Consider the following 115343-nt stretch of genomic DNA (forward strand, 5'->3'; position numbering starts at 1 on the left):
TTCCATCGCCGAACCGCTGACCGGCTCGCTGGACGGCTACAACGTGGACCATGTGGCGCGGCAATTCCTGGTGCCCGCGCCGGGCAGGGTCCTGGCGATCGGCTGCGGCATGGCGTTCGTCGAGGAGTTCCTGGTCGCCAACGGCTACGCCCAGCACCTGTTGGCATACGAGATGTCGGCTACGGCGATCGAGGCGGCGAAGCAGCGCGTAATGGACAAGCCGTACGCCGACCGGCTGGAGCTGCGTTCGGGCGACGTGCTGCACGAGAACCTGCCGACCGGCGCCTTCGACGTGGTGTTCGTGCAGGCGGCGATCCACCATTTCGACCGGATCGATGACATGTATGCGTTGATGCACCGCGTCCTGCGTCCAGGTGGCCTGCTGATCTACGACGAGTATGTCGGGCCGGACCACCACATGTATGAGCCCGAACTGCTGGCGATCATGGATCGCATCGACGACTGCCTCGCGCCGCAATACCGTTGGGATCACCTGGCGAAGCACCGGCGGCAGCATGTCGCCTATCCCAACCTGGAGTGGATGCTGCAGCACGATCCGTCGGAGGGCGTGCATGCCTCGCGCATCCTGCCGCTGACATACCAGTGGTTCGACGTAGTGCAGCGCGCCGATTTCGGCGGGTCCATCATGCGGCCCTTCTTCACCGGCATCCTGCCGAATTTCGACTGGGACGACCCGAAGGACCAGACCGTGGCGCGGCTGGTGATCCTGACCGAGCAGTTGCTGACACAGCACGGCGTGATCCCGCACTACAATACCAGCGTCGTGGCGCGCCGTCGCGACGTGCCGCGGCGGCCGCTGACGGCTGAGGAAGCAGCACGCATCAACTACACCGGCTGGCAGGACAAAAGTGCGCCCAGCGTTCTCGCCGCCGAGCCGCGCCCGCTGTCGGCACGACTGCGCTCGCGGGTCGGACGCGCGCTGCGGGCGGCGGGCCTGCGACGCTGAGCGGGGCAAAAAGGCTAGGCATGAGCCGGCTTTCGCCCGCGGCGGAAAAACTGCGCCGTCAGGCCCAGGTCGCGGCTGGGGCGACCGATCGGGAACGCTGGGAGGATGCCACGTCCTACGAGCGGTTCTGGTCCGACCGCTCCGCCGCCGCGGCCAAGCTGTGCCGCTCCGGACAATGGGTGTGCGATATCGGCTGCGGCATGCAAGGACTGAAGGCCATGCTGCCGGCGGGCTGCACCTACCTGCCGGCCGACCTGCGCCGCTGGGAACCTGTCGTGGAGACCTGCGACCTAAATGCCGGGCGCCTGCCGGAGCGCCACCTTGTCCGCTGCGACGTTGTCATCTTGCTCGGCGTCATCGAGTACATCTATGACTTGCCTCGCCTGCTCGCCGCCCTGGCACGGCGGGCCGAGACAGTGGTGGTGTCCTACAATTGCGCCGAACTGGCGGAGGTCGATCGTCCCGGCTTCGGCTGGGTGAACGCCCTGACCACCGAGGCGCTGCTGGAACTTTTGCGTCAGGCCGGCTTGCAGCCGAATGCGTTGGAGCGGTTTGGCGCCATGGAGATCCTGGTGCGGGCCCGCAACCCCGGCTTCGGTCCGCTGCAGCGACTGCGCCGCCGCGCCGCCCGCCTGTCGCCTGCGCGACCCTGATCCGTCAGGACGGGCCGCCGGAACCGGAGAACCCCATGACACACGACGTCCGGTATTGGCTGCAGGGCGAGGGCGTACAGAATTTCGGCGACTTCCTGTCGGAATACCTGCTGCGCAACCTGTTCTTCTCCCAGCCGAACCAGGGCCGCGACCTGCGCATCATCGGCAGTTGCATCGACGACTGGTTCGTCGAGCCGGCCCCGCTGTCGCCCAGCGGCGGCGCACTGGACGGTGCCGGCCCGATCTTCTGGGGCTGCGGCCTGCGTCAGGAGGATGGACTAAGCCCGGAGCGGCGCGGTTCGGCGGAGATCCTGGCGGTACGTGGGCCGTTGACCCGCTCCGCCTTGCGGCTGGGAAATACCGTGCCGGTCGGCGATCCGGCTTTGCTGCTGCCGGCGCTGCACCGGGCCGTCGGCCTGTGGCGGCGCAGCAACAGCCCAACGCTGATCGTCCCGCACTTCCACGAGAAGCGCGACGACGCCGAGTTGCTGGCGCTGACCGGCTGCTCCGCGGTGCTGCGACCCAACATCCCCAACGACCTGACCGCGATCAGCGAGTTTATTGACCAAGTTGCCGCCGCCGACTTCGTGCTGTGCGGCGCGATGCATGCGGCCATCGTGGCGGCTGCCTACGACCGGCCGTTCGCCTTCTGGGACAGCGGTGACGTGGACCTGCCGTTCAAGTGGCAGGACTTCGCCGCCTCCGTCGGCATCCCCTGCGCGTTCCAGCCGGATCTCGCCACCGCGCGCGCGTACCATGCGGCAGCAATCGCGCCCGCCATTCGCATGCCCGTGCTGTGGCCGCTGCTGGTGGCCTCACCCCTGCCGGTGCGGCCCGACGCGTTCGTCAACGTCGTGGCCATGGACGTTGCCCGGCATGGCTTGGCGGCGCTGGAACCCGGCGTGTCGTCGCGCGCCGCCAACCGGTTGCGCAGCCGGCTGGAGGCGGTGACCCTCGCCGCCGAAGCCGCCACGACATTGCAATCCGAGGTGCTTGCGCGCGCCGAGAACGAGGGCGTGCTGCGCGAGCACGTCGCCGTTCTGACGGAGCGTGTGGCGCGGGAGGAAACTCGGCGGCGAGAGGAGGCCGCGCGGCTGGAAAGGCTGGAAGCGCGCCAGGCCGACTACGAACAGCTTCGCATCACGCAGGCCGAGGCACGGGTGCAGGCGGCCAGGCTGCAGGACGACGTGGCGCGGCTGCGTGGCCGGGAGGCGACGCTGGCGGCGGAGGAGGCGCGACTGCACGAGGCGGTGCAGGCCCGTGATCACGCCCTGGCGGCAGGGCGGGCGGAGGCGGAGGCGCGGGCGGCGCAAGTGGATGCCATGCGGCGCTCCATCACTTGGCGGATGACAGCTCCGTTTCGCGTTGCCGGCCGCCGTATGCCCTGGACCCTCGCGCTGCTGCGGCTGGGTTGGTGGATCGTGACGCTGCGGCTCGGCCAGCAGATGCGCCGCCGCCGCCACGTGCGCGGACAGGTGGCACTGCTGCGGCGCTCGCCGCTGTTCGACGCCGCGTATTACCTGGAACGACACCCCGACCTGGCGGCGGCCGGAACCGATCCGGTGACGCACTACGTCGCAACCGGCGCCGCGCTGGGGTATGAGCCCTGCCTTTTGTTCGATGGAAGCTGGTATGCGGCGACCTATGCGGACTGCGCGAGATCAGGTCTGTCGCCCCTGGTGCACTACGTGACCGAAGGCGCCAGCCGCGGCCATGACCCACACCCACTGTTCGATACCGCGTGGTATGCAGTCCACAATCCGGCCGCCGGGCCCGGCGTCGAGGCGCTGCTGCACTACCTGCGCGAGGGTGCGGCGGCGGGCGCCATGCCGAACGCGCTGTTCGACCCAGCCGGCTACCTGTCGGAATATCCCGAAGCCCAGGCATCCGGGCTCGACCCGCTGCAGCACTTCCTCCGGCGGGGCGCCGGGCTGGGCTATGATCCGCACCCGCTGTTCGACACGGGCTGGTATGCCGCGACTTATCCCGAGGTTGCAGCCAGCGGCATGAATCCGCTCGGCCACTACCTGCGTGTCGGCGCGGCAAAGGAGTATCATTGCACGCCGCTACAGCGGCACATCGCCGGCTTCCGGCTGGACCAGGCGCTAGCCTTCGCTGACTGGCCCGACCCGGAAGTCAGCATCGTCATTCCGGTTTACGGACACCTGTTCGATACGCTGCGATGCCTGCATAGCCTGGCGGCACATTCGGTCGGCGTGGGCTACGAGGTCATCGTCCTCGACGACAGGCCGGATAACCCGACCACGTCCTTTCTGGCGGAGATCCCGGGACTTAGACTTCATGCCAACCCCGGCAACCTGGGCTTCCTGCGCTCCTGCAACCAGGCGAAGACGCTGGCGCGCGGCTGGCACATCGTGTTCCTCAACAACGACACGCTGGTTGGAGCCGACTGGCTGGAACCGCTGCTGCGACCGGTGCGGCGGGATCCCAAGGTTGGCATCGTCGGCTGCAAGCTGCTGAACGCCGACGGCAGCATACAGGAGGCGGGCGGCATTATCTTCCGCAATGGCTGGGGCTTTCGCTTTGGACAAGGCGAGGATGCCCGCGTACCGGAATGCAACTATGCCCGCGAGGTGGACGTCGTGACCGGCGCCGCCTTCCTGGTGCGTCGCGAGCTGTTCACCATGCTCGGCGGCTTTGACGAGCGCTACGCACCGGCTTTCTACGAGGAGTTCGATCTCGCCTTCGAGGCGCGGCGCGCCGGGTTCAAGGTGGAGTACCAGCCGCGCAGCGAGGTGACGCATTTCGGCAGCGCCTCCTATGGGACCGAGCTGCGCGACCGGCAGTCGCTGCGCAACCACGCCAAGTTCTGCCTGAAGTGGATGGCCGAACTGGAGAAGCAGCCGGCCGACGACGGCGACCTGTTCCTGGCGCGGCAGCGGCCTGGGGCGCCCGGCATCATCCTGATGATCGATGACAAGGTGCCGGAATACGACCGACATGCCGGCGCCCTGACGATCTTCCAGTACGTGAAGCTGCTGTGCGGCCTTGGCTTTCGAATTGTGTTCTGCCCGGCCGACCTGACGGCGCGCCAGCCCTACACCATCGTGCTTCAGGACATCGGGATCGAGGTGCTCCACGCCCCGGTCGAACTGGCGGGCTGGCTCGCGGCGCATGGCCAGCATTTGACGGTCGTTTGGACGGCGCGTCCCGACGTATCGGCCGGTCTGCTGGACCTGGTTCGTGCCACCACCACCGCCCGCATCCTGTATTACCCGCATGACCTGCACTATCTGCGCGAGATGCGGCGCTACCAGTTGGAGGGCGACCTCTGGGCTCTGGAGGAGTCCAACCGACTCAGGAAGCTGGAGCTGGCGATCTTCCGGGCGGTGGACTGCGTGATGACGCCGAGCGTGGTGGAGGCCGAGGTGATCCGGCGAGAGGTGCCGGAAGCCACGGTGCGCGTGGTGCCGCCCTATTTGTACCCGACGCGCGCCGCCGTCAGCCTGGATGCCGACAGCTTCGCCGCGCGGCGGGACATCCTGTTTGTCGGCGGGTTCAAACACCCGCCCAACGTGGACGCCGCACTGTGGCTGGCGCGCGAGATCATGCCGCTGGTCTGGCGGCAAGCCCCGGATGCCCGGTTGATCCTGGTCGGCGACGAGCCGACCGAGGCGGTGCGGGCGCTGGGCGCCGACACGCGGGTGGAGGTCACCGGTTATGTACCGGACCTCGCGCCCTATTTCGAGCGGGCCCGCGCCTCGGTCAGTCCGCTGCGCTACGGCGCCGGGGTAAAGGGCAAGATCGTCAGCAGCCTTGAATCGGGCATTCCGGTGGTGACCACCGCCGTCGGTAATGAGGGCATTGCCCTTATGGATGGCCAGGAAGTGCTGCTTGGCGAGACGGCGGAAGACCTCGCCGCGGCCGTGCTGCGCCTGCTGCGCGACCCAGCACTTTGTGCGGCCCTCTCCTTGGCCGGGGTGATGGTGATCCAGCAACGCTTCTCCGAGGACGTTGCGCGCGAGGTCATGCAGTCGGTGCTGCAGATGGACTTGTGCCGGGTCTGCGGACAGGTTTCGCTTGGCGCCCATAATGTTGATGCGCCGGCCGAAGGGTTTGCCGAGGACCCTTGGCTTGATCGGCTCGGTTGCGACAACTGTGGTGCCACCGACCAGGACCAGGCGCTGGCCGGGGTGCTGCTGGCGCCACTGCGCGGCAAGGCGATAAATAGCCTACATGCGGCAGTGCCAGAGCTATCACGTTTGCGCATCCACGCCCTTGGCGGCGACGGACCCGTATTGAACCAGTTGCGCGAGAGCGCGCGCTTTACCCATCCGGACGCTTTGGTCGCGAGGGAGGAGGACAGCACGAGGTCGTTACGTGAAGGTGAACTCGACCTGCTGGTCAATCAGGGGGAGGCCAGGCAGCCGGTTGTGATAACGAATTCCGTTAACGAGGCGTATCGTGTCCTGAAGCCTGGGGGCCGCTATGTTCTTGTAGCGTCCGAACCAGAGCGCAGAAACGGCACTGATCCAGCGATGGCGCTTCGGGAAGCCGACTTTGATGTCTCTGTGCAGGTGGCACGTGGGGAAGAGGGTGTCACCATAATCACCGCGACAAGGCGGTGATGCCGGCGCCCCAACGAACGATGGACAGCCTCGGCTGGAACGGCGACCACCGATTCGGGGATTAGAGCACGACCGCGCTTGGCGGAACGTTCAAAGCCCGTGGACCGCGCGATCAAACAAAGGCCGGGAATGGAGTTAAGGTTGTCGTGGCGGATGGACTTCCTCAAGGACTGGCGGTCTTGAGAGACTGTCTGATCTTAACTTCCTGCCGGCGGGAATGTTCGAGCGTGCCATGTACCTCCTGGGCAACCTTATAAAAGCGGAAGGCGCTTTCAGGCGTGTCTGGCGCGATCGCGAAGTTGAGCTCCATTCCAAGACCTGCGCCTAGCAGCAGCGTGCTCCATAATTCGCGCCGGTTTGGCGTCATCTGACGCTTATTGAACAGGTCGAGTACCGACGGGTGCGTTGCGCCTTCGAACAGGGTCTGCGTGTCCCAGAACAGCGGCAGGAAACCAAGGGCTTGACACATTGACGGAATGAAGCCCGGCGAGAGCATGTGCAGGTGCTGCGGATAATTGACCCACCAGTTGTTCTTGAAACCGCCGAACACCGAACCCGCGAACATGGCATTAGGGATCATGAGGAAAAGCAGACCATACGAACTCAACCGCTCGCGGCACTCGGCTATGACACGCAACATGTGCGCGTCATGCTCCAAACTTCCGATCGAGTATATCAGATCGACCTTGCCCGGCATTTGGGCAAGAGCTGCCAGGTTGTCGGCGTGAATGAGGTTCTCGTTGCCCCTCGCGACGCGGCCCTGCTTGATCGCTGTTGCATTGATATCCGCGCCCTGCGCAGCGACGCCCCGCTGGCGCATCGTGGCGACGAGGCCGCCGTAGGCACAGCCGAGTTCCAACGCACTTCGCGGCGGGCGGCGCATGATCGTGGTGTAGACCGACAGGATCCGGTCGGCATAATAGCCGTTCTTCTGCACAGCATAGTCCGCTTCGATCGTGTAATATCCGGTTTTAGCCTGCATCCGAGGATATTCACGTTGATAGTAGTCGTTAAGTTCGTCTAGCAGCGGCGGCTCAAAGAAGACATAGCCGCTCGCCACGTCGCTGTAGGCCGGCACGGATCGACCGCGGAACTCCATCGTAACCAACGAGCCAAACTCGACTAGCGGTTCAAACTGTGTCTTGGTCAGGTTATCGTCGCCCACCATTTTCATGCCTCTCAGCGATGTTATTGGCGGAAGCAATTGCTTTGTCGTGGGTCCGGTAGACTTATCATCGCTTTTCATGGTCATTCCAAAGCACCCAGCACGTCGTCTGTCTTTCTGCCGTAAGCCACGCGGAAGCACGGGCGATCTCAATGCCACCCTTCGTCCATGGTTCAGCCATGCAAGACGGCCTGCACGTTGAAGGTTGGGAAAGTATTGTAACCGCAGGAGCAGCACGGGTAGCGCAGCACCGAAGATCATGGACTTCCAGGTGCGTGCATTTCATCCAAACTTCCTTTTGACGAGCGTGCGCGTAAAGCGCTCGAGATGGCATCCAACGCCGGGTTCGCGGTCGCCAGATGTCCCTCAGCATGAAAGAAGGCCATAGGACGCCACGCGAAATCCGCCAGTTCAGGCGCCCATGGCCTGATACCCGACAGCATCCCGCTGGAGATTCCCCAGGCGGACAGGTCGTAGGTGAACGCGGCCTGTCCTGATGGAGTCTGCGGATATTGCGGCACGGTGGCGTTCCAGGGGAATGGGTCCGACATAGGCCCGGATGGGTAACCATACTTGGCAATGAACACCGGGCGCCCGAGCGTGCGATAGAGCAGGGTAACCGTATTCTTGAAGGCTTCGAGGCGGTCCGGTGGGCTCCAGCTACTGGTCGGGAAATACGACAGGCCGATTTCGTCCACCTGATAGCCGCCATCTCGCATTGCCTCAAAGAACGCCACCGCAAGTTTTGGTGCCAAAGCTGCGTGGCCGCTGAGATGTGTGCTGAATCGCGCTGCTGGATCGACCGTGCGGATGCCTGCAGCGACGGCCGCAAGCAGCTTTGCTTCGACCGGCCAGAGATGTGCCTGAAGCCACGCAATCCGATCGGCCTCCGACATCTTCAACAGCGTCTCTTCGCTCATTCGGCCGATCTCGGGATCTATTCTATCTGGCGACTGGTATCCTCCAAGCTGGTTGAATAGCGACGGATCCTGTGGCCGCGGGGCAACTCCGGCCACCCCAAACTCTACCTCGTTTCCGATGTCCCAGATCAGTACCCGCACGCCGGTATTAAGGATCGCGCGGGAGACACTCGAACCATAGGCTGTCAGCGCCGAAACCATCTGCTCAAGCGTGAGCGTGTGCCAAGCCCCAGGCACGGTTATCAAAGGGTAATCGCTAAAATCGGGCGCGGGCTCGCCGCGGATGTCGCCGTAGATACTGAACAGGCCTAGTTCCGGATTGAAGGGAAGGCCCAGCGCCTTTGCCAGCACCGCCCGCTCCAACGCTCGATCAAGGCTGTAGTCCCCATTGCCCGGCTGGGTTCGCCATCGCGTCGCGACCCTGGTGTAGACCTCCGTGCCGCCGTGCGCTCGGAACATTCGCTCTAGCTGTTCTGTCGTTTCAGCGCGGGTGGCGCCATCGGTGAATATCATGCCCTTGCGGATTACCATCTCGGTATAAGGGCTTACTGAAAGTGAAGCGCGGAAACCCTGCTCTCGCGCCTGCCCGGCTTGGACGGCCGTCATGCTCACGAGCAGCAGGCACGCGACGCGCAGGAGATTTTTCATGACGCAGTTTGTCCCGTCAGGTCCTCGCGGAGGACCGCGTCGCGATATGGTAACCGCTCCAATGGACGAATTGTCCCGTTTCGCGAGACAATTCGTCCATTGCATGTGCGTATGGCCACGTCTTTCCACGGTCTGGGGCGCCAATGCATAACCCAAATGCCCATGACTACGATCGGGCCGGGCATCTAAGGAAACAGGGACAGGAAGGTGTTGCCGTACATCTGCGTCAGCTTCGCATCCGGCCGCTGTCCGAACTGCTCGGACCACAGGCGCAGGAAGTCGGCGTGCCAGCCGTGGCCAATGAAGAACATCTTGTGCGCGCAGTAAAGGAACGGCTTCACCCTGGGGACATAGCGCGAGTAGAACAAGCCGACCGCCTCGGTCACGCCGGGCCAGTGCGCCTGGAACATGTCGTCGAGCATAATGACGCCGCCGGGTGCTAGGCAATCCTGCGCCGTCAGCAGGTCGTTCAGCGTATGCTCCGCCGTATGACAGCCATCGACCGAGAACAGCCGGAACGGTCCGCGGTCCTGCCCCAGTTTCAGGATATCAGCCGCGTTCAGCGCCGCGCTGTCGGCCTTGACGAAAGCATAGTCAAGGCCGCTTCGTGGCCCATGTGCGTCGATGTTCGAAGTCAGTTGATCCAGGCTGCCGACGCCGGCGCCGTCGATGTTCTTGCTCTGGTCATCGAACACGTCGATGGCGGTGACCTTGGTGCCGGGCTGCGCCAGATGCGCCAGGGCAATCAGCAACTTGCCGTGGAAGACGCCGATCTCCCCGATATGGCCGGTGATCCCCAAGCGGTTCTGGGTGTCGTTGAGAAGCTTGAGATGCTCCCGCCAGCGATCGTTCACCCAACCCTCGATCAGCGGGAAAGAGTTCTCCCAGTACAAGTCGATATCGCCCATGATCAAGCCTTGTGGTGCCGGCCCGTCCTGGTCGTGATCGCTGGAAGGCCGGTCACCCGTCAGGGCCTGGATGGCAGCTCGGACGGCCGAGCGGGAGGGCGTTGGCAGCGCCCGAATGATCGCGGCGAGGGCCGCCTTCGGCCGTGCGCCCCGAAGGCTTGGAATGGCGGTGTCGGAGTCAGGCACGGATGGGGTCCTTCCTCGCCTTACCAAATCCGAACGGATTTGCTAGGCGTTTGAACATGATAGGGACGCACGATTTACTGATCACGAAGAAGCTATAGAATCTAACCAATCCAGGACACTCATATCCGGAACAGCGTGTGAAGGGGCGCATGCCGGCTTATCTCGGACGCGGCCGGTGTTCGGCGGCAACCTTGCGAATGGCGTCTTCCCAACGCGGGGCCAACACCTGCGAACTATACAGGGCGGCCTGGCGCAGCCCACGCTCACGCAAGGCGGCCAAGTGGCCCTCCTCGCGCGGCAGTTGCACGGTGCGGGCAAGCAGCTTCGCCAGCTCGACCTCGTCATAGGGATCGAAATATTCGGCGGCGTCGCCGTAGACCCAGCGATGCACGGGAATGGCGGAGGCCAGCAGCGGCGTGCCGCACGCCATCGCCTCCGCCCCCGAATAATCAAACCCTTCGGCTCGGCTTGGCGCCACCACGCAATGCGCCATGGAGTAGAGAATGCGCAGTTCCGCCAGCGGCACGCCGCTGACGTGGAAGGCGCCTTCGCGCACCAGCGCCTTCAGCTCCACCAGTTCGGCATCCGAACGCCAGCCTGGATTGGCCACGATCAGCAGTTGCATCGGCTGCTTCGTCATGCGCCGCGCGATCTCAAAGGCGTGGAACAGCTTAAGGTAGTTCTTGCGCGGCTCCAGCGTGGAGACGGCCATGATCAGGCGCGGCAGCGCGGCGGGCTCCGCAATCCGGCGGCTGGCGGCGGTGGCTGGGCTGGCGCGACGGGCAAGGATGGTGCGCAGGTCGCTTTCCGGCCGGACGTCGGGTCGGTATTCGGGCGCCAGCATCACCGGAATGGTGTGCACGCGATCTTCCGCTTTCGGGAACAGCCGCAGCACGTCGCCGCGCACCGGTTCAGAATCGCAGAAGAAGGTGGCGCCATCCTCGATGTTCCGCTGCAACATGCGGCCGTGACTAAGGGCGTGCGGCCAGGGCTCCCCCACGGTGTGCGGGCTGAGCAGGGGCAAGGCATCGTAGTAGCGGATCACCTTCGCGGTGCCGGGCGCCAGCTTGTAGGGCGAGACGGTGGCAGCGAAGAACACGTCCCAGCCCTGGCTGTCCAGCCGCCGCTCGAAGATGCGCGGCAGCAGCGTCAGGGAGCGGGCGTATTCATGTCCCAGTTCGGTGGCGAAGTACTCGGCGCGCGGCACCAGGGGCCGGTCGTGCGGCGCCAGCGTACGGTCGAACAGCTTGACCCAGAGGTAGTCGTCGAAGACCTCGGGGTCGATCTTCAGGTCCAGCTTCTCGCGCCGGAAGATCTCAGTCAGCGACAAGTAGGGGCGGAAGATGCGCCGCTTGACGAAGTTGGGCAGGCTGCTGAAGCCAGGCAACCAGTGGGTGCGCTTGGTATCCTGACTGATCAGCACCTGGGTCTGCGCCAGCATCTTCTCGTACGGCGTGCGCATCTTCGGCCGACGCGACGTGTAGTGAATGCCCGAGGCTAGGCCGCCGAAACGGCGCAGCGGGAGGCCGGCGAACATCGCGAACAGCAGCCGGGCTTCCTGCGGGATGCCCGCGAAACCCTCATAGCATGGCCGCAGGTCCATCATCAGCGAAGGTCCCGAGGATGTCGCAGCCGAACGGGTCGCAGCCGAATGGATGGCAGCCGGGTGGGTCGAGGACCGGGCGATGGTGTCGGCGGTCATGCGGCGGCCGTGGATAAATGAGGCATCACGGCCGGCGGGATGGCAGCTTTCGCGATACGGCACAACCGCTGCCCCTGCCGACTGGCGGCAACATTATGCCTGCCAGGGACGGCGAACGCGGGGACGGGTGAGCACCAGCGGTCCGGTCTCGCTGGCCAGAAGGTTGGGGTTCAAGAACGGGTCAGCCTCCATAGCGTCCGTCCAATGTGCCTGCATCAGTGCCTGTTCCCGATGAAAGCGGGCAAGCTTTGCAGGGTCTTCCGCTTCCAGGCCGCGGGTGACCGCTTCGCGGTGCAGCAGCACGGCGTGCGGCGTCCAGATCACGCGCAGGCCTGTCGCGCGCACGCGCAAGCACAGGTCCACGTCGTTCCAGGCAACGGCGAGGCGTTCGTCCATGCCGCCCACGGCCCGGAAGGTTTCTCGCCGCAGCGCGAGGCAGGCACCGGTCACCGCCGACAGGTCGCGCGTGCAGACGAGCTGGCCGTCATAGCCGGGTGCGTCGGGCGAGGCGAAACGGCCGACATGGACCGCGGCGCCGGCTGGACCCAGCAGCATGCCGGCATGCTGCACCGTGCCATCGGGATACAGCAGCCGTGCGCCCACGGCGCCGACATCGTGGCGGGCGACGTGGGACACCAGCTCGCCGAGCCAGTCCGGATGCAGCACCTCAGTGTCGTTGTTCAGCAGCAGCAGCACCTCTCCCGCCGCCTCCGCGGCGGCGGCGTTGTTCAGGGCCGCGAAGTTGAAGGGTTCGGGGTGACGCAGCACCCTGACGCGTGGGGTGACTTCCAATCTGGACAGCAGCGCCAAGGCTTCAGGATCATGGCTGCCATTGTCCACCACAAGCAACTCGATGGCCGGGTAGTCGGTGCGCTCCAGCACCCCGGCGAGGCAAGCGGACAGCAGGTCCGGCCGATCACGGGTCGGCACGATCACGCTGACCAACGGTGGCGGAACGGGCAGCCGGAACCGCAGGCGCGGCCAAGGCGCCGTCTCCACGGCCAACAGGGCCGGGGCGGCGCGAGGCGGGTTGTCCGGGCGCGCCGGCCAATCAGCGGCCGGTTCAGCGCGGTGACAAAGCACCGCGGGCAGGTGGAAGACGACGCCTGGTTCAGCAAGCGCGACCGCGCGCAGAACAAGATCGTAGTCCGTATATGGCGACGCCGCTGGCTGCAGGCCGCCCAGGCGGTCCAGCAGCTCCATACGGTAGACGGCAAGCTGGCCGATGCTGTTGCCGGCCAGCAGAAGGTCAGGCGAGAAGTCAGGCTTGAAGCGCGGATTGCGCCGGCCGCCGGCATCCGCCACGTCCTCATCGGTGTACAGCAACTGGGTCTGCGGATGCGCCGCGATGGCAGCCGCCACTTCGTGCAACGCGGTAGGCGGAAGGGTGTCGCCAGCATGCAGAAAGCAGACAAGCTTGCCACTGCTCTGCGCCAGCCCGGCCTGCTGCCAGTCGGCGCGGTTCGTGGTTCCATACGGGGCGTCCAGCAACCGCAACCGGGGCTCCGCGCCGGCTGCCGCTGTCAGCGCCTCGGCGGGCCAGGCGGATAGCAGCCGGGTGGTGAGCAGCAGCTCCCAGTTGCCGTAGGTCTGGCGCCGCAGGCTGTCGACACTGCGAAGCGCGCCCTCGACCGTGCTGTCGCCGGCGGTCATCACGATGCTGACAAGTGGGCCGTCGCGCAGCGGTGGAATCCGGGCAAGTTCGGCTTCGCCCGGATTGTCGTACTCCGCGACCCATAGCCGATACGCCGCGGCATCGTCCGGCGGAACGCCGGGAGCCAGGCCGGGCAGCAGCGGGATGTGATCGCGGCCAAGGGGAGAGTCGGCCAAGGCCGCCAGCAGATCCGCCCGATCCATTCCTAGGTCGGCCGCGGCCAACAGTGCTATCCGAGCCGCCTCGCGTGCTGCCCCCTTGGGCAAGGCATTGGCTGCGATTCTCGCGATAAAAGCGGCGTCTGAAGCCACGTCGCATCCGTGCAGCCGCCGGAACGCCGCAGAGTGGATGATGTCCCTCGCCAGTTCCGGCAGCGAGGCACCCTGTCGCAGTCGGGACGCGAAATCTTGCAGGGCAGTCGGATCAGGGTCGCGGCCGAGTGCGACGCGGAACAGGCGCACGACGGGAGCGCCTAGCTTGCGGGTCTCTGCAAGGGAGTCGAACGAGGACATCGGGGGCTGCTATCCGGGCTATTCCGGCAAATGGCAAGCGCGGCGGCGGCAGCGAAACAGCGTTGCCCCGCATGCAGCCGGCACGGCACGACCGCGGCCGACTGCTAAAAGGTGACCAGGCGAGAACTTTGCAAAAATGTCGGATCGTCGCATAAACTGGAAGCCATCCTTCGGACGTTGGTACCTGCTTTGGCCCCGCGTCCAGCGCCTTATTCCACGAACCCGTTCTGCTGCCGTCCCGGAGAACCGCTCCTTGGCTCGCGTAATAGACAAGACCATTGCTGCTGGATGGGACGACGCGGAGATGCGTCAAGGTGCTCCGGCGAATGTCTCTTGCAGGTGTTGAGCCGAGTTGGGCCGCGGCCAGAGGACCCAGCCCTTGGGAAATACAGACCGCTTCACCCGCGTCCGCTTCTGACAGCGGCTGCCGTGGCCGCCGAGAGCGGCGCCGGCATGAGAGTGTTGCTTTGGTACTGGGGCCGGCGGGGTGCCGGAGCGCAGATTGCCTTGGCAATGGCCGGCGCCCTGGCCCGACGGCACGATAGCTCGGTCTGCCTGTCGATATCGCGTCAATGCGAACTGATCGACGGGTTCCGAAGCCTGCGGCTGCCCCGGCAGGAAATCGACACCTACCGCAGCGTGGCCGGGTTCGCCTGCGGACTTTCCCGGGTTCCGCTGCTGACGGCGCGGCTGGTGCGGCTGGCACGGGATTGGCGGGCGGATGCGGTGGTCTCGGTGATGACCCACACCTGGACGCCGTTGGTGGCACCTGGCCTTGCGCGGGCCGGCATAGCGTTCGTCCCGGTCGTACATGACGCGAGGCCGCATCTGGGTGACAGTGGCTTTCTCTGGAACTGGCGGCTGCGGCGTGAATTGAGGGCCGCGCGCGCCGCCTTCACACTGTCCAGCCACGTCGAGGCCGGGCTACATCTGTCCTATCCCAGCCTTCCATTGCTGCGGCTGCCGCTGGGAGCTTTCGTTCCATCCGTGGAGAGGGTACCACATCAGGCTGACGAGTTTCGCTTTCTCTTCTTTGGACGACTGCGTGCCTACAAGGGGCTCGACCTGCTGCGCGACGCATTTTGCCTGTTGATTGCGCGCCGGCCGGAAGCGCGCCTTCTGGTGGTGGGAGAAGGCGATGCATCGGCCCTCGCGCCGGGACTGGAAGGGATGCGCGGCGTCGTGCTGTCGACGCGCTGGGTCGCCGAGACCGACATCGGCGACATCATGGCCGGCGCCGATGCGATGGTCATACCTTACCGCGAGGCCAGCCAGTCCGGCGTGATCTCCGCCGCCTTCGTTGCCGGCCTGCCTGTTGTGGCCACGCCCGTCGGTGCGATCACGGAGCAGGTTATGACTGGTATAGACGCCCTTATAGCCGCTGCCATCACGCCCGAGGCGTTGGCCGACGCCATGGAGCAGATGATGGATCCCGCAACGCATCGCGCGCTGTCCATCGGTGCCGCCAGATCCGGACGCACGCTGGGCGACTGGGATCTGCATGCGGCAAAGCTCATTGAGGGACTGCGCCGCCTGGGGCTTGATCACGGCGCGGCATGAGTCCGCTGCACCGGCTGTGGCGCCGACTGCCCCATCGGGTTCGGCGAGAAGCGCTGTTCAGCGCTACCGCCCTTCTGGCGCCGCGCCCCGACCACCCAGCGCCTACCGGGAAGGGTAGCCTTGTGGTCGCCGGCTACCTGGGTGCATCGACCGGGCTTGGCACCGCCGCTCGACGGTTGGTCTCCGGCCTGCGGGCGGCCGGCTTCGATCCCGGCGAAATCGACCTGACCGGACCGTTACGTCAGGGGCCGGCTGGTCCGCCGCCCCGGATGCCGTCGGGACCCGGCACTCTGGTGGTGCAGGTCAACGGTCCAATGCTGCCGTGGGCGCTGCTGGCACTCGGCCGCCGAGCGCTACGGGACAAGCGCGTCATCGCGGTGTGGAACTGGGAGCTGCCAATCCTGCCGGGCGACTGGGATCGAGGCTTCTCGGCCTGCCACGTGATCTGGACCCCTAGCCGTTTCACCGCCGCGGCATGCTCCCGCGCCGGAGGTCCACCGGTCCTGATCTGTCCAAACCACGTTCCCGCCCCAGACCCGTCACCGCTGGGTCGCGACGCCTTCGGTCTGCCATCCGACGCGTTCGTGTCGCTCTGCCTGTTCGACGCCACCTCCTCCCTGTCACGCAAGAACCCGCTGGGGGCCATCAGCGCGCACCGCCTGGCATTCGGCGATCGTCGCGACCGAATTCTGCTGCTGAAGACGCATGATACGGCGCTGGCCGGACCGGCCTGGCGGGCGGTGGCGCAGGCTGCCGCCACCGCGTCGAATGTTCGCGTGCTGGATGCCGCCATGCCGCGCCGTGACCTGTGGGCGCTGATGGCGGCGTCCGACGCCGTGCTGTCGCTCCACCGGGCGGAAGGGTTCGGCTATGTCATTGCCGAAGCGATGGTCCTGGGGCGGCCGGTCGTGGCCACCGGCTGGTCAGGCAACATGGATTTCATGCACGGCCCTGGAACGCATGCGGTGCCCTATGTGCTGGTGCCGGCGCACGACCCTCAGGACACCTATGCCGTGGCCGGTGCGTATTGGGCTGAGCCAGACCTGGCGGCAGCGGCCACGATGCTGGTTCGGCTTTCCGATCAGCCTGAGCTGACGCCGCCGACGCATTTTCCCCTGCCCGATTATGCCGGTCTTTTAGGTATCGCACCGAGCGGCAGCATCCCACCTTCCCGCTGACCCCTGATCATGGATTGGTCGGCAGGCCGGACGGTCGAGGCAATACGGCGATCGCCGTAAAGCTCTGTTCCGTCCGCTTCTATGGTTCATGCTCGTTCTGATTGAACACGCACCTGCCAGTCGTTCATCACATCCCGCAAGGTTTGCTGCCACGGCCTGACCGGCATCCAATCCAGGCATTCGCGCGCCCGGGTCGCATTGCCACAAGCCGTCCAGATGTCGGATTCACGGACCCGCGAGGCGTCAACCTCGGTTCTTATTTCGATGCCCGCGATCGCCGCCAGTTCGGTCAGCACATCGCCGACGCGGCGCGCGTGACCGGAAGCCAGGTTCAGGATCGTGCCCGGGATCAGGGTGTCGCGCTGGACGATGCAGGCTACATAGGCGGCGCAGACATCGCGGACATCCAGGAAGTCGCGCCGGGTTTCCAGATTGCCGACCCGCAGCACGGGCGCCTGAAGGCCGGCGGCAGTGCGGGCAATCTGCTGGGCGAACGCGGCGACGACGAACTGTGGAGCCTGGCCGGGGCCGACATGATTGAATGGGCGCAGTCGCACCACCCGCAAGCCTTGCGCGGCCATGCCGCCCAGTGCGAGATCCGCCGCCGCCTTGGTCTCCGCATAGGCATTCATCGGCGCCAGCGGGGCAGCCTCATTGAGTGGCAGGCCGGATCTGAACGAGGCGCCGTAAGCATCAGCGCTCGACGCGAACAGCAACTGACATTCTGGTGCATGGCGAGAAAGCATCCAGGCCAGGTTCAACGTGCCGTGGAAATTGACCTGCCATGCATGATCCGGCGCCTGTTGCGCCGCCGCGATGGCCGACACCGCCGCGAGGTGGACGCAGACGTCAGGTACGGCGGATCGAACGGCTGTTTCGACTTCCGTCGCATTCTGCACGTCGATTGCTGGGTCCAGCAGTGCCGTATGAGGAAATGCGGTCGCGAGCGCTGTCATCAAGTGGCGGCCGACGAAGCCCGATGCGCCGGTGACCAGGATGGTGCGTGGAGCAGCCGTCATGTCAGAGCTTCAGGCGCGCGCGGTGGCGCGCCAAGTCGGCCTCGACCATTTCCGCGACCATGTCTTCCAGCGTAACCGTCGGCCGCCAGCCCAACTTCCGCCCCGCCTTGGTGGCGTCGCCTAGCAGCACATCGACTTCCGCCGGGCGTATCAGGTCAAGGTGGCTGACGACGTGATCCTCGAAATTCAGCCCGACATGGCTGAACGCGAGGCGGCAGAATTCGCGGATGCTGGTGCTACGGCCGGTGGCGACGACATAATCGTCCGGCGTCTCCTGCTGCAGCATCAGCCACATGGCGCGGACATAGTCCCGCGCGTGGCCCCAGTCGCGCATGGCTTCAAGATTGCCAAGCGGCAGCTCTCGCGTCAGGCCCAGCTTGATCCGAGCCACGCCGTCGGTGATCTTGCGGGTGACGAACTCGATGCCCCGCAACGGGCTTTCATGGTTGAACAGAATGCCGGAGGATGCGTGCATGCCGAAGCTCTCACGGTGGTTCACCGTCATCCAGTGGGCATAGAGCTTGGCGACCGCGTAGGGCGAGCGCGGATAGAACGGCGTCTGCTCGGTCTGCCGCGGCTGCTGGATGCGGCCGAACATCTCGGAGGAGGATGCCTGGTAGAAGCGAGCCTGCGGCCTGGCGATGCGGATTGCCTCCAGCATGTTGCCCGCGCCGATCCCGGTGACCTGCCCGGTGAGCAACGGTTGATCCCAAGAGGCGGCGACGAAGCTTTGCGCGCCGAGATTATAGACTTCATCCGGCTGATACGTCTGAAGCAGCCGTATCAAGCTAGAAAGGTCGATCAGGTTGCCGTTGACCAGTTCCACCTCTTGCAGGATGCCGAGCCAGCGAAGCCGCTCGCCGACCAGATCGGATGAAGCCGAGCGACGCATCATGCCGACGACGCGGTAACCTTTCTCCAGCAGGAAGTGGGAAAGATAGGCGCCGTCCTGTCCGGTTACCCCGGTGATTAGACACGTCGGCATCAAGCTTCTCGCAATGAGGGCTCACGCGGTTCACAAGAACGAGGGGCCGTGACTTGTCTCGAATTCATGGTTTTGTATGAACACATAATCGCCAGAACGCAATGTGCGACGCATGCCCATCGGTGCCGGCGATGCCCGCCAGAGCGGCGGCAACGTGGGTCCATAGGTTGTCGGCTCATGGCTACCTTGAGGTGATCTCACGCAATCAGCATTACGCCAGCCTCGACCCCAGAAAAACGCCGCCTATGCGGCCGGCTCCGCGTTGACCCCTCGATCCCGCGGGGCTAAGCACCGCCGACGGTTCGGCGCCACCGTCAAATTCACCTAAGGATGCCGATAGAACTGGAGCAACGCGTGAGAGACGTACGGGACGCGCTGATGGTGGCGCGTAACACGGAAGGCAAGCTGGTCCGCCGCCCGCTTTCGCCGCATCTTCAGGTCTATCGCTGGCCGTTGAGCATGGCGATATCCATCCTGCATCGCGTCACCGGCGTGGCCATCTCTGTCGGGACCTTGCTGATGACCTGGTGGCTGGTCGCCGCCGCGGTGTCCGACAATGCCTTTGCCAGCGCGCAGTGGTTCATGGGATCGGCGGTCGGCCTGCTGCTGCTGTTCGGCTGGACGCTCGCGCTGTTCTTCCATTTCTTCGCCGGGATACGACATCTGGTCTGGGATGCGGGGTTTGGTTTCGATCCGCCGGACTACAACATCTCCGGTTGGGCGGTGGTGATTGCGACAGGCGTGGCGACGGTGCTGGTCTGGATCATCGGCCTGGTAGTTTGGTGAGGCATCGTTATGTCCGGTACACCTAAGGGGCCCAATGTCGAGATCCTGCGTTCCCCGCTGGGTCGGGTGCGCGGCCTGGGCGCGGCGCATCAGGGATCGGCGCATTGGTGGACGCAGCGGCTGAACTCGCTGGCGCTGGTGCCGCTGACCCTGTGGTTCATCTGGTCCGTCATCCGCCTGTCCGGCGAGCCGCGGGCGGCGATGATCGCCTGGATGTCGGGACCGGTGTCGCTGGTCCTCATGCTGGCGCTGATCATACTGACGTTTCAGCACATGAACCTTGGTTTACAGGTGGTGATCGAAGACTATGTGCATGACGGCAGATTGAAGATGGGCAGTGTGGTGCTGATCAGGGGGCTCTGCTTCCTGCTGGCGCTGCTCTGCATCGTCTCGGTGCTGCGAATTGGGCTTTGAGCCCAGCGAAGGACTTCAATAGGAACAAGCTGATGAACGCGATCACGATGCCCTCGTCGCGCGCTTATAACATAGTGGACCATACCTACGACGTGGTCGTGGTCGGTGCCGGCGGATCCGGCTTGCGTGCGACGTTCGGCATGGGTGCCTCCGGGCTGAAGACGGCTTGCATCACCAAAGTGTTTCCGACCCGCAGCCATACCGTGGCGGCGCAGGGCGGCATTGGCGCGGCGCTGGGCAACATGGGGGAAGACGACTGGCGCTGGCACATGTACGACACCGTTAAGGGGTCGGACTGGCTGGGTGACCAGGACGCCATCGAATACATGTGCCGCGAAGCGATCCCGGCGGTCTATGAGCTGGAACACTACGGCGTGCCATTCAGTCGGACGGAAGATGGACGTATCTACCAGCGTCCGTTCGGCGGCCATATGAAGGACTACGGCAAGGAGCCGGCGATGCGCGCCTGCGCCGCCGCCGATCGTACCGGCCACGCCATCCTGCACACGCTGTATCAGCAAAGCCTGAAGCACGACGTCGAGTTCTTCATCGAGTATTTCGCGCTCGACCTGATCATGGATCAGGAAGGCGTCTGCCGCGGCGTGATGGCCTGGAATTTGGAAGATGGGTCGATCCATCGCTTCCGGGCGCAGACGGTCGTCATGGCGACGGGTGGCTACGGGCGTGCCTACTTGTCCTGCACCTCCGCCCACACCTGCACTGGTGATGGCAACGGCATGGTGCTGCGGGCCGGCCTGCCGTGCCAAGACATGGAATTCGTCCAGTTCCACCCCACCGGCATCTTCCCCGCCGGCTGCCTGATCACGGAAGGCGCTCGTGGCGAAGGCGGCTACCTGACCAATGCGGAGGGGGAACGCTTCATGGAGCGCTACGCCCCCACCGCCAAGGATCTGGCGAGCCGTGACGTCGTGTCCCGCTCCATGACAATGGAAATCAACGAGGGACGCGGCTGCGGACCGGCCAAGGATCACATCATGCTGCACCTGGAGCACCTGGGTGCCGAATTGCTGCATGAGCGCCTGCCAGGTATTTCGGAAACCGCGAAAGTCTTCGCCGGCGTCGATGTGACCAAGGAGTCGATCCCGGTGTTACCGACAGTGCACTACAACATGGGCGGCATTCCTACGAATGTGCATACGGAAGTCCTGCGCCCGACCAGAAGCAACCCCGATGCTGTGATCCAGGGCCTGATGGCGGTGGGTGAGGCGGCCTGCGTGTCGGTGCACGGCGCCAATCGTCTCGGCACCAATTCGCTGCTCGATCTGGTGGTATTCGGACGGGCCGCGGCGCATCGGGCATCAGAGAAGCTTCGGCCGAATGCCGACCAGCCATCCCTGCCGCCAAAAGCCGGCGAGGCCACTTTGGACCGATTTGATCGCACCCGCTACGCCCGCGGCGGCACCAAGGTCGCCGAACTCCGGATGGCGATGCAGCGCTCGATGCAGGGCCATGCCGCCGTGTTCCGGGCCTCCAGGAGCCTGACGGAGGGTGTCGAGAAAATGAAAAAGGTCTGGAGCGGCATGACCGACATGTCGGTATCCGATCGCAGCCTGATCTGGAACAGCGATCTTGTCGAGGCGTTGGAACTGCACAATCTGATGGGCAGCGCCATGACAACCATGGTCGCAGCCGAGGCTCGGCTGGAAAGCCGGGGGGCACATGCGCACGACGATTATCCGGACCGCGACGACGAGAATTGGATGAAGCACTCCTTGGCGTGGTGCGACGACAAGGGCGATGTGAAGCTGGATTATCGTCCGGTCAGGATGCAGACGATGACGAACGAGGTCTCGGTGTTCCCGCCGCGGAAGCGGGTATATTGAAGTCAGGAGGCAGTTATGCCGCTGATTAAAAATTATGGCCTATTCTGGAAAGCGGAGAATGTATATTGGGGTCAGGTTGGAGCTGGCAACGTTGGACATATCAAAGGATTTACAGCTGGTAATGCTCAACGGACCGTTGATTTTAGCCAGCAAGTAGGGACCTACGTTTTGTATGCCGACTATAAGTTAGTCTATGTCGGCCAGACTGGAGTAGGAAATAATCGACTAAGAGCTCGTTTAGCCCAACACCGACGAGATCACTTAGCGGGTCGCTGGAACCAGTTTTCATGGTTTGGGTTTAGATGGGTTAGGTCGCCTAATTTGGAAGACGACTTGGCTGTTCTTGCGGCAAACGTTCCACCTGATACCTTCGATGTGATGATGAATCAGCTTGAGGCAATTTTAATTTATGCCGCAGAGCCTCCCTTAAACCGTCAAGGGGGACCATTTGGGCAGGACGTTGATCAGTATTTGCAGTATCGAGATAGAGATGCTCTTGGCCCCACTGAGCAGCAAATATTGCGGGAGCTTTGGGTGCATCTAAACGAATCTAGGGGCTGAACATGGTCGCTTTCAATCTCCCGCTTAACAGCCGCATCGGGCCGGGCCAGACCTTCAAGGCTCCGGCTGGCGCCAAGCGCGTGCGGGCGTTTAACATCTATCGCTGGAGCCCGGATGACGGGAAAAATCCCCGCACCGACACTTATGAAGTCGATCTGGACGCCTGTGGTCCGATGGTCCTGGACGCACTGATAAAGATCAAGAACGAGATCGACCCGACGCTGACTTTTCGCCGCTCCTGCCGCGAAGGCATCTGTGGTTCCTGCGCCATGAACATCGACGGCGGCAACACGCTGGCCTGCCTGAAGCCGATTGAGGAAGTGAAGGGCGCGGTCAAGATCAACCCGCTGCCGCATATGCCGGTGGTAAAGGACCTGGTGCCCGACCTGTCGCAGATCTACGCGCAATACCGCTCGGTGCAACCCTGGATGAAGGCGGACACACCCGCTCCGCCGGATGGCGAGCGGCTGCAGAGCAAGGAAGAGCGCGCCAAGCTGGACGGCATGTGGGAGTGCATCCTGTGCTTCTGCTGCTCCACCGCATGTCCTAGCTACTGGTGGAACGGCGACCGCTACCTAGGGCCGGCCGTACTGCTGCAAGCCTATCGCTGGATTGCCGATTCCCGCGACGAGGCCACCGGCACACGGCTGGACGAGCTCGAAGATCCCTTCAAGCTCTACCGCTGCCACACGATTATGAATTGCACCGACACGTGCCCCAAGGGGCTGAACCCGGCGAAGGCGATCGGCGCGATCAAGCAGTTGATTGTCGAACGCCAGGGCTAGACGGCGGCGATCATTCGGAGGACCGTGGACGACATCACTGTCGCGAACGGAGGGAAACATGATCGAGGTCTGGACGTGGCCCACGCCGAACGGCCACAAGGTGCATATCGCGTTGGAGGAACTGGGGCTTCCCTACAAGGTCGTCCCGATCAACATCGGCAAGGGCGACCAGTTCAAGCCGGACTTCCTTTCGATCACGCCAAACCATCGCATACCCGCCATCGTTGATCCTGATGGACCCGGCGGCAAGCCGCTGCAGCTATTCGAGTCCGCCGCGATCTTGATCTACCTGTCGGAAAAGACCGGCGGCAAGCTGATCCCCTCAGACCCCCCCGGACGCTATGCCTGTCTGCAATGGATGATGTTCCAGATGGGCGGCACCGGGCCGATGTTCGGCCAGTACAACCACTTCGCCAACTATGCGACGGAGAAAATCCCCTACGCGATCCAGCGCTATACGAATGAGGTCGCGCGTCTGCACCGTGTGCTCGAAAAGCGCCTGGCCGAAGCGGACTATCTGGCGGGTCCCGAGTATTCCATGGCGGACATCATCAACTTCCCCTGGATTCGCAATCCCGAGCGGCGAAACATTGACTTGGCCGCGTATCCGAATGTGAAGCGCTGGCACGATCTGGTGGCGGCGCGTCCCGCCGTTCAGCGCGGCGTCGAGGTGCTGTCGGAAAGCCAGCGTCGCGGCCAGATGACGGACGAGGAACGAGAGGTCATGTTCGGGAAGACTCAGTTTGCGGCTCGGTAAAGCTGCTGCACGTCGCGTCAGCAATCGACTGCCGCGGATCAGGCATGGTGCGGCAAACGACGGATGTGATGGCTAACCGGTGCTAACCACGGCGCCAGCCGGCGAAGATCAGTGTGATATTGAGCGTTGCAGCACCAGCACGCCGGTTTCGTGCATCGTGCCTGACCAGCCCGGTCGTAGCAGCGTCGTCGCGTCAAGCTGAGTTACAATGGCCGGGCCGTCGCACTGATCTCCGGCGCCCATTCGGGCACGGTCATAAAGATCCGTTCGCAAACTACCCTCATTGAAATGAACTTGGGTCTGCCCATTTGGGCGGGCGCCTCGTCCCACTGGCAAGAGCGGATGGACAGGTGGGTGCAGCACGCCCTCCGCCTCCACCCGTATGGTAATCAACCGAACCGCCGTATCGAGGGTAAATCCATACAGCGTCTGGTGCGCCTGTTCGAAAGCCGCGGCAGTCGCCAGAATGTCGCCAGCCCAGGCGACCGGCAGTTCTGATCCCTGGCCCTCGTAGCACATCAGCGCGGTCTGTGCGGTGCGGCGTGCCTCCTGGGGCACCGCTTCCTCATCAAGCCAGGCCTGCGCATCTGCCTGCAGCGCGTTAAAGGTCTCGGTCAAACCGTCCTCTCCCAACGTCGCCGATTGGATCACCGACCGGCTGAACTCCGCTCGAAGGTGGGCGGCGAGCAGGCCTTCCGCGCACAGCACACCGGGCGCGGAAGGCACGAGCACAATGGTGATGTCAAGCATCTCCGCCAGCGCGCACCCATGTAGCGGTCCCGCACCGCCGAATGCCACCAGGGCGAAGCCGCGCGGATCATGCCCACGCTCCACCGAGACGACCCGGATAGCGCCGATCATGTTGCTGTCCGCGATTGCCAAAATACCACGCGCCGCGGCGTGGAGCGACAGCCCAAGCGGTTCGGCCACATGCGCCAGGATTGCCTTGCGGGCCAGTTCGAAATCGAGCGTCATGCCGCCGCCCAGCAGGCTTGTGGGCAGATGGCCGAGGACGACATGCGCATCGGTCACCGTCGGCCGTTCGCCGCCCTGGCCGTAGCAGGCCGGCCCAGGACGGGCGCCGGCGCTGATGGGACCGACCAGAAGCGCGCCATGCTCGATCTGTGCCAATGAGCCGCCGCCGGCGCCGATGGTGACCATGTCCACCATCGGCAACGGCAGCGGCCAGTTGCCCACCCTGCCCCGGTGCGTCAATTCAATCCGCCCGTTGCGCATCAGGCAGATGTCGGCGCTGGTGCCGCCGATGTCGACGGTGATCAGGTTGCCGAAGCCGGCTGCCGCGGCCACGTCGCGGGCGCCAACCACACCGGCCGCCGGCCCTGACAGGGCGGTGACCGCCGGAGCGCGCCGGATCGCCGCCGCGCCAGCCACGCCGCCATTGGACTGCATCAGCAGGAGCGGCGCCGAGATACCGGCCGCCACCAGCCGCTGTTCCAGGCGCTCGACATAGGTCGACACAGCTGGCATGATCCGCGCGTTCAGGATCGTCGCTACGCTGCGTTCATATTCCCGGACAACGGGCAGCACATCAACCGAGGCAGTCACCGCGACATCCGGTAAAGCAGCCCGCAGCAAGGCAGCCACCCGCCTTTCATGGGCTGGATTGGCGAACGAATGTAGCAAGCAGATCGCTACCGCTTCGGCGCCGCACCGACGACACGTCTCCGCCACATCCTGCACATCGGCCTCGTCCAGCGGGCACATGATGCTGCCGTCCGCGGCGATCCGCTCGGTTACCTCCAGCACCCGGCGCGGCGGCACCGGCCGCGGCGGCTTGATCCAGACGTAGAGGTTGGCAGCGCGCGGGATGTCCTGGCGGCCAATCTCCAGCACATGTCGAAAGCCGCGCGTGGTAATCAGCACGGTGTGGGCGCCCTTGCCCTCCAGGATCAAATTGGTCGCGACGGTCGTGCCATGCAACACGCGGCCGATCGCCGAGGGCCTGGCGTCGGCTGCCGACAGCGCGAGATGCAAGCCGGTCAGGAACGCCTCCGACGGGTCGTGCGGCGTGCTTGGCGTCTTGGCACGCGTGATGCGGCCGCTGGCGATGTCAGTCAGGGTAATGTCGGTGAAGGTGCCGCCGACGTCCACCGCGACGACAAGGTTTTGCTCAGTCGAGGACATCGACATACGTCCCCCGATGGAACGCCTTTGCCGGTGGCCGAGACGTTCGGCGGGCGAGGGTCGCCGCGGCATCGACCGATCCGTCCCTGATGACGACGCCATACTGCTCAAGCGCCGCGGTGGTGGAGACGAAGCCGTCCAGCACGTCGTCCAGCACCCGCTCCGGCGGGCGGTCGAACGGATGGCCGTGGCCGCCGCCGCCGCCGGTCTCCAACCTCAATACGTCGCCGCGGTGCAGGATGTTGCGGTCCGACAGCGCGACAAGCCTGCGCTGTTTCGGTGTGCCCGGGTTGACGGTGGCGCGGCCGCTGCCGCCGGATTTCCCGCCCGCGACGCCCCAGGATGGATGATCCACGCCATCAATGCGCATCGACAGCATCGCGCTGTCCGCCAGCACCTCGTATTCGCGCAGCAGGCCGCAGCCGCCGCGATACAATCCCGATCCGCCGCTGTCCCGGTTGATGCCGTATTTCAGCAGCCGCACCGGATAGTTCAGCTCCAGGAACTCGACCGGATAGTTCTCCTGCGCGACGAAATAGACCGCGTCGATCCCGTCCGAATCCGGCCGCGCGCCATAGCCGACACCGACGCCGTCCGACATCAGGAAGCCATGTCCCCGCACCATGCCGCGCAGCAAAATGATGACGTAGGCGGAATGCGAGGCGGGTGCGCTGCCGCCGGCCACGTTCACCAGCCCATTGAGCGCCGCCAGCATCCGCATCATCGTCACGCCGCGCAAGCCGAGTGGCGCGGGGAAACGCGGCGCAAGCAGGGAGCCTTCGCGCAGCCGTACCTCGTCAATCGCCTGCGCGCCACCGGCATTGCAGACTTGGGAGGCGTCGCCACCCAGGAAGAACAGTCCGAGCGCGGTGCCGGGCATCTGCGGGTTCATCAGGTAGTTCACCGGACCCGCCGCCTGGTCGTCGGTCCTGGTGGTGTCCAGGATAAAGCGGTCATCCGTCGTGCGGGTCATCGCCAGGCGCAGATGGAACGGGCCATTGCCGTGCCCGTCCGCATCGACCACATCGGTGAATTCATGCGTCCCGGGCGCGAAGGTCTCACGCAGCCGCTCACGCACCAGGGCCTCCGTGCGGGCGAGCAACTGGTGCAGCGCATCGGCCACCACCGCGCCGCCAAAGCGTTGCAAGATCTCCGCCATGCGACGGACACCGACATCAACGCTGGCCATCAGCGCCCGCGTGTCGCCGAGGCTTTGCTCCGGAAAGCGCGAGTTTCGATGAAAGATCGTCAGCACGGCTTCGTTCAGTATGCCGGCGGTCGCGAGCTTCGTTGGCGGGATGATGATGCCTTCCTGAAATATGTCCGTTGTGTCGGGGCTGATCGATCCAGGCCGCAGGCCGCCAATGTCGGCGAAGTGCGCCCAGCCCATCACAAAGGCGCATAGCTCGCCGGCGTGGAAGACCGGGGCAAGGAACACCTGGTCATTGCTGTGCGACACGGCGCCCTGGGAACCATAACAGTCGTTGAACCAGTAGAGGTCGCCCGGCTGCATCGTCTCGATTGGAAAAGCCGCCAGGACGGGCGCGGTGACGTCACCAAAGACCGGAACATTGGAACCGACGGCCAGTCGCCCGGCAGAGTCGAACACTGCGGTATAGAAATCCTTTTTCTCGCGAATGAAGGCGCTGATGGCGGTGCGTTCGAGCAGCGCCTCCATCTCCGCCTGCGCGGCGCGCGTGGCGCCACGAATGATCTCCAGCGTGACGGGATCGCAGATCATGGCGTGGGAGTCCTGATCCGGCCACACCGGACCGTGATATTTGCCGGTTTGCCTATTGCCGTCGCGAGCATCGGTGATGCTCGCGATCCGGGGATGCTGTTGACGAGATCTTCCGGCAGAACCAGGACGGCGGCGATGCGGCGTTTGGAAGTCATGGTGTCTGCTTATGTGTGGGCATACGTGGTGACGCAGTCGGAGGCGTCCACCAAGCATATGATGCTGGTGTGATGTCAAGACCGGAACCACAGTCAGCCTGAGGGAGAAAGTCATGCAGCAGGGAACGATCATTGTCACAGGCGCCGGCCGCGGCCTTGGGCGCGAGATCGCCTTGACACTGGCGGCAGCCGGAATGGCGGTGGCGGCAACCGATGTCGATGGGTCCGCGGCTGAGGCCACCGCGGCCGCCATCACGGCAAAGGATGGTCGCGCGCTGGGGCTTTCGCTCGATGTGCGGGATGCCACGGCGATCAAGGCAGCTTTCACGGCGGCGGAGAAAGCCATCGGATTGGCGACGGCTTTGGTCAACAACGCGGGCATATACCCGGACAACACGCTGCTCGACATGCCCGAGGCGACGTGGGACGCGGTGATCGATACCAACCTCAAGGGCACGTTCCTCTGCGCCCAACGCTTCGTACGTCAGCGAATAGCGGCTGGCGGCGGTGGAGCGATTGTCAATCTCGCGTCCACCGCTGCTTTTTCCGCCCGTATCGGCGCCGGTCACAACAGCGCATCCAAGGCCGGCGTCGCGATGCTAACCCGGAGCATGGCGCAGGAATGGGGCCCGCATGGGATTCGCGTCAACGCCGTGGCGCCGGGCCTGATCGAGGTCGAGGGCAACCGGGTCAACCCCGAATACAAGGCCAACTTCTTGCCGATGATCCCGCTCGGCCGCACCGGGCAGCCGCCTGACATTGCCGCGACGGTGGCATTCCTGCTGTCGGACGGCGCCGCCTTCATCAATGGCGTTGTGTTGCCGGTGGATGGCGGCTTCCTGACTGGCAGACCCTTGCAGCGGTCGGGCGGCATATAGAAAACCAAAATCCGGTTAGAACTACTCGAGAAGCGGTTTCCTGGCGCGCTCCTGCACGAGGAACGTGGCGATAAGGCTGGCCGCGCCGGCGGCGACGACATAATATGCAGGCGCCAGTGAGTCGCTGGTCATGCGGATCAGCGCGGTTGCGATCAGCGGAGCAAATCCGCCGAAGATCGCAACGGACAGAGCGTAGCTGACCGACAGCGCCGTATAGCGGACCCTGGTTGGAAAGATCTCCGACAACACGGCGCAGGCCACACCGGAGTTGCACGTCAGCAGGAATGTGGCCACGGCCTGAACCAGAAGCAGTCCGCCGATCGAATGCCAGGATACCAGCAGGGAGAACAGCGGATAGCCCAGCACCGCCGTACCGAGCACCGATACATAAAGCAGCGGCTTACGACCAATCCGATCCGACAACGCGCCAATGAACGGAGTCAGGAAAAGATAGATCAGGCCGGCGGTCGTGGTGGAGAAAAGTGTGGCCGAGGCAGCGAGATGAAGCTGTTGCTGCGCGAAGGTCGGCAGGTAGACCAGGAACATCCAATACAACACGCAAGGGCAGATGCTGATGCTGAAGGCGATAAACATCGGTCCGCGTTCGGTGGCGAAGGCTTCCCGCAACGGTGAGCGCACGACCGCTTCGGTGGCGACCGTGCGGGTAAAGACGGGTGTCTCCGCGACATGCGTGCGCAGGTAATGGCCAATCGGACCGAGAACGAAGCCGATGAGAAAGGGAATGCGCCATCCCCAGGCTTGAAAACTCTCGATGGGGAGAAAATAGGTCAGCAGCGCCGCGGTAAAAGTGCCGAGCAGCAGGCCGAGGGCGGTGCCTGACTGCTGGAAGCTGCTGATGAAGCCCCGCTGCCGGGGTTCCGCATACTCGACCAGAAAAGTCGCCGCACCGCCCCACTCGCCGCCGGTCGAGAAGCCCTGAAAGGCACGGCAGACTACCAGGATGATCGGCGCGGCGATGCCGATCGTCGCGTAGCCCGGGATCAAGCCGATCAGCCCGGTGGCAATGGCCATCATGCCGATGGTCACCACCAGCGCCCGCCGCCGGCCAAACCGGTCGCCAAAGGAGCCGATGACGATGGCACCCAGCGGGCGGAACAGAAAGCCGACTGCCAGAGTTGCGAAGGTACTCAGCAATGCCGCAACGGGATCGAAGGCCGGAAAGAACGCGTGCGCGATGGCGCTTGCCATGAAGCCGTAGATGACAAAGTCGTATATCTCGAAAACCTGCCCGACGGCGCAGGATAAAATCGCGCGCCGGAGCATGCCCTCTGCTCTGCCGTCTGGCATCGCGAGGTTCAGTTCTGCGCTCTGGCTCATGCTGGTCTCCTTGCGACGGCGGTCGTCGGTGAAAGTTCAATGATCCACGTTGGTATAGACACATGAACTTGTATCAAAAAGATCGAGGCGAATTTCGTGCCAGGATTACTGGTACGGGCTACGGTCGAGATACCGAGTGAGGCGGCATTCTCAACGCCGGCTGATACTGAGTGCCACTCCTGAGGCCGCGGCCGGCCGTACCCGCATACTAATGCGCCACCACTGCCAGCTTTGGCTTCAACTCGTCGGCTCTGCTTATGCGCAGTGGCAGATCGCGCGGGCCGAGCGCGATGAACAGGGACTGTGACCCCCAACTTCATCGTTTTTCGCATGAATCCAATGCCACCAATCGCAATTATAATCGGATCCGGGCAATACTACTTAAAGGTTCATCAAAGCCGGACATCTCGCCCGACTAGAGATGGAGACATACCATGAAGACCATGATCCTCGCCGCTTTTGCTGCCATGACTCTGACAGCAGCGGTCGCGCCGGCGGCAAATGCTGCCATCTTCAGCAGTCCGCACACCACGTATCAGGGTCCCTATGACAACACCGGCAACGGACCGGGCGGGACCTGGATGGGAGGCGGCGGCGGCTAATCCGGTTTCTGACGGATTGCATTGAGGCCGGGTTGATTCCGGCCTTTTTGCTGTTCGCACGGGCGTGGTCGGCGCGGTCGCCCCAGGCAGCACCGAGTGCCAGGTTGCGCCGTGCAAGGCGCCGGCTAGCGCCAGCCAAGGGATAAGATGGGAACATGAGCAGTGAAGGCGGTCTTGTCGCGCGCTGTTGAGCGAACCTAGCGAACCGGTGGCGTTGCAGTGGTGGTAGCGCATGGAGGTGGAGATGAAAGTAGGCGTGGTTGGGGCTGGCGGCGTGGGCGCGGCGTGTGTCATGGCACTGGTGCTGCGCGGCAGCGCGCGAGAGATTGTCGTGGTGGATCGCACCGCCAAACGGGCGAAGGCGGTGGCAACCGATATCCGGTACGGTGTGCCGCTGGGACCGCGCGTCAATGTGACCGAGGGCGAATACGGTGATCTGGCCGGCGCCGGCCTAGTGATGGTCACCGTGGGGGCGAACGAGAAAGCGGGTGGCGCCACCGATCGTGGCGATCCGGAAGGCCGGCTCAAGCTGCTCGACAAGAACGTCGAGGTCTATCGCGATATCGTCCCGCAGGTGGTGCGGGCCGCGCCCGACGCGGTGCTGCTGGTGGTGACGGATCCGCCCGATCCACTGGCCGACTTGACGCGCGCGCTGGCAGGCCACGACGCCGTGCTGAGCACCGGCACCTGGCTCGACAGCCTGCGCTTCCGCACCCATATCGCCTGCAAGCTTGATGTCAGCCCCGACACGGTCGAGGCGCAGATTCTGGGCGAGCACGGCACCTCGGAAGTTTTTGTCTGGTCAAGTGCCCGTATCGCCGGCGTCCCGCTTTCCGAGCTGCTGCGGCAGCGCGGAGAGGACGCGGCGGACTTCCGCAAAAGTGTGGAGGAGGAGGTGCGCTACGCGAACATCGCGATCATCGAGGGCAACGAGGCAAGCCAGTATGGGATCGGCATTATCTGCGCCCGGATTGCCGAGGCGGTGACTCGCGACGAGGGCCTGGCCGTCCCGATTGGCGGCTTCAGCAAGGACTACGGCCTCACCCTGTCCCTGCCTGGCGTGATTGGTCGCCGCGGCCTGCGCGAATTCTATCCGCCCTCGTTGTCGGAGGAAGAGCGTGGTCTACTTGATCACAGTGTGGCGGCGTTGAAGAAGGCTGGAGAGCGACTTTCGAAGACTTAGGTTGTCGGACATGAGTCCAGATCGTTTTCGCGTACTTTGGTTCTGATTGATGACGGTCGCTACCGCGGTAGCACGCACTGCTGATAGAGGTGGTCGGCTAAATTCGGACAGTCTGCTAAGTGGAACTTCTGCCTGAGAGCGGCGAGGATGCCGCGGATCAGGAGCGAATATGACGAAGCGAACACGCCGGACCCACGCTGCGGCCTTCAAGGCCAAGGTGGCGCTGGCCGCGATCAAGGGCGAGAAGACGCTGGCCGAGTTGGCGCAACAGTTTGAGGTGCATCCGAACCAGATCACTGCCTGGAAGGGACACCTGCTGGAGGCAGCCTCGGGCCTGTTTGGTTCGGGCGGCGGAGCATCCGAACCGGCACCTGTCATCGACGTCAAGACACTCCACGCCAAGATCGGAGAGCTGACGCTGGAGAACGATTTTTTGTCCGGTGCGCTCAGCAAGGCCGGCCTGCGGAGCGCAAAGCGATGATTGACCGGACGCACGAGTTGCCGCTGGGGCGGCAGGCGGCGTTGCTGCGATTGAGCCGCAGCAGCCTGTACTACGACCCGCAGCCGGTGCCCGAGGGCGAGCTTGTCATCATGCGGCGGATTGATGCGCTGCACCTGGACTACCCGTTCGCGGGCAGCCGGATGCTGCGCGATCTGCTACGCGGGGAGGGGGTGATCATTGGCCGCGAGATGGTGCGGACGATGATGCGCCGAATGTGTATTGAGGCGATCTACCGTCGGCCGAACACGTCAAAGCCGTGTCCAGGACACAAGATTTACCCATATCTTTTGCGCGGCCTGCCGGTTGACCGGCCCAACCAGGTGTGGTCGATGGACATCACCTACATTCCGATGGCGAAAGGCTTTGTCTATCTGGCGGCGGTGGTTGACTGGTTTAGCCGGCGGGTTCTGGCGTGGCGGGTGTCGGTCACCATGGAGGTTGATTTCTGCCTCGAGACCGTCGAGGAAGCGCTGGCGCGGCAGGGAAAACCGGACATTTTCAACACCGATCAAGGCAGCCAGTTCACCAGTGCCGCGTTCACCGGGCTGCTGCTGGAGAACGGGATCGCCATCAGCATGGACGGTCGTGGTGCGTGGCGAGACAACGTATTTGTCGAGCGGCTGTGGCGGTCGGTGAAGTACGAGGAGGTCTATCTGCGGGCCTATGAAACCGTCGCCGAAGCGCGGCGCCTGATCGGGGTATATCTGGATTTCTTCAACTGCAAACGACCGCACTCGAGCCTTGACGCCCGGACGCCGGACCAAGCCTACTTCACCCACCTGCCGCCACACGTGGCAGCCGCATGAATTTTGCCGCTGCTGTCGGGTCGCCTCTCCGATCAGGCTACGCCCTCCCTGCGAGGCGACCTGACAGCAGTACCTTACGTAACCAACAGGCAGGAGATCCACTTAACGGAGGCGAAATGCTGTAGCGACGAAGCCGACCATCTCTGATCGACTCCGATGGCGGCACCTTCATGATCTCGTCGACTTTGTTGAGTCACGGCTTCGGGCGGCAGCGGCGCAAGAATTATTGAAGTGAGCCACCCGGCGTCACAGAAAAGTCGCCTTAACCGTTTGCTAACCATGCTGATCTAATCTCCCGTTATGACGAATCCTGGTTTCAGACATATGGTCAGAGTCAAAGCCCACCACCGCGCAACGACCGGGACATTGGGTGGCGAAGTCTCCAGCGACGGTCTGGCAAAATCTGACGATCGGCTCGGTGCCGTATGCACCATCACGTGACTCGGTTTGGCACTCCGCAGCCCTATATCACGGCTGAAAGCTGGTGGCTGACAGTCGAGATCAATGGTCTCGAGGTTCAGCGCCAGTCATTCGACTCGACTAAGCAAGGAGAACGGCAATGAATGCTATAGCGCATGTGGCACTTGGTGTATCTGTCCTGGTGGCGGCGACGTCTGTTACTGCCCGAGCGCAGAACGCGGAGGTTCCGTCTGTCAGCCAGGCGATAACAGGTTCATCCGCGGTGGCTGGTTATGCGGAAAGTGCTGGACAATCGACAACGCTTTTCACGATCGGTGATGTAAACGTTCACGTGTGGGCTCCAGTGGAGCCACATTATGATGCAACCGCAAATCGCAACTTCGCGGCCGACCCCTTGTGGGAGGCGGGAGCAGGGGTTGTACCAGGTGGTTTCTGAATACGACCGACGGACTGCATACCACAGCGGGTGCATGCAATATCCTTGGTATTCAATTGCTTTACGTTGATCTATCGGAGCGTGTTAATCACACAGTCAAATCAAATAATTAAACCATGATTGGACGCTGGCGACAATGCAACCTCAAACGATCATGGTTTAATGTCACCGGCCGGTAAGTAGTTAAGTCGATTTCGGCCACAGTGCATCAATTCGTCAGGGCTGGACGTTTCCAAACCCGTTCCGGCCATCCGCCCCCAGCCATAGCAAAAATGGCCAGGACAAGCCCTGCCATAACGGGTTCAAGGCGGAGCGACCTGATCTGAGACCGCTCTAGTCGCTGCCTCCAGCCATCCAGTTGTTTTGATGGTAGTTCTGCGTTGGCGGCTGATACGCTGACATATGAACATTTGCGGCCCCGGTACCCAAGCTCAGGGTTAGGAAGGCGGCAAGAACGAGCGTCTTCATGAGAATTATCCTCTCCTGATGCGGCGGATAGCCAGCCCCGAAGGTTGCATAATTGGGTCTAGCCGGAGCGCATGATAATCTGGCGTTTCGGCAGTAGACTTTTCCGCACGCCGATGAATTGGAACCTTGCATCCATACTCCTTGCAATGGCCGCGTCCAATTTCCGTGTCGCGGCCAGTCCGCGGCGGCTCTCAGCCGGTGATTGCCTTCCAGTCCACGCCACGCTCGAAGGCACCGGCGGCGCGATAGATCGCCATCTCATCATGGAACTTGCCGATCAGCATCATGCCGACCGGCAGGCCATCGACCATCCCGCAAGGTAGGCTCATGGCCGGATGGTGGCTGCAATCGAAGGGCGCCGTGTTCGGCAGGATCTCGAACGCGCGCTGGATGATCTCTGTTACCGGAGCATTGGCGGCGGGCAATGGCGTCGCGGTCATCGGCAGAGTCGGCATCAGCAGCAGGTCGTAGCGCGACAGCGCCTGATTGTATGCGCGCTGCAGCTGACGTACCAGGTTCTGCGCCTTGGCATAGTAACGGCCGCGATGGTGCGTGGTCATGTACTGACCCAGCAGCATGGTGTTTTTCAAGCTGTCCGACAGTTCGTCCGCGCGCTCCCGCCAAGCCGAGTGTGCGTCTAGCAAGGAGACGACGTACTGGCCCTGCCAGTTAAAGCCGAACCCATTGCCCAGCATCATCTGCACGGTGGCACCCTCGGCGGCGATCGGCAGCCAGATCGCCAGCCCGTTGCGGTGCATCGGAATCGATACCGTCTCAACCGCCGCGCCCAAGCCGCGCAGCCGGTCCGCCGCCTCCCGTACCACCGCGTCCGATTGCGGCATGGACTGGGGATGGCCGAACCCTTCCTCCACTACACCAATGCGCATTCCCTGCACGCCCTGCCCCAGCGCCTCGCGATATGGCATGCTCTGGCCGCCATACTGGCGGGGATCAAGCCCGTCCGGCCCGGCGAGCACTTCCAGCAGCAGGGCATTGTCCTCCACCGTGGCCGTCATCGGACCTGTATGGTCGATGGTCAGCTCGATCGGCATGATGCCGGTATAGGGCACCAGGCCGTGCGTCGGTTTCATGCCGTAGATGCCGCAGAAGGATGCAGGCATGCGGATGGAGCCGCCCTGGTCGCCACCCATCGCCATCGCCACCTCGCCGGCCGCCACCAGCGCGGCACTGCCGGAGGAGGATCCGCCAGCCGAATAACCATGCCGGTGCGGATTGTGCACCGGCCCGGTCGAACTGGTGTGGCTGCCGCCGGAGAAGCAGAAATACTCGCAGACGCTCTTGCCGAGGATGGTGCCGCCGGCATCCAGGATGCGCTGCACCACGGTGGCGTCCAGATCCGGCACGTAACCCTCCAGCGTGGAGGCGCCATTCATCATCGGCACGCCGGCCAGACAGATGTTGTCCTTGATCGCAACAGTCTTGCCCTTCAGCTTGCCGCTGGTAGCACCTTCCACCGTCGTCTTTACGTACCAGGCGCCGTATGGATTCTCCTCGGCGGAGGGACGGCGTCCCGGCGTGCGCGGATAGGTCACCACGGGCATCTCGTCGGGCATCCGATCAACGACGTTGTATGCGGCGAAGCCCGGCAGCAGGCATTCCAGATGCGCCGACAGTTCGATGTCGCCCATTGTGAAACCAAGCGAGTCGGCGACGTCGCGGAGTTGGTCGAGGGTGGGGATCTTGACGGTCTCGGTTGTCATCGCATCACATTCCTTCAATCAGGGTTGCTTATCGAACCGCACCGCTTCGGACCGGGACCACGGCGGCGCGAAAAGGACAGGCTGCATTGCTCAAGCCATTCCCACGAATTCGTCGATCATCGAGCGGTCGCGTGCGATCTCTGGCGGTATCTCCCGCGTGACCTCGCCCTTCTGCAAGATCAGGATCCGCTCTGCCAGCGACGAGATGAAATTCAGGTTCTGCTCCACCAGCACCAGGGTGATGGCGCGGCGGCGGCGCACGGCCAGCAAGGTTTCGATCATCTCCTCGATGATCGATGGCTGGATGCCCTCGGTCGGCTCGTCCAGCAGGATCAGCCGAGGTTCGCCGCACAGGCAGCGCGCCAGGGCCAGCAACTGCTGTTCACCGCCGGACAGAGTGCCGCCGATCCGGTCCAGCAGCGGCGTCAGGCGCGGAAAATCCCGCAGGATCGCCGCAACCGTCTGGCCGGGGTCATGCCCCCTCAGGCAGCCCATGCGCAGGTTTTCGGCAACGCTCAGCGTGGCGAAGATCTCGCGCCCCTGCGGCACGTAGCCGATACCCAGGCGCGCCCGTGCGGTCGGCGAAAGGCGGGTGATGTCGCGGCCGTCGAACTGCACGTTGCCGTTGGTTGCCGGCAGATAACCCATCAAGGTGCGCAGCAGCGTGGTCTTGCCCATGCCGTTATGACCGAGAATGCCGACGAATTCGCCTTCGCTCACGGCGAGCGTGACGCCCGCAAGGATTGGAATGCGGCCATAGCCGGAGCGCAGCCGGGATACCGCCAGCATGGTCATGCCGCCTGCTTGCCCAGGTAGATGTCCCGCACACGCTGATCGGCCAGCACCTGCCCGACATCGTCCTCCATCAGCACACGCCCCTGGTTGAACACGGTGACGGTGCGGGCGATCATGCGGATGAACTGCATGTCGTGTTCGACGACGACCAGGGCCTGTGTGCGGTTGATCTCGCGGATCAGTTCGGCGGTACGCTGCACCTCGGTATGGTTCATCCCGGCAGCGGGTTCATCGAGCAGGATCAGATCCGGCTCCTGCGCCAGCACGGTCGCGATTTCCACCCACTGCCGCTGACCGTGGGCCAACTGGCCGACCATGCGGTCGGCAATCGCCTCCAGTTGCAGACGCGCCAGCGTGTCGGCGGTGATCCGCCGCGCTCGGCCTATCGAGCGGCGACGCGCGGCACCGATGAAGACGTTCTCATGCACCGATAATCCGTTGAAGACGTTCGGCACCTGCGTCTTGATGCCGACCCCCAGCCGAGAGATCTTGTGCGGGCTGGCGCCGGTGACATCCCGACCGCGGAAGCGGATGGTGCCTTCGGTGGGACGGAGCTGCCCGGTAAGCATCTTGAAGAACGTGCTCTTGCCGGCGCCGTTAGGGCCGATGAGGCAACGCAGCTCGACTTCGCCCAGGATGAAATCGACCGACTGCACGGCTGTCACCCCGCCAAACCGCATGGTGACGCCGCGCGCCTGCAGCAGCGGGGCACTGTTCATCGTCGTGCCTCCACCGCCTCGGTCGCCGGGTGCTTTCGCGACCGGGGTTTGCGGAGCGGCAGCAGCTTGTCGCGGATCACCGGCACCACGCCTTGCGGCACCAGCAGCACGAAAGCGACCAGTACCACGCCAAGACCTAGGTTGGAGTCGACCATGCTCTGCGAGCCGGCGAGGATGATCAGATACTGGATGCCGACCGCGCCCAGGATCGGGCCCAACAAGGTGCCGAGGCCACCCACCAGCACATAGATGATCACCTGTGCCGACATCGTCAGGCTGAACACGGTGGGGCTGATGAAGGCACCCCAGACGGTGAACAGGCAGCCGGCAAGGCCAGCGATACCGGCGGCGATCATGAAGGTCAGCAATTTGTAGAGCCGCGGGTCGTAGCCCAGCAGCATCGCCCGCGTCTCGTTTTCCCGGATCGCGACCACCACCCGGCCGAACCGGCTGGCCAGAATGGCGCGCAACAGGATGTAAACACCGATCAGCGATCCCATGCAGGCGTACCAGGTCTGCTGCGGGTCGAGCGGGCTGGACGGATCGCCGGGAAAGTTCAGCGGTGGCACGGCGGGAATGCCGTTGAAGCCGCCCAGTTCGGCGCTGCCGATACGATAAGCGCTGCCGGAGGTGGAATTGATCAGCTCGAACAGGATGACCGAGACGGTCAACGTGATGACGCCGATATAGGCGTCGCTGATCCGGCCGTAGAACATGAAATAGCCAAGCAATGCGGCGAACAGCATGGGCGCCACGATTGCGATGACGACGGCCCCGGTGCTTTCCCCAAAATTCAGGGCCGCAATGGCATAGGCGTAGCCGCCAATGCCGAGGAAGGCGGCCTGTCCGAACGACATGATCCCGCCGTAGCCCCACAGGAAACCCTGACTGAGCGCGAACATCGCCATTGCGGCAAACACGGTCATCTGCACGATGCCAAACAGGTCGAACACCTGCGGCAAACCAAACATCAGGATTAGGCCGGTCCCAACCATGGCGGTGAAGCCGACCCAGCGCGAATCGATCTTCACAAACTTCTCCGCAGGAAGCGGCCGGTTATACCTTGTGGAAGAATGCGGATCATGAAGATTGCGGCGGCCAGCAGCGCAACGTTTCCGATGATCGGCGTAGTCTGGAACGAAACAAGTTCGTTGATCAGTCCAAATAGCGTCGAAGCCAGGCCGGTTCCGGTAATGATCGCCGGACCGCCGCCCAGCACGGTAATGAACGCCCTGGCGATGTAGGCGGCGCCCATGCCGGGCGAGATGCCGGAAACCGGCGCCAGCACGCCGCCGGCGAGACCAGCCAGCGCGGAGCCAAGCGCGAAGGCCGCCATATAGATCGTCGGCGGAGAGACACCCAGCGCCGCGGCCATGTTTGGGTTCTGCATGGTGGCGCGCAGGATCAACCCGAATTTCGTGCCGCGCAGCAGCGCCAGCATCCCGACCAGTCCGGCGATCGCCGTGGCAACGATGACCAGGCTGTACAGGCTAGCGCCATAGCGCCCGATGGCGAAGCCGCCGACCGGGGTGGAGACGCCACGTACGACGTTGCCGAAGATTGTTGTCATGAGCCCGATCAATCCAAGGCTGACGCCCCAGGTGGCCAGCATCGTGTCGATGATGCGGCCATAGAGGAACCGGATCAACGTCCGCTCCAGCACCAGCCCGACGATGCCCACCACCAATGGAGGCAGCACCAGCATCGACAGCCAGATATTCACGCCGGCCTGATCGGCGGTAACGGCTGTGTAGGCCCCCAGCATCATGAACTCGCCATGGGCCAGATTGATGATTCGCATCATCCCGTAGATCACGCCGAGCCCCAGAGTGATCAGCACAAGGGTGGCGATGCCGGTGATGACATTGAAGGCGAGAAGCGCGGCGAGATCCATGATGCCGACGCGACGTTCAGATGCTTGGCACGAACTGCTTGTTCGTCGTTGGCTTCTTGATCAGGTCGCAGGCGCCGCCGGTGTCAGCGGGATACTGGTCAGGGTAGGTCGCCATGATGTCCCATCTGCGATCCTTCGGCTGCGCCAGGTAGGCGTTGCGGATCGTGTGGTGGGTCTTCGGGTCCATGGTCACCTTGCCGGACGGTCCCTGGATGGTAATGCCGGTTTCCAGCGCCGCGATGACCTTCTGTTGTTCGACCGAGCCGGCCTTCTTCACGCCTTCCGCCCACAGCATGATGCCTTCATAGGTGGCTGAGTCGAGTTCACCTAGATCGGTAACGCCGGCGCCGAACTTTGTCTGCATGCCCTTCACGAACGCATTGCTTTCTGGCGTATTGATATCGTTGTACCAGCCGAAGCAGGTGACGACGCCGTTGGTGGTGGAGACATCCATCGTTGTCAGCTCGTCCCCAAGGCCGAACACGGTCGATCCCATCGGGATCTTGCTCTTCATGCCGGCGGCATCCCATTGCCGATAGAAGCCGGAATGGTTCGCGCCAACCAGTGCGGACAGCAGAAAATCCGGTGAAGCCTGTTGGATCCGGCTGATCGCCGAAGAAAAATTGGTGACATCCAATGGAAAGAAGTCGGTCTGTGCGACGCTGCCGCCGCCGTCACGGGCAAACTTCGTCATCCACTTCGCGGTAATCTGGCCATAGTTGTAATCGGCCGCGATGATGTACGCCTTCTTGCCCCAGGTCTTCAGCGCATAGTTGACGACATGGCTCACCGTCTGCGCCGGTGTCGTGCCGGTGCAGAACACGTCGCGATCGCACACGCCGCCTTCATACTGGGTATTGTAAAAGTACAGCGTCTTGTAACGATCCAGCGTCGGGCGGATGGCTTCGCGAGAGGCGGACGTGATGCCGCCCTGGATCACGTCGACCCTGTCCTTCAAAATGAGCTGCTGGGCGAATTGCGAGTAAAGCTGCATGCTCGACTGCGTGTCGTAGTTGATCAACTGGATCTGCCGGCCAAGCAAGCCGCCTGCGGCATTCAGCACGCCCACCGCATATTCCGTTGTCTGGATCATGCGCGAACCTTCAAGGCCGATCGCGCCCGAGCCGTCGAGCAGGCTGCCAAGCTTGATCGGCGCCGCCGCTAGACCGTTGCGAGAGGCGAACGGCATGGCGAGTGCGCCGGCAGACATCAATGTGCCCAGCTTGATCGCGCTGCGGCGACCGAGTACTTCACGCGTCATATGTTGGCTCCATTGATCAAGGCTGCCCTGGCATATCGGTAGGGCCTGCAAGAGCAATGCCAAACCCCAGGTTGCGGCCCTGCTAGCGCGGCTTTTGATCACCTCGCACCGCTTCGTCGTGGCTGGCCCTCGTCCCGGCCATCCACCCGCAGCCGTTGATCGGAAACTGCTTTAGCGCCAGCCGGCGCGCTTGTGACATGACATGCTTAAGAATGCGCCAGCCACCTTCGCCGTTGCACAAAGCCAAATCACCGTTGATCAAACGACTTTGGACAAGCGGTTGCAACAGTATCATCTTCACCAATTTGCCGATTAAGTCATGTTGTTGTTGAAGATATGCTTCGGTGTCTTGACCAGGCATTGCCGATCGTGCATGACATTGTCAAAGGTCTGTAATCTGTCCTGCCGTAGCCAATGGTGGTCCTGAAGCCGGGTTGTGCATGCTTGCTCTGGACGATGTACACGACAATGGTTCGCCGACGGCCACTGTCAGCTCATTCGCCAAACCAGTATAAAGGTTCCGCATGACCGCCCCGACGATCCGCCCGGTTCGCTTCCTGGGAATGTTTAACGAGATAGCGCGTCTTGGCGCCACGGAAGCAGGCGGCGTACACCGGCTTGCGGCCTCAGCCGAAGATGCGGCGGCGCGAGACCGGCTAACCGGTTGGTTCACGGCGCTGGGGATGCGAACCTTGATTGACCCGATCGGCAACATGGCGGGTATGCTGGAACTTGCCGGACCCAATGCGCCGGTTGTCATGGCAGGCTCGCATCTTGACAGCCAGCCGCAGGGTGGACGTTTCGATGGGGCGCTCGGAGTGGTCGCGGCATGCGAGGCAGCTTCGGTGCTACGCGATGCCGCTGCCGCGGGCAAACTGTCGGCTCGTTGCAATCTCGCAGTGACAAACTGGACCAGTGAGGAAGGCGCGCGCTTCCAGCCAAGCCTGCTCGGCAGCTCGGTCTTCGTTGGCGGCATGGCACAAGCCGAGGCGCTGGAACGTATCGACCGCGACGGTATGGCGCTTGGCGAGGCGTTGCGGGCTATCGGCTATTCAGGTCAGGCAACGCTGCCCCATCCGGCTGCCTACGTCGAGCTGCATATCGAATGCGGGCCGTTGCTGGAGAAGGCGGGCGACCGTCTCGGCGTCTTTACTCGGTACTGGGGCGCGGTGAAGCATCGGCTCGCCTTCATTGGCGAACAGGCCCATACCGGGCCGACGCCGATGGCTGAAAGACGCGATGCCCTGCTGGGTGCGGCATACCTGATCGCGTCGCTGCGCGAGATGTCCGAGCAGGCGCCGGGGGTGCTGCACACCTCGACCGGTCGCATCGATGTCAGCCCGAACTCGCCCAACGTCGTGCCCGCCGAAGCCGTGCTTTTCGTGGAGTTGCGTTCAGTGGAACCCGACGTGCTTGCCTGGGCCGAAGCGCAACTGCGGCAGCGCGCCACGGCGGCGGCGGCGAAAGCCTGTGTGACACTTGATTGGCGCGCGGTCGCGCATCGTCCCGCTGGGCGGTTCCACCAGGGGGTGATCGCGATTTGCGAGGAGGCGGCTCGATCGGTCGGCGTACCGGCCCGCCGGCTCGCGACAGTGCCAGGTCATGACGCGATCAGCCTGTCCAGCATCTGCCCGGCTGCCATGCTGGTGGTGCCCAGCCTTGGCGGCGTCTGTCACAGTGCCGCCGAGTTCACAGCGGACGATGACATCGTTCTGGGCACGGAGATGCTGACGCGTGTGCTCTGGTGCTTATGTCGCTATGGGGTTCCGGAGTGACAATCTTGCACCGCGCCGAAGCCGCGCTTCGCCAAGCCGGCGTGGCGGACGCAATCCGCACTGCTACATATGTAACGGCAGTCGTTTCGCCCATGTGCCGAGCATCTGACTGGAGTTGCGTGTGCGCGACAAACGATGATGATGCCTGGTTCATCAAGCTGCGCGGCACGGAAACCGCTGGCTTCATTACGGTTACTGACGCAGCCGCGGGTGCACGGGCCGCGGCGGCAAGGGGCGTCGGCCCAGCGGTGCGTTTTGCGTTTCCCGACACCGGCGCCATGGGCCTCGAGTTGCTGCCGTCACCCTGGCGCGAAGCGCGTCTGGGTGACCTTGCCAACGCCGCCTTGCTGGCCGCCGTGTTGGCGGCAAAACGAACATTGCACAATGGTCCGACGCTGCCCCGCCAATGGGATGTCTTTGAGCAGATCGATGTTCTCGCGCGGCAGGTTCACGACGTGCCCGAGGACCTGCCGGCGCTGCTGCGCGCGGTAACGGATATCCGGCTTGCCTTGCGGGCGGCAGGCCAAGACAGCGTGCCGGGGCATGCCGACGGGACCGCATCCAACATCATGGTCAACCCGAACGGTGGCGTCAGACTGGTGGATTTTGACTGCGCCGGCATGACCGATCCCCACTACGATCTGGGCGTGCTGCTGAACGAGGCCTGCAGCCTGGAGACCGACTGGCACGCAGGCATCGAAATGGCTTTCGGCCACGATAGGCCGCATGACTTCAACCGCTGCCGGCTTCATGGCATCGCGGACGACCTTCTTTGGGGTCTATGGGGCTTGTCCAGACATGCGATCTCGGCGCGGCGGGATCTGGAGTTCTTCAAGTATGGCTGCTGGCGGCTGCTGCGCTGCCGGATGGCGCTGCGCCGGCCAGAGCATGCGGACCGGTTGCGCCACCTCTGAGAAGGGATCTGCTGATGACCGGCATGCGTCTGGGCGATGCGACGACGGAGGCCGAACAGGCGTTGGAACAAGCGGTGCGTCGCGTCGCACGGTGGCAGGGCAGCGACCTACGATATGGTCCCGTCGGCGGCGGCATTACCAACAGCAACTGGCGAGTTGATGCCGATCAAGACAGCTTTTTTGTCAAGATACCGGGTCGCGGCACGGAGATGTTTATTGATCGCGCGGTTGCCCTGGATGCCAGTCAAAAGGCGTATCTGCTTGAAATTGGACCAGAGGTACATGATTGGTTGGCAGCCGACGGTATTGAAATCGCAACGTTCATCACGGACCGCCGCACTTGCGGCCTTGCCGACTTCCATGACATGGAGATCGCCCGCTCGGTGGTCGACAACTACCGCAAGTTTCACGCCGCACCGGCGCTGTCGCTGACCAAGACCATATTTGATATGATCGCCGAACATGTTATGCAGGTGGACGCATTGAATGGCTGGCGACCACCCGATGTGACGTGGCTGCTCCGGCAGGTGGCGCTCGCGCAGGCGGCAGTGACAGCATCCGGGCTTGATCTGGTGCCCTGCTTTAATGATCCCATGCCCGGCAACTTCCTGGTCGCGCAGGACAAATCCGTTATGATGATTGACTACGAATTTGCCGCGAACAACGATCGCGCCTACGATCTTGGCGTCTGGTTCGGCGAAATGTTCTTCTCGCCGGAGCAGGAGATGGCGCTGGTCGAATATTACATGGGTAGCTGCAATGCTGCCACACTGGCACGCACAACTATTTACAAGGCGCTGGCGGATATCAAATGGGCGACATGGTCAATGGTGCAGGAGCGGATCTCAGCAGTGGATTTCGACTATCGGAAATACGGCGTGTGGAAATATATGCGTGCACGCAACGTGATCGCGGATCCACGATGGCCGGATTGGCTGCGGCTTGTTTGAACATTCATCGGTTGCCGCTGCCCGTGCCAGCGTTGCTCCGCGCTCATGATCAGACCGTCCTTTAGCCAAGCGCGGGGTTTGCGATTCTCCGAAATTGATCAATGCTGACGGCTTGATGACGATCGGCGTTGGTCAGGCTAGCCACGCGGCTGCCGATGCCGCATGGCCTGAGCAAAAGAAGTTTCAAGCGGCATCATGTCGTTGCCAATTTATGAAAATTTAGGCAACGGGCGTTCCGCCGCCGGACCGATGTTGCCGTCCGGCCATTGATTAAAGCAGCCGCACAAGCACCACTCCGACGTTCGTTCACATTGCCCTCAATTCGGCTGATGTTGAGGCAGTGAGGCCAAGTGATGCGAGTCTGTCACAATCAGACTGCAACTGATCTTTCTAAGGCTGCTTGCGTAACAAGAACTCCCGGATACGTGACTTGGGTCGCATCTGGCGCTTTGGTGACTCGCCATCATTCTGCACTAGCGACAAGGGACGAAAGGGAGAAAATGCCGTTACCTGATAGACGCCGAAGCCTTGGCGTGGCCATCGTCGGCTTGGGCGGTGCAGTGGCGACGACTGCTGTTGCCGGTGTGGAAATCCTTCGCTCCGGCGCAAACCGGATGCATGGTTTGCCGCTTTCCAACGTTTCCGTACCGGGCCTTGCCAATTATGAGGATCTGGTGTTCGGCGGGTGGGACCTTAACGGCCAAAGTCTCGCGAACGCCGCGTCGGAGCACAATGTGCTCAATGACAAACAAGTTGCAGCTGTCATGCCGGCGCTTTCGACAATCCATCCATGGCCAGCGATAGGAAATGCCGCCTTTTGCCGCCGGATCGAGGGCGCCAATACGCGTGAAGTCGGGGGCCATCGCGCAGCAATTGCCGCGATGCTGTCCGATCTGCGAAACTTCAAGAAAACCAAGGGCCTGGACGATCTTGTCATGATCAACCTGGCCTCGACGGAGCGCACGCCGGCCAACAGTCCTGCGCTGCAGACAGCCGATGCGTTCGAGCGCGCTTTGGATGAGGATCACCCGGATGTCGGACCGGCCATGCTCTATGCCGCCGCGGCCATCAAGGCTGGTATTCCCTATGGTAATTTCACCCCATCGGTTGGCGCCGATGTGCCGGCCCTGATTGAGTTGGCGCGCCGCTCGGGTGTTCCCATCGCCGGCAAGGACGGCAAGACAGGGCAAACCTTGATGAAGACCGCGCTCGCCCCCATGCTGCGGGCGAGGTCACTGCATGTAGATGGCTGGTTTTCCACCAATATCCTCGGCAATCGCGATGGGCAGGCGCTGGAAGATCCGGATAGCCTGAAGTCGAAACTTGGGACAAAAGGCAACGTTCTCGACTCGATTCTTGGTTACCCGGTGCAAGACCACATTGTCGACATCCGCTACTATCGGCCCCGTGGCGACGATAAGGAAGCCTGGGACAACATCGACATCAGCGGTTTCCTCGGCCATCGCATGCAGATCAAGGTGAACTTTCTGTGCAAGGACAGCATCTTGGCGGCGCCTTTGGTTCTGGAGATCGCACGGGTGCTCGATCTCGCACGACAGCGTGGCGAAAGTGGGCCGCAGGAGCAATTGTCGGTGTTCTTCAAAGCTCCGATGACGGCAAACGGCCATGCGCCGGAGCATAGTTTTCACGTTCAGGAACGTATGTTGACGGATTGGCTCGTTGGTGACACGGCACAGTGAACGCCATCTCCTTGCAGGGGCAGGCTGACCGCATCCCGCTGGCTATACTACCGCTGCTCCGGGCACTGGGCGATCTCAAGCGGGTTCACTCGGCCAGCCGAAATGGATCGATTGCGGAACGCCTATTTGCTGAGGGATGGTCGCGGCTAGTAGCTGGGGAAGATGCCCTGACATTAGTATTCAGCATCGTTTCGGATTCGTTGATCGCTGTTCGTCTTGGTGATCTTGATGCTCAGACGCTCGGCAAGGCTGGCATCCCCGGCCGGGAGATTACGCGCATCCGCCGCCGCGCCTTGAATCTCGCCGCGGAACCGCTTGACGATACATTACGCATCAGATTGCTCGATAGTGCCGTGGCGCAGGACACGGCGGGAGCACCGCCGCCTTTTGTTATGCGTCTCGCGGCGCAGCCACGGGCCGGGGCAACCTGCCCCGGCCGTGGCCGATTAATATTGGAACCGCCCGAAAACCATGCTGAACACTGCGCCGTTGTGGCAATTTATGGCGTATTGCTCGCACCCGTCTGGAATGCTCGGCCGGAGGATGTGTTTCTAGCCGGCTTGGCACATCATCTTCATAACGCGTTACTGCCGGATGCCGGTTATGCCGGTGAGGTACTGTTGGGCGACTGGCTACAATCCGCCACGGCGAATGCTACGCGACTTGCACTGCGGGAATTGCCCGCCGCCGTGCGAACGCGCGTCGAAGCGGCGTGCCGCATCTTGCCTGATGCCGAGTCGCCTGAAGGCTGTGCTTTCCATGCGGCTGACACGCTCGATCGTGTGCTGCAGTTGGAGCACCATCTGCGCGCCTCGAATACCACGATGGACTTTGTGCTGCGTGAGATGGAGTTGGTCCACGCGGGGCCTGTCAAGCCTTACCAGGACGCGGTGCTGGCTCGCATGGGTTTGGCCGCATGACCTTGACGCTTGTTCCGGACACACCCCATTCCGTTCAGGATGAAACCGGCCGCCGCTATCCGGTGCTGGATCGCATCCCGTATCTGCGTCGTGGCCGTGAAGCTCTTGCAGCCGACGCGTTGGTTCGGCTTGATGCCGGGGACACAGATGGGGCGCTGGTCGTCCTGCTCGCTGATCAGGACGATTGGTGGCGAGGCCCGATTGCCGACCCGCAGGCCCTGCGTGAACTTGTCAGGATGCGCGACCGGCTTACACTTCGGGACGCGATGCGGCTGCTCGCCTGGGGACCGGTCTCGGATTACTTCGCCCACCGCTGGTCGGATCCGACCTTCCTGGCCGGGCTTGCGCTTGTAGAAGCCCATTGGGCCGCGCCGCGTCATGCCTTGGAAATCGCCTGCGGCATTGGTCACCACCTTCGCGCGCTGCAACGGCGCGGTGTCACCGTGACCGGCACCGACGTGGTGTTCGGCAAGCTTTGGGTCGCCCGTCACTGGGTGGTGCCACAAGCGCGTCTGCTCTGTCTGGATGCCGCGCAGCGCTTGCCGCTGACGGGACCCTTTGACCTAGTTGCCTGTCATGATGCTTTTTACTTCCTGCAGCCAAAGCCAGAAATCGTTGCAGGTCTGCGTGCGCTTCTGGATCCAGTATCCGGGCTGCTGGCGATCAGCCACGTTCATAATTCCGAATCGCACAACTTCTCGGCCGGTGCCGCGATGTCCGCTATCGAAATTGCCTCGCTGCTGCCGGATGCGCTACTTTATGACGACGCGGAATTGACTGGCGCGTTCGCTGAAAGTCGCGCACCGTGTCTGGCACGGACCGAGGCGCTGCGCCGAGCGGAAGCCTTTGGCGCGGTTGCCGGACCGGCCCTGCAACGGCCACTGCCGATTACCGACTTGCTGGCCGTGCCACCCGTGGGAACAACACTAAGGCGCAACCCGCTTTATGGGGCCGACGGCCGGCTTGAATGGCCATCTGAACGTTATCGTCAAGAATATGGCGCACTGGTTACCTATCCGGCTGCAAGTCGGGCACCGGAACAAGCGGTTCTGAATGCAGCCACCATGGAGGCCGCGCGCCGCCGCGAACTGGTTGATCTACCGGAGCGCTGGTGATCATGCTTGATACAGTCTTCACCACAGGCTCGCGGTTGGTGGACCCGATAAATTGGGGCGTCATCGGCTTCGGTTGGGTTGCACGCGACTACGTCGTGCCGGGATTGCTCGCCACGGGCGGACGCTTTGTCAGCGCCGCTGATCCGGTTTGCAGTTCGCGGCGAGAGGCTGTCTCGCTTGGTGCGCGAGCCTACGCCGATCATGCGGCGCTGCTGGCCGACCCAGCTGTGCAGGCGGTCTATGTCGCAACGCCCAATCACCTGCACCGCGCTGCGGTAGAGGCAGCCGTGAATGCGGGAAAGCCCGTCCTGTGCGAAAAACCGATGGCAGCGACCTTGGCGGAAGCCGAGGCAATGGCGGCTGTCGTCATGCAAGCCGGCGTTCCCTATGGTACCGCTTTCGATCAGCGGCACCATCCGGCTCATGCCGCTATTCGTTCGGCGATCGCGCAAGACGTGGTCGGCATGGTCACGGCCATTCGCATTGTCTACGCCTGCTGGTTGGGTGCGGATTGGGCCACCGACAATTGGCGAGCGGATCCCGCGCGCGCCGGTGGTGGCGCATTGATGGATCTTGCTCCGCACGGCCTCGATCTGATCGAGTTCCTGCTTGGCGAAGGCGTGAATGAGATTGCGGCTCTGATCCAGCATCGCGTCCAGCCTTATGCGGTCGACGATGGTGCCATGGTGATCGGCCGCACGGCCTCCGGCGTGCTCGTTCAGTTGCACGTCGCCTACAACTGCCAGGAAGCCCTGCCGCGCCGGCGGCTGGAGGTAGTCGGCACCAAGGCACAGATCGTTGCAGAGCGTACCATGGGCCAGACTCCAGGTGGTCAGGTATGGCTGGTTGATGGGCGTCTGGGATTGCGCCGCCCGCTTCCCGTGCCGAACGCGATGGAATCGCCGTTTTCGCGGCAGATCGCGGCTTTCACCAGCTGGTTGAAGGGTGAGGGCGATCCCGACGCGTTCTCGCTGGAACGCGACTTGAACACCATGCGGCTGCTTGCGCGTGCCTATGCCGTCACGGAGGCTCTGGAATGCCGCTAAAGCCTTATGCCTGCACGAACTGCGGTCATTGGCAACGTTACTTTGCGCCGCCGCCGGATTGTCCGGTCTGCACCGATACGCGAAATGACCTGCCGGAGGACGGCTGGCGTTTTCTTTCGGTCGATGACGTCAGGCCAATGTTGCAAGGCCATGTGCGGCGGCTGGATCACGACATGGCGGCTTTTTCCGTCATCCCGCCTTTCGGCTTGAACGGCACCGGCTGGCTATTGCTTCGCCCGGAAGGCAATATCGCGTTTGAAGCAGCGCCGTTCTACACCGACGAGATGCTGGCGGAGATCGATCGTCTCGGCGGCATTCGCATCCTCGCGGCTTCGCATGTGCACGGCTACGGCGCGTTATGGCAGTTGCAGGATATCTTTCAACCGGAGATTCTGGCCATCCAGAAAGAGGATCTCCGTCTTACCAAGGCGTTCCGCGTCACTTGGCCCTATGATGACGCACTCGCGCTTGGTGCTGGACTGACGTTGCACCATGTCGGCGGCCACTATGAAGGCCAGGCAGTGCTGCATGATGCTGGCCGGCGCATCCTTTTCTGTGGCGATGCTTTCAAGATTGACCAGGACAGTGCCGGCCAGAACCTGGCTGTCTCAACTCATAAGGCCTTTCACAAGTCGATTCCGCTGACGTCGGAGGAAATCCGCCGCTACCGCGCGGTGATAGCCGCGCTCGATTTCGATACGGTCTGCACACCATTCGAACATGCACCAGGCGTCACGCGGGATATCGCGCTGGCGGTACTGGACGATCAGCTACGTGGGCCGCCCGGTGTGCGCCATCTTCCCTTCGAGGAACTGCAAAGGAACATCTTGCGATGAGCAGCCATGACACGTTGCAGATCGTCGCGAAGGCGTTTCGCGAGTCGTTGCCCTCTAGCGGCTACGTGTCCGTCTTTCGTATTGATCAACTGGACCGCATCGGCATACCGGTCGTTCAGGCGAACCTGATCTTGCCAAACGAGCCTGCAACAATCGGCTATGGTTACGGTTTTGAGTCGATCGAAGCCGAGGTCGGTGCGCTTGGGGAACTTTGCGAGGAGGTGCATGTTGGTCTGTGGGTCAAGCAAGCGCCGTACTTCGTTGCATCCTTCGCCGAACTGGCACGCACGCGTGGTGCGAGCCAAGTTGTCGATCCACTGACCCTCTGTTTGCCGGCAGGCAGTCCCTATACGCCAGAGATGCCGTTATCCTGGGTTGAAGCGCAGCGCTGGCCCTCTGGCGAACCGGTGGCCGTGCCGCGGGAATGGGTGGCGGCCTATCCCTATCAGCTTGGTGAGCCGGCGCGGCTGATCACGCCGATAACCAATGGTCTCGGCGCGGGGCTCGATCTTCCGCATGCTGTTGCACATGGCCTGATGGAGTTGTTGCAGCGGGACGGCAACGTCGTCAGCTATCGCGCTCTCGACCAAGGGGTGGTCGTGGATCTCGACAGGCTGGAGGAAACCGACGTTCGGTCGTTGCTTGATCATCTACGTGGGCTTGATATCGATGTCACCGTGAAGCTTGCCGGCGATGACTTCAGCATTGCAAATCTTTACGTGGTCGCAAACGATTGTGGCACACCGACCGTACCGATCCAGGTTACCTCTTGTGGAGAGGCAGCGCATCCGGACCGCATTCGAGGCCTGCGCAAGGCGTTGCTGGAGTTCTGCGGATCTCGGTCGCGCAAGGCATCCACCCATGGACCGATCGATGTCGTGCGGGCGGTGCTTCCACGCGACTACACCGACCGGCAGATCAGCGTTGCCCTGCTGGAGGAGGAAGAAAACCGCGCATTGGAAGCGATGGCGGAATGGATTGGGCAGGATGCCGCTGAGCTGCACCACCGGCTTTCGAAAAGCGTTTTCGCTGAAAGGCGACGGGTGCGTCTGTCGGATCTGCCGACCGTTTCACCCGCGGCGATTGCCGACTCCGCAACCCGCTTAAACCTGCTAATTGCTCGGCTCGCCGTAGAGGGTCTGGAACCTATCATCATCGACTGCTCCCCGCCCGACAGCCCGGTCAAGGTCGTGAAGACCATCGTGCCAGGGCTTGAAAGTGAAACGATGAGCTACCGCCGTATTGGTTGGCGCAATGTGCGACGGTTGCGGGCGCGGGACGACAAGCTGCTGCTGGATGCGCCGCGGGAAGGCGCGCTGCGTGTCCGCCTGCGGCCACAGGATGAGGACAAGGCCGGCGGTCCGGCCTGGTTCGATGCCCATCTGGCCGACCAGCTCGTCGGTCAGCTATATCCATTATATCGTGAAAGTGGACCGTTTTCCGCGCAGCTTCTCCGTCAGCGGAGGGCCGCCTGATGCCAAGCTGCAGCTATGAGCCGAACGTTAGATCGTTGCGATTTGCATATAATACAAACGGTGCTGCGAACCACCGTTTGATTGATGCCGTTGCACTCATCGCGGACGCTGGATACGCCGGCATCGCGCTCACGCTCGATCACCATCACCTCGATCCCATGGAAGATGGCTGGGTCGCGCGGGCAGAGGCGCTTGCCCACGAACTGCACGTCCGCCGCCTCGGGTGCGTCATTGAAACCGGTGCAAGGTTTCTGCTCGACCCGCGCCGCAAGCACGAACCGACCTTGCTGACGCCGAACGCGGAGGGGCGGGCGCGCCGTGTGGCTTTTCTTCAACGCGCGATCGACATCGGCAACGTGCTTGGTGCGGAGGCCGTGTCGTTCTGGGCTGGGGTGCCCCTTCCCGGCGTCGACCGAGGCGAGGCCGGCGAGTGGCTGCTGCACGGTGTGGCACAGGTTCTAGATCATGCCATGCGCCGCGGCGTAACGGTCGCGCTCGAACCGGAGCCTGGCATGTTGGTGGAGACGCTGGATGACTGGGCGCTGGTGCAGGCGCATTTGCCGAACCTGACGCTTGCCCTGGATCTTGGTCACTGCCTGGTGACGCAGGAGCGTAATCCTGCTGCCGCGGTGTATGAATTCGCATCGCATCTCGGCACCGTCGCCATCGAGGACATGCGTCGGGGCGACCATACGCACCTGCCGTTCGGAGAGGGCGACATGGACATTCCCGCCTGCCTGGATGTCCTGGAATCAATCGGCTTTCACCGTCTTGTCTGCGTCGAACTCTCGCGCGAAAGCCATCGTGCCGACCAGATGATTCCGCAATCGCTGAATTGGCTGAGACATTGCCGAGAAGAGGTCACGGCGTAATGAATATCCTGTTCTGCAGCAGACGTTTCTTTCCTGCGATAAGTGGCATGAGCGTCTATGCGACGAACCTGCTCCGGCAGTTGGTCGCCGCCGGCCACGATGTCACGATGATCAGCCAATATCGCGACGACCCGACCGGCACGCGTGTCTACGGCGGCGGCCCGCCGCCCGAGGTGCCCGGTGTCAGGGTCATCGGTCGGCGTTCCCTCGGCGAAGAGGCTTTTGCCGAAGCTGGGGGCGCCGATTTTGAACGCGACGTGAATGACATGGTCGACACGATCCTGGCCGAACATCGGCGGCGCCCATTCGATGTGCTGCACGCGCAATATGGCTATCCCAACGGATGGGCCGTGCTGCTGGCGGCACGCGAAATCGGCATCCCGACCGTGGTGTCCATCCAGGGCGGCGACGGTCACTGGGTCGGCTCCTGTTGTGAAACCCATCGACTGGGCATGTTGAACGTCGTGAACCATGCCAATGCCTTGCTGATCGGTTGCGACAGCTTTGCGGCCGAGGTGGTCGAACGGCTTGGCGTCCCGCGGGAACGCTTCACGATTGTTCCTGGTGCCGTCGACGTACAACGTTTCCATCCTGTCAGCGGACACGTTTCTGGGGTCGCGCAAGATCCGGTGCGGCTGCTTTACCATGGTCGTGTCGACCGGCGGAAAGGCTCCCTCGACTTCCTGGAGGCGTTGGCATTGCTGCGTGCCCAGGGGGTGCGGTTCGCCGCTATCATCTCCGGCATCGGGCCGGACTACGACAGTTCGCGTGACCTCGCGACGAAGCTTGATCTTGATGTGCGCTTCACCGGCTATGCCGATTACGATGCCGCACCGAAACTCTACCATGAAGCTGATGTCTTCGTCAGCCCGACCTACGCCGAAGGCTTCAGCAACACTATCCTAGAGGCAATGGCCAGCGGCCTGCCCAGCGTTTCCTGTTTTGCCGTCGGCGTAGTGGATTGCCTGCGCGACTGCGAGAATGGCTTGCTGGTGCAGCCTGGCGATATTCCCGCGCTGGCGCAGGCGTTGCGGCGGATCATCGAGGACGCGCCGCTTCGCCGTCGGCTGGCAGCGACCGCGTTGGAGGAGTGCCGACGGACCTACTCCTGGGAAGCGGTCGGCCGCCAGATCATGAATGTTTATGCTTTAGTCAAGGATAGACGGCCGGCCACGGATTTTGATCCGGTGCTGCCGCACGATCCGAACTGCCGGTTTCGCGCGACGCCCCATCTTCTCTGATGCCCCAAGCCCTGGCGCTGTCGCCACACCTGGATGACGCTGTCTTTTCATGCGGGGGTACTCTGGCGCGGTTGGTGAATGAGGGTTGGCAGGTGACGATCTGCACGGCGTTCACCCGCTCGGTACCGTCGCCAAGCGGCTTTGCACTTGCTTGCCAACTCGACAAGGGCCTGCCGCCAGACGCGGATTATATGGGATTGCGTAAAGCAGAAGACGCGGCGGCCTGCGAACGGCTGGGTGCAAGTCCGCTTTGGCTGGATCTACCCGAAGCGCCGCACCGAGGATATGCCAACGCCCAGGCGCTGTTTGCGCCGCCACGCAACGACGATGCCGTCGCACTACCGCTATCGGATATGCTGCGTGATCTGCTGAAAGTGCGACCTGCGTTGCTTCTGGCGCCTCAGGCTCTCGGCGGGCATGTGGATCATGTGCTGCTGATCCGGGCCCTGCGTGTTGTGCTGCCAAGCGATCTGCCGGTCTGGTGGTGGGCGGATTTTCCTTACGCGATCAGGCCGCACACTCATCCCGTCTCTCCATTCGAGCAAGAAATGAATATCCTGCCGGAAGTCGCGGTGCGGGGTGATGCCGAGGCGCGGTTCACTGCCTGCGCGGCGTACGTGACACAAGTCGGCTTCCAATTTGGCGGCGCCGCCGCCCTGGCGGGTATGCTGGAGGCAGCCGGCCCTGTCGAACGTCTGCGTGCGCAAGGCGCGCACAACATTTTCTCTTCATCCGCTCGGCGGTCGACGCACGAACCGTTATGGCCCGCCGATTAGCAGAACCGGCATCGCGGCCTCGCTCGGTTGACAGATCCCGGCCGGTCGCAGCCGTAACGCCGACGTCCGGTGCGCCCTGCGTCTCCACGTCGCAAATAGTTTCATGCCGCATAACGCGACCAGCCGACTGTGGGTCGACCAACCGAGCGGTGCGCCGGCGGGAACCGTATGCGGTAGGGGTCACACTGGGACTGCACGCATGAACCCGGGCACCGCTCAGCATATGGGCCTTCGCCGCCTGGCAATCGCCGTCGGGGTGGCGGGCTTCACGCTTGTTCTGCTGGGGCTGGGATGGAATGCACTCGCCGCCGGCGGGTGGACGGTGTGCAAGGCGTTAATCCTGATTTGCCTTGCAGCTAATGCACCTTGGCTGGGCTTGACCGCCGCAACGGCTCTAGCTGGCCTCGGTGTGCGACTGCTCGCGCCGGATCCGCTTGCAGCCGTGTTGCCGGCCATGCGGCATGTGTCGCCTTACGCACCAATTGCCACCCGGACCGTTATCGCCATGTGCGTTCGGTTCGAGAACATGCAGGCGATCCTGCCGCCGCTGGAGCGACTGCTGCGCGACCTGCGATCAGTGCAGCAACCGGAACATTTCACGCTCGCCATTCTGTCTGACACGCCGGAAGGGCCGGCAGCGGCAGCCGAGGCGGCAGCGATCATGCACTTGGCAGCCCGATATCCGCAGGGTACCGTCTGCTACCGGCGGCGCGTCGGCAATGTCGGGTTCAAGGCCGGCAACGTCATGCAGTTCCTGGATCATCATACCGAAGCGTTTGACTTTATGTTGCTGCTCGACGCCGATTCAGTCATGTCGGCCAATGCCGTGCGGCGGCTGGTGCGGGTGATGCAGGCGGAATCGCGGCTGGCGATTTTGCAACCGACCATTGCCGGCTTCGGCGCCGACACCGCGTTCGTCCGGATCTTTGGCTTCGGCCACCGGCACTGCATGCGCATCTGGGCCACTGGCCAGGCTTGGTGGCAGGGACCTGAAGGCACCTATTGGGGGCATAACGCACTGCTGCGGATCGCGTCGTTTCGCAAGCATTGCCGGCTGCCGTTGCTGCCCAACGGGGGCGCCATCCTGTCGCATGATCTTGTCGAAGCGGCGCGCCTGCACGCGGCCGGTTGGGCGGTCCGGGTGCTTCCAGACGATGCAGGGTCGGCGGAAGGCCATCCGCCGGATCTGCTGGCCATGCTGGACCGCGATGTTCGCTGGGCCACCGGAAACCTACAGTACCGTCATCTGCTGCGCCGGCGCGACCTTGGCCGGATCGGGCGGCTGCAAATGCTGCAAGCCATCCTCCACTATGCGCTGACGCCGCTGTGGTTCGCGCCGCTGCCATTGGCTGCATTGAACGTGCTGACCGGCAGGGCGAGGAATACGTCGCACAGCGCATTGCTGATGCTGTTGGCGTTTGGCTTCGTGCTCATGTACCTGCCAAAGTTCGCCGGGTATGTGGAGGCTATGTGCCGGCCTGCCCATGATCGGCGACGCGATCTGCTGATCCGGATGGCACGCGAAATTCTGTTCGCCATACTGCTGGACTCGATCACTGCGCTCGATCGTTCCGTCGCGGTACTGCGGCTGGCGGCTGGGCGACGGGTCGGCTGGGCACCGCAGCGACGCGAGGCCGGCAGCATTCCATGGAGCTTCGGCTTGCGCCGCTTCGGACTGCATATGCTGGTCGGACTGACCCTCATGCTGGCCTTCGCACAAGCCGGCTGGTTTGCTGTCGCCGCTGCGTTGCCGACGATCCTGGGTCTGCTTCTGGCGGTGCCGTTCGCGGTCCTCACGGCCCGGCAGGACGTCGTCACACCGGTTGTTCCACCATTGGTCGCCGCAACGCGCCGGCTGTAAGTTTGCCTATTGCCATCTGTTCGGATTCCTGACGTGACCTTCGCCGCAAGGCTCCTACCCTTTCAAAGCGCCAAGCGTCAGGCCACGAACGTAGAAGCGTTGCAGCAGCAGGAACAGAATCAATGTCGGGATCACGCTGATGACCAGTGCGGCCTGCTGAAGCGATCTCGTCTGCATTTCCGTGAACGCGCCGCGCAGCAGATAGATGCCGACGGGAACCGTCTGCAGTCCAGGCACCGCGCGGGTTACGGTCATCGTCCAGATGACCTCGTTCCACTGATAGACAAAAACGAAAATCCCAAGGGTCACCAATGCGGGCCGTATCAACGGCAGTGCGATACGGACGAAAATGCCGAACTCCGAAGCCCCATCGACCCGTGCCGCATCAAGCAGATCGTCGGGAATCGTCAGCATGAACTGACGCATGAGGAAAATGCCGTACCAACTGACGCAGAACGGCAGGATGATCGCGGCATACCCGCCGAGGAGACCATGTCCGCCATGGCCGAGGACATCGTTGCCGCCGGCGAGCGGCCAGAAGCGCAGGATCATGAAAACCGGTATCAGCATCAGGAAGAACGGGAACATCTGTGCGCCAAGCACAGCCTGGAACAGATAACGAGTACCAGGAAATCGATACTTGGCGAACGCGAAGCCCGCGGCCGCGCTGGTTGCGAGTTGCGCCGCGGTGACGGCGCACGTCACGATCAGCGAGTTCACGAGCCAGCGTCCCATCGGCAGTTCCACGAACACGCGACGAAAATTGTCCCAGGCGGGCTGCATCGGGAAGTAGATCGGCGGCCGAGACAGCAGATCAGCCGGCGTCCTTAGCGAGCCGATCACCATGTCGGCGAACGGCAGGATCGTCAGCATCGCCGCGACCGTCAGGAACGCCACACGCAAGGTGGCGCCGCCTTTAGGCCATGATCGTTTGAGGTTACGTGTTTGCCGATGCCTGATCATGGTCTAGCTCTTTGCTTGATCGCGTGATTCACGCCTTCTGACGGGCCAGCTTTAAGCGACCACGCGCAACCTCATGCCGACGCGTCGGAATCGCGACCGAAGAAGCGGAGTTGCAAGACCGAGAGCAGCAAGGTGATCACTGTCAGGATGATGGCGACCGCACAGGCTCGCCCGATGCGGAGCGACTCGAAGGCCATGCGATACATGTACAGCGCGGTGACCATCGTGCCGTCATCCGGGCCGCCCTCGGTCATGACCAGGATCAGAGCGAATGCACCCATTCCTGAAATCAGCGTGCTGACGAGCACGAACAGCGTCGTGGGCTTGAGCAGCGGGAGGGTGACGTGCCACAGGATCTGCCGTCCGTTCGCGCCGTCACTGCGGGCGGCCTCCAGCACGGCCTGATCAATGGCCTCGAGACCGGTGGAGAACAACAATATGTTCTGACCCAGCGTCATCCATGCCATGACCAGCGTGAGCGACAGCATGGCGGTGCCTGGCTGCGTCAGCCAATCCGGTCCCGCGATGCCGACGACGGCGAGCAGTCGATTGACGATGCCGTATGTCGGATCGAGCACGATCTGCCAGGCGTAGGCAACAGCGACGATGTTGGTGATTGCCGGCAGCCAGAAGATCGTTCGCCATCCTGCCCGGTGGCGGCTCGCGGTCACCGCAAGTGCGAGGAATAGAGCGGCGGGAATGCCGACCGCGGCACTGCCGATGGCAAGCAGGAAGGTGCTTACAAGCGACTGCATGAACAGCGGATCAGCCGTAAGCAGAACGATGTAGTTGCTCACGCCTCGCCAGTGCGCGGCATCGAGGGCGTTCCAGTCGGTTAAGCTCAGATAGAACGACGACGCAATCGGCACGGCATAGAATATCGTGCCGAGGACCAGCGCGGGCGTCAGCAGCAACCAGGGTGCCACGCGGCGTGAATACAGGAACGACATGCTATGCCAGACCGTCAGTTCGTGTCGACAAGCAGGGCCTTGATCTTTCGATCCGCGTCTTGCAAGGCGGCCTGTGGCGTCTGCGCTCCGCTCCACGCACGTCCGATTGTCAGGCGGAGTTCCTGTTGAATTTCACTGTTGCGTACCACGTTCGGTAGCGAGCCGGCGCGGCCGGAGGCGATCGCGTCCACGAAGGGCTTGCTGAAGGCGTCGCCATAGTCGTCTGGACCGGCCGTGATGTCGCTCCGGTTGCCGGTCAGCGCGCCAAGCTTGCCGAGCATCTCGCCAGTGCAAGACTGCTTGTTCGCGCCGCGGGGGCTGTTCAGCCAGGCCAGCAGGTTCCAGGCCTCCTGCTTCCTCGGGCTGTTCGCATCGACGCCCCAGAAGAAGGCGTATTGCAGGGTCTTCCAGTTGTTGCCCGCGGGGATCGGTGCCACGCCGACCGTCTCGTCCATTGCGGCCCCGAAGGCTTGCTGCAAGGTAGCCTTAAACCAGTTCGCGAAGATCATCATGCCGACCGCGCCGCTTGGAAAGTCGAGGACCTGGATCGTGTTGTCGGTGATGCCCTTCGCGAACAGGCGGGTCTCATCGGTCAGCACATCGCTCGCGTCCGGAGTGGTGAGATTGGTGCCGTCAAGTCTGGCGTTGAAAGGTTCGATGCCGCGTGACCGCAACAAGGCGACGAACGGATAGACGCCATTCGCCACCGTCGGCCCAAAGGCAAAGCCGGCGGTGGTGATTTTTCCCTGCGTGTTCCGCCTGGTCATCCTGGTTGCATCGGCAACGACTTCGTTCCAATCGCGCGGCGGCGCGGTGATCCCAGCCGCGCGGAACAGCTTCTTGTTGTAGATCAGCATGAAGGCATTGACTTCAGTCGGAATGCCCCAGACGTTGCCGCCGACCTTGATCGCATCAACGGTACTCGGCAGGTATCCAGTATTGATCAGGCGGCCGACCTCGGGCGGCGGCCTGTCGAGTATGCCCGCCTGGATCAACTGGGCGCTCCAGATCGAATAGATGTTGTAAATGTCCGGGGAAGTTCCGCTTAGCCGCGCCGTGAGCACGGTTTGCAGATAGTCGTCGATCTCGGACTGCTGATGCACAATCCGAATGCCGGGATGGTCCCGCTGATAATCCCGCAGGCAGGCGGTGAGCGGCGTGCGCTGGGCGTCGGTATAATGCGTCAGGATCGTCAACGTCGTTTCGGCAACCGCTGGGCGGACGATAGAGGCGAGGAGTGCCACCAAAAAGATGCGAAAAACGTGGCGACGCATGGGGTTGATCTCCTTGAAGATAGCGCTGTTAACCAGATGGTCTTGTGATTGCAAAGGTTCGGACGCTCCCGCATCAGCGAAAACCGCCGAACGACCAGACCGAGATAGTCAGCTTGGATGCTGTCCGTGCCGGGTCCCGAGCCCGCGTTCCACAACTGCTCCGCAAGGCAGGCTGGCATGACGGACTTGTTGCCGCGCCATTCCGGAACTTTCGATCATGCCCGACAAACGGACCTTGCCGCCTGGATCCGGAGGGAACTTCAAGGGGGAAAGCATTATCCTGGAAAGCCGGAGGCGCAAGGGTCTTGCGTCAACGTGCGTCTCACGGATCGAGCGTGACCGCCTGAGGCTGACTGGTGAAAAAGCATGAAGCACGCGATCAAACAAAGAGCTAGACCAGCATTACGTATAGGTGACGATGCAACCTCGACCGATCATTAGGTCGCCAGATGCCGGCGCCAGCGCTTCGACAGGTACTGGTTTAGCGCGACAGGCTTTGGATAGGGATGCCCGTTGCAACCGATCATGCCAAGTTTGCGGGGCGCCGCCGGCGAATCAACAAGAACGGGCGCATTCACTTCAAGACCTTCTTCAATCGAGGATAGGTTGCCAACGGATTGTCCACACGAATGCGTTGTTGTAATGAATCCGACAGGCCCGGCGGGGTGATCGCATCACCTTCGAACTGCCAGTGCGGATAGTCGGAGGCGAACAGCAGCATGTGGTCGGCGTCGATCTGCGCGACGATGCGTTCCACCGCCTGACCGTCAGGCGCGTCGAACGGTTGAATTGTCAAGCGAATATTGTCGCGGATGATGTCGGCTGGGGAGCGGTTGACCCAGGGCACCTCGGCCCGCACGCCACGCCAGGTCTTGACGGCGCGCCAGATGAAGCCGGGCAGCCAGGTTACGCCGGATTCCAGCAGCACGAAGGTCAGATCGGGGAACTTGTTGAACACACCGTTGGAGATCAGGCTGAGCAACTGATCCTCGAAGGTCTGCGACTGGGCGATGTAGTCATGTACGTAGTGCGACGGCCAGCCGGTAGACGTAGGTGCGTAACGATACTGGCTGCCGGCATGGATGCCGATGGGCAGGCGATGGCGCGCGGCGGCCTCATAGATCGGCCAATAATAGGAACGGCCAAGCATCATTTCGCAGGCGACGGGCAGCAGGACCTGGACGAAGCGGAGATCAGGGGCGCAACGTTCGATCTCCTCGGCGGCCAGCAGCGGCGCCTGCGCCGGCACGACGATGGAGGCCCGCAGGCGTGGTTCCTGGTCCAGCCAGTGTTGACTGATCCAGTCGTTGACGGCGGAGCAGATGGCGGCGCCCATGCTCTCGCTGACCGCGGCCTGACCGCCGGTCAGCGGGTTGCAGATCGCGGTGCCGATGCCAAAAGCGTCCAGCGCCTGATTGCGCAAGGCGTCCAGACTGGCGCCGGGCCGCTGACCCGCAATGCGCCAGTCCGGCCGGCAGGTGATCGGCGCATTCAGCGGGTAGGACATCATGTCGAAGCCGTCGAGACCGCGATGGACGAAGGATTCCCGCCAGAAGTCGTTCATGTAGGGCAGCAGCGCCGCGATGTCCGGAACGCCGGGGTGGATGTCGCAGTCAATCGTTCCAGTGGTCATTTGGTTCTCCAACGACGACTGCCTGAGGCGGCGCGTTTTACTTTCAAACACTCCATTTCCCGTTTTAGTCAACCTCCGAGCAAGTTACTTTGTTTTCTGCAACACGAAGACATAGGTCGCCGACCTCGCCATCACGTCGGCTTCACCCCTGTCCGCCGCAGCGTCCGCTGCCAGTCCGAAGCGACCCCATCCAGCGCCGCCTTGGCTGACTTCTGCCCCAGCAGCACCGCCGAGATCCCGCTTCGCAACTGCAACTCCAGACTCGGCCACACCGGCGCGCGCGGTTCAAGTTCCGCCGTCGTCAGCGCCTGCGCCAGCACCGGCGCCCAGCCGAACCGCGCCAGCACCGAAGGATCGCTCAACACCGAAGTCCGCGGCGGCGCATTGCCCCGCTCCAGCGATCGGCGCATCCAGTCCTTGCTAGTGGCGAGCTGGATGAATTCAAACGCCCATTCGGTGTTCTTGCCGCCGGCGGGCACGCCGAAGGTCCAGCCACCCAGCGACACGCGGCTTTCCGCCGCGGAATGCCGGCCGGGTGCCACCGACCAGGCCCAGCGTCCGCCGGTCCGTGACAGCTTGGGGTCGTTGATCAGCGTGCCATAGGGCGCCAGCGTGATCGTCATGGCGTACCGGTCGGTCTGGCCGCCGGCGATGATCTCGTCGAACTCCCAGGTCAGGCTGTCCGGCACGACAACCTTGTACTTCGTCATCAGGTCGCCGTAGTACTCCAGTGCCTCGACCGCCTTCGCGTCGTTGATGAAAATCTGCCAGGTCTTCGGATCAAAGTAGCGCCCGCCGTTGCCGCGCAGGAACGGCGAGAAGCCACCGACCATCGCCGGCCCCTGGCGACCCCAGATGCCTATCCCGTAACGGCCTGGCGGCTTCGTCGTGGCCTGCGCGGCGGCCAGGAAGCTCTCCCAGTTGTCCGGCGGCGTGGCGAACCCAGCCTCGGCCAGAAGCTGTTTCTGGTAGTTCAGGATGCTGGCCGTGACGCGATATGGAATGCCAAGAAGCTTTCCCTGGTAGCTGGCGAGGTCGCGCACCGAGGGCAGGAAATCGTCCCAGTCAAAGTCTGGATGCTTGCCCGCGTTATCCGCCAGCAGCTTGGCGTGATCCGCCATATGCGGCGCCAGCCAGCCGGCGAACGGCGCCGTCCATTGGATGATGTCGATATCGGGCGAACCGGAGTTCAATTCAGCCTTCAAGCGGGCGCTGAGTGCGTCAATCGGCAACAGGGTGAAATCAACCTTGATGCCGGTAGCCTTTTCGAAAGCGGGGGCGATCTCCTCGGTCAGGCACCAGTGCCAGGGGCCGTTGTCGCCAACGAAGATCAGCTTGTCGGGTTTCGACTGGGCCCGCGCCACCGCCGGCATCGCCAGCGCGGCGACAAGTAGCTCGCGACGCCTCATCGTCCGAATCCAGCCCGCCGCAAGCCGCGCTGCCAGTCGACCGCCACGTCGTCCAGCGCCTGCTTCGGGGTCTTCTGACCAAGGATTGCCTTCGACAGTCCGGTACGCAGCGAAAGCTGCAAGGTGCTGAACACCGGTTGGGCGGGGGTGGGAAAACCGGTTTCGATCGCCGCGGCGGCGACCGGGGGCCAGCCGATCCGCTCGATCATCGCCGGGTCGCGCAGCACCGACCCGCGCGGCGGCGCGTTGCCGCGGATCATCGATCGGAGCATCCAGTCCTTGCTGCACGCCATCTGGATAAAGGCGAGCGACCAGTCACGGTTCGGAGTATATTTCGGTATCGCGAGATTATGCCCGTCCACCCAAGTACGACCCTGATCCTTCGCGGTCCGCCCAGGCACGGTCGCCCAGCACCACTTGCCGCCCGTCCGGGACAGCTTCGGGTCGTTGATTAGCGTGCCGTATGGCGCGAATGTCTGACACATCGCATAGCGGTCGTTCTGGCCGCCGGCGATGATCTCGTCATACTCCCAGGTCATCGCCTCGGGGGGCACCACCTTGTCCTTGAGGACAAGTCCAGTCCAGAATTCCAGCGCGGCGACGGCGTTGGGCTTGTTGATCAGGATCTCGCCGGTCTTGAAATTCAGGTAGTCGCCGCCGCAGGAATACAGCCAGGGTGAAAAGCTGCTCAGGATCGCCGAACCCTGCCGGCCGGACAACCCAAAGCCATAGCGGTCCGGCGGCTTGTTGGTAGCGATTGCCGCCTTTTCCAGCTCGTCGAAAGTCTCCGGCAGCCGAGCGATGCCAGCCTGCTCCAGCAGCGCTTTCTGATAGTGCATGATGCCGGTGGTGACCCGGTAGGGAATGCCGACCATCTTCCCGTCATAGCTCGCCGCGCGCTTGCTGCCGGAGAGGAAATCCGCCCAGTCCCAGGACGGGTCGCGCGCCATGATCTCGGCGGCCAGGACCTCGTGGTCCATCATGTGCGGGCTGATCCAGCCGGCCATGCCGACCGACCATTGCACGATGTCGATGTCGCCCGACCCGGCGCTGAGTTCGGCTTTCAGTCGAGCGGTCCACGGATCGACGGGCAGCAGGGTAAAGTCGATCTTGATGCCGGTCTGCTTCTTGAACGCCGGTGCGACATCCTCGACCAGGGTAAAGTGCCATGGACCGTTGTCGCCAACATACACCAGCTTGTCCGGCTTTGATTGCGCGCGCGCCAATCGGGGTGCGGCCAATTGCGGTGCGGCCAGACCAGGCCCCATCAAGGCCGCCGCCTGCAGCAGATGCCGTCGCTTCATGATGTCAGCCTTTCACCGCGCCGGAGGACAGCCCGGCCACCAGATGTCGTTGCGCCAGGAACGAGAACAGCACGACCGGCAGGATGACCAGCACGCCGGACGCCGTCATGCCGCCCCAGTCCACCCCGGTATCGCCGCCGGAGAACGCCGCCATCAGAACCGGCAGGGTGCGCGTCGCGTTGCTGGTCAGCACGGCGGCGAACAGAAAATCATTCCAGGCGAGTTGCAGGCACAGGATCCCGGCGGCGACCAGACCCGGGCGGATCAGCGGCAGCACGACATGCAGGAAGGCGCGCAGCCGGGTCGCGCCATCCACCCAGGCAGATTCCTCCAGTTCCCGTGGCAAATCCTCAAAGAAACCGCGCATGATCCAGACGACCAGCGGCAGGCTGAACGTGGTGTAGGCCAGCACTACGCTGGTGCGGGTGGTGGTCAGGCCAAAGGCGCTGAACAGCACGTACATCGGCACCAGCACCGCGATCGGCGGCAACATGCGCATTGCCAGCAAGGCAAAGAACAACAAGTTCCGGCCGGCAAATGGAAACCGCGCCAGCGCATAGGCGGCGGGCACCCCCACCAGCAGCGACAGACTGACCGCACCCACCGAAACGATCAGACTGTTCACGAAAGCCTGAGCGAAATCCGCTCGGCTGAACACTGCGGCATAGTTCTCCAACGTCGGCCACCACAGGAACAAAGGCGGCGAGGCGAAGACCTGCAGTCGTGTTTTCAGTGAAAGCCCAATGATCCAGACCAGCGGAAACAGGAACGCGACCGTCAGCGCTGTCAGGCTGGCATAGACGGCGATCGCCGCTGCCCGCCGGCGCCGGCGCGATCCGATCGGGCTGAGTGCCGCCATCAGTTGGCGTCCCGGCGGCGAACGAAGGCCATGAAGAACAGGCACATCAGAAAGGAGATCAGCAGCATCAGCCAGGACGCCGCCGCACCCAGGCTCAGGTCGAAGCGGACGAATGACGCCAGGTAGGTGAACATCGACAGCACCATGGTGGCGTTGGCTGGACCGCCGCTGGTCATGACGTAGATGTTGTCGAAGGCGCGGAACTCAAAGATCATCCGCAGCAGCAGGGCAATCAGGATGTAGGGACGCAACAGTGGCAGGCTGATATGCCAGAACATCTGCCAGTGGCTGGCACCGTCGATGCGGGCGGCCTCCACCGGTTCATGCGGCAGGGAGCGCAGGCCGGCGAGCAGCAGGATCGCGACGTACGGTGCGTTCTGCCAGACATTGACCACCGCGACGGACAGCAGTGCCGTATCTGGACGACCAAGCCAGACGATGTGCTGCCGGATGAAAAAATTGATGACCCCGTGATCGGGATCCAGCAGCAGCTTCCAGCAGAATGCGGCGACGACGGGGGTGATCATCATCGGCACCACCAGCAGGGTGCGGAACACGCCAATCCAGGGCAGGTCGATGTTCAGCAGCAGCGCGATCCCAAGACCGGCCGCCAGTTCCGCGGTCACGGTGACAGCGGTATAGGCAAGAGTCAGTGTCAGGCTGCCGATGAATTCGGGATCGGTCAGCAGATCGTTATAGTTGTCCAGCCCAGCGAAGCGGCCGCCGAACAGGGTCTGGTCCGGCGACCAGCCCTCCAGGCTGAGCCAGGCGGAGAACAACAGTGGAATGCCGAAGACCAGGAGCATCAAGGCCGTGGTCGGCAGGACGGCGAGGCGGGGGAAGTTGCGGTCGAACCACGACGTGCGGACCCGCCGCGGCCGGCGCGCTGTCAGACGTGTGGCCGCGGGACCGCTGGTGGCGGCCGCTTCGCCGTATCCTCCCATATCCCGTCCCGTTCGTATGAGTGGCAGGTCGTTGACAGAAGGGTAGACGGATTGCGGCTCCGCGTCACGCGTCGGTTGTTAGGGTCGCACCCCGTCCTGGCGTACGGACGCATGCCCTCCACGCTTTTACCGAAAGCAGCACCACCGAAGTTGCAGGTGGTGAGCGCCTCAGGCTTGGTTTATGCGCCGGCCGTGACGGCCTGAGGCATGCGCGCTGCTGCAAACGAGTCGGGGCGCCAGTCAACCCCTCAAGAGACTTTTTCCTTCACCGGCTTGGTGTCGTTCGCCGCAATGGGCTTTAGCACCGAGGTGATCGTCTCACGCAGCACGGTGACGCGCAGGTTGGGCGCGATCTCGACCTCGATCTCGTTCGACTCGACCTGCTTGCCGTCCTTGCTCTGCACCATCGGCACGCGCTGCACGGTGCCCAGGATGCCGCCGCCGGTGACAACCTTGTCGCCGCGCTTCAGCGCGGCAAGCATGGCACGCATTTCCTTCTGCTTCTGCTGCTGAGGACGGATCAGCAGGAAGTAGAAAACGACGAAGATCAGGACCAGCGGCGCGAACTGCGTGGCGCTGCCCAGCAGCCCCGATACATCTTGCGCGTAGGCGGGGGTAATCAGGGCGAACGGGTTCATGGATACGCTGGTCCTCGTGGTGAGACGATTGCGTCAAGACGTTTGCCTTAAGGCGGCCCGGACCATAGTTTCCGCGCCTCTTTCGTCAAGCTGTCGCGGATGCGTCCGCATGGAGCAACATTTGATCAACGTGCTAAACCGCATCGCGGACGCGCTGGAGCGTCTGGCGCCGCCACCGCCCGCGCCGCTGGACCTGGCGGCAGCCGATGCATTTGTCTGGCATCCGGCGCCAGGCCCTGGTTTCGCCGGTTATCATTCCCCTGGGCATCTGACGCCGGTACTAAAGATCTCGCGGGTCGAGATAGCACTGCTGAAGGGCGTCGATCGGCAGAAGGGCATCCTGGTGGAAAACACGCTGCGCTTCGCCCGCGGTCTGCCCGCTAACAACGCGATGCTGTGGGGCGCGCGAGGGATGGGTAAATCATCGCTGGTGAAGGCGACACACGCGGCGGCAAATCACGATATGCCGGGCAGCCTCGTGCTGATCGAAATCCACCGCGAGGATATCCGCACCCTGCCCGACCTGCTGAACCTGCTGCGTCCGGAGAGCCGCCGCTGCCTGATCCTGTGTGATGACCTGTCATTCGAGAAAGAGGACGCCGACTACAAGGCACTGAAGTCGGTGCTGGATGGCGGGATCGAGGGAAGGCCGGACAATGTGCTGTTCTATGCCACATCCAACCGCCGGCACCTGATGCCGCGGGACATGATCGAGAATGAACGCTCCACCGCGATCAACCCGAACGAGTCGATCGAGGAGAAAGTCTCCTTATCGGACCGGTTTGGCCTGTGGCTGGGGTTCCACAACTGCGACCAGCCGACCTTCCTGGCAATGGTCGATGGATACGCGGCCGATCTTGAGCTGCCGATCAGCGTCGAGGCTCTGCACGCCGAGGCGGTGGAATGGTCGGTCACCCGCGGTGCCCGATCTGGGCGAGTGGCATGGCAGTTCATCCAGGAGATGGCGGGGCGGTTGAGCGTAGGACCGATGTGATGGCCCGGCATTGACCATTACCGCGCTTTCCTGATCTGCCTTGGCCCTGCTTCGTCGGATCATGCGTTTTCGTTTAATGCCCGTCGCCTGGCAGGTCGGCGTCCGCAAGCCACGCTTGACATCCTTATACTCACTGCTAGCATAACTCTCGTAATGCTCAAGATGAGCATTACCGCGGAGGACACCCAATGCTAACAACGGATCTGCTGGAACGCTCGGCGCCGCTCTATGACCGCGTCAAGTCGCTAATCCCGCCAATCGAGTGGCCGGTCTTTGCCGAAGACATCGACGCCATCCTGGAGCTCAAGCGCCGGCGCAACGCGGTGATCCTGGCGCACAACTACATGACGCCGGAAATTTTCCACTGCGTTGCCGACATCGTCGGCGATAGCCTGGCCCTGGCGCGGGAGGCGATGACCGTCGATGCCGATGTCATCGTCCTGGCTGGGGTGCATTTCATGGCCGAGACCGCGAAGCTGCTGAACCCAGGCAAGATCGTCTTGATTCCAGACAGCAGAGCCGGATGCTCGCTGGCGTCCTCGATTACGGCGGCGGATGTACGGCTGATGCGGGAACGTCATCCGGGCGTACCAGTGGTGACCTATGTGAATTCCTCGGCGGCGGTAAAGGCGGAATCCGATATCTGCTGCACCTCCGGCAACGCCCAGAAGATCGTTGAGTCGCTCGGCACCGACCGCGTGATCATGTTGCCGGACGAGTACCTCGCACAGAATGTCGCGGCGAAGACGCGGGTGAAGATCATCGCCTGGGCCGGGCATTGTGAGGTGCATGAGCGCTTCACCGCCGCCGAGGTACGCGCCCTGCGCACCGATCATCCCGGCGTGGTGATCCTGGCACACCCGGAATGCTCGCCGGAGGTGGTCGCGGAAGCCGACTATACCGGCTCGACCGCCGACATGTCCGGCTACGTCGGCCGCGAAAAGCCGGCGCGGGTGGTGCTGCTGACCGAGTGCTCGATGGCGGACAACGTATCGGTCAACCATCCGGACGTGTCATTCGTCCGACCGTGCAATTTATGCCCACACATGAAGCGGATCACGCTGCCAAAGATTCGCCGTGCGCTGGAGACGATGACCGAGGAAGTGACCATCGATCCGGCGCTAGCCGAACGCGCTCGCCAGTCGGTCGAGCGTATGCTGGCGGTGCGATAAGGGACAGGGCGATGAAAATTTCTGCCCTGCCCCAGGTGATGATCGAACCGGTCGTCCGCGCGGCGCTGCTCGAGGATCTCGGCCGAGCCGGCGATCTGACGACGGATTCAATTGTCCCGGCCGGAACCCAGGTGCGCACCGCCCTCGTCGCGCGGCAGCTCGGCGTGGTCGCTGGCCTGGATTTCACCGCGGCGGCGTTCCGGCTGATCGATCCGGCGATCGAGGTCGCCATCGCGCTGCCCGACGGCAGCCGCCTGCGTCCCGGCGACCTGATCGCCACGATCAGCGGTCCGGCGCGCGGCATCCTGACGGCGGAACGGACGGCGCTGAACTTCCTCTGTCACCTCAGCGGGATTGCCTCCGCCACACGCGGCATCGCCGATGCCATCGAGGGTACCAAGGCGCAGGTGTGTTGCACCCGCAAGACCATGCCGGGGCTGCGGTTCGCGCAGAAATATGCCGTGCGGGTCGGCGGCGGATCGAACCATCGCTTCGGCCTGGACGACGCCGTGCTGATCAAGGACAACCATGTCGCCATCGCCGGTGGTGTGCGCGCGGCCGTCGAACGGGCCCGTGCCGGCGTTGGCCATCTGGTCAAGATCGAACTGGAGGTCGACACCCTGGCTCAGTTGGAGGAGGCGCTGAGCTTGCAGGTTGACGCTGTATTGCTGGACAACATGGACCCGGACATGCTGCGCCAGGCAGTCGCCATGGTGGATGGACGGGCAATCACCGAAGCCTCCGGCCGCATCCGACCGGACACCGCGCCCGCCATCGCGGCAAGTGGTGTCGACCTCCTGTCGGTGGGTTGGCTGACACACAGTGCGACGGTGCTGGATGTCGGGCTGGATTTCGTCCAGAAATAGCAATCGACCGTTTCTGCTCGCCGCGATGTCGCAGCCGAATGCCGAGGCACGCCAGGCAGGACGGGTCTGATTGATGGCACCTGACAGCTATCGACCCGTATGTCTCATGGTTGGTGAAGGCTGGCGACAAGCCGTCTACGGATGCCGATCGGATGATCCCGGCTATGCCGTGCACGGCGATCAGACCGTGATCGGGCATCCACGAAGATGCAACCTCAAACGATCATGGCCTAAACGTAATACTCCGCCAGCGGCGCAAAACCATTGAACTTCGTGCTGGCGTAGGTCGTCACATAAGCGCCGGTGGACAGCAGTTCCACCCGATCACCGGAGGTCAACGACAGCGGCAGCCGGTAATTCGACTTCTCATACAGAATGTCAGCGCCGTCGCAGGTCGGTCCCGCGATCGCAACAGGACCCATGGATGAACCGTCATGCGGCGTGGTGATCCTATACTTGATCGACTCGCCTTCGGTCTCGGCGAGACCGCCAAACCGGCCGATGTCCAGATACACCCAGCGCACCGGATCGTTCCGGTCGCGCTGGCTAACCAAGACGACTTCGGCCGAAACCAGACCGGCGTCACCGACAATGAAGCGGCCAGGCTCGACCACCATCTCGGGCAGTGCGTTGCCGAAATGGTCGGTCATCGCTGTCATGATCGCGTGGCTGAACTGGTCGATCTCCGGCACGTCGTCACGATAGCGTGTTGGAAAACCGCCACCTAGGTTCATCATGCGAAGGTCGATGCCGGCCTCGGTCAGGTCGGTGAACAGTGTCGCGACCTTGCCGATCGCAACCTGATAGGCGTGCGTCGTTGTCTGCTGGCTGCCGACATGGAACGACAGGCCGTATGGATCCAGTCCAAGGTCACCGGCCTGAACCATCAAGTCGCGAGCATTGTCGATGGTCGTACCAAATTTTCGGGAAAGCGGCCAGTCCGCGCCTTCGTTTTCCACCAGGATGCGACAATAGACTCGCGCGCCGGGAGCGTAACGCGCCAGTTTCTCCAGCTCTTCCCGCGAGTCGAAGGCGAACATGGCGACGCCGCGCTGGTGGGCCTTGCGGATCGAGGACGCTTTCTTGATGGTGTTGCCAAAGCTGATCACCGCCGGGGCAGCACCAGCGTCAAGGCACGCGGTAACTTCTTCAATGCTTGCGGCATCAAAGTAGCTCGACAGGCCGACAAGCCGCTCCAGCACCTGGGGTGCCGGGTTGGCTTTCACGGCATAATAGATCCGCGCGAGTGGCAACGCATACTGAAGCGCGCGGAAGTTTTGTTCCACACGGTCGATGTCGAGCACCAGACACGGCGTTGCCGGCTGGTGGTGCGCAAGGAATCGGGCGATTTTCGGAGTCATCGCGTCCGGCCTCCCTCAATTGAACGCTCACCTGTCAAGGCGATGAGCGTAGTTAACGAAACGGTCGAACGAACCAGCGACCAAACGATTGCCAGAACGCTTGACGTCGTTGCGTAACCACAGAGGGCCAGAGGCACGTGCGTTGCTGCGTGACTGCGCAGATAGGACCGCCGTCGCCAACGCGCAATAGGGAAATCGCCGGCAGGGGTCAAATTTGCCAACCGGCACGCTAAATGACCTCTCCAGCCGGAGGTCAGTGATTTGGACGTCGGAGCAGAAGCATCGCGCGCGGACATGATCCAGCATCGGCCGGAGTGGCGACGGCTCATAAGGCGAACGCTGCGGGAGAGCACCACCGACCGAGCATCTCTTGCGGCGGCCGGCTGCGCCTTCTACGCGACGCTGGCCTTGTTCCCGGCCATCAGCATGATGATATCGGTCTACGGCCTGCTGCTGGATCCGACGACGGCAGAACAGCAACTGTCGGTCGTGTCCGGCCTGTTGCCGGCGCCTGCCTATGCGTTGATTGCTGACCGGGTCCATCAGCTCATCAGTCAGCCCGGCAACACCCTGAGCATGAGGTTGCTGATCAGCTTTCTGCTGACGTTCTGGAGCACCTCGAGCGGCAGCAAATCGGTGCTGTCCGCGGTCAATGTCGCCTATGACGTCACCGAGCAAAGGCCTTTTCTCCGGTTTCAGATCATTGGTCTGTCAATGACGATGGTCGCGGTGCTGTGTGCCACTCTGGCAATCGCCGTGCTGCTGCTGCTGCCGCCGGCGATCGATGCCCTCGGCCTGTCGCAGCACAGTGCGTTCTTGATCCACGTCGCTGGGATGGCGATGCTAATCGCCTTCTTTTTTGTGGCGATCGCCCTGCTATACCGGTTTGGGCCCTCCCGACCGGCGCCGCCGCATCCCCGCATCAAGCCGGGTGCGGGACTTGCCACCGTGCTTTGGCTGGTCGCCTCTGAACTGCTGTCATTGTACATCGCGCGGATTGGCAGTTTCGGCGCGACCTATGGCTCCCTGGGCGCCGTGGTCGGGGTGATGCTGTGGTTTTACGTCTCCGCCTACGCCGTGCTGCTGGGCGCCGAGTTGAATGCTCGCCTGGAGGAAGCCCACGCAAACCAGGCAACTGGCATTCAGACCGTTCGGCTGGTAACGCCAGAACCCCAGGCAGACGGGTAAGGTGCGATCAATGGCCGCTTGGGACGATGGCTACGTGACCGATGTAACCTACACCAGCAACTTCTTTCGCGAGACGACACCGGCTTGGCTGGCCATGACGGCGCTGCTGACGGGGCATCGGCCGCCCGATCTAACCCGGCCGTTCCGTTATGCGGACCTCGGCTGCGGACACGGCCTGACAGCAATCGTGGTGGCGGCCAGTTGTCCGCAGGCGGAGGTATGGGGCTTTGACTTCAATCCCGCCCATATCGAGAGCGCACGCGAACTCGCCGCTCGCGCCGGCTTGACCAATGTGCGGTTTCGGGAAATCTCGTTCGCCGACTTGGCGGCGCTACCCGTCGACGCGTTGCCTGATTTTGATTTCATGGTTTCGCATGGCGTTCTGAGTTGGGTGTCACCTGAGAATCAACGTCATCTGGTGGCGACGATCGGTCAACGGCTGCGGCCCGGAGGGCTGGTCTACCTGAGCTATAACGTCGCGACCGGCTGGGGGGCAATGCCGCCGCTGCGGACACTGATGCGGTTGCTGATGCTGTCGGGACAGCTCCGGACCGATCAGGCTGCATCGGGCGTGCTGGATTACCTCGACCGCATGAAGCAGGCGGATGCCCAGTTCTTTACCGCCAATCCCGAATTGGAGCAGCGCCTGGCGGAAATCCGCAAGCAGGATCCGCGCTACATCGCGCACGAGTTCCTCAATCAGGACTGGCACCCGCTCATGTTCGCCGACATGGCGAAGTCGATGGCGTGTGTGAAGTGTGTCTACATCGGCAGCGCGACATTGACGGAAAACATCGACGTGGTATCGGTGCCGCAAACCATGACGGACCTGATCAAAGGTGCTCCGGACGTGGTTTTACGGGAAACCTTGCGGGACTTCGCGGCTGCCAAGGAGTTTCGGCGCGACATCTTTCGCCGCGGCACTCTACCTTTGGCAGCTGCTGAACATGCCATATTGGTCGACACGCTTGGGCTGGAATGGCTCGGCCAGGCGGTAGACGAACCGATCAGGCTGACAACGCCGACAGGTACAGTGACCGGCCTCGCGGAGTTGTACGGACCCTTGGTTGAAATGTTCAAGGCAGGTTCATGCACCATTGGAGCAATACGTAGCCACGCCACGTTTACCGATTGTCCGCTGGCCGATTTGCTACAGGCTTGCGCGTTAATGATCGTAAATGGATATGTGCATCCGGCCATGCCCAAGGTTGTTCAGATGGCGGCCCGTGCTGGCACCGATCGACTTAATGCTGCGATTGGCGAGGTGGGCGCGTCCGGCGGCGAGGTTGGTCAGCTTGTCTCGCCGGTCATCGGGTCAGCGGTGCGATCGGACCTGCTGGAAACCTTGATGGTTCGAGAGAAGGCCAGCGGACGCCCGATGGATACGGATGGGCTGACCGAACGGTTGCTCGCGGTCTTTGATCAAACCGGGCGTTTGGTGTGGCGCGATGGAAGACCCGCGGAGGGTTTGTCTCAGGGGCGGGCGTTTGTGCAAGCGTCGGTGACAGCGCTGCTGGAGCATCGGATACCGATAATGGTCCGGTTGGGCATCATTTAGCTGTACATCTTTCCGACGGATGTGAACAGCACCAAAGCCGGTTGTCATCCACCTTCCCGCCGCGCCCGGCGGCGCCTCCGGTGACTGATAACGTGGTTCCGCGTCAGGCTGCCTTGACTCGTTTCAAGGCGCCGCGCCGAACATAGCCAAGACCTAGAAGTCCGCTGCCCAACAACGCCCATGAAGCAGGCTCAGGCGTATCCACGACCAATTGATAGGCGGTATCCGTAGCCGTGGCGCCGAGCTGTGTGGTGCCTCCGTCCACGGGCTGCGGACTGAGATCGTTGAAGTAGCTCTGACCGCTGATTCCACTTCCTTGCAGGGCCCCGGTATACCACCAATCAACGGATGAACCTGAATTCGGCACCAGAGCAAGCCAGTATTCGGTGTTCCGCGTCTCGGACGCCACTGTTGCGGCGCTTCCGGCGGGAAGTGTAACTCGCAGCGCGGTAGGCGCGCCAGACGCACTCGCTGAAAGCTTCGAGTCACTGATATTGCCGATCTTTACACCACTGAATTGCGGTGGGCTTCCGGCGACGGCAATTACCGGAGATCCGGCCACAGCATTAGTTCCTGACGAACCTGTATCGGGAACAAGATAGATCGCGGAAGACCCGCCGTCAGCCGGCGTGTCGGCCGACAAGGACAGTGTTACTTCTGAGAAACTTGAAGACGGTGCATGGAAGGACTGCGCCATGAAAAGTGCCGAATCAGAAGCCGGACCGTCGTAAAACCCAGCCGTGTTGGCGGACGGAACGTTGAGTGTATCGAAAAAGACTGTGGCACTGGCCGCATTCGACGCAAACGTTGCCAGAGTGCTGAGTGCTAGGACACGGATCTTCATAGGGCGGCCTTTTACCACAAGTTCTTAATCCGGATTGATACGCAATCAACATGCCACTCAATAAATTACAGCGTTTTCAGTGTTTGGAATTGGTTCGTGCATCCGTGGTGGGGTGAAATGTAAAGAATACCGACGTATGCGTGCGCCTGGTTGATGGCTTCATCCGTTCGGGTGGGGGGGCCGGTCGCGAAGGTATCAAACTCGATTGAACGGCCGTCATGCGGCTCCGCGGCGCGAGTCAGGTGATGCGAAACGATACCAACATGTTGCGATCCGCCTAAGCAACATATGGCTCGATAACCTGTGATTTAGCGGGACACGGAACTCATTTCCGTTGACACTAGCCAATATAAAGTGGAATTTTTGCTCAGCCGCCGCGGAAAGTTGCGCAACCCGGCCATGCTGATCTATTTATGCGCCCGTAACATATGAGGTAAGTCATGAGCCATGGTAATCCGGCAACATGCTACATGACCGGCGTGAATATCCGCACAGCTCGTGGTGATGTTGCAATCGAGGCGATTGAACTTGGTGAACCGGTGGTTGTCCTGCGTGACGGGCAGCAAGTCCTCGAACCGGTATTGTGGATCGGCCATTCCGCAGTCGATCTCTCGCGCCATGCGCATGTCGAGGATGCCGCGCCGGTGCGGATCCGCCAGGGCGCTATCGCGGTCAATCAGCCAGCGCGTGATCTGCTGCTTTCTCCGGAGCATTGCCTGATTCTTGATGGTCGATGTGTTCCCGCGAAGTTGCTGGTGAACGGGGGATCCATCATCAGTGAGCGGGACCACCCGCCGTTTATCTATCACCACCTTGAACTGGACCGGCATGGCATCCTGCTGGCGGAGAACACGCCATCGGAAAGCTACCTGGACACAGGCAACCGGTTCTTGTTCGACAACGCCGGCGAGCCCAGGCACCTGCACCCGGCACGCAGGATAAACGCCGCACCGTCGCGATGGGCAACCGATGCATGCGTGCCGCTGGCGAAAATACCAAATGAAGTCGGCCTGATCTGGAGCCGCTTGGCCGAACGATCCGTGGAACTCGGCTTTCCGGTTTCGACGGTGCGGACGACGAGCGACGCAAATCTTCACGTCGCGGCCGACGGTCGCGCGATACAACCAATTCCTGACAGCGAGGACCGTTACGTATTTCTTGTTCCGGCTGGCGTGAGATCCGTCTCTCTGGTGTCCCGGTTCTGCATACCATCCGATAAGATGATCTCCGATCAACGCGATACGCGGCGGCTCGGCGTCCGTGTTAATTGGCTGTCGATTCGATCACACGATAGTGAAACGATCTTCGCGGCCGACCATCCCGCGCTTCAGGCAGGCTGGAACACTGTGGAGAATGATCCAGGGTCGATGTGGCGGTGGACCGACGGGAATGCATTGATCCCCTGGAACAAGGCCATCAGCTCAGCCATCCTGACGGTTCGCTGCACGCCGGTCGATGAATATCCCATTTATGATGCGAAGCTTCGCTTGGTGGCCTGACCCTTCTCATATCAGCGGCCCTCGATGTTGACCGACAGCCGGTCAACGCCCGCCGGTATCTGATTGACTTCGCGCGCGACCCCCTCCCGCGTGTGCTCGGCCGCCCCACCAATCCCGCGCGCATACCAGTCAGCCTCTCGGGCCGCCGGTATCAGCAACAAACGGTTACCTGCAAAACCGCCAGGATCGTCGCAGTCCGGGTGTTTTCCGTTGAACGCGGCGCCGCGTCGGTGATAGTCGGATGCCGCGCCGCAGCAAAAAGCTTTCGCGGCGCATAACGGAGGATCCGTGACCGATCTTCATTGGCTTCCCATCATCGCCGACTGGCGCCCACGTCTGAAGGCTCTTCCGGCCGATCCAGCCGGTGCTTGGGATAACGCAGTCGGCTTGGCCAATGCGCGGCTGAACTTTGTCCTGACCAATGCACTGGACGAAACCATTCGCCGCGTCCTGCCGGAGGGCCCGGCGACGCTTGCCACCAGGAAGGTTCGCCTGGCGGTTCTGGGCTCGTCCACGCTCGCCCATCTCCTCCCTGCGATCCGTGTCGCCGGCATGCGCCGCGGTATCTGGATCGACACCTATGAGAACGACTACGGTCAATACCTGCAGGAACTGTCCGACCCTGAATCACCGCTGCATGAATTCAAGCCCAACACCATTCTGATCGCGCTCGACGCCTATCATCTGACCGCAGGCGTCACCGCCAGCCTGGATCAGGAAGGCGCCGATGCCGCGCTGGCGGAAATCGAGGACCGTATCCATGAAAACTTGCGCCTGGCACGCGACGCGTTTCGCTGCCCGATCATCCAGCAGGCGGTGCTGCCGGTGCATCTGAATGTACTCGGCAACAACGAACACCGGCTGCCAGGATCCCGCGTGAACGTCGTTGCCCGTCTCAACCAGGCTATCCGCCTCATGGCCGAGGAAGACGGCGTTGATGTCCTGGCGGTGGACGACCGCGCCGCCCGTGATGGCATCGGCAGATGGCACGACCCCGCGCTGTGGCATCGCTCGAAGCAGGAAGTCTCCCCCACTGCCGGCCCGCTATATGGCGACCTGGTTGGCCGCTTGCTGGCGGCGAAGCAGGGCCGCTCCTTCAAAGGCCTAGTACTTGATCTGGACAACACGGTCTGGGGCGGCGTGATTGGCGATGACGGGATGGAAGGCATCGTCCTCGGCCAGGGCAGTCCACTCGGCGAAGCCTATACCGCCTTCCAGGACTACGCCCGCGAACTCGGCCGACGCGGCATCATCCTGGCGGTCTGCTCGAAGAACGACGAAGCCAACGCGATGGAGCCATTCGACAAGCACCCGGACATGGTGCTGAAGCGCGGCGACATCGCCAGCTTCGTCGCCAACTGGTCAAACAAGGCCGACAATATCCGCGCCATCGCGCAGGAACTGAACATCGGCCTGGATTCGCTGGTGTTCATCGACGACAACCCGTTCGAGCGGAACCTGGTGCGCCAGGAACTGCCGATGGTGGCGGTGCCAGAGGTGTCAGACGACCCGACCGGCTACCCGGTCGCCCTGGCCGATGCCGGCTACTTCGAAGGCCTGTCGGTCACCGATGAGGATCGCGAACGTACCTCTCAATACCAGGGCAACAAGGCCCGCGATGCGATGAAGGCTGCCGTCACCGACCTGCCATCCTATCTTCGCAGTCTGGAGATGCAGCTTATCTGGAAGCGTTTTGACAAGATCGGCCTGCAGCGCATCGTTCAGCTTATCAACAAGTCCAACCAGTTCAACCTGACCACCCGCCGCTACACCGAAGAAGACGTGATCGCGGTCATGGCCGACCCTGACGCAGTCGGGCTGCAACTCCGCCTGACGGACCGGTTTGGCGACAACGGCATCATCGCCATCATTATCGGCCGCCTGCAGGCCAACAGGGACCTGTACATCGATACCTGGCTCATGAGCTGCCGTGTACTGGGCCGCCAGGTGGAGCCGACCACCTTGAATCTGATCGTCCAGCAAGCCGCGAATCTGGGTGCCAAGCGTGTCGTTGGGGAATACCTCCCCACCAAAAAGAACGCCATGGTCAAGGACCACTACGTCCGGCTTGGATTTACCGTCATGGCAACCGACCCGGCCGGCGGCAACCGCAATGTTCTGGATCTGGCGACCTTTACCCCTGCTGATACCTTCATCCATGTAACCGAAAGCTGAACTGATGGCGACGGAAGCCGAAATCTACCCCGCGTTGACCGAGATCTTCCATGATGTCTTCATGCGCGACGACATCGTGCTGTCTGCCGACCTCACCGCCAAGCAGGTGCAGGGCTGGGACAGCTTCAAGCAGATCGAGATCATCATGGCCAGCGAGGAGAAGTGGGGCATCAAGTTCAATACTCGCGAGCTGGACAGTTTACGCTGCGTCGGCGATCTGGCGGGTATGGTGGCGACAAAGACGGCCTGACCACGGCCTCATGCTTCCAGCAGATGTCCGATCGCGCGCAGCGGGCGAAGGTCGTCGCAGACGATCTTGGTGATGGCCAGCAAAGGCACCGCCAGGATGGCGCCGATGACCCCCCACATCCAGTACCAGAAAACCAGCGCCAGGATCACGGCAACAGGATTGATGGTGAACCGCCGTGCCAGCAGCATGGGCGTGGCGAATTCACCTTCAATAATATGGATGCCTAAGTACAAGCCGACCGGCACCACCGCCCACCAGGTCACGCCGAACGAGAGGATGCTGGCCATCAGGAATATGACGATCCCGACCATCGGTCCCAGGATTGGCACGAAGTTCAGCGCGAAGGCGACCGCGCCCCAAAGCGCCGGGCTGTCAACACCGCACAGCCACATCGTGCCGCCGGTAGCGAGGCCGACCAGGGCGTTGATGAAGGTGACCGTCAGCAGGTAGGCGGAGACATCGCGCTCGATATGCTGCGATAGTTCGACGGCAGCGCGCTTGTCGCGGAAGCGCGGCAGGATCTCGACCAGCCGCCGCAGAAAGGTCTCGCCCGAGATCAGCATGTAGAACAGCACCAGCAGCGTGGTGAACAGGCCGGACGTGACGGTCGCGGTGCCGCTGAACAGTGCCCGCATCAGGTTCGCCGGCCTGGGCGAGGCGCCTTCCGATGCCACGCCGCCGCCGGCCAAGGTTTCCAGCTGGCGGGACATGCTTTGCACCATCTCGATCGGGTGCTTCAGGAATACCAACTGGTCCCGCAACTGCGGTATGGCATCTGGCAGCTTGGTGGCCCAGGCCACCGCCGGGCCGGCAAGCGCACTGATTCCGCCGCCAAAAATGGTTAGAACCAGCAGCACCGAAAGTGCGGCGCTCAAGCCGCGCGGGATATAGAACCGCTCCAGCAGGCGCACCAGCGGTTGCAGCAGCAGTTTCAAAACAATTGCCAGAATGACCGGCAGCAGAATGTCTGCGGTGACATACAGCACCGCCATCATGGCAAGCGTAAACAGGCCGCCCAGAAAGATCGTGTGTGGGTTGGTAGGCAGCGGCATGTCTTCATCCGCATCCTGCGCCGTCTTGAAGACCTGCTTATGCGTCACCGATCCGACGGTCTGGCCACGAACCACATCGCCCTCGGTCTCGGTGCTCGACACGAAGTCGCTCCGAGACTCCGCCGCCACCAGACGGTCGTCCATTGACGGCTTTGGTTCCTTGACCATGATCAACGTACTTCCAGCCAGTGTTCCGACGCGATAGCCGTCAGACCGTTGGCGCCTTAATTTCACGGGTCAGCTTCTGGCGCATTGCGTCGGCGAAATCTGCATAGACCCGGCAGATTATAGCGAACGCGCCCGGTCCACCGATCACCTCTTCGGTATAGGATTTCAGCAGGTCAGGCTCCTCATGTAGGATACAAAGGCCGTTGATGGTGATACCGGCGCTTGCCATCCGGTCGCGGATCGGTCCCGGCGCGATGCCGGCGTTGGATCGCCCGTCGCCGATCACATTCACGATGCTATGTGTAGGCACCGCCGGCACCTGCGTCAGCAAGCTAAGCGCTGTCAGCAGAGCCTCGCCGATCGCGGTCGCGCCAGCCATCACGGTGCGCGGCATGTTGTCCACGCCGTCGGCGAAGGTGCGCAAATCATCGGCCGAGGCAATCCGCGTCCAGCCGGTGATGACATCCTGCTGACCAGCGCCGGACCACAAAAGCAGCGACAGGATGCTGCTGCCGCTCAGCCCGGCCACCACCGCCGGGTCGCGCAGGGCCGCCGCCATTCCGCCAGCAATCAGGCCAAATTCGTCATAAGTCACGCTGGCCGAACCATCGACCGCCAGCACCATCGCCAGATCAACGTGCTCCATCTGACTGCTCTCTGCTGCCGGGAAAGGCTTGAGAAAGGCTGGGATCCTGCCTGGACCCGCGAACGGGCAACACTCCTTAAAACCATCTAACTGGAGGGAGTGGGGAAGAGGGGGCGGCTCGACGGTTGAAACGATCGCGTTGCCCCTCCTCCCCAATCCCTCCATAAGCGGGTTCCAAGGGCATTCGCCCTTGCTGGGGTCGAGGAGCGGAGCCCTCGCCTTCCTCAAGGCCACTCCTTGGCACCTGGCAGCCGACCGACAGCAGCGGCAAGCTGTATGCCATCGCGATGCATGGTGAGCAGCCTACAGGATTGCTTCAGAATCGGATAAATGGTCGGAACGAAAGGCTGATTCATGTCATTCAACAGATGACCGACGCTGACCGAGAGCAGGATCGCGACGGTCGTTGCAGTGTCGCTTTCCATCGGCAGGCAATTTTTGATTCGGAAGGGGCAGTGATGCCGGCAACAATTGGCCGGCTGGCAACGTTCCCGTTCACAGATGTGATCCCCTGATGCAATCCATAACGGCTTTAACAACTATGACTGAGTCTGCACACACCAACCTATGCAAACAGCGTGGAACAGCCATCTTGCTTCTCATTATCGTTTCAGGACGACGGTTTAATTATGCCTTATTTGGCGATCAAGGTCGCATTGTAGCATCGGTACTGATCATCAAATCGCCTTTCGATGGCTGGAGGATTCAATGATGCCGCCGCGCAAGGAAACATCTGGCACCAGAGCCTATGCAGTGCCGCTGCTTTGGGTAATTCTGCTGATAGCCTGCTACTGGTTGTTGGCGGATTGGCCTGACCTGTCGAAGCTGCTAGCCTCGTTCAAGACTGGATTTCACTGGCCGGCCTGACCTAAGCAGCAGCAGAAAGCTAAATCCCAAGCCTGCGTGTGATGTTTCGAAAGACAGCCTGACCTCGTTACCGATTAGGTAAGAATTATCCATGGCAAATAAGGTCAAGATCCTCGCAGTTCCATCAGGCTTTCGCCTGCCAGCACATGGGTCGAATGCGCGGCATCATAAATAATCAGCCATGCCAGCCCCTGCGCCGACCTTTCCAAACCAAGCCATTAACCTTTTTCGACCACCTCCTGAGCCCATTTCACCCGAAAACGGATCGGGTGCTGCAATTGCAGACCTACGCCCGACCCGTCCGTTATGCGTCAATCTTGCACCGGCGCCCACTGGAAGCGCGCTTCATCTGGGGGTCACCGGTCCTGGTCAGAATTGTGGACGGGTTAATCAGGCATGATTACCACGTTGCCGCAGATCTTCATTGAACGCCGGCATGAAGACGCGGTTAAGGTCGGAGCGACTGATGCCGATATCCATCAACTCATGATCTGACATCATACCAAGTTCCGACACCGCCTGTTGGTCCCGCTGCCAAGCACGAAACGCGGCTATCCAACCAGTTAGCCAGCCTGCCAAACCCATCTTCCGGGTCGGGTACTCCCTGTTTACGGCGGCTCGAAGGTTCGGCTCTTCCCAACTGGCGTCAACATAGCTCAGGTTAGGGAGTTCGAACTTGAACTGGGAGTTGGCGGTCTGCGCGTTCATGTGAAATGTCCAAACTGAACCTGGGACCAGCGCGAAGTCAGGGTGACGACACGTCCCCCAGGTCATGATGCACTGCAACATGGGACGCATTACGGCTGAGTTAAGAGCGGAATCCGTCAAACTGTTATGCGTTTTGTGCATACAAAGAAGATAACCGCGAATCGTGATCACAAGATGACAATAAAGGCCCTGAAATGATCATTTCTCGCCTCACAGCCCTGCGGCAGGAACTCATCCGCCGGAATCTGAACGGATTTATCGTTCCCCGTAGTGACGAGCATCTGGGCGAATACGTCCCTGCGTCAGCGGAACGTCTGGCTTGGCTTACCGGCTTCACCGGCAGCGCCGGCCTCGCCGCGGTGCTGCCTGGTTCGGCCGCCGTGTTCACCGACGGGCGTTATGTCCTGCAACTGATGGAACAAACTGACGCTGATCTATGGCAGCGCCTGCACATCATCGAGCAACCACCGCCAGCTTGGCTGGCTGAACAGGCGCCAGCGGGCGGCCGTATCGGCTATGATCCGCTGCTGCTCAGCGAGGAAGGTCTGGCCCGCTATACCGAGGTCGGCCTGACCATGGTGCCGGTCGAGACAAATCCAGTCGATGCCGTTTGGTCCGATCGCCCCGCGGCGCCTGCTGCCACGGTAATCCCCCACCCTCTGAACTACGCAGGCCGCTCCGCCGAGGACAAGAGAAACGACATGGCGGGGGCGCTGAGCGCGACCAAACAGGACGCCGCCGTCTTGACCGATCCAGCGTCGATTGCTTGGCTGTTGAACATTCGCGGTGGCGATGTGCCGTTCACGCCGTTTGCGCTCGGTTTCGCGCTTTTGCATGCCGATGGCGCGACCGAATTGTTCATCAATCCGGCGAAGCTGCCGCCTGAAACCCGTGCCTGGTTGAGCAATGCCGTCTCGGTGGCGGATCGTGCCGCCCTGGCGCCGGCGCTGGATCGGCTGGCGGGCAAGACCGTGCGGGTGGACGCGGCCGGTTCCCCCGTCTGGTTCATGCAACGCCTGCGCGCCGCGGGCGCCACGGTCGTCGCCGCCACCGATCCGTGCCTGCTGCCGAAAGCCTGCAAGAACGAAATCGAGCAGCAAGGAGCCCGCGATGCCCATGCCCGGGATGCGGTCGCGGTTTGCCGCTTTCTGCACTGGTTGTCCACCGCCACGCCCACCGGCCAGGAAACCGAGATGTCCGCCGCCGCCGCCCTGCTGTCCTTTCGCGCCCAGGTCGATGGCTTCCGCGGCGAGAGTTTCCCGGCGATCTCCGGCGCCGGCGAGCATGGCGCGATCATCCATTATCGCGTCACGGAAGCCTCTAACCGGGCGATCAAGCCCAACGAAGTCTATCTGATCGATTCCGGCGCCCAGTATCCGGACGGCACGACCGACATCACCCGCACCGTCTGGACCGGACAAGCGGATCCACCCGCGGAACTGCGTGCGCGTGTCACTCGCGTGATGCGCGGTCACATCGCGATCGCGACGGCGGTTTTCCCGCAGGGCGTGGGAGGCGCCCACCTCGACGCCATGGCCAGACGCGCACTATGGCAAGTTGGGCTGGATTACGACCACGGCACCGGCCATGGTGTCGGCAGCTACCTGTCCGTCCATGAAGGGCCGGTCAGTATCTCCCGCCTCGCTCGGCCCGTGTCAATCGCCGCCGGCATGATACTGTCGAACGAGCCAGGATTTTACCTGCCCGACCACTACGGCATCCGGCTAGAAAATCTTCTTTTGGTGCGTCCGGTCGATCTTGCCGCCGCAAACAAGCCGTTCCTCGGCTTCGAGACGCTTACCCTTGCCCCGTTCGACCGGCGGCTGTTGGACCCGGTATTGATGAACACGGAGGAGCTGGACTGGCTCAATGCCTATCATGCCCGCGTCGTTGACGTGGTGGGGCCGCGACTTTCCGCCATGGAACGCGGCTGGCTGACAGCCGCATGCGCACCGATCGGCTGATTCGTTTTGAACCCGTCATGGCCGGGACGACCATGCGTTAATCCGGAACATCGATATACGACTACGCTCCGTTCCTGGTAGCGTGACGCCAAACCGGAGGGGGCTCCGGTTAACGCGCCTTTGTCCATTCCTTGTAGCGCGCGATGTTGTCGGCATTCGGTGGATATAATCCAGGTAGCGACGCACCGGCGTTCACCTGCGTCATGATCCACTCCTCCATCCGTTCCTGGTCGGCCGCGGCCGCCGCGACTTCGGCGAGCAGCTTTTGTGGAATGACGACGGCGCCATCGTCATCCACCATGATGACGTCATCCGGAAACACCGCGACGCCGCCACAGCCAATTGGTTCCTGCCAGTTCACGAAGGTCAACCCGGCAACCGAGGCAGGGGCGGCGGCACCCTGGCACCAGACCGGCAACCCAGTGCCAAGCACGCCTGCCAGGTCTCGGACCACCCCATCGGTCACCAGTCCAGCAACGCCCTTCTTCGCCATGCGCGCGCACAGGATGTCGCCGAAGATCCCTGCATCGGTCACGCCCATTGCATCGACAACCGTGATGCAGCCTTCCGGCATCGCTTCAATCGCGGCGCGGGTCGAAATCGGCGACGACCAGGACTCAGGCGTCGCCAGATCCTCTCGCGCCGGGATGAAGCGCAGGGTAAAAGCCCGGCCGAGCAGGCGGGGCTGGCCAGGCCGGACTGGCTTTGTGCCGCGCATCCATACGTTCCGCAGGCCCTTTTTCAGCAGCACAGTCGTAATCGTGGCCGTGGAAACGCCGAATAACGTGTCTCGCATCGCTGGTTCGATGATCATCGCGGTTCCGTCCTTCAAACCACCAAATTATATCACGCTGCGCCGTGACGAGAAACGCCCGGGCGAGGACGTCCCGGACCTGGGCAAGTCAGCTCATCACAATGGCGGCCCATGGCCCGCGTCTACAGCAACGCCGCAACAATGTTGGCGTTATGCCGCCTCCAGAATCGGCATCCCAACCGTCCGCTACGCCCCGTGGGCCAGTTCGTCCGCTTTCGCCGCGAGCCGCTCGAGCGTCACTCTGTGCGTCTCGCGGGTGATCTTGTAGCCGGTCATCAGAATGAGGGCGACGACATAGAGCCCAACAATGATCGGCACATAGACCAGAGCAAGATGACGGATCACCTCGGACGGAACCCGGCCGGGTCTCGCGCCAGCCGGGAAGTGAATCAGTCCCAGGATCATGCTGGCGGCAAAGATGCCGATGCCGGACACGGCCTTGGCGATAAGGCTGGAGGCAGAGAAGAAAAGCCCTTCGGACCGCCGACCGGTCCTCAATTCGCTATCCTCGACCACGTCGGCGATCATTGCCGAGACCAGCGTACTGGCGACGATGCCGAGCGCCGTCGAGACGAGCGTCTGAAAAAATATGATGATCATCAGCGCATTTGAGTGATTCGGCGGCATCAGGCCCACCAGGCGCAGGAGCAGGGGCGTAATCCCGATGCTCACCGAGAGCATGATCATCACCATGGCCGAGCTCCGCTTGCCAAACCGCCGCGACAGGCGAGGCGCGGCGAAAAGGGCAACGAAGGCGGAGCCGAAGATGCCGATGGCAAAGGTCGAAATCTGGCGCGCCGAAAACTCCCAGAAGAAGGTGTTGAAATAGATGTTCATCGCCGCGGCCAGGCCCGTGGCCATCGAAGTGGCGAGACCAGCGAGTGTAAGGCTGAGGAAGGATCGGTGCGACCAGGTGGCGACCATTTCCGTGGCCATGCTCATAAACCCCCAGTTCCGCTTCAGCGGCACACGGAAATGAGGAATGTGGCGGTGGGTCCCGAGGGCCGACACGATGATGGCAAAGAACATGATGGCCGATGCCAGAACTCCATAATGGGCATAGCCCGCGGGATTGAGCTGGCCCACCGGGTGGCGTTCGTCCGGCGTCAGAAGGAATCTCAGGGCGACGATGTAGATGACCAGGCCGCCAATCCAGCCGAAGAAATAGCGATAGCTCAAAATGATCGTGCGCTCGTCGTAGCCCTGGGTGAGTTCCGCGGCGAGGGCGGAACTAGGCACCTCGTAGAAGGTAATGAAGGTGCGAATGATGATCGCCATGCCAAGCAGGTAGAAGAACAGATGTTCGCTGGACCAATGCGGCGGATTCCATAACGCCAGATAGGAAAGCGCCACCGGCAGGGCCGCCGCGTACATGAATGGATGGCGGCGCCCCCAGCGCGAGCGCCAGTGATCCGAGATCTGTCCCACGATCGGGTCGAGGAAAGCATCGAAGATCAGGGCGATCATGATCGCCAGTCCGACGACTGGGGCAGGCAGGCCAAGGACCTGATTGTAGAAAATCAGCAGCATATAGGAAAAGCCGCTGTCCTTCACGCCGAAAGCAACGCTTCCGAAGCCGTAGAAGAGCTTGGTGCTGACCGCCAAATGGGGGCCGGCAGACGGCACGGGAGCGAGCGGGGATGCGGCCAACTTGGGGTTTGTTGATTTCACCTGATCCCTCTACGTCCCGCTGAGCCGATCACCGAAGATGATCGCGAGCCGCGACCGGATAATCCGTCCGCCTTGCGGCATCTTTCGCTTCCTGCCGACATAACACAACGCTAACGCCAATGCATCGAGCGACCAGGCCCTTAACAGGCACCCTTACTCGGCCGCTGTGCGACCTAGATCGGATTCCGCCAGCGCGCCAAGATTGTTCGCGCGCGCTCGACCCTGATCGGTAATGGCGCGGCCGAGCGCCACCACAGTCGGAATCGCCGTTTCCCCGAGCGGCTGCATCCACTGCTTCCGTCGCATCGCCGCCTCGATGCACGGCGCCAGCTTGGCGTCCTTCGCCGCCTGACGTGCAGCTTCCTTTTCCCGGAACTCCGGCATCACTTCGGCCGCGAACAGCTCCATCGCCTCGCAGATATGCTCGTGCCGATTGCGGCCGCCTTGCTGCAGGAACACCACCTGGTCCACACCCGCCTCCTGAAAGCCACGCAGATGCGCGCGCATCTGCTCCGGCGTCCCGATGCCGCGCCGTGCGCCTTCCTCCGGCATCGTGTCCCGCGCTTTCTCGAACTGCGCCCAGATGTCGGTGCGTCCCGGGACGTGCAGCCCGGTGCGATAGTGATGCGCCAGTGCATAGCTGAAGAAGCGAAAGCCATCCATGCCGCGCCGCTTGGCCTCTTCCGCGTCTCGATGCACGGAAAAGCCGGTCACCATCGCGACGTTCGCGTTCACCGCATGCCCGATCGGCACGCACTCCTCGCGAAGAATCCGGTAGTAATCGTCGACCCACTGCTTCGCTTCAGCCGGATCGACGAAGGCAAAGGTGAGAGCGCCGACGCCGAACCGAGCGGCGAGCTTGATCGTCTCGCGGTTGGAGCAGGCGACCCACAGCGGCGGATGCGGCCGCTGCGCCGGCTTTGGCACGACGTTGCGGCAAGGCATCGAGAAATACTGGCCCTCGAATCCCGGATAAGGCGACATCGCCATCATGTTCGCGCATTGCTCGACGGCCTCCCGCCACTGCGAGCGTTTCTCGCCGACCGGCACGTTGTAGCCGCCCAGTTCAAGCAATGCCGCGCTCTCGCCGGTGCCCCATTCGACGCGGCCGTTCGACACCAGGTCGAGCGTCGCGATCCGTTCCGCCACCCGCGCCGGATGATTGTAGTTCGGCGGCATCAGGCAGATGCCGTGGCCGAGCCGGATTCGTTTCGTGCGTTGCGAGCAGGCGGCAAGAAACACTTCCGGCGCCGAGGAATGCGAGTACTCCTCGAGGAAATGATGCTCGACCTCCCATGCATGGTCGATGCCGAGCCGGTCCGCCAGCTCCACCTGATCGAGCGCCTGCTGGAAGAGCCGCAGCTCGTCGCCGTCGGCCCAGGGACGTGGTAGCTGATGCTCGTAGAAAACGCCAAATTTCACGCGGTGCTCCTATCGGATCTGATCACACTTGTTGCCGGCTGATGATGTCATTCGTCAGCGCGGCATGAGAGCCGACTGCACTGCCTGACGCGTTGGCGAAGGTGCGTCCGGATCCCAGGCGCTGCGGGGGCCGAGCGTCATGCCGCCATCGACCACGAGATGCGTGCCGGTGACGAAGGCCGAAGCGTCGGACGCGAGATAAAGACAAGCCTCGGCAATGTGCCGGGCCTCGCCGACCTGGCGCAGCGGCTGCGCATGCGGCGCCGTCTGCCGCATCGCCTCGGCGATCCGTACCCGGGCCGCGTCGTCGACGTCCTGTGATGCTCCAAAGATGTTGGTCACGATCAGGCCGGGGCAGATCGCGTTCACCCGGATTCGATAGCGCGACAATTCGGCCGCGGTCACCCGCGTCAGGTGGATCACCGCCGCCTTGGCGACTGAATATGCGGTCGGGCCGGCGCCGACGGTCAGCCCGGCGACCGACGCTGTATTGACGATCGCGCCGCCGCCGCGCGCCTGCATTGCTTTTGCCCCGTGATGGATGCCGAGTGCCACCGAGCGCAGCAGCAGCGCCATCGTGCGGTCCCAGCCAGCGGCGGTAATCTGCTCGATCGTGCCCGGCATGCCGCCGGCGCCTGCATTGTTGAACAGGATGTCGAGGCCGCCGAATTGCGTGGTGGCCGCCTCGATCGCGCCGATGATATCGGCCTCTTCCGTCACGTCGCAATGCACGAACCGTACGCGACCCTGATACTGCCGCGCCAGCGCCGTGCCGTCACTGTCGTTGATGTCCGCGGCGACCACCGAGGCACCCTCGGCGACGAACAGTTCCACGGTCGCGCGGCCGATGCCGGAACTCGCACCGGTTACCAGCGCGATCTTGCCGTGCAGCCTGTTACCCACTGACGCGTGTGTGGCCTGAGCGGGCTCGTCTTGTTGACCCATGCGAGCATTCCTTCCCTCGCCGTGCTTCCGAAACCAACCGCAATGGCGCGCAAAGCACGAATTGACAAATTGTCACCGATATACGACGATCGGCCTCATCGATTGTCAAGGGGATACGCTGCGCAATGCCGAAGGCCGCAACCCGAAAAGCCGCATCAACAAAAGAACCCGGCGCCGTGCTGGACGATGCGGGTTTTGTCGGCCGCGCTGCCCGCACCCGTGCGCAGTTACTTGCCGCGGCACGCCTGCTGTTCGTTACTCGCGGCTATCATGCGACCCGGCCGCAGGACATCGCGCAACACGCCGGGCTCGGCCACGGCACCTTCTACGTGCATTTTCCGGACAAGCTCGCCTGCTTTCTGGCCTTTACCGAGGAATCGTCCGCCGAACTTGGTCGTGCCGTTCACACGACGCTCGATGGCGTCGAGGGATTTGAGGAGATGCTGGTCGCGGCTCTCGGTGCGATCCACCGCTACGCCAAGGTCAACCCGAACGTTATCTCGACCATTCTGCACGATCCGCGTGTGCTCGCCGCCGGACGCGAGTCGGTCGATCTCATGGCGGATCACTGGGCCGAGTTTTGGGGCGGCATTCTTGCTGTTGGTCAAGCGACTGGTGAGGTGCGGCGAGACCTCGATGTCGGTTTCGCCGGAAGTGCCATTGTTGGAATAATCCGACAGGCCAGTGATTACGGCCTGCGGCACGGCCGCGCGGATGATGAACTGCTGCGGGATATGCGCGACATGATCCTGCACGCGGTCGGATCTCGTCGTTTCACATTATCCGTTATTATCGCGAACAATGAGGAAGTTGCGACATGAACGATGCGACTCCAACTGCCAAAACCGACGCAAACCAGACGCAGAATCTGCCGACAGGGATTGCATTGACCGCACTGGATCAGGGGTTCCGCGAGCAGCCAAATCAAATTCTCGACGCGCTCCGGACCGCCTGTCCGGTGCACCGGGACGCCGAGTTCGATCGAATTTTTCTCACACGTTATGAAGACGTGCGCGCGACGGTCAACGACCGCACGCTGTCGGTCGATCCGCGCAAGGGTCGCCCAGCACCGAACCGGCCGAACTTCCGCGAGATGGAAGATTACGAGCCGTCAATGCTTGTGCTCGACGATCCTGACCATAAGCGCCTCCGCGGCCTGGTCACACAGGCTTTCAACGCGCGCGCGATCGAGTCGGCACGGCCGCGTATCCGCGTCGTGACAGAGCGGCTGCTTGATGGCATCGGCGATGCATCGGCCTTTGATCTGGTCGACGTCCTGGCCTCGCCTCTGCCGACCATTGTCATCGCCGAGATGCTCGGTGTCGATCCGGGCGATCAGGCCGACTTCAAACGCTGGTCTGACGGGCTGATCCAAGGTTTCAATCCGCGGCGTACGCCGGAGCAGGAGGCGGCACTCGAACATGGCAGAAGCAGCCTGCGCGGCTATCTCGCGCGCATCGTCGAGCAGCGCCGCGCGGCGCGCACCGATGACCTGATCAGCGCTCTCGTCGACGCCGAGGAAGCGGGCGAGCGGCTGTCCACACGCGAGATCATCAGCACCTGCAACCTGCTGTTGGTCGCGGGCAACATGACGACGACCGACCTGATCGGCAATGGCGTGCTCGCGCTACTAGAGAATCCCGACCAGTTGGCCAAGCTCCGCAGCCGCCCGGCGCTGATGAAGAACGCCGTCGAGGAGATGCTGCGCTACGACCCGCCCGTCGTGCAGACAGGTCGTATCACCCAGGCGCCGAAGCAGATCGGTGACAAGTCGCTGGAGAGCGAGGAGTGGATCACCCCTAGTCTGATGGCGGCGGGCCATGATCCGGCAGTGCACCAGAACCCGCACAGCTTTGACATTGAGCGCGCCGACACCAGTCATCTCGCCTTCGGCGGCGGCGTGCATTTCTGCCTGGGGGCGCCGCTGGCGCGGGCCGAGGCGGAAATCGCCATCGGCGTACTGCTCGAGCGCTTCCCGAACCTGCGCCGCGATCCGTGCCGGCCGTCGCTGCGAAAGTCGGTGCCGGTGTTCAACGGTGTCGAGACGCTATGGGTGGCAGTGGATTGATGCGAGGTTTGCATACCTCGACCCCGACCAATTCCCTGGACCCCGCACGTTGGGTTTTTCGGGGAGCGCCGGTTTACGCCGTTACCGGTTAAGACAGCGCCAGACCGTGACGATTCGAATGGTCGCCTCGCGCCGTGTGCATGTTCGTAGAGTAATGGTCCGAGGCTGACCAACAAGCGTGAACCTTGCAACCCAGGAAAGTAAAATGCCCGAATCGGCCACTGATCGACATGCCACCTCAGCTCGACTTTCCGCAATTTGGAGGTTTGGACGATCATGTCATGGCCCAGAAGATATCCTGGTGAGTGATAAACGGTAGCGCCTCATCGAGGGACAGGATCGTCCGGCCGAACGGACCTGTGGCGGTCCATCGCTCGTTCCAGAGCGACCAGTAGAGAATTTCGAACTTGTTGTTTGATGGCGTTGCGCGCAGCCGCGCGACCGGTGCGCCGGATCTAGCATCGTAGAGTGTGTAGCCGCGGTTGCGTCGTTCCGCCAATAAGGTCCCTCTGGCGCAGCGGAAGGCCTCGATGTGCTGAATGATTGCGTCGTCCATCGCGCCCCACGATAGACGCTTTCGCAGCGCGATGTCGTGATCCCTTCGTGATCCCTTGGCGGATTGTCCGATCTGTGCCGCGGGGCTCTTGCGCGGCATGGGCGTTTTGCTTGGATATCTGCGATGATCGCCAAGCGCACCCAACGCATCCCAGTCGTCTCCCCTGTGCCCGCGATCCTGCTGACATGGCTGGCCCCGTTTCGCCCGTGCTTCACGGCCCCGGTCTGGAACCACATCCTGGTGCTGGTTGCCGGCGCCGTCCTGGCCCCCGGCAAACGCACCGTCAGCCAGGCGTTGCGCGTCATGGGGCTGGCCGCGCAGCCTGGCTTCGGCCGCTACCATGAGGCGCTCAACCGGGCGCGCTGGGATGCCCGCGCCGTGGCGCGCCGGCTGCTGCATCATCTGCTGGCGGTGCTGGGTCCGCAGGGTGAGGTGGTCATTGCCATCGACGACAGTATCGAGCGGCGCTGGGGTCGCAAGATCGAGGCCCGCGGCATCTATCGTGACCCGGTGCGTTCGTCGCGTGGCCACTTCGTCAAGACCAGCGGCCTGCGCTGGTTGTCCTTGGCCGTCGTGCTGGCGGTGCCCTTCGCCGGCCGGCACTGGTCGCTGCCGTTCCTGACCGTGCTGGCGCCCTCGGTGCGCTGGAGCGAGGCGCACGGCCGGCGGCACAAGACCCTGACCGATCAGGCGCGTCAGGCGATCCTGCAAAGCAAGCGCTGGCTGGCGGATCGGCGTGTGGTGGTGGTCGCCGACAGCAGCTTCGCCGCCCTGGAACTGATCGCCGCGGTGCGCCGCCATGTCTGCCTGATCACCCGGCTGCGTCTGGATGCTGCCCTGTTCGAACCCGCCCCCGCGCGCCGACCCGGCCAACGCGGCCGGCCGGCCTTGAAAGGCCAACGCCGGCCCAAACTTAGCGCCGTGCTGGCCGATCCCGCCACCGTCTGGACACGGGTCACGATGGCCGAATGGTATGGCGGCCAAACCCGCGTGCTGGACACGATCTCCGGCACCGCGGTCTGGTACAGCTGCCGCCTGCCGCCCGCCCCGATCCGCTGGGTGCTGGTGCGCGATCCCACCGGCGCGCGCGACGCACAGGCATTCCTGTGCACCGATCTCGCGCTTGACCCCATGGCGATCCTCAGTCGGTTCGTGTTGCGCTGGCGGATCGAGACCACCTTCCAGGAGGTCCGCCAACATCTGGGCGTCGAGACCCAGCGGCAGTGGTCCGATCTGGCCATCCGGCGCACCACCCCGGCGCTGCTGGGGTTGTACTCGCTGATCACCGTTTGGGCGCATGGGCTGATGCCAGCGGCGAACACCGCAGTCCGGCCGCATACCGCCGTTTGGTACGACAAATCCCAGCCAACGTTTAGCGACGCGATCGCCGCCGTTCGCCGCGTGCTTTGGATGCCCGAGGGTTTTTCCATGTCCCGGCAGCACACCGAGCACGTGCAAATTCCCGCTCCATTGCTACAACGCTTCGTGGAGACACTATGCCTCACAGCATAAATTGCGGAAAGTCGAGCTCAGACGATCACTGTCTAATCTCCACGAACCCCTTCACTGTGATCGGCGGACGTATCATTCAGAAGCAAGCGTGTGTGGTCAATGAGCTTGCCGAGCGCTCTGTGAAGGACCGTCCACTCAGAACGGGTCAAGCCGACCGAGATGCTTTGTTCTATTTGTCGTGCCGTCGGGGCGATACCAGCATACGCCGTAATGCCCCTCCGGGTCAGGCGCAGCAGTCGTCCGCGACCATCATTGGGATCCTGCGTCTGCCGCAGCAGACCCCGCCCCACAAGGTTCGCCGCAGCACGGCTCACCTTCACCTTGTCCATGGAGGTATGCTCACCCGCCGTGGTTGGCGACAGCACACCGTAGCGTCCCACCGTGGCGAGCAAGCGCCATTCCGGCATCGCTAGCCCAGAGCGCCCGAAATGCTGGCGCGTGATCAGGCGCGACACATTATCGGATGCAACTGAGAGCCGATACGGCAGGAAATCCTCAAGCCTAAACGCTTCCGCCGGGTCTGCTCCGGCGCCTTGTACAGGATCTTTCACTTGAAGCCATCCTAAACCTTTTGTTCACCATGCCATAGCCATTTTGTTTTAACAACGGGAATTATCATTTAGATCGAAACGTTATCAGCCTCAAGATACCGTGTCGTTGCCTCAGGCCCCAGTCAGAATACGAAATCGAGATTAATATGCTCGTCAGCCCTCGCCAAAGAGTGTTCATGCAACTGCAGGAGGAATCAAATTTCATTTCTTCGCTTGAAGCGTATCGCTACACTTAAGATTTCCGTGATGACGAAAGAAGCTTTTCAACGTGTTCGCCGATAACGTTTCAATCCGAATTGAATACGCTGTCAGAAGATTTGCAACGCAATTGCGCTGGAATATAACCTGGACCGGAAACGCCGCACGGCCGACACTGTTGCCTGCCGTCGCGTCCAATCACGTTGCGGCGGCTTGCGCAGGAGGTTGAAAATCGGGCGATGATCGATGCCACCCACGATCCAGGCCGGACAAGCTGGGTCGAAACAGCCAATGGACATACCAATTTTCCAATCCAGAACCTGCCCATCGGGATATTCAGCCCACCTGGTGGCAGCGCTCGTGGCGGTGTCGCGATCGGCGATCAAATCCTGGATATAACGGCAGCGCTGGAGGCCGAACTGTTCAAGGGAGCGGTACGCGACTCCGCCGAGGCCGCTTCTGGCACGACCCTGAACAAGCTGCTGGCCGCCAGTCCTCTGGCACGCCAGGCGCTGCGCCAGCGCTTGTCGGACGTGCTGTCTGATCCCGTGTTTCGGCCGCTCGGCCCCAGGCTGCTGCATGATGCCGTCGCTTGTATGATGCACCTGCCCGCGCAGGTCGGCGATTTCAGTGATTTTTTTGCCGGCATTCATCATGCCACCACGGGCGGAATGATTAATCGCCCGGACAATCCGTTGTCGCCGAACTACAAATATATGCCGGTCGCCTATCACAGCCGAGCATCAACGGTGCGCCCGTCGGGGATGGTGGTGCGCCGTCCGAACGGCCAGCGGAAGCCGCCGGGTCAGGTCGAACCGGATTTCGGCCCATGCCGAAACCTTGACTACGAGATGGAACTTGGCGTCTGGATTGGGCAGGGCAATGAAATCGGCAACCCCATCCCGATCGCTGATGCGGGACGCCATGTCGTAGGGCTGTGCCTGCTCAACGACTGGTCGGCGCGCGACATTCAGGCCTGGGAATCCCTGCCGCTTGGCCCGTTCCTGTCCAAGAGCTTGTCCACCTCGGTCTCCCCCTGGATCGTCACGGCCGAAGCGCTGGAACCGTTCCGCATCCCCCAGCCGCCGCGCCCCATAAGCGATCCGGCGCCGCTGCCGCATCTGCTTGATCCGATGGATCAGGCGATGGGCTGCTTCGATATCGAGTTCCAGGTCCTGCTGCTGACACCGGCGATGCAAGCGGCGCATCAGGCGCCGCACCGAATGTCGGTGTCGAATGCATCCATGCTGTATTGGACGGTGGCGCAGATGGTCGCCCACCATACATCGAACGGCTGTAATCTTCTGCCGGGAGATCTGTTTGGTAGCGGCACAATATCAGGCACTGAACCAGGCACCGAGGGTTGCCTGCTGGAAATGACCCGCGGCGGGCAGAAATCCATTTCCCTGCCAAACGGCGAAACGCGCACATATCTACAAGATGGAGACGAGGTGATTTTCACCGCTTCATGCCGAAAGCCAAATCATGTGACGATCGGATTTGGTGAATGCCGCGGCGTCGTCACACCAGCGCTACCGATCTGATCCGACGCAATCGGCGCGACCCTTGGCCGGCGCAATCGTCGCCCTGCCCCTGCCCTCCGTCAGGGCGGTCGCTCAGAAGTCGGATGGCCACCCGGCATCGTCATGGCAGGCAGCAGCCTGTCCTCGAGCCGGACCTAAAGTGCCGCCGTGATAGGCACGAGGGCCGGTGGCCCGGCTTACTGCTTTGCGTTGAATGCTGACATGCGTGGCTCCGTTGACGCTTGTTGCCGCGGGCACTTTCGCCGCTTGCTTCAGTCAGCCATCGCCGGTATATCCCCGCGCCTGTCAGCGAGCCCGGGCCTGGAAGGGCATGCCCGGCCGCGACCGCTTGCCGTCCGTTGGCTTGATGGATTGTGCGAGCCGCACCGGAAAAGGAGATTAAAATGCCCAAGATGAAGACTAAATCGTCGGTCAAGAAGCGGTTCAAGATCACCGCGACCGGCAAGGTCCTTGCTGGGCCCGGCAGAAAGCGCCATTGCCTCAGCGCGCGCAGCCAAAAAGCCAAGCGCACCAATCGCGGTAGCCAGGTGTTGACCCATGCGGACGGGATTACCGTCAAGCAGTGGACCCCCTACGGCATCGCCTGACCGGAGTAGCACAGCATGGCGCGCGTCAAACGGGGCACCACAACTCACGCTCGGCACAAGAAGGTCCTGGAGCAGTCCAAAGGCTTCGTCGGCCGATCATCGACGAATTACCGCATTGCGCGGGAGCGGCTGGAGAAGTCGCTGCAATACGCCTACCGCGACCGGCGGGTGAAAAAGCGCGAGTTCCGCGGCCTGTGGATCCAGCGCATCAACGCGGCGGTGCGGGAGCATGGGATTACCTACTCGCAGTTCATCGCCGGGCTGAAGAAGGCCGGCATCGAGATGGACCGCAAGGTTCTGGCCGCCATCGCCTATGATGACGCCGCCACGTTCGCGGCGATCGTGCAGAAGGTTCAGGCCGCCCTTTAACATCATGGTCGTGCTTGTCCGTGCTGTCTGCGCACCACCAATCAGACGATCGCAGGTTCAAGTGCGGCCATGATAGGCTAATGAGGGCCGCCTCACGAGGGCGGCCCTTTGCACGTTCGGGACACACCTATGATCGACGACCTTGAAGCGCTGAAGACCGACACTGACGCGTCCCTGGCGACCGCCGTTGATCTGCGCGCCTGGGATGCCATCCGCATTGCGGTCCTCGGCCGTAGCGGCAGCTTGACCGGCAAGCTGCGCGACCTGGGCAAGACGCCACCCGAGCAGCGCAAGGACCGCGGTGCTGCGTTGAACCGGCTCAAGGACATACTGACCTCGGCGATCGAAGCGCGGAAGATCCAGCTTGAGGACGCCGCCCTCGACGCTCGTCTGGCTTCCGAGCGGATCGACCCAACCTTGCCGCCGCGCCCGTCCGATGCTGGCCTGATCCACCCGATCGCCCGTACCATGGAAGAAATCGCCGCGATCTTCGGCGCCATGGGTTGCACGGTGGTGGACGGACCGGATGTCGAAAGCGACTGGTTCAACTTTGGCGCGCTGAATATTCCGGCGCATCATCCCGCCCGTGCGGACCACGATACCTTCTATCTGCCGCCGCGCGACAGTAATACGCCGGTGGTGCTGCGCACCCACACCTCGCCCGGCCAGATCCGCACCATGCTGGCGCAGGAACCGCCGATCCGCGTCATCGTTACCGGCCGAACCTATCGCGCCGATCATGACGCCACGCATTCGCCCATGTTCCACCAGTGCGAGGGCCTGGTCATCGACCGGAACCTGACCTTGGGGCATTTGAAAGGCTGCCTGATCGACTTCCTGCGCGCGTTCTTCGCGATCTCCGATCTGCCGGTGCGCTTTCGGGCGTCCTATTTCCCCTTCACCGAACCGTCGATGGAGGTGGATATCGGCTGGAACCGCCGGACCGGTGAGCTGGGCCGCGGCGGCGACTGGCTTGAAATCCTTGGCAGCGGCATGGTGCATGCGCGTGTGCTGGCCAATTGCGGCATTGACCCGCGGGAATGGCAGGGCTTCGCCTGGGGCATGGGCGTGGAGCGCATCACCATGCTGAAGCACGGCATGGCCGACCTGCGCCCGTTCTACGAATCCGACCTCCGCTGGCTGCGACACTACGGGTCCAGCCCGCTCGCCCCGACCATGCTGCACGAGGGGTTGTAGGCAATGAAGTTCACCCTCTCCTGGCTGAAAACGCATCTGGAGACGGACGCGCCACTGGACCGCATCACCGACACCCTGACCCAGATCGGACTGGAGCTGGAAGGCGTGGAGGATCGCGGCGCCGCCCTGGCCGCGTTCCGCGTTGCCCATGTGATCGTGGCGTTACCGCACCCGAACGCCGACCGGCTGCGGGTCTGCACGGTAGACACTGGTGACGGCATCGTCTCCGTCGTCTGCGGTGCGCCTAATGCCCGAACCGGCATGAAGGCGGTATTCGCCTCGCCCGGCGCCTATATCCCCGGCACCGACATGACCCTGAAAGTCGGCGAGATCCGCGGCGTGCAGAGCGCCGGCATGCTGTTGTCGGCGAAGGAGATGGGTCTTGGCGACGACCACAGCGGCATTGTCGATCTGCCCGCCTCCGCCCCTGTGGGACTGCCTTATGCCCATTGGGCCGGTTTGGACGACCCGGTGATCGAGATCGGCGTCACCCCTAACCGCGGCGACTGCTTCTCGGTCCGGGGTGTGGCGCGCGACCTGGCCGCCGCCGGGATCGGCACGCTGAAACCGTTCGCGCCGCCGGTGGTCCCACCTGTCTTTGACGGCGGCCCAGCTTGGAACATCGCTTTTCCGGAGGCGTGTCCCTGGGTGCTCGGCCGCACGATCCGCGGCTTGAAGAACTCGCCAAGTCCGAAATGGCTGCAGGCCCGACTGACCTCGATCGGTCTGCGGCCGATCAACGCCCTGGTGGACATTACCAACTTTTTCACCTTTGACCTTGGCCGCCCGCTGCACGTCTATGATGTCGCGAAGCTGTCTGGCAACGTGCTTACCCTGCGCCGCGGCGCGGGGGAGACGATGCGCGCGCTGAACGGCAAGGACTACGTGCTGGATCCGGAGGACTGCGCGATCTGCGATGCCGCCGGCGTGCAGTCGATGGCCGGCGTGATCGGCGGCGAGGCCACCGGGTGCGACGAAGCCACCACCGCCGTCTTCCTGGAATGCGCGCTGTTCGATCCGATCCGCATCGCCCTGACCGGACGGCGGCACCAGATCGTCTCCGACGCGCGCCAGCGGTTCGAGCGTGGGCTCGACCCGGCGCTGATGCCGGCAGCGACCGAGGCTGCCACGGCGTTGATCCTGGAGCTCTGTGGCGGCGAGGCGGGCACCGTGACAGCGGCCGGTGGCGAGCCGGCCTGGCGGCGTGATGCAACCCTGCGGTTCGCCCGCGTGGCCAGTGTCGGCGGATCCGACATCCCGCCGGCCGAGGTGACGGCATCGCTGGAACACCTCGGCTTCGTGGTGCGGCAGCGGGACGCGCAGGCGGTGACAGTCGCCGTGCCATCCTGGCGGAACGACATCGCGGCACCCATCCTGCTGGATCAGTCGTCGACGCTCGATCCGGCCAAGGCCGAACGTGCGGCGGAGGGTTGCCGGGAGATCGAGGCCGAGAACGACCTGATCGAGGAGGTGCTGCGCCTGCGTGGATTGGACGCCGTGCCCCCGGTATCGTTGCCGCGCGCCGGTCCGGTGCCGCCGGCGACCCTGACGCCACGGCAGCAGCGGACCGCCGTCGTCCGCCGCACCCTGGCGGCGGCTGGCCTGATGGAGTGTGTGACCTTCAGCTTCATGGCTCAGTCCGAAGCGGCGCGCTTCGGCGCCACGCCAGACGCGTTGCGGCTGAGCAATCCAATCGCGGCCGACCTGGATCAGTTGCGGCCGACGGCGATTGCCACGCTCGCGCTGGCAGCGAAGCGCAATGCCGCCCGCGGGTATGCCGAGCTCGGCCTGTTCGAGATTGGACCCGCCTTCGCCGTGGATGCGCCGGATGGGCAGAAGCTGGTCGCGGCGGGATTGCGCGCCGGTTCGACGCCGCGAAGCTGGCTGGTGCCGCAGCGGCCGGCGGATGCAATGGACGCGAAGGCCGATCTTTGGGCGGCGTTCACTGCCATCGGCGTGCCGCTGGAGGCGCTGCAGGTGACCGCCGAGGCGCCTGCTTTTCTGCATCCAGGACGGTCTGGCCTGGTGCGACAGGGACCGAAAATCATCCTGGGCTACTTTGGCGAAATCCATCCGCGTCTGCTCACGGCGCTCGGGTTGCCCGGCCCGATGGTCGCGTTCGAGTTTAACATGGATGCGGTGACGGAGCCGAAGCGGCGGCGCAAGGCCGCGCCCGATTTGCCGGCATTCCAGCCAGTACGCCGCGACTTCGCCTTTGTCGTCGACAGCACGGTCGCAGCCGACAGCGTGATCCGCGCCGCCCGAGGCGCCGACCGGACCTTGATCACGGCGGTGTCGCTGTTCGATGTCTACGAGGGCGACAAGATGGCGGACGGAAAAAAATCCCTCGGCGTCGAAGTGATTTTTCAACCACGCGAACGTACGCTGACGGACGCGGAAATCGACACCGTGAGCCAGAAGGTCGTCGCCGCGGTGGCGAAAGCAACAGGAGCGATGCTGCGGTAGGTTGGCTGTCATCCAGGATTGCGATCACGATTGGCGGGTGAACGACTTGGCCGCGCAGATGGGTGATCCCGAAAGTCGTCTGCTGATGGTCCGACGTCCGGCATCGTCCGCGAAATTTAGACCATGATCGTTTAAGATTGCATCTTCGCCGGTGCCCGATCATGGTCTAACGCCTTGTTTGATCGCTTGATTCACGCCTTCTCGCTGGTCAGCCTAAAGCGATCACGCTCCAGAGGCCGGGTAACCAGGTGCAACGCGCTGACCCCCAAGGCGTTGGCAACGCCAGGAGGATGCAATCATGTCATACCTGTTTTCGGCTCTAGGTGCCGCGGTGACATTGGCCGCGGGCGACAAGCTTGTTGGCATGCGTGCCTACGAAGGCATGTTCCGCCATCTTGGCTGGTCGCGCGGCGAAATGCAGGCGGCGGCCGCGGCCGAGATGGCTGGCGGCCTGTTAATGATGCCGCATTCCACCCGCCGAATCGGCGGGGCGCTGCTAGCTGCAAGCTCGGCCGCCGTTCTGGCCAGCGAGATCAGTCACGGCGACACGAAACTGGCGTTGCCACGCGGGCTTATCCTGCTTGCCGCGCTAGCCGCGGCGGCAGGCGTCATGCGACCCGCATGAAGGCCTCTGCCCACCACGACTCAACGAGGCGGGTATGCCGCATCTGTCATACGGTCATTGCCAAAACTGGCTTTAGCCGCCAGTCCCTAGCGCGGCCCGCAGATCGCTGACCACCTTGTCCGCGGTTCGCTTTCGCCAGCGTACCCGCTGCCCGATCGGCGTGTTCTCTACCTCTGGCCAGACTTTCAGCGCGACAAGGACAGGCCCCGGCGCGGCCAGGATATTCGGCAACTCCCGGCTGAAGTCCCCAAGCACGGAAAAGCCGATCGCGCGTGGATAGCCGCTGGCCCGAGCGATCCCGGCGTAATCAACCTGCTTGGCGTTCGGTACCGGTTGGCCGCCGGTCGTCGCATAGACCTCGTTGTCCAGAACGAAATGGTAGAAATTCGCGGGTGCCTGCTCCGCAATCGTCGGTAGTTGCCCAAGACTCATAAGAAGGTCACCTTCGGAGTCGAACAGCACCACCCGGCGGTCCGGCCGCGCCAGCGCAAGTCCTAGCCCGAAGCCGGAGTGACCGCCCATCGCCGGATCACCCAACGGGATGTCCAGCATGGTATCGCTGATATCTATCCAGTGGCGGCCACCGCGACCGGAGATGACGATCGCGTCGCCCCGGTGTTCGGCAAACACCTTCAGCAAGTCCGCTGTGTGCATCATGCTGTACACCCTTGCTAGCGGTTAAAGCCGTGGTACTCGTCGCCGACCAGAACCACGACGGGCTGACGGGTTCGTTCGGCTAATTGGAACGCGAGTGTTATCCGCTCAGCATCGGCGTCGTTTTCCACCAGATAGAAAGGAATGTTGAACGCCATCAGGAACCGTTCGGTGTAGATCGCCACCGTATCGTTAACCACGCCATGACGCGTGTATCCACGGTAACCCACCATCAACACCACCGGCACGCTCAGTCCCATCAGCCAGCCGCGGATCGAATCACCTGATTCCAGCATGCCGGTATTCTGGATCAGCATCATCGGCTTGCGGCCACCCGCATACAGGCCGGCGGTGATCGAGCAGGCATGCCCCTCCCGCGTCACGCCCACCAGCCGCAGCGCGGGTTCGGCCCGCATCAACAGAAACAGCCAGTTGGTCTCGCTGTCCGGCAGCCAGACAACGTCGGTGACACCGTTCTGCCGCATCTGCCGCATCACTGTCTCGGGGCTTAGCGCCACCGTCGCCGCATCGTTCATGCCGGTCTTTCCTCATCGTATTTGTCGGCCCACCCGGCCCCAGCTAACATCATCCCAGCGAACAGAGCCAGGGGAGCGAGCCGAATGACCATGACATTCAAGGTCGGCGACATGACCGTCCACCGGATCATCGAGATGGAGCACGGCTTCACGCCGGCGCTGGAGTTCCTGCCGAAACTGACGCCCGAGATGCTGGCGGAAAACCGGTCCTGGATGAAGACGCCGATGGCGCTAGACGATGAGGACAAGCTGGTGCTGTGCTTCCAGTCCTATATCGTGCGCACCGACCGGCACGTCATCCTGGTCGACGGTTGCATCGGCAACGACAAGGATCGGCTGACACGCCCGCTCTGGCACATGAAGAAGGATAACGTCTTCATGCAAGGCCTGGCCGATGTCGGGCTGACGGTGAACGACATCGATTTCGTTCTTTGCACACATCTTCATGCCGATCATGTCGGCTGGAACACGCGGCTGGAAAATGGCCGCTGGGTGCCGACGTTCCCGAACGCGCGGTATCTGTTCTCCAAGACCGAGCTGGATTTCTGGCTGGCGGAGAACGACAAGAGCAACCTTCCGCCGATCGTCGACAGCGTCATTCCGATCCTGGAAGCCAAGCGTGCCGACATCATTCGCAGCGACCATTCCTTGAACGATCTGGTGTCACTGATCCCGACGCCGGGCCACACAATCGATCATTACGCGGTCACGCTTGGCAAGGGCGGCCATGACGGCGTGATCACCGGCGACCTGATCCATACGCCGCTGCAGGCGAAGTGGCCCGACCTAGCGATGCGGATCGACTACGATCCGCTACAGAGCTCGGCCACCCGCTGGAAGTTCCTGGAGACCTATTGCGACACCAACACGCAATGCTGTTTCGCGCATTTTCCGTCGCCGTCCCGCGGCTTGATCAAGCGGTGGGGCGACGGCTTCAAGTGCGAGTATATCAACGGCTGATCAGACACCCTCGACCAGCCTGATGTCGCGTTCGGCGCCGTCGCCAAGCGCGTCCAGGGCGGCCTTGTAGGCCGGGCTGTCGTGGGTGGCAGTGGCCTGCTCCAGGCTGTCGAACTCGACAACGACGGTACGCTGGTTGAGGCCCGCTTCGTAGGTCTTGGCCGGCATGCCGCGGACCAAGAACCGGCCGCCGCCGCCAGTGATCGCGGGGCCGGCAAGCTGCGCGTAGGCGGCGAGCTTGTCGGGGTTGGTGACGGCGCGGTAGGTGCCGATCCAGTATGTCTTGGCCATGGGGTCCCTCCTGATTGCGCCAGGAAGTTAGCATCCGCGGCGGACAGGCGACAACCGACGCCGCTTCTGCTACGGATACTCGGATGAGCATCGCCCTTCGCAAACCGATGACGGTCGCTGAATTCCTTGCGTGGGAGGAACGGCAGGAATTGCGTTGGGAATTTGATGGGTTTGAGCCGGTTGCGATGAACGGGGGCACGGTCGCGCACGAGATCATTGGCGACAACATCCGATTTATCCTGCGAAGCCATCTTGGCGGCGGTCCTTGTCGCGTCCACGGTCCCACCCTGAAGATCGAGGTTGCAGGCCATATCCGCTACCCGGATGGTTTCGTTATCTGCACGCCTGTTCCGGCCCGGGCGACTGTCGTGCGCGATCCGGTCATCGTGTTTGAAGTTCTCAGCGACAGCACGTCGCGCACGGACCGTATTGAGAAGCTGCGGGAATATCGTGCCGCGCCATCAATCCAGCGGTATGTGATCCTGGAACAGGACGCAATCGCAGCTATGGTCTTTGTGCGCAAGGACGGGGAGTGGGTGGTGGAGACGCTGACCATGGAAGACACGCTCCGCATGCCGGAGATCGACGTGCAGGTGCCAATGGCGGAATTCTACACCGGCATCGACCTCGTCGAACAGACCGCCGAGCAGACAGGCTAACGCGCTTCCATCCGGATATTCCCAAACGTATCAAGCCGTGCCGTCATTCCCTTCGGCACAAGGCAGGTCGCGTCATATTCCTGCACGATCAGTGGGCCGGAGACCGTCCCACTCAGGCGCGCCCGGTCGGTGACTGGCGTCTCTACCCATCCATCACCCGGAAACCACGCCCGCCGGCTGGCTGGCACGGTCTGAGCGAACGGTGAAATTTTGCTGGGCAACCGAGGCTGCTCGGGTAGTCCGCGCGCCATCACCGACAGACCCATCAGCTCGACCGGCTCCCCCGCCGGTGCGCGAAAGCCATATGTCCTCTCATGTTCCGCGGCAAACAGGTCCGCGATCAAGAACGGAGAAATATCGTCATCGGGCAGCGCCACCTCGATCTCGCTTGACTGTCCAGCGTAGCGCGCGGCCGCGGCGCGCTGAAACACCTGCCGTTCAACCGCGAAACCATCGCGTTTCAGGCGCTGCATACCCGCTTCCGTCAGCTCGGCGATGCTGCGGCTGATCCGCGCCGGATCGGCTTGGTCCAGCCGCACCCGGATGCTCAGGCGAGCATGATGTTCGGCGTCCGCGACCAGCAGTCCAAAGGCGCTGAACACGCCCGGCAGCGGCGGAATGATGATGCGGGAAATTCCCAGTTCCGCCGCGATGCCGGCGGCGAACAACGGCCCATTGCCGCCAAACGCCAGCATGGCGAACTGCCGCGGGTCGCGCCCACGCTCCACCGAAACCGCGCGGATTGCCCGCATCATGGTGGCGGAAGCCAGCCGCAGCATGCCATGCGCCGCCTCCTCGATCGAGCACTTCAACGGTCCCGTCAGATCCCGGGTAACCGCGTCGCGCGCCGCCTCCAGGTCCAGCCGCATGGCGCCCCCGGCCAGACCGCCTGGATCGAGATAGCCCAGCACCAGGTTGCAGTCGGTGATCGTCAGCGCTGTCCCGCCGCGTCCGTAACAGGCCGGCCCCGGATCGGCGCCGGCACTTTCCGGCCCGACTTTCGGCGCCCCGGCACTATCCAGTCGGCAGATCGAGCCGCCGCCGGCGCCGACTTCCGCCAGGTCGACCGCCGGCAGCTTCAGCATGTAGCCGGCGCCCACCAGCAGCCGCGAGCCGGCCATCACGCCGCCGCCGACCTCGATCGCCTCGGTGCGCAGCACTTCGCCATTTTCCACCAGCCCGGCCTTGGCGGTGGTGCCGCCCATGTCGAAGGTCACGATCCGGGCCTCGTCCAATCGGCGAGCCAGGGCGGCGCCGCCGACCACGCCGGCGGCCGGGCCGCTTTCAATGATGTGCGCCGGCGCATGCGCGGCGAATTCGGCGGACGCCAACCCGCCGTTGGACTGCATCAGTTGCAGCGGCGCCTCGATCCCCAGGCTCCGCAGCCGGGCATCCAGCGCGGTGATGTAGGCCCGCACGACAGGCTGAACGTAGGCATTGATGACGGTGGTGCTGGTACGCGGATACTCCTTGATCTCCGGCAGAATTTCGCTGCTGACGGAGATCGCGATCTTTGGCAGAGCAGCCTGGACGGCCCGCGCCACCGCCTGTTCGTGCGCCGGATTGGCATAGCTGTGCAGCAGGCAGATCGCGACGCTGACGACGCCTTCGTCGCGCAGCATCGCGACGACCGGCGCAAGACTGTCCATATCCAGTGGCACCGCGACGGAACCGTCCGGGCGCATCTTCTCGCTAACCTCCAGCCGCAGCCGACGCTCCACCAGAGCCCGCGGCTTGGTCCAGCCGATGTCGTACAGCACCGGCATGCGCAGGTCGCGGATTTCCAGGATGTCGCGAAAACCCTTCGTGGCGATTAGCGCGGTGCGGGCGCCCTTGCCCTCCAGCACGGTGTTCGAGCCGACCGTGGTGGCGTGCAGCACGTCCGTTACCCGCGCGGGCCCATCGGCCAGCAGCGCCTGCAGGCCGGCGACGATCCCCTCGCCATAGTCATGCGGCGTGGAGGCGATCTTCTGCGTTGTGACAATTCCATCGGCGCTGATCGCGACCAGATCGGTGAAGGTTCCGCCGATATCGACGCCAATTCGCAGGCTCATGCCGTGGGCTCCCAGGCCACGTCAGGCAGCGGCTTGCGGTCACGCCGCAGCCGAGCGCGCAAGGTTTCGGTGGCAGCCATGTTGATCACCGGCGGGTCGCCGTCGGCAACAACACCGTAGTCATGCGCCGCTGCCTCGACAGATACCAGGCCATCACGAAGGTCTCGTGCCACCAACGCCAGGTCGCGATCCAGCGCCGCGCCCCAACCGCCGGCACCCGGCAGTTCATGCCGGAAGATGTCGCCGCGCATCAAATTCATGGTGATCTTCGAGTGCAGTTTCGTCTCGCCTGGTCCAGGATTCATCACGTTCAGGCCAGGCGTGCCCGGGCCGCCGCCCCACAGGCCGTAAGGACGATGAGTCTGACGATCGGCGCGGACCTGCAGCACGCCTTCATCGGCCAGCATGCGCCAAGTCTTGCGCTGCGACATGCCGCCACGGAACCGGCCCGCGCCGCCGGTATCCGGGACGAATTCATAATCCAGCACCTCCAGCGGGTTTTCCGCCTCGATCACCTCCACCGAAAAGCTGGCCATGTTGGCGAACATGCAGGTGTTGCCATCCAGTCCGTCCGCCCAGGGCCGCCCGCCCCAGGCGCCCGAAATGAAGTCGACGTAGATGAAGGGGTTCAGATCCTTGTCGTAGCCGCCGACCGTCAGGCCGGTGTTGCCGCCGTCGGACGCGGCGAACACCCGATTCGGATAGAGTTGCGCCAGCGCGCCGAAACAGCAATCGGCGCCGCGAAAGCCGGTCAAGCCGCGCGCGGCGCAGGCGGCGGGCAGCTGGCCGTGCGTGATGGTGCCCAGCGGCGCGATGATCTTGATTGGCCGGAACACCCCGTCGTTGTTTGGCATGTTCACCGACAACACCGACTTCACCGCAGTGAAGCTCATGGCAGCCGTATAGCTAAGCGTATTGTTGATGGCCCCTTTTACCTGCGGCGCGCTGCCGGTCCAGTCGACCTCCATGGTGTCGCCATGCTTGCGAACGGTACAGACCAGCTTGATCGGCTTGCCCAGGTCGATCTGGTCGTCGTCGATCCAGTCGGTGAAGCTGGCTTCCCCATCCGGCAGTTCCAGCAGGCATTGCCGGGTCAGCCGCTCGGAGTAGTCCATCATCGCCACCATCAGGTCGCGGACGCCGTTCCCGCCGTAGCGCGCCACAAGGTCGGTCATGCCGCGCGCGGCGATCTCGCACGCCGCCAATTGCGAACGAATGTCGCCGAAGACGCGGCCCGGCAGGCGGACATTGCGCTCGATCATGCGGAACAGCGTGGCGTTGGGCTGGCCGCGCTCGTATAGCTTCAGCGGCGGGATGCGCAGGCCCTCGGCGTAGATTTCCGTGCTGTCGGAGGCGTTCGAGCCCGGCACGCGGCCGCCCACATCCGTATGGTGACAAATCGTCGCGGCATACGCGATTGGCTTGCCGCCAGAGGACGGCGGATTTGTGAACAGCGGCTTGAAGATGAAGATGTCCGGCAGATGCATGCCGCCGTCGTACGGGTCGTTGTTGATGAAGATGTCGCCCGGTTCGACATCATCGCCAAAATGCCTCAACACCGCCTGCAGCGCCACCGGAATCGAGCACAAATGCCCCGGCAGCGACAGACCCTGCGCCACCAGCCGGCCTTCCGCGTCGCAGATCGCCGCGCTGTAATCCATGATGTTTTTCAGCACGCCGGAATAGGCGGTGCGGTAGATCGTGAGGACCATTTCGTCGCCGATCGCCGAGATCGCATTGCGGAACAATTCTTCGGTGATGGGATCTGCCATGCTGCTGCTTCATCCGTCGTGACACCTGTATCCGACCACCGATGCGCTTTCGTGGCAACGCCCTGCGCGCTGTGCCATGTTCAGTCTCGTTTCCGTGATCGAGGCCCTCTTGGCATGTCGTCGCCATTATCGTTTCGTCGGACGTTCGGATGTGCTTTACTTGTCCTCCTGGCCGGTTGCGCGCCAAAGGTTGTCATCGACTGTGACCTGAAGATGGTCGCGCGAATGCCGCTAGAGGTGGAGGATCACCTGCTGGTCGTTCCGGCTGGCATCAATGGCGAATGGGTCAAGTCCCACGGTGATTGTTAGACGCCCGCGAACGCGTTGAAGACCCCCTATGCCCGTCGAAACGTTACCACCAACACGTCGCGGAACGCCGGTTGCGCGGGATCGACCGGTTCCACCGGCGTGACACCATGCATCACCCGCAAGTCGTCCACCAGGGCCGCATCAAGCGGTTCGGTGAGAGTAAAATGGCCCAATGGGGAACCAGCCAGATCGTGCACCGAGGTCACGCCGCTGGCGATGTTGCGGCGGTTGACCAGCAGCACCAGCACGTGATCCACACCATCGCGATGCAGGCCCTCCGGCGTCGGGCGGCCGGCCTCGCCATGCCGTGCTTCAATCCGAAACTGATGTATTTCCACGTGCCACGAGTGGCCCGGTGTCAGCCGGTCGAACAGGCCGCGGCAGAAGCCCAGGACGGCGGCCATGGAGGCGCCGGAGCCGATCGCCTCGACCACCGGCTCGAACCAGCGCTCGATGCCGCCGTTCAGCGTGTTGTAGTCGCGGCTCTGGTAGTGCGGCTGTGCCGGTTGCCGTACGATGCCGTCCGCGTTGGCATTGAACACGGCGTGGCGGCGCTTGCGGTAGCGCCCGCCGTCGGCCATGTAGGTGTCCCGCCCAAGGTCGTTCCAACTATCGGCGAATGCCTGCCAGTCCACGAGCGATCCGGCCTGTTCCAGCAGGCCGTGCATGGCCGGTGCCTGCACGAAGGTGTAGCCATCGGCTCGGATCTGGTCAGTTAGCTGCCTGAGCGTGTTCATGATCACCCCGCTGTTCCGCACCCTTTTCCGAGGAAGCATCAAAGGGAACCGGGGCGGAAAACTCGATTTTCTGTATGGGATTGTAGATCCCGATCCCAAGCTCCTGGAACCGTCGCTTCATGCGCCGATTGAACTCCCTTTGCACGGTCCATCGGCCGGTGTCTGTGCAGACGATCTGCCCGGCAATCGTGACACCGGCGCCATCCACCTTGTCGACTCCCCAGAGCTGCAGGTCGCTCAGCATCATCGCCGACAAGACAGCATCGTTGCGCATGTCGGCGCCGATCGCCAGCAGTTCGGCCGAGACGCGGTCGGTGTCCTCCTGATAGGCTACCACGACATTCACCGATGCGTTGCCCAGACCGCGGTTGACGTTGGTCACGCTGGTGACGGAGCTGAACGGGATCAGGTGAACCGATCCGTCACCGGCGCGCAGCCGGATGGTGCGGACCGAGAGCGCCTCCACCGTGCCGGTCAGCCCTGACACGGTAACCATGTCGCCGACCTGCATGGCGTTTTCCAGCAACAGGAAAATCCCGGTGATCAGATCCTGCACCAGCTTTTGCGAGCCAAAGCCGATTGCCACGCCGATGATGCCGGCGCCGGCGAGCAGCGGGGCGATATTGATGCCGATCTCGCTCAGCACCGCCAGGCCGGCGAGGACGGCGATGCCAATGAGCAGGCCGGTGCGCAGCAGCGGCAGCAAGGTGCGCAGTCGAGCGGAACGGGCCAACTGGGCTTCACGCTGAAGGCGGTCGAGGTGGTTGTGGATCGAGGCATTCACCGCTTCCCATGCGGAAAATGCCAGCACGATCGTCAGCAGGATCGTGCAGGCCGCGGACACGATGCGCAGCCCAAGAATGCTGCTGGTGAGCCAGATGAAGGTGTTCATGCCATAAAGCTGAAGCAGGCCCAGCACACACAGCAGGTAGATGGTAAACCGCAGTGCCGCCGCCACGACCGGATGATAGATGCGCAGGCGCCCGTCGATCATGGGGGAGATCGTTGTTTTGCCCGGCGCGGGCCGCATCGCGCGATCGACGATACCTAACAGCACCAGCAGGGTCAGTCTGGCGCCGATCAGCACCAGGGCGGTTATCGCGAAATAATGCAGCAGCGCGGTGAAGCCATGCGGGATCTCCACGGCCCACACCAGCCAGATGGCAACCAGGAAGAACAACGCGATCCAGTGCCAGACCGCTGCCAGGCGATTGCGCGCGGTGGCGATCAGGCCAGTCTGGCCCTCCGGCGCGCGTAGTGCCTGCCGCACGGCGAGACGCTTCTGCACGACGATGACCGCAAGGCAGATGTGCAGGACCAGGCCCACCGTCTTTTCCAGCAGATCGTGCGCGACCTGGGACAGGCCCAGCAGCAGCCCCAGCTCACCAACCGCGTAACCCAGCACCGCGATCAGGACCAGCCAGCGGGTCCAGCGCATGAGATAGGATGCCGTGCCGTCGGATAGGTGAAACAGCCGCAGGCGAGCCTCACCGGGAGAGAGCAGCATGCGCACGACACAAAGGATCGCCATGCTGATCGCATAGGAATCGATTACCGCCAGGATGCCCATCCGGATAACAGAATTGCCGCCGATGCTTGATCCGGCGACCAGATGACCAACGAGCAAAAGTCCCAGCACGGGGATGAGTTCGAGCAACAGGCGGGCGAGCACCACCGGCACCCGCCGCAGCAGGATCCAGGCGGAGGGCCGCGGCCGGGTGACGGGCGGCGGTTCGACCTCGCCCGCCTCCGCGGCGGCGACGCCCTCATCCGGCGTATCGTCATCCGGCATGTCCTCCGGCATGTCCTCCGTTAGGGCATCGTCCGGATTGGCTTCATGCTCGGTCTGGCGCGTCGCCGGCGCGGTGGCTTCAAGCGCCCGGATCGGCCGCCGCATGGCCCGTCTGAGTCCAAATTCGACCGCCGCGGCACAGGCCAAGGCGATGGCGAGCCGCCACGAGACGTCCACCAGGATGTGCTGCGCCATCGGATTTGTCGCCATCATCTCGGCCCAGCCGTAGAGCAGCGGCAGGCTTTGCACCGCGTCCAGCGCATCCTTCGCCTCGGTGCCAAGCTGATTGACGAAGGTGGAGGCGGAGACCAGAACCTGCGCGCCCAGACTGTCGGGCGCGAGAGGCAGGGTCAGTCCCTCGACCGTTGTCTGGATCGGCGGGGCGGTTGCGGGATGCGCGGTTCCCGATGCGGTGGTTGCCGTTGCAGCGGCGGCGCCACCGGATTGGGTATTGGCGGATTGGACCTTGACGATCGCACCCAGGGTCGCGGCGAACGACGCCCGCTTGGCCGGGTCGTTCAGAACGTCCAGCGCGGCACGGGCCTGTTCGGCGGAGATCGGCGGCAGGCTGGCATTCGGCGCGGTCGGCGCGGCAATCCCGATATGGCTGGTCAGGCCAAACACCAAGAACCCGCATATCAACAGGAGGCGGCGCATCATGCAGCGGTACGAACACGGAAGCCGGCGGAAGGTCAACGCCTATTCCCTGCTCATGGAGCAAGGCCCACTGCACAATCAACGCTGGCACCCCAGATCAGCCTCATGCACATGTTTTTCACGGTCTTGATGGGTGTCCTGCTGCTGGCCGTCCTCGGTGTGCTGATCGCCGGAATGGTGGGCATGGTGCGGGAAGGCGACCCCAGACGGTCAAACCGGCTGATGCAGTGGCGGGTTATCCTGCAGGGTGCCGCGATCCTGCTGTTTATCATTATGATGAGCCTCTTGCGGTCCTGATCCTCTGCCCCGACGGTGCCCTCGCGCCGGTGTTGAAGCTGGTTTGACACACGGAAATGGCGTCAATATGGTCCGCTTCCTGTTTCGCACCTGCGAACAAGACCGGCGCCGGTGTGGACAGAGGGGGGCCTGGAACCGAGGCGGCCGCCCTGTCGAACCATACGGCCTGCTGAAGCGTAAAGGTTGCAGTTCACCACGTCCCAGGAGGCCGCGCGGTTCCCCATGAAAATACTTGTCCCCGTCAAGCGGGTTGTGGATTACAACGTCAAGGTGCGGGTGAAGTCCGACGGCTCCGGCATCGAGACCGCAGGCGTGAAGATGTCGATGAACCCGTTCGACGAGATCGCCGTCGAGGAAGCGGTGCGCCTGAAGGAAAAGGGCGTCGCAACCGAAATCATCGCTGTCTCCCTGGGCGTGCCGCAATGCGCGGAAACGATTCGCACCGCGCTGGCGATGGGCGCCGACCGTGGCATCCTGGTCGAGACCGACGCCGACCTGCAGCCGCTGGCGGTGGCCAAGCTGCTGAAGGCGATCGCCGACCAGGAAAAGCCGACGCTGATTATCCTGGGCAAGCAGGCGATCGACGACGACATGAGCGCGACCGGCCAGATGCTGGCCGCTTTGCTGGGCTGGTCGCAGGGCACCTTCGCCAGCAAGCTGGCGATTGAGGGCGAAACGCTGACCGTGACGCGCGAGATCGATGGCGGGCTGGAGACGGTGGCGCTGACCCTGCCCTCCATCGTCACCACCGACCTGCGGCTGAATGAGCCGCGCTACGCGTCGCTGCCGAACATCATGAAGGCGCGCAAGAAGCCGATCGCCAACATGAAGCCGGCTGACCTGGGGGTTGACACGACGCCGCGGCTGACCGTGCTGAAGGTGTCGGAACCGCCGAAGCGCAAAGCCGGGCAGAAAGTGGGCTCAGTTGCGGAACTGGTAAGCAAGCTGAAGACCGAAGCGAAGGTAATCTGACAATGACGAGTCTGGTTCTTCTCGAATTCGACGAGTCCGGCATCAAGCAGCCGTCGCGCAGTGCGCTGGCCGCGGCGCAGACCCTGGGTGAGGTGCATGTGCTGGTAGCCGGCAGTGGTCTATCCGATGCCGCCGCGACCGCCGCGAAGCTGCCCGGTGTGGCCAAGGTCCTGGTCGCCGATGCGCCGGCGCTGGATCATTTGCTGGCGGAGCCGACAGCGGCTTTGTTGCTCGCTCTGGCGCCGGACTATACGCATGTGCTCGCGGCTACCACGGCTGTCGGCAAGAACGTCCTGCCGCGCGTCGCGGCGCTGCTGGACCTGCAGCCGATCAGCGATGTCGCCGAGGTGGTGGATGCCGATACGTTTGTCCGGCCGATCTATGCCGGCAACGGAATGGCGACGGTGAAATCCTCTGACGCGAAGAAGGTCATCACCGTGCGGGCCGCCAGCTTCGATCCGGTCGCCGCCGATGGTGGCAGCGCACCGATTGAGGCTGTCACCGTTGGTGACATGCCGGGCCTGTCCCGGTTCGTCTCCGCCGAATTGTCCAAGAGCGAGCGGCCCGAGTTGACCGCAGCCCGCGTGGTGATCTCTGGCGGCCGCGGCATGCAAAACGGCGAAAACTTCAAGCTTATTGAACCGATTGCTGATAAGCTTGGTGCCGCGGTTGGCGCCTCGCGCGCCGCCGTCGATGCCGGCTTCGTGCCTAATGAGTACCAGGTCGGTCAGACCGGGAAGATCGTCGCGCCTGAGCTTTATGTCGCTGTTGGGATCTCCGGTGCCATCCAGCACCTGGCCGGCATGAAGGACAGCAAGGTCATCGTGGCGATCAACAAGGATGAGGAAGCGCCCATTTTCCAGGTCGCCGATTATGGCCTGGTGGCTGATCTGTTCAACGCGCTGCCGGAACTGGCGGCGGAACTGGAGCGCGCCTGAATGAACATCGACGTCACATCCGCCGGCTTTGATACCGACAGCGCCGCCGGGTCCGATATCCGCTCGGTGGGCGTTGTCGGCGCGGGTCAGATGGGCAATGGCATTGCGCATGTCTGCACCCTGGCGGGCCTGGATGTGACCATAGTCGATATCAAGCCGGACGCCCTGAGCAAGGCTATGGCCACCATGGCCCGCAACATGGACCGCCAGGTCAATCGATCGCTGATCACCGCGGATGAGCGGGATGAGGCGCTGGTGCGGGTGAAGACCGCCACTGACTATGCCGCGCTGGCTGCAGCGGATTTCGTGATCGAAGCCGCGACCGAGAAGGAGGACATCAAGCGCCTGGTCTTCAAGTCATTGATTCCGAACTTGAAACCGTCCTGTATTGTTGCGTCGAACACGTCCTCGATCTCCATTACCCGGTTGGGCGCGGCGACCGACCGGCCGGAGAAATTCATCGGCATGCACTTCATGAACCCGGTCCCGGTCATGAAGCTGGTGGAAGTCATCCGCGGCATCGCCACCGATGAGCCGACCTTCCAGGCAGTGCTGGCGCTGGCACAAAAGCTAGGCAAGATCAGCGCGGTGGCCGAGGATTTTCCGGCCTTCATCGTCAACCGGATCCTGGTGCCGATGATCAACGAGGCGGTGTACGCACTGTATGAAGGCGTCGGATCGGTCGCCGCCATCGATACCTCCATGAAGCTCGGTGCCAACCATCCAATGGGACCGCTGGAACTTGCGGATTTCATTGGCCTGGATACCTGTCTGTCAATCATGCAGGTGCTCTACGAAGGCCTGTCGGACAGCAAGTACCGCCCGTGCCCGCTGCTGGTGAAGTATGTCGAAGCCGGCTGGCTGGGCCGGAAAACCGGACGCGGGTTTTACGACTACACCCACACGCCGCCGCGGCCGACGCGGTAATTTCACGCGGTTTCGCTCAAGCCGCCGCCGCGCGAAGCGGCGGCAGGCGGCGCGGTGATGGCCCAGGTAAGCCGCGCCAAGATGTTTTACCTCTTAGAGCATGATCGCCTGAGGCTGACCCAGTCAGAAGGCGTGAATCACGCGATCAAACAATGACTTAAAGCGCGCCTCCTGGGTCAACCTGATCCAATCGCGCTTTAAAGACCGGACCAATAAGGCATACCCGAGCACGACGTCAGATCTCGCCACGCGGCGCGAGTCGGCACATGATGGAGTCGTTCCATTCGCTTGATTGAAAAACCTTAGCAGTTCAATCCTTCCGGAAATGGTAGGTTCCCCAACTGCCCTCATCGAGGACATGAAGGAGCCGCGGAATGCTGATTGTTCTGGCCGTCATCGCGGTCGTTGTTCTTGTGATACTGGCACGATCTGTCCGCATTGCCTTCGAGTGGCAACGAGCCGTCATCCTGCGGCTCGGCCGTTTCCACAAGGTGAAGGGGCCTGGGATCTACCTGGTGCTTCCGTTCGTCGACTCAGTCGCCCAGGTCATCGACCTGCGCATCCAGACAACCACCATCACAGCCGAACAGGCGTTGACCCGCGATACCGTGGCGGTGGGCGTCGATGCGATCGTGTTCTGGCAGGTGGAAAACGCCGAAACCGCGGCAATCCGCATCGCCAATTATCGGGAGGCGATCGAGCGGGTGGCGCAGACAAGCCTTCGGGAGATGATCGGCGCCACGGACCTGTCCAGGCTGCTGTCGGACCGGCGTACCGCGGACGAGCAACTCCGCCAGACGATCACTGCCAAGACGACGAACTGGGGAGTGACCGCGCGCAGCGTGGAGATCAAGGATGTCGCGATCCCGCGGGAGTTGCAGGACGCCATGAGCATGCAGGCGCAGGCGGAGCGGGAGAAAGACGCGCGGGTAACCTTGGCATCGGCTGAACGGGCGATCGCGGAACAGATCCTGGAAGCGGCAAAGCTATATGGCAGCGACCCGAACGCGCTCAAGCTGCGTCAAATGAACCTGCTCTATGAGATGAACAAGGATCGGGGCACCACGGTGCTGATTCCGACAGACATGGCGATCAGCCTTGGGTCGGTGGTCGCCGTGGCCAGGACCGTCCAGAATGATCCGGGTCCCGGAGCCTGATCAGCTTACCCGATCAGAAAGTACTATCATCCGATCCGCCGCCGCTATCCCAGCTACCACTATCGCCACCGCTGGAGTCCCAGCTTCCGCTGTTGTCCGGTGGCGCCGGATCATTTCCGCCACCCGACTGATCCCAGGAACCATTGTCGACATAATCCTGATTACCAGCGGGTGAGCCCGCCGAAGCGCCGCTATCCCAGCTTCCGGTATCAACAGCATTCTGGCCACCAGTCGGATCTGCCCAGGGGCTGCCGCCTTGCGCTCCACCAAAGCCGCCGCCGAACTCGCCGCCTTGACGGGGTGAGAACAAGCCCATGAGCGCATTGCCGGCAACCATGCCACCCGCGACGCCGGCCGCGGTGGTCAACGCCGATCCAAGAAACCCGGAACCCTGGCGCGGCAACATGCCCTGCTGGTAGTTCGGCGGGTACTGCGGCGGGGGTTTCGGTGCCGATGCCTGATAAGACGGCCGCTGCGGTTGG

At 62.9% G+C, this 115343-nt stretch carries 100 protein-coding genes and 1 pseudogene (2 of these 101 cut by a window edge); 54 read left to right on the forward strand and 47 right to left on the reverse strand.

Features of this window, described 5'->3' with window-relative positions; all coding sequences use genetic code 11:
• The 3 genes in view from ACQY4S_RS20745 to ACQY4S_RS20755 are tightly spaced (at most 35 nt apart) and all read left to right on the forward strand, a layout consistent with a single transcriptional unit that may run on beyond the window.
• Nucleotides 1–967, forward strand: the 3' portion of a protein-coding gene (locus ACQY4S_RS20745; protein ID WP_428487095.1) for a class I SAM-dependent methyltransferase. 152 nt of this gene lie to the left of the window's left edge; 967 of the gene's 1119 nt are visible here — the last part of the coding sequence; its start codon lies beyond the left edge, outside the window; it ends in the stop codon at nucleotides 965–967.
• 20 nt (nucleotides 968–987) lie between these two features.
• Nucleotides 988–1620, forward strand: a complete 633-nt coding sequence (locus ACQY4S_RS20750; protein ID WP_428487096.1) for a methyltransferase domain-containing protein — start codon at nucleotides 988–990, stop codon at nucleotides 1618–1620.
• A gap of 35 nt (nucleotides 1621–1655) precedes the next feature.
• Nucleotides 1656–6209, forward strand: a complete 4554-nt coding sequence (locus ACQY4S_RS20755; protein WP_428487097.1) for a glycosyltransferase — start codon at nucleotides 1656–1658, stop codon at nucleotides 6207–6209.
• 163 nt (nucleotides 6210–6372) lie between these two features.
• On the opposite strand, the gene ACQY4S_RS20760 is transcribed toward ACQY4S_RS20755, so the two are convergent.
• The 5 genes from ACQY4S_RS20760 to ACQY4S_RS20780 form a co-directional block, all read right to left on the reverse strand.
• Nucleotides 6373–7455: a class I SAM-dependent methyltransferase gene (locus tag ACQY4S_RS20760; protein ID WP_428487098.1), complete on the reverse strand. Its 1083-nt coding sequence runs from the start codon at nucleotides 7453–7455 to the stop codon at nucleotides 6373–6375.
• Nucleotides 7456–7631: 176 nt separating this feature from the next.
• Nucleotides 7632–8942: a glycosyl hydrolase 53 family protein gene (locus ACQY4S_RS20765; RefSeq protein WP_428487099.1), complete on the reverse strand. Its 1311-nt coding sequence runs from the start codon at nucleotides 8940–8942 to the stop codon at nucleotides 7632–7634.
• Nucleotides 8943–9127: 185 nt separating this feature from the next.
• Nucleotides 9128–10036: a class I SAM-dependent methyltransferase gene (locus ACQY4S_RS20770; RefSeq protein ID WP_428487100.1), complete on the reverse strand. Its 909-nt coding sequence runs from the start codon at nucleotides 10034–10036 to the stop codon at nucleotides 9128–9130.
• Between the two features lie 157 nt (nucleotides 10037–10193).
• Nucleotides 10194–11738 carry a glycosyltransferase family 4 protein gene (locus ACQY4S_RS20775; protein WP_428487101.1) on the reverse strand — a complete coding sequence of 515 codons (1545 nt, stop codon included), beginning with the start codon at nucleotides 11736–11738 and terminating at the stop codon, nucleotides 10194–10196.
• A 93-nt stretch (nucleotides 11739–11831) separates the two neighbouring features.
• The gene (locus tag ACQY4S_RS20780; RefSeq protein WP_428487102.1) at nucleotides 11832–13904 is read right to left on the reverse strand and encodes a glycosyltransferase family 2 protein; all 2073 of its coding nucleotides are present in this window, start codon (nucleotides 13902–13904) and stop codon (nucleotides 11832–11834) included.
• 453 nt (nucleotides 13905–14357) lie between these two features.
• On the opposite strand from ACQY4S_RS20780, the gene ACQY4S_RS20785 reads away from it, so the two are divergent.
• Entirely contained in the window at nucleotides 14358–15464 is a 1107-nt protein-coding gene (locus ACQY4S_RS20785; protein ID WP_428487103.1) for a glycosyltransferase, read from the forward strand.
• Nucleotides 15461–16642: a glycosyltransferase gene (locus ACQY4S_RS20790; RefSeq protein ID WP_428487104.1), complete on the forward strand. Its 1182-nt coding sequence runs from the start codon at nucleotides 15461–15463 to the stop codon at nucleotides 16640–16642. Before ACQY4S_RS20785 ends, ACQY4S_RS20790 begins: the two co-directional genes overlap by 4 nt.
• Before the next feature lie 86 nt (nucleotides 16643–16728).
• Here the strand turns inward: ACQY4S_RS20790 and ACQY4S_RS20795 are convergent, their stop codons facing one another.
• Both ACQY4S_RS20795 and ACQY4S_RS20800 read right to left on the reverse strand, forming a co-directional pair.
• Nucleotides 16729–17661 (reverse strand): NAD-dependent epimerase/dehydratase family protein, encoded by a 933-nt coding sequence (locus ACQY4S_RS20795; protein ID WP_428487105.1) that lies wholly within the window; start codon nucleotides 17659–17661, stop codon nucleotides 16729–16731.
• A 1-nt stretch (nucleotide 17662) separates the two neighbouring features.
• Nucleotides 17663–18646, reverse strand: a complete 984-nt coding sequence (locus ACQY4S_RS20800) for a GDP-mannose 4,6-dehydratase (RefSeq protein ID WP_428487106.1) — start codon at nucleotides 18644–18646, stop codon at nucleotides 17663–17665.
• 354 nt (nucleotides 18647–19000) lie between these two features.
• Between ACQY4S_RS20800 and sdhC the strand changes: the two genes are divergently transcribed.
• From sdhC to ACQY4S_RS20830, 6 genes are read left to right on the forward strand one after another with little or no spacing between them, the layout of a single operon-like run.
• Entirely contained in the window at nucleotides 19001–19432 is a 432-nt protein-coding gene (gene sdhC, locus ACQY4S_RS20805; protein WP_428487108.1) for a succinate dehydrogenase, cytochrome b556 subunit, read from the forward strand.
• A gap of 9 nt (nucleotides 19433–19441) precedes the next feature.
• The gene (gene sdhD, locus ACQY4S_RS20810) at nucleotides 19442–19846 is read left to right on the forward strand and encodes a succinate dehydrogenase, hydrophobic membrane anchor protein (RefSeq protein ID WP_428487109.1); all 405 of its coding nucleotides are present in this window, start codon (nucleotides 19442–19444) and stop codon (nucleotides 19844–19846) included.
• 32 nt (nucleotides 19847–19878) lie between these two features.
• Nucleotides 19879–21690, forward strand: a complete 1812-nt coding sequence (gene sdhA, locus ACQY4S_RS20815) for a succinate dehydrogenase flavoprotein subunit (protein ID WP_428487110.1) — start codon at nucleotides 19879–19881, stop codon at nucleotides 21688–21690.
• Nucleotides 21691–21705: 15 nt separating this feature from the next.
• A complete protein-coding gene (locus ACQY4S_RS20820; protein ID WP_428487111.1) occupies nucleotides 21706–22251 on the forward strand; it encodes a GIY-YIG nuclease family protein in 546 nt (181 codons plus the stop codon).
• 2 nt (nucleotides 22252–22253) lie between these two features.
• The gene (locus ACQY4S_RS20825) at nucleotides 22254–23036 is read left to right on the forward strand and encodes a succinate dehydrogenase iron-sulfur subunit (protein WP_428487112.1); all 783 of its coding nucleotides are present in this window, start codon (nucleotides 22254–22256) and stop codon (nucleotides 23034–23036) included.
• Between the two features lie 58 nt (nucleotides 23037–23094).
• Nucleotides 23095–23793, forward strand: coding sequence for a glutathione S-transferase family protein (locus tag ACQY4S_RS20830; RefSeq protein ID WP_428487113.1), 699 nt, complete (start codon nucleotides 23095–23097; stop codon nucleotides 23791–23793).
• 108 nt (nucleotides 23794–23901) lie between these two features.
• Here ACQY4S_RS20830 and ACQY4S_RS20835 read toward each other — a convergent pair whose 3' ends face one another.
• Both ACQY4S_RS20835 and ACQY4S_RS20840 read right to left on the reverse strand, forming a co-directional pair.
• Nucleotides 23902–25938 carry a hydantoinase/oxoprolinase family protein gene (locus ACQY4S_RS20835; RefSeq protein ID WP_428487114.1) on the reverse strand — a complete coding sequence of 679 codons (2037 nt, stop codon included), beginning with the start codon at nucleotides 25936–25938 and terminating at the stop codon, nucleotides 23902–23904.
• Complete coding sequence (locus ACQY4S_RS20840; RefSeq protein ID WP_428487115.1) at nucleotides 25925–27679, reverse strand: hydantoinase B/oxoprolinase family protein; 1755 nt, start codon at nucleotides 27677–27679, stop codon at nucleotides 25925–25927. The genes ACQY4S_RS20835 and ACQY4S_RS20840 overlap by 14 nt, the downstream gene beginning before the upstream one ends.
• A 268-nt stretch (nucleotides 27680–27947) precedes the next feature.
• On the opposite strand from ACQY4S_RS20840, the gene ACQY4S_RS20845 reads away from it, so the two are divergent.
• On the forward strand, nucleotides 27948–28712 hold the full coding sequence (locus ACQY4S_RS20845; protein WP_428487116.1) for an SDR family NAD(P)-dependent oxidoreductase: 765 nt from the start codon (nucleotides 27948–27950) through the stop codon (nucleotides 28710–28712).
• Between the two features lie 21 nt (nucleotides 28713–28733).
• Here ACQY4S_RS20845 and ACQY4S_RS20850 read toward each other — a convergent pair whose 3' ends face one another.
• Nucleotides 28734–30050: an MFS transporter gene (locus ACQY4S_RS20850; RefSeq protein ID WP_428487117.1), complete on the reverse strand. Its 1317-nt coding sequence runs from the start codon at nucleotides 30048–30050 to the stop codon at nucleotides 28734–28736.
• 434 nt (nucleotides 30051–30484) lie between these two features.
• Here ACQY4S_RS20850 and ACQY4S_RS20855 point away from each other — a divergent pair, with 434 nt between their 5' ends.
• The 3 genes from ACQY4S_RS20855 to ACQY4S_RS20865 all read left to right on the forward strand — a co-directional run bounded on the left by ACQY4S_RS20855 (nucleotide 30485) and on the right by ACQY4S_RS20865 (nucleotide 33143).
• Nucleotides 30485–30652, forward strand: a complete 168-nt coding sequence (locus ACQY4S_RS20855; RefSeq protein WP_428487118.1) for a hypothetical protein — start codon at nucleotides 30485–30487, stop codon at nucleotides 30650–30652.
• A 244-nt stretch (nucleotides 30653–30896) separates the two neighbouring features.
• Nucleotides 30897–31835, forward strand: coding sequence for a lactate/malate family dehydrogenase (locus ACQY4S_RS20860; protein ID WP_428487119.1), 939 nt, complete (start codon nucleotides 30897–30899; stop codon nucleotides 31833–31835).
• A gap of 169 nt (nucleotides 31836–32004) precedes the next feature.
• Nucleotides 32005–33143 (forward strand): IS3 family transposase gene (locus ACQY4S_RS20865; RefSeq protein ID WP_428483442.1). Its coding sequence is split into 2 segments (ribosomal slippage): nucleotides 32005–32263 and nucleotides 32263–33143, totalling 1140 coding nucleotides; the frame shifts between segments, so codons are not numbered across the junction.
• Between the two features lie 1515 nt (nucleotides 33144–34658).
• On the opposite strand, the gene ACQY4S_RS20870 is transcribed toward ACQY4S_RS20865, so the two are convergent.
• The 7 genes from ACQY4S_RS20870 to ACQY4S_RS20900 all read right to left on the reverse strand — a co-directional run bounded on the left by ACQY4S_RS20870 (nucleotide 34659) and on the right by ACQY4S_RS20900 (nucleotide 41218).
• Nucleotides 34659–36188 carry an amidase gene (locus ACQY4S_RS20870; RefSeq protein WP_428487120.1) on the reverse strand — a complete coding sequence of 510 codons (1530 nt, stop codon included), beginning with the start codon at nucleotides 36186–36188 and terminating at the stop codon, nucleotides 34659–34661.
• Between the two features lie 90 nt (nucleotides 36189–36278).
• Nucleotides 36279–36983, reverse strand: a complete 705-nt coding sequence (locus tag ACQY4S_RS20875) for an ABC transporter ATP-binding protein (protein WP_428487121.1) — start codon at nucleotides 36981–36983, stop codon at nucleotides 36279–36281.
• Nucleotides 36980–37702 carry an ATP-binding cassette domain-containing protein gene (locus ACQY4S_RS20880; protein WP_428487122.1) on the reverse strand — a complete coding sequence of 241 codons (723 nt, stop codon included), beginning with the start codon at nucleotides 37700–37702 and terminating at the stop codon, nucleotides 36980–36982. Before ACQY4S_RS20880 ends, ACQY4S_RS20875 begins: the two co-directional genes overlap by 4 nt.
• Entirely contained in the window at nucleotides 37699–38733 is a 1035-nt protein-coding gene (locus ACQY4S_RS20885; protein ID WP_428487123.1) for an ABC transporter permease subunit, read from the reverse strand. The genes ACQY4S_RS20880 and ACQY4S_RS20885 overlap by 4 nt, the downstream gene beginning before the upstream one ends.
• Nucleotides 38730–39596, reverse strand: a complete 867-nt coding sequence (locus tag ACQY4S_RS20890) for a branched-chain amino acid ABC transporter permease (protein ID WP_428487125.1) — start codon at nucleotides 39594–39596, stop codon at nucleotides 38730–38732. Before ACQY4S_RS20890 ends, ACQY4S_RS20885 begins: the two co-directional genes overlap by 4 nt.
• 16 nt (nucleotides 39597–39612) lie before the next feature.
• Complete coding sequence (locus tag ACQY4S_RS20895) at nucleotides 39613–40857, reverse strand: ABC transporter substrate-binding protein (RefSeq protein WP_428487126.1); 1245 nt, start codon at nucleotides 40855–40857, stop codon at nucleotides 39613–39615.
• 82 nt (nucleotides 40858–40939) lie between these two features.
• Nucleotides 40940–41218 (reverse strand): hypothetical protein, encoded by a 279-nt coding sequence (locus ACQY4S_RS20900; RefSeq protein WP_428487127.1) that lies wholly within the window; start codon nucleotides 41216–41218, stop codon nucleotides 40940–40942.
• 163 nt (nucleotides 41219–41381) lie between these two features.
• Between ACQY4S_RS20900 and ACQY4S_RS20905 the strand changes: the two genes are divergently transcribed.
• From ACQY4S_RS20905 to mdoH, 13 genes are all read left to right on the forward strand, one after another.
• Complete coding sequence (locus tag ACQY4S_RS20905; RefSeq protein WP_428487128.1) at nucleotides 41382–42632, forward strand: Zn-dependent hydrolase; 1251 nt, start codon at nucleotides 41382–41384, stop codon at nucleotides 42630–42632.
• A gap of 119 nt (nucleotides 42633–42751) precedes the next feature.
• Nucleotides 42752–43546 carry a phosphotransferase family protein gene (locus ACQY4S_RS20910; protein WP_428487129.1) on the forward strand — a complete coding sequence of 265 codons (795 nt, stop codon included), beginning with the start codon at nucleotides 42752–42754 and terminating at the stop codon, nucleotides 43544–43546.
• 14 nt (nucleotides 43547–43560) lie between these two features.
• Nucleotides 43561–44496 carry a phosphotransferase gene (locus ACQY4S_RS20915; protein ID WP_428487130.1) on the forward strand — a complete coding sequence of 312 codons (936 nt, stop codon included), beginning with the start codon at nucleotides 43561–43563 and terminating at the stop codon, nucleotides 44494–44496.
• 533 nt (nucleotides 44497–45029) lie between these two features.
• Nucleotides 45030–46196 carry an inositol-3-phosphate synthase gene (locus tag ACQY4S_RS20920; protein WP_428487131.1) on the forward strand — a complete coding sequence of 389 codons (1167 nt, stop codon included), beginning with the start codon at nucleotides 45030–45032 and terminating at the stop codon, nucleotides 46194–46196.
• Between the two features lie 11 nt (nucleotides 46197–46207).
• Nucleotides 46208–47116: a hypothetical protein gene (locus ACQY4S_RS20925; RefSeq protein ID WP_428487133.1), complete on the forward strand. Its 909-nt coding sequence runs from the start codon at nucleotides 46208–46210 to the stop codon at nucleotides 47114–47116.
• Complete coding sequence (locus ACQY4S_RS20930; protein ID WP_428487134.1) at nucleotides 47113–48231, forward strand: class I SAM-dependent methyltransferase; 1119 nt, start codon at nucleotides 47113–47115, stop codon at nucleotides 48229–48231. Before ACQY4S_RS20925 ends, ACQY4S_RS20930 begins: the two co-directional genes overlap by 4 nt.
• A gap of 2 nt (nucleotides 48232–48233) precedes the next feature.
• A complete protein-coding gene (locus ACQY4S_RS20935) occupies nucleotides 48234–49277 on the forward strand; it encodes a Gfo/Idh/MocA family protein (RefSeq protein WP_428487135.1) in 1044 nt (347 codons plus the stop codon).
• Nucleotides 49278–49483: 206 nt separating this feature from the next.
• Nucleotides 49484–50113: an MBL fold metallo-hydrolase gene (locus tag ACQY4S_RS20940; protein ID WP_428487136.1), complete on the forward strand. Its 630-nt coding sequence runs from the start codon at nucleotides 49484–49486 to the stop codon at nucleotides 50111–50113.
• The gene (locus tag ACQY4S_RS20945) at nucleotides 50110–51588 is read left to right on the forward strand and encodes a YcaO-like family protein (protein ID WP_428487137.1); all 1479 of its coding nucleotides are present in this window, start codon (nucleotides 50110–50112) and stop codon (nucleotides 51586–51588) included. The genes ACQY4S_RS20940 and ACQY4S_RS20945 overlap by 4 nt, the downstream gene beginning before the upstream one ends.
• A gap of 77 nt (nucleotides 51589–51665) precedes the next feature.
• Nucleotides 51666–52460: a sugar phosphate isomerase/epimerase family protein gene (locus ACQY4S_RS20950; RefSeq protein ID WP_428487138.1), complete on the forward strand. Its 795-nt coding sequence runs from the start codon at nucleotides 51666–51668 to the stop codon at nucleotides 52458–52460.
• 47 nt (nucleotides 52461–52507) lie between these two features.
• A complete protein-coding gene (locus tag ACQY4S_RS20955; RefSeq protein WP_428487139.1) occupies nucleotides 52508–53701 on the forward strand; it encodes a glycosyltransferase family 4 protein in 1194 nt (397 codons plus the stop codon).
• Nucleotides 53701–54477 carry a PIG-L deacetylase family protein gene (locus ACQY4S_RS20960; protein WP_428487140.1) on the forward strand — a complete coding sequence of 259 codons (777 nt, stop codon included), beginning with the start codon at nucleotides 53701–53703 and terminating at the stop codon, nucleotides 54475–54477. The genes ACQY4S_RS20955 and ACQY4S_RS20960 overlap by 1 nt, the downstream gene beginning before the upstream one ends.
• 199 nt (nucleotides 54478–54676) lie before the next feature.
• On the forward strand, nucleotides 54677–56338 hold the full coding sequence (gene mdoH / locus ACQY4S_RS20965; protein WP_428487141.1) for a glucans biosynthesis glucosyltransferase MdoH: 1662 nt from the start codon (nucleotides 54677–54679) through the stop codon (nucleotides 56336–56338).
• 54 nt (nucleotides 56339–56392) lie between these two features.
• Here mdoH and ACQY4S_RS20970 read toward each other — a convergent pair whose 3' ends face one another.
• From ACQY4S_RS20970 to yajC, 9 genes are all read right to left on the reverse strand, one after another.
• Entirely contained in the window at nucleotides 56393–57235 is an 843-nt protein-coding gene (locus tag ACQY4S_RS20970) for a carbohydrate ABC transporter permease (RefSeq protein WP_428488470.1), read from the reverse strand.
• A 137-nt stretch (nucleotides 57236–57372) separates the two neighbouring features.
• Nucleotides 57373–58251 carry a carbohydrate ABC transporter permease gene (locus ACQY4S_RS20975; protein WP_428487142.1) on the reverse strand — a complete coding sequence of 293 codons (879 nt, stop codon included), beginning with the start codon at nucleotides 58249–58251 and terminating at the stop codon, nucleotides 57373–57375.
• A gap of 14 nt (nucleotides 58252–58265) precedes the next feature.
• Nucleotides 58266–59525: an extracellular solute-binding protein gene (locus ACQY4S_RS20980; protein WP_428487143.1), complete on the reverse strand. Its 1260-nt coding sequence runs from the start codon at nucleotides 59523–59525 to the stop codon at nucleotides 58266–58268.
• Nucleotides 59526–60099: 574 nt separating this feature from the next.
• Nucleotides 60100–61158: an amidohydrolase family protein gene (locus ACQY4S_RS20985; protein ID WP_428487144.1), complete on the reverse strand. Its 1059-nt coding sequence runs from the start codon at nucleotides 61156–61158 to the stop codon at nucleotides 60100–60102.
• A 131-nt stretch (nucleotides 61159–61289) separates the two neighbouring features.
• Nucleotides 61290–62567 carry an extracellular solute-binding protein gene (locus ACQY4S_RS20990; RefSeq protein WP_428487145.1) on the reverse strand — a complete coding sequence of 426 codons (1278 nt, stop codon included), beginning with the start codon at nucleotides 62565–62567 and terminating at the stop codon, nucleotides 61290–61292.
• Nucleotides 62564–63871 (reverse strand): ABC transporter substrate-binding protein, encoded by a 1308-nt coding sequence (locus tag ACQY4S_RS20995; RefSeq protein ID WP_428487146.1) that lies wholly within the window; start codon nucleotides 63869–63871, stop codon nucleotides 62564–62566. Before ACQY4S_RS20995 ends, ACQY4S_RS20990 begins: the two co-directional genes overlap by 4 nt.
• 4 nt (nucleotides 63872–63875) lie before the next feature.
• Nucleotides 63876–64730, reverse strand: coding sequence for a carbohydrate ABC transporter permease (locus ACQY4S_RS21000; RefSeq protein ID WP_428487147.1), 855 nt, complete (start codon nucleotides 64728–64730; stop codon nucleotides 63876–63878).
• Nucleotides 64730–65674 carry a carbohydrate ABC transporter permease gene (locus tag ACQY4S_RS21005; protein WP_428487148.1) on the reverse strand — a complete coding sequence of 315 codons (945 nt, stop codon included), beginning with the start codon at nucleotides 65672–65674 and terminating at the stop codon, nucleotides 64730–64732. The genes ACQY4S_RS21000 and ACQY4S_RS21005 overlap by 1 nt, the downstream gene beginning before the upstream one ends.
• A gap of 248 nt (nucleotides 65675–65922) precedes the next feature.
• A complete protein-coding gene (gene yajC, locus ACQY4S_RS21010; RefSeq protein ID WP_428487149.1) occupies nucleotides 65923–66312 on the reverse strand; it encodes a preprotein translocase subunit YajC in 390 nt (129 codons plus the stop codon).
• 109 nt (nucleotides 66313–66421) lie between these two features.
• Between yajC and ACQY4S_RS21015 the strand changes: the two genes are divergently transcribed.
• From ACQY4S_RS21015 to nadC, 3 genes are all read left to right on the forward strand, one after another.
• Complete coding sequence (locus tag ACQY4S_RS21015) at nucleotides 66422–67306, forward strand: ATP-binding protein (RefSeq protein WP_428487150.1); 885 nt, start codon at nucleotides 66422–66424, stop codon at nucleotides 67304–67306.
• Nucleotides 67307–67494: 188 nt separating this feature from the next.
• A complete protein-coding gene (gene nadA / locus ACQY4S_RS21020; protein WP_428487151.1) occupies nucleotides 67495–68478 on the forward strand; it encodes a quinolinate synthase NadA in 984 nt (327 codons plus the stop codon).
• Between the two features lie 11 nt (nucleotides 68479–68489).
• Nucleotides 68490–69344, forward strand: a complete 855-nt coding sequence (gene nadC / locus ACQY4S_RS21025; RefSeq protein WP_428487152.1) for a carboxylating nicotinate-nucleotide diphosphorylase — start codon at nucleotides 68490–68492, stop codon at nucleotides 69342–69344.
• Between the two features lie 230 nt (nucleotides 69345–69574).
• Here nadC and ACQY4S_RS21030 read toward each other — a convergent pair whose 3' ends face one another.
• A complete protein-coding gene (locus ACQY4S_RS21030; RefSeq protein ID WP_428487153.1) occupies nucleotides 69575–70705 on the reverse strand; it encodes a type III PLP-dependent enzyme in 1131 nt (376 codons plus the stop codon).
• A gap of 294 nt (nucleotides 70706–70999) precedes the next feature.
• Here ACQY4S_RS21030 and ACQY4S_RS21035 point away from each other — a divergent pair, with 294 nt between their 5' ends.
• Together ACQY4S_RS21035 and ACQY4S_RS21040 are read left to right on the forward strand one after the other, a co-directional pair.
• Nucleotides 71000–71893: a YihY/virulence factor BrkB family protein gene (locus tag ACQY4S_RS21035; RefSeq protein WP_428487154.1), complete on the forward strand. Its 894-nt coding sequence runs from the start codon at nucleotides 71000–71002 to the stop codon at nucleotides 71891–71893.
• Nucleotides 71894–71903: 10 nt separating this feature from the next.
• Nucleotides 71904–73451, forward strand: a complete 1548-nt coding sequence (locus tag ACQY4S_RS21040; RefSeq protein WP_428487155.1) for a class I SAM-dependent methyltransferase — start codon at nucleotides 71904–71906, stop codon at nucleotides 73449–73451.
• Between the two features lie 103 nt (nucleotides 73452–73554).
• Here ACQY4S_RS21040 and ACQY4S_RS21045 read toward each other — a convergent pair whose 3' ends face one another.
• Complete coding sequence (locus ACQY4S_RS21045; protein ID WP_428487156.1) at nucleotides 73555–74295, reverse strand: PEP-CTERM sorting domain-containing protein; 741 nt, start codon at nucleotides 74293–74295, stop codon at nucleotides 73555–73557.
• Between the two features lie 470 nt (nucleotides 74296–74765).
• Here ACQY4S_RS21045 and ACQY4S_RS21050 point away from each other — a divergent pair.
• Nucleotides 74766–75113 (forward strand): annotated as a pseudogene (locus ACQY4S_RS21050) (Hint domain-containing protein); the annotation flags it as partial.
• A 222-nt stretch (nucleotides 75114–75335) separates the two neighbouring features.
• The gene (locus tag ACQY4S_RS21055; protein ID WP_428488521.1) at nucleotides 75336–75794 is read left to right on the forward strand and encodes a hypothetical protein; all 459 of its coding nucleotides are present in this window, start codon (nucleotides 75336–75338) and stop codon (nucleotides 75792–75794) included.
• A gap of 11 nt (nucleotides 75795–75805) precedes the next feature.
• Here ACQY4S_RS21055 and ACQY4S_RS21060 read toward each other — a convergent pair whose 3' ends face one another.
• Complete coding sequence (locus ACQY4S_RS21060; RefSeq protein ID WP_428487157.1) at nucleotides 75806–75952, reverse strand: hypothetical protein; 147 nt, start codon at nucleotides 75950–75952, stop codon at nucleotides 75806–75808.
• Nucleotides 75953–76082: 130 nt separating this feature from the next.
• Between ACQY4S_RS21060 and ACQY4S_RS21065 the strand changes: the two genes are divergently transcribed.
• Nucleotides 76083–77969 (forward strand): HAD-IIIC family phosphatase, encoded by a 1887-nt coding sequence (locus ACQY4S_RS21065; protein WP_428487158.1) that lies wholly within the window; start codon nucleotides 76083–76085, stop codon nucleotides 77967–77969.
• A 4-nt stretch (nucleotides 77970–77973) separates the two neighbouring features.
• Entirely contained in the window at nucleotides 77974–78219 is a 246-nt protein-coding gene (locus ACQY4S_RS21070) for an acyl carrier protein (protein ID WP_428487159.1), read from the forward strand.
• Nucleotides 78220–78227: 8 nt separating this feature from the next.
• On the opposite strand, the gene ACQY4S_RS21075 is transcribed toward ACQY4S_RS21070, so the two are convergent.
• From ACQY4S_RS21075 to ACQY4S_RS21090, 4 genes are all read right to left on the reverse strand, one after another.
• Complete coding sequence (locus tag ACQY4S_RS21075) at nucleotides 78228–79415, reverse strand: AI-2E family transporter (RefSeq protein ID WP_428487160.1); 1188 nt, start codon at nucleotides 79413–79415, stop codon at nucleotides 78228–78230.
• Nucleotides 79416–79479: 64 nt separating this feature from the next.
• Nucleotides 79480–80250 carry a DUF1194 domain-containing protein gene (locus ACQY4S_RS21080; protein ID WP_428487161.1) on the reverse strand — a complete coding sequence of 257 codons (771 nt, stop codon included), beginning with the start codon at nucleotides 80248–80250 and terminating at the stop codon, nucleotides 79480–79482.
• Between the two features lie 59 nt (nucleotides 80251–80309).
• Complete coding sequence (locus ACQY4S_RS21085) at nucleotides 80310–80510, reverse strand: hypothetical protein (RefSeq protein ID WP_428487162.1); 201 nt, start codon at nucleotides 80508–80510, stop codon at nucleotides 80310–80312.
• 832 nt (nucleotides 80511–81342) lie between these two features.
• Nucleotides 81343–81660 carry a DUF1127 domain-containing protein gene (locus tag ACQY4S_RS21090; protein ID WP_428487163.1) on the reverse strand — a complete coding sequence of 106 codons (318 nt, stop codon included), beginning with the start codon at nucleotides 81658–81660 and terminating at the stop codon, nucleotides 81343–81345.
• Nucleotides 81661–81854: 194 nt separating this feature from the next.
• Between ACQY4S_RS21090 and ACQY4S_RS21095 the strand changes: the two genes are divergently transcribed.
• The gene (locus tag ACQY4S_RS21095) at nucleotides 81855–83624 is read left to right on the forward strand and encodes an aminopeptidase P family protein (protein WP_428487164.1); all 1770 of its coding nucleotides are present in this window, start codon (nucleotides 81855–81857) and stop codon (nucleotides 83622–83624) included.
• 109 nt (nucleotides 83625–83733) lie between these two features.
• Here the strand turns inward: ACQY4S_RS21095 and ACQY4S_RS21100 are convergent, their stop codons facing one another.
• The 4 genes from ACQY4S_RS21100 to ACQY4S_RS21115 all read right to left on the reverse strand — a co-directional run bounded on the left by ACQY4S_RS21100 (nucleotide 83734) and on the right by ACQY4S_RS21115 (nucleotide 88476).
• Nucleotides 83734–84438 (reverse strand): ribonuclease activity regulator RraA, encoded by a 705-nt coding sequence (locus ACQY4S_RS21100; RefSeq protein ID WP_428487165.1) that lies wholly within the window; start codon nucleotides 84436–84438, stop codon nucleotides 83734–83736.
• Nucleotides 84439–84624: 186 nt separating this feature from the next.
• Nucleotides 84625–86109 carry an MFS transporter gene (locus ACQY4S_RS21105; protein WP_428487166.1) on the reverse strand — a complete coding sequence of 495 codons (1485 nt, stop codon included), beginning with the start codon at nucleotides 86107–86109 and terminating at the stop codon, nucleotides 84625–84627.
• Between the two features lie 153 nt (nucleotides 86110–86262).
• The gene (locus ACQY4S_RS21110) at nucleotides 86263–87531 is read right to left on the reverse strand and encodes an LLM class flavin-dependent oxidoreductase (RefSeq protein ID WP_428487167.1); all 1269 of its coding nucleotides are present in this window, start codon (nucleotides 87529–87531) and stop codon (nucleotides 86263–86265) included.
• A 54-nt stretch (nucleotides 87532–87585) separates the two neighbouring features.
• Nucleotides 87586–88476: an SDR family NAD(P)-dependent oxidoreductase gene (locus ACQY4S_RS21115; protein WP_428487168.1), complete on the reverse strand. Its 891-nt coding sequence runs from the start codon at nucleotides 88474–88476 to the stop codon at nucleotides 87586–87588.
• Between the two features lie 125 nt (nucleotides 88477–88601).
• On the opposite strand from ACQY4S_RS21115, the gene ACQY4S_RS21120 reads away from it, so the two are divergent.
• Nucleotides 88602–89297 carry a TetR/AcrR family transcriptional regulator gene (locus ACQY4S_RS21120; RefSeq protein WP_428487169.1) on the forward strand — a complete coding sequence of 232 codons (696 nt, stop codon included), beginning with the start codon at nucleotides 88602–88604 and terminating at the stop codon, nucleotides 89295–89297.
• A 65-nt stretch (nucleotides 89298–89362) separates the two neighbouring features.
• Nucleotides 89363–90544 (forward strand): cytochrome P450, encoded by a 1182-nt coding sequence (locus tag ACQY4S_RS21125; protein WP_428487170.1) that lies wholly within the window; start codon nucleotides 89363–89365, stop codon nucleotides 90542–90544.
• A 274-nt stretch (nucleotides 90545–90818) separates the two neighbouring features.
• Here ACQY4S_RS21125 and ACQY4S_RS21130 read toward each other — a convergent pair whose 3' ends face one another.
• Entirely contained in the window at nucleotides 90819–91199 is a 381-nt protein-coding gene (locus tag ACQY4S_RS21130) for a hypothetical protein (RefSeq protein ID WP_428485857.1), read from the reverse strand.
• A gap of 24 nt (nucleotides 91200–91223) precedes the next feature.
• Between ACQY4S_RS21130 and ACQY4S_RS21135 the strand changes: the two genes are divergently transcribed.
• Nucleotides 91224–92612: an IS701 family transposase gene (locus ACQY4S_RS21135; protein WP_428485858.1), complete on the forward strand. Its 1389-nt coding sequence runs from the start codon at nucleotides 91224–91226 to the stop codon at nucleotides 92610–92612.
• 32 nt (nucleotides 92613–92644) lie between these two features.
• Here ACQY4S_RS21135 and ACQY4S_RS21140 read toward each other — a convergent pair whose 3' ends face one another.
• Complete coding sequence (locus tag ACQY4S_RS21140; protein WP_428487171.1) at nucleotides 92645–93163, reverse strand: MarR family winged helix-turn-helix transcriptional regulator; 519 nt, start codon at nucleotides 93161–93163, stop codon at nucleotides 92645–92647.
• 437 nt (nucleotides 93164–93600) lie between these two features.
• On the opposite strand from ACQY4S_RS21140, the gene fahA reads away from it, so the two are divergent.
• The 6 genes from fahA (at nucleotide 93601) to ACQY4S_RS21170 (ending at nucleotide 100149) form a co-directional block, all read left to right on the forward strand.
• Nucleotides 93601–94905 (forward strand): fumarylacetoacetase, encoded by a 1305-nt coding sequence (gene fahA, locus ACQY4S_RS21145; protein ID WP_428487172.1) that lies wholly within the window; start codon nucleotides 93601–93603, stop codon nucleotides 94903–94905.
• 383 nt (nucleotides 94906–95288) lie between these two features.
• The gene (gene rpmI, locus ACQY4S_RS21150; protein WP_428487173.1) at nucleotides 95289–95492 is read left to right on the forward strand and encodes a 50S ribosomal protein L35; all 204 of its coding nucleotides are present in this window, start codon (nucleotides 95289–95291) and stop codon (nucleotides 95490–95492) included.
• A 15-nt stretch (nucleotides 95493–95507) separates the two neighbouring features.
• Nucleotides 95508–95861 (forward strand): 50S ribosomal protein L20, encoded by a 354-nt coding sequence (gene rplT / locus ACQY4S_RS21155; RefSeq protein WP_428487174.1) that lies wholly within the window; start codon nucleotides 95508–95510, stop codon nucleotides 95859–95861.
• 129 nt (nucleotides 95862–95990) lie between these two features.
• Nucleotides 95991–97058 carry a phenylalanine--tRNA ligase subunit alpha gene (pheS, locus tag ACQY4S_RS21160; RefSeq protein WP_428487175.1) on the forward strand — a complete coding sequence of 356 codons (1068 nt, stop codon included), beginning with the start codon at nucleotides 95991–95993 and terminating at the stop codon, nucleotides 97056–97058.
• A gap of 3 nt (nucleotides 97059–97061) precedes the next feature.
• Nucleotides 97062–99524 carry a phenylalanine--tRNA ligase subunit beta gene (gene pheT, locus ACQY4S_RS21165; protein WP_428487176.1) on the forward strand — a complete coding sequence of 821 codons (2463 nt, stop codon included), beginning with the start codon at nucleotides 97062–97064 and terminating at the stop codon, nucleotides 99522–99524.
• Between the two features lie 298 nt (nucleotides 99525–99822).
• A complete protein-coding gene (locus ACQY4S_RS21170) occupies nucleotides 99823–100149 on the forward strand; it encodes a hypothetical protein (RefSeq protein ID WP_428487177.1) in 327 nt (108 codons plus the stop codon).
• Between the two features lie 72 nt (nucleotides 100150–100221).
• Here the strand turns inward: ACQY4S_RS21170 and ACQY4S_RS21175 are convergent, their stop codons facing one another.
• Nucleotides 100222–100806 carry a thiamine pyrophosphate-dependent enzyme gene (locus tag ACQY4S_RS21175; RefSeq protein WP_428487178.1) on the reverse strand — a complete coding sequence of 195 codons (585 nt, stop codon included), beginning with the start codon at nucleotides 100804–100806 and terminating at the stop codon, nucleotides 100222–100224.
• A 14-nt stretch (nucleotides 100807–100820) separates the two neighbouring features.
• Nucleotides 100821–101339, reverse strand: coding sequence for a hypothetical protein (locus ACQY4S_RS21180; protein ID WP_428487179.1), 519 nt, complete (start codon nucleotides 101337–101339; stop codon nucleotides 100821–100823).
• Nucleotides 101340–101423: 84 nt separating this feature from the next.
• On the opposite strand from ACQY4S_RS21180, the gene ACQY4S_RS21185 reads away from it, so the two are divergent.
• Nucleotides 101424–102299, forward strand: a complete 876-nt coding sequence (locus tag ACQY4S_RS21185) for an MBL fold metallo-hydrolase (protein ID WP_428487180.1) — start codon at nucleotides 101424–101426, stop codon at nucleotides 102297–102299.
• Here the strand turns inward: ACQY4S_RS21185 and ACQY4S_RS21190 are convergent, their stop codons facing one another.
• On the reverse strand, nucleotides 102300–102590 hold the full coding sequence (locus tag ACQY4S_RS21190) for a DUF1330 domain-containing protein (protein ID WP_428487181.1): 291 nt from the start codon (nucleotides 102588–102590) through the stop codon (nucleotides 102300–102302). It lies immediately after the preceding gene.
• 83 nt (nucleotides 102591–102673) lie between these two features.
• Between ACQY4S_RS21190 and ACQY4S_RS21195 the strand changes: the two genes are divergently transcribed.
• Nucleotides 102674–103249: a Uma2 family endonuclease gene (locus ACQY4S_RS21195; protein WP_428487182.1), complete on the forward strand. Its 576-nt coding sequence runs from the start codon at nucleotides 102674–102676 to the stop codon at nucleotides 103247–103249.
• On the opposite strand, the gene ACQY4S_RS21200 is transcribed toward ACQY4S_RS21195, so the two are convergent.
• From ACQY4S_RS21200 to ACQY4S_RS21215, 4 genes are all read right to left on the reverse strand, one after another.
• Nucleotides 103246–105303, reverse strand: a complete 2058-nt coding sequence (locus ACQY4S_RS21200) for a hydantoinase/oxoprolinase family protein (protein ID WP_428487183.1) — start codon at nucleotides 105301–105303, stop codon at nucleotides 103246–103248. The two genes, ACQY4S_RS21195 and ACQY4S_RS21200, sit on opposite strands and share 4 nt — an antisense overlap.
• Entirely contained in the window at nucleotides 105300–107075 is a 1776-nt protein-coding gene (locus ACQY4S_RS21205; RefSeq protein WP_428487184.1) for a hydantoinase B/oxoprolinase family protein, read from the reverse strand. Before ACQY4S_RS21205 ends, ACQY4S_RS21200 begins: the two co-directional genes overlap by 4 nt.
• A gap of 335 nt (nucleotides 107076–107410) precedes the next feature.
• Nucleotides 107411–108121, reverse strand: coding sequence for a 2OG-Fe dioxygenase family protein (locus ACQY4S_RS21210; protein ID WP_428487185.1), 711 nt, complete (start codon nucleotides 108119–108121; stop codon nucleotides 107411–107413).
• Nucleotides 108096–110537: a mechanosensitive ion channel domain-containing protein gene (locus ACQY4S_RS21215; RefSeq protein WP_428487186.1), complete on the reverse strand. Its 2442-nt coding sequence runs from the start codon at nucleotides 110535–110537 to the stop codon at nucleotides 108096–108098. The genes ACQY4S_RS21210 and ACQY4S_RS21215 overlap by 26 nt, the downstream gene beginning before the upstream one ends.
• 144 nt (nucleotides 110538–110681) lie before the next feature.
• Between ACQY4S_RS21215 and ACQY4S_RS21220 the strand changes: the two genes are divergently transcribed.
• From ACQY4S_RS21220 to ACQY4S_RS21240, 5 genes are all read left to right on the forward strand, one after another.
• Nucleotides 110682–110867 carry a twin transmembrane helix small protein gene (locus tag ACQY4S_RS21220; RefSeq protein WP_428487187.1) on the forward strand — a complete coding sequence of 62 codons (186 nt, stop codon included), beginning with the start codon at nucleotides 110682–110684 and terminating at the stop codon, nucleotides 110865–110867.
• Nucleotides 110868–111089: 222 nt separating this feature from the next.
• Entirely contained in the window at nucleotides 111090–111839 is a 750-nt protein-coding gene (locus tag ACQY4S_RS21225; RefSeq protein WP_428487188.1) for an electron transfer flavoprotein subunit beta/FixA family protein, read from the forward strand.
• Nucleotides 111840–111841: 2 nt separating this feature from the next.
• The gene (locus ACQY4S_RS21230) at nucleotides 111842–112777 is read left to right on the forward strand and encodes an FAD-binding protein (protein ID WP_428487189.1); all 936 of its coding nucleotides are present in this window, start codon (nucleotides 111842–111844) and stop codon (nucleotides 112775–112777) included.
• Nucleotides 112778–113704, forward strand: a complete 927-nt coding sequence (locus tag ACQY4S_RS21235; protein ID WP_428487190.1) for a 3-hydroxybutyryl-CoA dehydrogenase — start codon at nucleotides 112778–112780, stop codon at nucleotides 113702–113704.
• A gap of 374 nt (nucleotides 113705–114078) precedes the next feature.
• Nucleotides 114079–114861 carry a slipin family protein gene (locus ACQY4S_RS21240; protein ID WP_428487191.1) on the forward strand — a complete coding sequence of 261 codons (783 nt, stop codon included), beginning with the start codon at nucleotides 114079–114081 and terminating at the stop codon, nucleotides 114859–114861.
• A gap of 13 nt (nucleotides 114862–114874) precedes the next feature.
• On the opposite strand, the gene ACQY4S_RS21245 is transcribed toward ACQY4S_RS21240, so the two are convergent.
• Nucleotides 114875–115343: the 3' portion of a DUF2076 domain-containing protein gene (locus ACQY4S_RS21245; RefSeq protein WP_428487192.1), read on the reverse strand. 419 nt of this gene lie beyond the right edge of the window; 469 of the gene's 888 nt are visible here — the last part of the coding sequence; the start codon falls outside the window, past its right edge — the gene reads right to left on this strand; the stop codon is at nucleotides 114875–114877.

This window comes from Rhodopila sp. (assembly GCF_965276935.1).
Lineage (GTDB): Bacteria > Pseudomonadota > Alphaproteobacteria > Acetobacterales > Acetobacteraceae > Rhodopila.

What these genes read in the sequence shown, in the direction of transcription:
- ACQY4S_RS20750 (WP_428487096.1), top strand. Translation starts at nt 988, where the DNA reads ATGAGCCGGCTTTCGCCCGCGGCGGAAAAACTGCGCCGTCAGGCCCAG.
- ACQY4S_RS20755 (WP_428487097.1), top strand. Translation starts at nt 1,656, where the DNA reads ATGACACACGACGTCCGGTATTGGCTGCAGGGCGAGGGCGTACAGAAT.
- ACQY4S_RS20760 (WP_428487098.1), bottom strand. Translation starts at nt 7,455, where the DNA reads ATGAAAAGCGATGATAAGTCTACCGGACCCACGACAAAGCAATTGCTT.
- ACQY4S_RS20765 (WP_428487099.1), bottom strand. Translation starts at nt 8,942, where the DNA reads ATGAAAAATCTCCTGCGCGTCGCGTGCCTGCTGCTCGTGAGCATGACG.
- ACQY4S_RS20775 (WP_428487101.1), bottom strand. Translation starts at nt 11,738, where the DNA reads ATGACCGCCGACACCATCGCCCGGTCCTCGACCCACCCGGCTGCCATC.
- ACQY4S_RS20780 (WP_428487102.1), bottom strand. Translation starts at nt 13,904, where the DNA reads ATGTCCTCGTTCGACTCCCTTGCAGAGACCCGCAAGCTAGGCGCTCCC.
- ACQY4S_RS20785 (WP_428487103.1), top strand. Translation starts at nt 14,358, where the DNA reads ATGAGAGTGTTGCTTTGGTACTGGGGCCGGCGGGGTGCCGGAGCGCAG.
- ACQY4S_RS20790 (WP_428487104.1), top strand. Translation starts at nt 15,461, where the DNA reads ATGAGTCCGCTGCACCGGCTGTGGCGCCGACTGCCCCATCGGGTTCGG.
- ACQY4S_RS20795 (WP_428487105.1), bottom strand. Translation starts at nt 17,661, where the DNA reads ATGACGGCTGCTCCACGCACCATCCTGGTCACCGGCGCATCGGGCTTC.
- ACQY4S_RS20800 (WP_428487106.1), bottom strand. Translation starts at nt 18,646, where the DNA reads ATGCCGACGTGTCTAATCACCGGGGTAACCGGACAGGACGGCGCCTAT.
- sdhD (WP_428487109.1), top strand. Translation starts at nt 19,442, where the DNA reads ATGTCCGGTACACCTAAGGGGCCCAATGTCGAGATCCTGCGTTCCCCG.
- sdhA (WP_428487110.1), top strand. Translation starts at nt 19,879, where the DNA reads ATGAACGCGATCACGATGCCCTCGTCGCGCGCTTATAACATAGTGGAC.
- ACQY4S_RS20820 (WP_428487111.1), top strand. Translation starts at nt 21,706, where the DNA reads ATGCCGCTGATTAAAAATTATGGCCTATTCTGGAAAGCGGAGAATGTA.
- ACQY4S_RS20825 (WP_428487112.1), top strand. Translation starts at nt 22,254, where the DNA reads ATGGTCGCTTTCAATCTCCCGCTTAACAGCCGCATCGGGCCGGGCCAG.
- ACQY4S_RS20830 (WP_428487113.1), top strand. Translation starts at nt 23,095, where the DNA reads ATGATCGAGGTCTGGACGTGGCCCACGCCGAACGGCCACAAGGTGCAT.
- ACQY4S_RS20835 (WP_428487114.1), bottom strand. Translation starts at nt 25,938, where the DNA reads ATGTCCTCGACTGAGCAAAACCTTGTCGTCGCGGTGGACGTCGGCGGC.
- ACQY4S_RS20840 (WP_428487115.1), bottom strand. Translation starts at nt 27,679, where the DNA reads ATGATCTGCGATCCCGTCACGCTGGAGATCATTCGTGGCGCCACGCGC.
- ACQY4S_RS20845 (WP_428487116.1), top strand. Translation starts at nt 27,948, where the DNA reads ATGCAGCAGGGAACGATCATTGTCACAGGCGCCGGCCGCGGCCTTGGG.
- ACQY4S_RS20850 (WP_428487117.1), bottom strand. Translation starts at nt 30,050, where the DNA reads ATGAGCCAGAGCGCAGAACTGAACCTCGCGATGCCAGACGGCAGAGCA.
- ACQY4S_RS20855 (WP_428487118.1), top strand. Translation starts at nt 30,485, where the DNA reads ATGAAGACCATGATCCTCGCCGCTTTTGCTGCCATGACTCTGACAGCA.
- ACQY4S_RS20860 (WP_428487119.1), top strand. Translation starts at nt 30,897, where the DNA reads ATGAAAGTAGGCGTGGTTGGGGCTGGCGGCGTGGGCGCGGCGTGTGTC.
- ACQY4S_RS20870 (WP_428487120.1), bottom strand. Translation starts at nt 36,188, where the DNA reads ATGACAACCGAGACCGTCAAGATCCCCACCCTCGACCAACTCCGCGAC.
- ACQY4S_RS20875 (WP_428487121.1), bottom strand. Translation starts at nt 36,983, where the DNA reads ATGACCATGCTGGCGGTATCCCGGCTGCGCTCCGGCTATGGCCGCATT.
- ACQY4S_RS20880 (WP_428487122.1), bottom strand. Translation starts at nt 37,702, where the DNA reads ATGAACAGTGCCCCGCTGCTGCAGGCGCGCGGCGTCACCATGCGGTTT.
- ACQY4S_RS20890 (WP_428487125.1), bottom strand. Translation starts at nt 39,596, where the DNA reads ATGGATCTCGCCGCGCTTCTCGCCTTCAATGTCATCACCGGCATCGCC.
- ACQY4S_RS20895 (WP_428487126.1), bottom strand. Translation starts at nt 40,857, where the DNA reads ATGACGCGTGAAGTACTCGGTCGCCGCAGCGCGATCAAGCTGGGCACA.
- ACQY4S_RS20900 (WP_428487127.1), bottom strand. Translation starts at nt 41,218, where the DNA reads ATGCCTGGTCAAGACACCGAAGCATATCTTCAACAACAACATGACTTA.
- ACQY4S_RS20905 (WP_428487128.1), top strand. Translation starts at nt 41,382, where the DNA reads ATGACCGCCCCGACGATCCGCCCGGTTCGCTTCCTGGGAATGTTTAAC.
- ACQY4S_RS20915 (WP_428487130.1), top strand. Translation starts at nt 43,561, where the DNA reads ATGACCGGCATGCGTCTGGGCGATGCGACGACGGAGGCCGAACAGGCG.
- ACQY4S_RS20930 (WP_428487134.1), top strand. Translation starts at nt 47,113, where the DNA reads ATGACCTTGACGCTTGTTCCGGACACACCCCATTCCGTTCAGGATGAA.
- ACQY4S_RS20935 (WP_428487135.1), top strand. Translation starts at nt 48,234, where the DNA reads ATGCTTGATACAGTCTTCACCACAGGCTCGCGGTTGGTGGACCCGATA.
- ACQY4S_RS20945 (WP_428487137.1), top strand. Translation starts at nt 50,110, where the DNA reads ATGAGCAGCCATGACACGTTGCAGATCGTCGCGAAGGCGTTTCGCGAG.
- ACQY4S_RS20955 (WP_428487139.1), top strand. Translation starts at nt 52,508, where the DNA reads ATGAGCGTCTATGCGACGAACCTGCTCCGGCAGTTGGTCGCCGCCGGC.
- ACQY4S_RS20960 (WP_428487140.1), top strand. Translation starts at nt 53,701, where the DNA reads ATGCCCCAAGCCCTGGCGCTGTCGCCACACCTGGATGACGCTGTCTTT.
- mdoH (WP_428487141.1), top strand. Translation starts at nt 54,677, where the DNA reads ATGAACCCGGGCACCGCTCAGCATATGGGCCTTCGCCGCCTGGCAATC.
- ACQY4S_RS20975 (WP_428487142.1), bottom strand. Translation starts at nt 58,251, where the DNA reads ATGTCGTTCCTGTATTCACGCCGCGTGGCACCCTGGTTGCTGCTGACG.
- ACQY4S_RS20980 (WP_428487143.1), bottom strand. Translation starts at nt 59,525, where the DNA reads ATGCGTCGCCACGTTTTTCGCATCTTTTTGGTGGCACTCCTCGCCTCT.
- ACQY4S_RS20985 (WP_428487144.1), bottom strand. Translation starts at nt 61,158, where the DNA reads ATGACCACTGGAACGATTGACTGCGACATCCACCCCGGCGTTCCGGAC.
- ACQY4S_RS20990 (WP_428487145.1), bottom strand. Translation starts at nt 62,567, where the DNA reads ATGAGGCGTCGCGAGCTACTTGTCGCCGCGCTGGCGATGCCGGCGGTG.
- ACQY4S_RS20995 (WP_428487146.1), bottom strand. Translation starts at nt 63,871, where the DNA reads ATGAAGCGACGGCATCTGCTGCAGGCGGCGGCCTTGATGGGGCCTGGT.
- ACQY4S_RS21000 (WP_428487147.1), bottom strand. Translation starts at nt 64,730, where the DNA reads ATGGCGGCACTCAGCCCGATCGGATCGCGCCGGCGCCGGCGGGCAGCG.
- ACQY4S_RS21005 (WP_428487148.1), bottom strand. Translation starts at nt 65,674, where the DNA reads ATGGGAGGATACGGCGAAGCGGCCGCCACCAGCGGTCCCGCGGCCACA.
- yajC (WP_428487149.1), bottom strand. Translation starts at nt 66,312, where the DNA reads ATGAACCCGTTCGCCCTGATTACCCCCGCCTACGCGCAAGATGTATCG.
- ACQY4S_RS21015 (WP_428487150.1), top strand. Translation starts at nt 66,422, where the DNA reads ATGGAGCAACATTTGATCAACGTGCTAAACCGCATCGCGGACGCGCTG.
- nadA (WP_428487151.1), top strand. Translation starts at nt 67,495, where the DNA reads ATGCTAACAACGGATCTGCTGGAACGCTCGGCGCCGCTCTATGACCGC.
- nadC (WP_428487152.1), top strand. Translation starts at nt 68,490, where the DNA reads ATGAAAATTTCTGCCCTGCCCCAGGTGATGATCGAACCGGTCGTCCGC.
- ACQY4S_RS21030 (WP_428487153.1), bottom strand. Translation starts at nt 70,705, where the DNA reads ATGACTCCGAAAATCGCCCGATTCCTTGCGCACCACCAGCCGGCAACG.
- ACQY4S_RS21035 (WP_428487154.1), top strand. Translation starts at nt 71,000, where the DNA reads ATGATCCAGCATCGGCCGGAGTGGCGACGGCTCATAAGGCGAACGCTG.
- ACQY4S_RS21040 (WP_428487155.1), top strand. Translation starts at nt 71,904, where the DNA reads ATGGCCGCTTGGGACGATGGCTACGTGACCGATGTAACCTACACCAGC.
- ACQY4S_RS21045 (WP_428487156.1), bottom strand. Translation starts at nt 74,295, where the DNA reads ATGAAGATCCGTGTCCTAGCACTCAGCACTCTGGCAACGTTTGCGTCG.
- ACQY4S_RS21070 (WP_428487159.1), top strand. Translation starts at nt 77,974, where the DNA reads ATGGCGACGGAAGCCGAAATCTACCCCGCGTTGACCGAGATCTTCCAT.
- ACQY4S_RS21075 (WP_428487160.1), bottom strand. Translation starts at nt 79,415, where the DNA reads ATGGACGACCGTCTGGTGGCGGCGGAGTCTCGGAGCGACTTCGTGTCG.
- ACQY4S_RS21080 (WP_428487161.1), bottom strand. Translation starts at nt 80,250, where the DNA reads ATGGAGGGATTGGGGAGGAGGGGCAACGCGATCGTTTCAACCGTCGAG.
- ACQY4S_RS21085 (WP_428487162.1), bottom strand. Translation starts at nt 80,510, where the DNA reads ATGGAAAGCGACACTGCAACGACCGTCGCGATCCTGCTCTCGGTCAGC.
- ACQY4S_RS21090 (WP_428487163.1), bottom strand. Translation starts at nt 81,660, where the DNA reads ATGAACGCGCAGACCGCCAACTCCCAGTTCAAGTTCGAACTCCCTAAC.
- ACQY4S_RS21095 (WP_428487164.1), top strand. Translation starts at nt 81,855, where the DNA reads ATGATCATTTCTCGCCTCACAGCCCTGCGGCAGGAACTCATCCGCCGG.
- ACQY4S_RS21100 (WP_428487165.1), bottom strand. Translation starts at nt 84,438, where the DNA reads ATGATCATCGAACCAGCGATGCGAGACACGTTATTCGGCGTTTCCACG.
- ACQY4S_RS21115 (WP_428487168.1), bottom strand. Translation starts at nt 88,476, where the DNA reads ATGGGTCAACAAGACGAGCCCGCTCAGGCCACACACGCGTCAGTGGGT.
- ACQY4S_RS21120 (WP_428487169.1), top strand. Translation starts at nt 88,602, where the DNA reads ATGCCGAAGGCCGCAACCCGAAAAGCCGCATCAACAAAAGAACCCGGC.
- ACQY4S_RS21130 (WP_428485857.1), bottom strand. Translation starts at nt 91,199, where the DNA reads ATGCCGCGCAAGAGCCCCGCGGCACAGATCGGACAATCCGCCAAGGGA.
- ACQY4S_RS21135 (WP_428485858.1), top strand. Translation starts at nt 91,224, where the DNA reads ATGATCGCCAAGCGCACCCAACGCATCCCAGTCGTCTCCCCTGTGCCC.
- fahA (WP_428487172.1), top strand. Translation starts at nt 93,601, where the DNA reads ATGATCGATGCCACCCACGATCCAGGCCGGACAAGCTGGGTCGAAACA.
- rpmI (WP_428487173.1), top strand. Translation starts at nt 95,289, where the DNA reads ATGCCCAAGATGAAGACTAAATCGTCGGTCAAGAAGCGGTTCAAGATC.
- rplT (WP_428487174.1), top strand. Translation starts at nt 95,508, where the DNA reads ATGGCGCGCGTCAAACGGGGCACCACAACTCACGCTCGGCACAAGAAG.
- pheS (WP_428487175.1), top strand. Translation starts at nt 95,991, where the DNA reads ATGATCGACGACCTTGAAGCGCTGAAGACCGACACTGACGCGTCCCTG.
- pheT (WP_428487176.1), top strand. Translation starts at nt 97,062, where the DNA reads ATGAAGTTCACCCTCTCCTGGCTGAAAACGCATCTGGAGACGGACGCG.
- ACQY4S_RS21170 (WP_428487177.1), top strand. Translation starts at nt 99,823, where the DNA reads ATGTCATACCTGTTTTCGGCTCTAGGTGCCGCGGTGACATTGGCCGCG.
- ACQY4S_RS21175 (WP_428487178.1), bottom strand. Translation starts at nt 100,806, where the DNA reads ATGATGCACACAGCGGACTTGCTGAAGGTGTTTGCCGAACACCGGGGC.
- ACQY4S_RS21180 (WP_428487179.1), bottom strand. Translation starts at nt 101,339, where the DNA reads ATGAACGATGCGGCGACGGTGGCGCTAAGCCCCGAGACAGTGATGCGG.
- ACQY4S_RS21185 (WP_428487180.1), top strand. Translation starts at nt 101,424, where the DNA reads ATGACCATGACATTCAAGGTCGGCGACATGACCGTCCACCGGATCATC.
- ACQY4S_RS21190 (WP_428487181.1), bottom strand. Translation starts at nt 102,590, where the DNA reads ATGGCCAAGACATACTGGATCGGCACCTACCGCGCCGTCACCAACCCC.
- ACQY4S_RS21195 (WP_428487182.1), top strand. Translation starts at nt 102,674, where the DNA reads ATGAGCATCGCCCTTCGCAAACCGATGACGGTCGCTGAATTCCTTGCG.
- ACQY4S_RS21200 (WP_428487183.1), bottom strand. Translation starts at nt 105,303, where the DNA reads ATGAGCCTGCGAATTGGCGTCGATATCGGCGGAACCTTCACCGATCTG.
- ACQY4S_RS21205 (WP_428487184.1), bottom strand. Translation starts at nt 107,075, where the DNA reads ATGGCAGATCCCATCACCGAAGAATTGTTCCGCAATGCGATCTCGGCG.
- ACQY4S_RS21210 (WP_428487185.1), bottom strand. Translation starts at nt 108,121, where the DNA reads ATGAACACGCTCAGGCAGCTAACTGACCAGATCCGAGCCGATGGCTAC.
- ACQY4S_RS21220 (WP_428487187.1), top strand. Translation starts at nt 110,682, where the DNA reads ATGTTTTTCACGGTCTTGATGGGTGTCCTGCTGCTGGCCGTCCTCGGT.
- ACQY4S_RS21225 (WP_428487188.1), top strand. Translation starts at nt 111,090, where the DNA reads ATGAAAATACTTGTCCCCGTCAAGCGGGTTGTGGATTACAACGTCAAG.
- ACQY4S_RS21230 (WP_428487189.1), top strand. Translation starts at nt 111,842, where the DNA reads ATGACGAGTCTGGTTCTTCTCGAATTCGACGAGTCCGGCATCAAGCAG.
- ACQY4S_RS21235 (WP_428487190.1), top strand. Translation starts at nt 112,778, where the DNA reads ATGAACATCGACGTCACATCCGCCGGCTTTGATACCGACAGCGCCGCC.
- ACQY4S_RS21240 (WP_428487191.1), top strand. Translation starts at nt 114,079, where the DNA reads ATGCTGATTGTTCTGGCCGTCATCGCGGTCGTTGTTCTTGTGATACTG.